A 113,318-nucleotide genomic window follows, 5' to 3' on the forward strand; every position below is an offset into this window, starting at 1 on the left:
CGAACGGCCGTTTCGCAGTCGACGAGGAGCGATTCCTTCGTTCAGCTGACGGTGGATACGTCTTGTCGGACGCCGGCGCGCGAATCCAGCTGCCGTCGAGCGAGTTCACACTGTCTGCGGACGGACAAATCACGTCACTCGGAGAGAACGTGGCGACGCTCGGTGCCTATCAAATCGATGACTTGGCGACGCTCGAGCAAGTCGGGAACGATTACCGCGTGAACGGGGATGCGCCGGCACTCGCGCCGGTCACGTTCCAACAAGGGTTCATCGAGGAGGCGAACGTCAATCTCGACCAGACGATGGCCGACCTCATGATGACGTATCGTCAGTTCGAGGCGAACCAAAAGGTCGTCCAAGCGTATGACAAGAGTGCCGAGCGAGCCATCGAAATCGCTCGGGTTCGATAAGGAGGAAACGTATGCAGTCCATTTATAATTCGGTCAACTCGCTCACGCAGTTGCAGCGTCAACTCGACGTGACCGGACACAATATCGCAAACGTCGACACGATTGGATTCAAGCGCCAGCAAGGACACTTCGCATCGCTCCTATCACAGGCGTACAACAACCAACCTCGTCCCGAGTTCGAAGTCGGGCGCGAGACGCCGAACGGGATTCGGATCGGGGTCGGGGGACACGTCGCCGACATCTCGCAACAGTTTAGCATCGGACAGATTCGGGCGACAGAGCGCGGACTCGACGTCTTCTTGAAGGCGAGCCGACAGTTCTTCGTCGTTGAGACACCGAATGGTCCTGGCGTAACACGAGACGGCAATCTTCAACTGTCGGTCGATGCCGAGACGACGCTCGTCGATGTGAACGGAAACGCGCTGCTCGGTGATGACGGCAACCGTATCACGATGCCGAACGAAGCGACGAATCACCGCATCCGTCAAGACGGGGTCGTCGTCGCGAGCGTGAATGGGGTCGAGCAACAGTTCGGACGACTCGATATCGTGGAAGTGCGGAACACGTCAGAACTCCGTCCGATGGGAAACAATGTCTACTCGGCCGATTTTCAGACCGAGGTCGACCGTCCGCTCGGAAACCTCTTGATTGAAGGGACACTCGAGTCGTCGAACGTCGATTTGACGAGAGAGATGACCGATATGACGATCACCCAACGAGCTTATCAGATGAACTCACGGGCACTCTCGATGAGCGATCAGATGATGGGGCTTGTCACGTCACTTCGCCCATAACGTAGGCCGCTTCTCCTCGGGGGGGCGGTTTTTGCGTTACACTTATGAGGAGGAGGGATGGCATGAAGATTGTCGTGGCAATGGATGCATTCAAAGGATCACTCACGAGCGTCGAGGCAAATGCGGCCGTGGCGCGAGCACTCGAAGAACATGACGTCGTGACCGTACCGATGTCGGACGGGGGTGAAGGGTTTCTCGATGCCTGGCTCGCGACGCATCCAGATGGAGACGTGATGACGCATGACGTCACGGCGCTCGACGGTAGGATGCGACGGGCACGCTTTGGCTGGTCCGAGTCATCACGAGACGCAGTCATCGAACTCGCCGAGGCGTCCGGGCTCACGCTCGTCGAGATGCGCGATCCATGGCGTTACAGTACGTACGGAACCGGACTGCAAATACGGGCGGCGCTCGAACTTGGGGCGAAGCACATCACGGTCGGGCTTGGCGGGAGTGCGACCATCGACGGGGGCAAAGGTCTGCTTGAGGCGCTCGGAGTCCGATTTTACGATCACGTTGGAAACGAACTCGGTACTTTCCCTCATCAACTCGAGCGTGTCGCATCCATCGATTGGTCGAACCTTATGCCGGAAGCGCGAGAAGTGGAATGGCGCATCGCCTCGGACGTGACGAATCCGCTACTTGGTGACGATGGGGCAGCCGTCGTGTTTGGCCCGCAAAAAGGGTTGACTAGACGAGACATCGGACGCTATGAGGCATATCTTGCCGAGTATGCCCGCTGTTTCACGCACGATATGACGACACGACCGGGTGCGGGTGCGGCAGGTGGAGTCGGGTTTGCCCTCTATCAGCTTGGGGCGACGTATAGGAGCGGAATCGAGGAAGTCGTAAGTTGGTCGAACTTTGAGATGCACGTACACGACGCCGACTGGCTTATCACGGGAGAAGGGACGTTTGATCAGCAGTCGCTGTATGGGAAAGCCCCGTATGGACTCGCCCAAATCGCCCACGCACACGGCGTTCCGACGCTCGTATTCACCGGACAGACGGAAGTGGTCGCCGTCCCGGACGTCGGCATCGAAGCGGTGTTCCCTATCGTTTCCCGGGTGATGACGCTCGAGGAGGCGATGTGTGAGGCGCCAACGCTGTTGACGAACGCCGTCGGTCGGGTCGTGCGGTTGCTCGACAAAAAAGCCTGACCCGTCATGGGTTCAGGCTTTTCGTCATGAGCGTTCTTTCAACAAATCACGAATCTCAGAGAGGAGTTGTTCCTCACGTGACAGTTCTGGTTCCGGCGTCTCTTCGACGGCTTTTTCTCGCTTCAAACGGTTGATTACTTTCACCATCATGAACAAGGCGAAGGCGATTAGTAAGAACGTGACGATCTCTTGAATGAAGTTGCCGTAAGCGACCTCGACGTCGAGCACGCTCACCGATAAGTCTGAGAAGTTGATGCCGCCAATCAAGATGCCGAGAAGCGGCATGAAGATGTCGTTGACGAGCGAGTTGACGATGGCCGTGAAGGCGGCCCCGAGAATGAAGGCGACGGCAAGGTCAACGATGTTGCCACGCATGGCGAACTCTTTAAACTCTTTCCACATAGAATAATACCTCCTCATAAATGAATACTCTCACGGTAGCATATCCTTCTATGAAAGCAACATCCTTTTTTCATTTCCCGTCTTTAGGACGGGGCGCTTGTTCGGGTTTTCTAGATACGTTACACTAAAAGAGAACTCATACAACGGTTTTATTACCTGGTACTAATATGTTATAATCAGATGAGCTGAAAGGATGAATGGACGTGGCGAACGAAGAACAAAAGGGCTCGGAAGAAAAAGAGTCGAAACAGCGGACAGAGCGGAAGCGTCTGTCGAACAACCGCCGTTTCCCAATCTTGCTGCGTGTCATCGTTGTCCTCATATTGGCTGTCGCGATGCTCGCGATTGGTGCCATTATCGGGTACAGCGTCATTGGCGGCGGCGAGTGGAGGGACGTGTTCAACATCGACACGTGGCGCCATATCACCGATTTTTGGCTAACCTCATAAGGGTGGTGGAACCATGTATACGATTGAACAGATTAAAGAAGTAATCCCACATCGGTATCCGTTCTTGCTCATCGACCGCATTCTCGAAGTCGAAGAAGGCAAACGGGCCGTCGGACTAAAAAATGTGACGGCGAATGAAGAGTTCTTCAACGGACACTTTCCGGACTATAACGTCATGCCAGGCGTTTTAATCGTCGAGGCACTCGCACAAGTCGGCGCGTTCGCGATGCTCAAGCAAGAAGCGAACCGGGGCAAGCTCGCGTTCTTCGCAGGGATTGACGGGTGTCGCTTCAAGCGCCAAGTCGTCCCGGGCGATCAATTGCGTCTCGAAGTCGAGATTTTGAAAGTGCGCGGCCCGATTGGAAAAGGCCGGGCCGTGGCGACGGTCGATGGTGAGGTCGCCTGTGTTGCTGAACTGACTTTCGCCCTGCAGTGAGGGGGAGTCAAATGCGTGTGTTGGTCATTGCGCTCGTGCTCGGGTTGATGACGGTCGTCGGCTGTCAACAGATGCAGACCGAGCAAGCGACCGAAGAGAACATCGTCTACGAACAAAACGTCGATGAGTCATTGATCGACAAACGGGCCGGACAGTCCGAGGCACTCGCCGTCTCTCTAGAGCGAGCGAACAGCTCGACGATGTTGTTCACGATTCGCATGCTCGAAGACCGTCGTCTCGAACCGACGACGGTCATCAGTTACGAAGTCGATGGCAATCGTGTCCCGATCCCGTTCGGTGAACTGACGGCCGAGCGTGAAGGGGACGTCCGAACGTACGTGTATCAAGTCGATTTGAACCCGGACTTGTTCGTGCCAGAGACACTCCCGCTCTTCCATATCGCTGAAGAAGGGGAAACGGAAGTGTCGATCCCACTTGAAGTCGTGAATGCGACAAATGAATGAAGTGAAACGGATGATTTTCGACAAATCATCCGTTTTTGTATACGCCCCCATTGATTTTGCGACTCCGAGCCGTCAGTTCAAGTTGTAAACAGGTTCATCTCAGACAGACCTCCCACGTGTCCGCTATAATGGGCGCAAGGGAGGTTTTTGCATGCAACGCGTCTCAAGTGAACTGACACAATTTCGCGGCAGTCACTATGACTTTGGCCGCTTTCAAGGGAATTATATTAAACGAAGCAAGCTGCTCGAGAATCGCACCGACCAATGGAAACTGCGGGTCCCGCGCTTTGAGATTGACGAGCGCGAGGCAAAAGAGGCGTTCGACCGGTTCGCGCCGAAAATTTGGGAAGAACTGCTCGGGCTCCAAGATGAACTCGAATTGACTCTCGCCGATACGCTCTTACATTTCGGTCACTTCCGGGTGAACAACCCGGTCAGCGGCTGTTCGATTTTAACGGGCGACAATTTCCTCGTCCGCAATTACGACTATCATCCGATGACGTACGATGGTCGCTACAACGTGTTCCAGCCGGACGATGGTTACGCCGTCATCGGCCCCGTCTCGCGCGTCACCGGACGGATGGATGGCATGAACGAGAAAGGGCTCGCCATGGGTTATAACTTCATCAACCGTCGGCGTCCTGGTGACGGGTTCGTCTGTCAAATGATTGGCCGGATGATTCTCGAGACGTGCGCGACGGTCGAGGAGGCGGTCGACTTATTGAAAGAGATTCCGCACCGTGGCTCGTTCACATATGTCGTGCATGACAAGTCATCAAAGACGCGTGTCGTCGAGGCGACACCGCGCGACATCCAAGTCCGCGAGTCGAACATCTGCACGAACCACTTCGAGTTGTTGCAACATGAGAACCGCTACCATCTCGACGATTCGACGCGCCGGATGATGGAAATCAAGATGTATCAACATATCGTCCAAGACGCCGAGAGCGCGTTCCGGCTCATGAACGACTCGGACAAGGGTGTCTTCTCGGAGCTCTACAAGAGTTGGGCCGGCACAATCCATACGGCGGCCTATTTCCCGGAGACGCTCGAGACGTGGTTCGCCCTTGGCGGCGACCGCGATCCGGTCATCTTCGATTTCCAAAAGTGGCTCGACGGCGAGGACTTTGACTTTCACGCTCTCGACGGCGAGATTGCGACCGATATCGAGTTCGCCAACACGGTCCAATTGTGGCGCTGACTTCGGTCAGTGCCTTTTTAGTGAAAACGGGGAATAACGATAATAGGAGGGATTCATATGAAACGAATCGGAGTATTGGCCATCATCTTGAGTATGAGCATCGTGCTAGGTGGATGCGTGCCGGGCGACGGGACGTACACGACCGATCCGGCCGGTTTCTTTTGGGGCATTTGGCACGGCTGGATCGCACCGATTTCCTTGATTCTCGGGCTGTTCAACGACACGTATCGCGTCTATGAAGTGAACAACACCGGCTGGTTTTATGACTTAGGCTTTTATATCGCCATCATCAGTGGGTTTGGCGGAGTGGCGGTGACGCGGAAGAGCCGGGGGTGACGTTAGACGGGTTTTCGTCCCGTCACGGCGACCGTATGATAGTCACGCGAGTCAGGTCCTCGGCGTTCTTGAACGTCAATGAACCCGAGCGCAGAAGCGGCGGGAATCAACTGTTCCCGCACGATGGATGCGATGCGGTCCCACGTCCCGTCACCTTTCCCGTCACAGTACGTGATGACGAACAACCCGCCCGGTGCGAGGACACGTTCGATTTCGTCAAGCACCGCAGGCACGTCGTCCCAAAAGTAGAGGGTGTGAATGCTGAAGACGCGGTCGAACTGCGCGTCCGGAAACGGGAGCGTCCCGAGATTGCCTTCGACGACATTGGCTCGCCCGGCTTGCACGTCCGTTCGATTTCGTCGGAGCGCCGAGCGGACGATGGTCGGGGAACGGTCGAGCCCGGTCACATGTACGTGATTATAGCCACGCAGCATCTGTGCCAGCGCGTCGCCGGCCCCGCAACCGACGTCGAGGATGCGGTCGTTTGGTTGAATCTGAAGTTGCTCAATCGTCCAATCGACTTCGACCCGGTGTTGCCTGACCATCTTCTCACCGATATACGTGCCGACGATGCCGCGTGGGTTCTCATATTGACTGTCAATCCATGTTTGGAGACGTTTTTGGACCATTGACTCAGTCCTCTCGTTAGATTTTTTTGTAAGTCGAGTGTAGCATAACTGAAAATCGCAAACTGGATGTTATGGGCAAGAAATCTAGAAAAATTGACCTCCAATTAAAAAGTTTCTTGATATTCCGGTTAAAACAAACTTAAAATGGATTAAGTGGTCATATTAAAGATTAAATGTTTATTTTTAATTATTTAGTTTGTTTTAATCGGAATTAAGGAATTGGTAGTAAAGGGGGATTAAATTATGAATCAAAATGAATTGAATCAATTGGTCGGTAGAAATATCAAGCTTTACATTGAAGCGACGGGAAAATCTCCGAAGTGGGTATATGAGCGAGCAGGTATGACGAAGTCGACCTATTACGACCTGTTAAAAGGGAGCGGCGATATCAATAAAAACGTCCAAAAAATAAACAGGTTGTTTCGAATCAACGAACCGTTTTATTTCTATAATGAACAGTTTGTGCCACCAAAAACAATCGAACAGATTGATTTAGAGTCCAATCTTATAAATGTTGCGGCTGCTAGCTATCATAAGAACGGAGATGAACATCGTCTTGATGAAACGATGAAAATGCTTGAAGATTTCATCTCGATGATTGATGTATTAGAACGATTGAGTCAAATAAACAAGGAGCGATCGTAATCTTATGATCAATCAGCAGAATCTGTTAGAAGTCATTACACAGAATAAACGATTGCTGCCAGAAGTAATCAGCAAAGTAGAGAACACGAAAGACAAAGGCTTGTCATTTCGTTTAAAGACCCACGAATCCATCAAAAATGAGTTAATGAAACACGCGCATGTATTGTTGTTTCCGAGCGAAGAGCAAAACTACGGAGGATTAGTCACATATCGAAACGGAAATTTTTATATTCACATTAATACGTCGCAACCAAGGGTTTACGAAAATTTTATGTGGGCTCATGAGTATTATCATTACATGTATGAACAAGAAGAAATTAAAAACAGTACCACGCAAACGTTTTTTGACGACTCTGTTTTAAATGAGAATGAAAGAAAAGCTAACTTATTTGCTGCAGAACTATTAATCAACAGCCATGTTTTGAAAGAGTCATATGAATCAATCAAAGAGCTTTATCCAGAGGACGACTATCGGTTGAACGTGATCCGTCTCATACCAATCTTTGAAGTGCCTTATAAATCGTTGGTCATAAAAATGACTCAAGATGGTGTAATTAATGAAACAGAGGGATTGAATGCAATCGATTATGACTATCGTAATCAACTGCCTAGTGATATCGACCATTCTTTATTCAACCCTACGCTTGCAATTAAACTGAACGAAATCAATCGTATGCTCCAACAACAACGAATCAATCCAATGCTTAGAGAAACGGATTTAGAAAGTCTTGAAACGGTTTATACGAAACACATGAAACGTCTTGTCGAGTTGCAGCAGGAGAAGTGGTGACTTTCGATGAGTGAACTGTATGATTCGTTAATCACTTCAATTAATCCTTTTATCGATAGAAGGTATGCCCCACCGACTTCTCTTCAACAAGCGTGTCTGTTCGACACCATGATTTTGACTCGATTAGCCAAAATCGCGCGAGAACACCCTGAAGATATGAATCTCTTTATCGACGAGTTGGTTGCAATCAATGCTGTTCTCTATATTCCGGAAACTATTCTTGCAGAAACGGCCGGAAATCAAGGTATGACGATGGAACGGTATCGCGATTTACACCAGCCCCTGTTCGAAAGACTGTCTCAGAACGTTCAAGTGCGTGTTCTTTCGTTTGAGATGATGTATGACATCTTAGCGACTACAATGGATCATCCCGTACAGGCATTTCTCAAATTTCGATTATTGAATGTCCATTTGAACCAAACGAACAAAACGATTCAACATGAGGTTGAGAGGGCCGCTACACCAGACGAAATCTTTCATGCGTTATCACAACAGAAAAAAGATTTAGGAGAAAGGATATTACAGATTTTACGAACGGGAAAGCCGATACCGGGCATAGCCCGCCTTTAGGCATGGGATGAAAGTGAGTTCGGATGTGAAGAACATCCGACATTCGGGTATATATATTCCATAGACAAGTACAAGTCTCTAAAACGCCCGTGTCCATCGCACCTTGAGAATCGTATCCGGTTCGGTCACGAAAACATGTGACCGGTAAAACGATGCCTGTCGTCACGTAAAAGACGCTAAAACATCAGGTGGACACACCTGCAACGACCTGTGGTGGATGGTAACAGTCCATCAGCCTGAGAACCTATATGGTCTGTCTCAGGAGGGGTGATGGCACACCCTCATCTGAAGGCTTGAGCAAAACAGAAATGGACTGCGCTCGCACAAGCACTTCAGAATCCCACGGTTTCAATCGTGGGAGTGTCAAGACTGGGTCGTGTTGCCGAACGTGCTCGGGATGGCGCTCCACGCGGACGGTGGCAAGCTCGCGACGAAACCGTATATCGCTTCTGGAAAGTATATCGACCGGATGAGCGACTACTGTAAAGGGTGCAAGTACAATCCGAAACATACGACCGAGGAAGACGCGTGTCCGTTCAATGCCCTCTATTGGCACTTCATCGACAAACATCAGGAACGCTTCAAAGACAATCAGCGGATGAAGATGATGCTCCGGAACTGGCAAGACCGTGATGATGACGTTAAAGCGGACATCTTGGCGAAGGCGAGACAAACGCTAAAAGATATGTGAATGCAGCAACGTGATGAGAAACAAATAACGTGAGCCTGGTTAACATCTAGGCTCACGTTTTTATGAAAACTTTTATTGATTGAATTTTCATAGACTCGACCAGTCAATCCCAACCTCAGAAAAAGAGATTTTACTTTCTTCAATGCCTTCAACGTCAGTCGCGTTGATGGATTGAATGTCTTCTTCCGATAAGAGAATTTGTCTAGTAGGATCCTCCATCTTCAAATGATATAGTTTTTCCACTAATAAAAGTTGCTCTTCCGTGAGTTCGTAATACTCTTCCCAATACTCAAGCGCAGTTTCATACGCTGACGCCTGTACTTCTAAAAGATCGGCCCCTCGATCAAGCATGACGTCATAAGGATGACTCGAAAACACACCCTGTTCACTTTCCCATAAGACAGTCGTGACAACCGGGCGAGTCGCTCCGTCTACTTTGTCTAATAAGTATTGAAGTGTTTCTTGCTCAGCTATTTGTTGTACCTGGTCCGGAGCTTCGGTAAAGTATTGGTTTGCGTCTAATGGATGGAAAGCGAAATGGTCGTTTCGGAAACCGGCGACATAACTCTCTTGACCAAATGCTACCGTCCCTCTGCTTCCTTGGCCATCGTTGGTGCTGTAGTTGTTACCATCCCATGAATGCTCATAAGCAAACTCTGGATCATTTGCGATGAAAATAGCATGGGCAATCGAGGCGAGGATGCATCCTTCCCATATGTTTTGGTGGGTCCATCCCGGTTCGGTTAATTGAATTTTTTTCACATCCAATCCCCCTTAGTTATGTTTGAATTGAAGATTTGAATCCATCCCTGCTCACTAATAGTATCACTTGGTTAAGACGTAGACATTGATGTCGGTTCAGATGGTTTGTAAATTTCATTCATGAAAGGTTTACGTTTTTTTGCATGTCCTTCACGGACGCTTTACATTCATCCGTTACGATAGGACTTGTGAGACCCCACAACCCCCAAGTGAATAGCAAACGGTAGAACATTCGAGAGACCAACAGAAGCCCTTACGTCATTGACGTCTAGTTTCTGTTGGTCCTTTTTTTAGGAAAGGGTGAGTCAAGTGAATGAAACACTTCGCACGATCGGTGAGGAGAAGATGATCGCCTCCATCAAGTCGCCGAAACAATTCGAGAAGTTCCTGCAATCGGACGTTACGACGACGTTCCTCATGATGGGTACGCTCAGCACGCTCGACCGCTACGTGTCACATCTGAAACGGGAGAACAAGACAGTCTTCTTGCATGCCGAGCGCATCAATGGCATCAGCCTCGACCGGGATGGCATCGACTATTTGGCGAAACGCGTCGGCGCCGACGGCATCGTCACGACGAAGGCGTCGGTCATCCAGCACGCGAAACGCGCCGGGCTCATGACGGTACAGCGCTTATTTTTAGTCGACTCGGACGCCGTCACGTCGGGCATCAAGATGGCGAACGACCACGAGCCGGACGCGCTCGAACTCATGCCAGGTCTCATCCCGAACGTCATCGAGCACGTCGCCGGGAGCGTGCCGTTCCCAATCGTGACGGGCGGCATGATTCGTAAGCCGATCGAGGTGCATCAAGCGCTATCGCACGGTGCGTTTGCCGTATCGACGGGAGACGAGCGGCTCTGGGCGTCACAAGGAATGAAGGAGGACATCATATGAAGTCGATTCAATTGCAACAAATCAAAAAGTCGTACGGCGACACCGAGGTCATCCGCGGCATCGACGTCACGATCGAGGCGGGCGAGTTCTTCGCGCTCGTCGGACCGTCCGGCTGCGGCAAGAGCACGATGCTCCGGATGATCGCCGGGCTTGAGTCGATCACGGCGGGGACGCTCCGGATTGACGGTGTCGCCGCGAACGAGCTCAAACCGAGCGAGCGCCAACTGTCGATGGTGTTCCAAAACTATGCGCTCTATCCGCATATGACCGTCGAGAAAAACATCACGTTCGGCCTACATACGAAAGGGCTGACGAAACTCGAGCAGCGCGAACGGTGCCATGCGGCCGCCGAGACGCTCGGGTTGACCGACTATTTGAAGCGAAAGCCGCGCGAGCTGTCGGGCGGACAACGGCAACGGGTCGCCCTGGCCCGGGCCATCGTCACCGAGGCGCCGATTTGTCTCATGGACGAGCCGCTCTCGAACCTTGACGCCAAGCTCCGTGCCAAGATGCGCTCGGAGATTCGGCAGCTGCAACGCAAGCTGAACTTGACGATGATTTACGTCACGCACGACCAAGTCGAGGCGATGACGATGGCCGATCGGATGATGCTGTTGAACGAAGGCGAGGTCCAACAAGTCGGGAAGCCGCTCGATTTGTACAACAAGCCGGCGAACACGTTCGTCGCTTCGTTCATCGGCTCGCCGCCGATGAACTTGGTGCCGGTGAAGCGAAGCGACAAAGGCTTCGTCGCCGCGGATGGGCGTCAGTTCCAGCCGAACGTGATGACGACAGAAGAAACGGCGACGCTCGGCGTCCGTCCGGAGCAGATTTTACCGGCCCATGACGAGGTCACGTTCTACGCCGAGTTGAAAAACATCGAGGTGCTCGGCACGGAGACGATTCTCGCCTTTGACGTCGGTGGGACGGAATGGCTCGCCAAATGGTCGGGGCAGTGGCCGCTCTCGATTGGGGAGAAGGTCGCCTGTTACGTCGACCCGAAACAGATGTCGCTCTTTGACGCGAGCGGTGACCGCATCGAACCGCGTCAGCCGAAACTATTCGAGGCGCTGGAGGTGTTCCAATGACGGTCGCATTGCCGAGACAACGCGTCAAGACACGGATTTCGGACGCGGTGAGCGGGCTGTTGTACTTGTCGCCGTCGATTGCGCTGTTCGGGATTTTCCTCGTCTATCCGCTTCTCCGGACGATTTACTTGAGCTTCTTCCGGACGGACACGCAAGGGACGCCGCTCGAATTCGTCGGAATCGGGCACTACGCCCGGCTCTTCACGAGCGCGACGTTTTGGCAGAGCGTCCAGGCGACGGTCGGGTTCGTCGCGTTGACCGTGCCGCTCACGATCCTCATCGCGCTCGGCCTCGCCTTACTTGCCAACGAGAAACTGCGCGGCATCGGATTCTTTCGGACGGCGTTCTCGGCGACGATGGGGATGAGTGTCGCCGCGTCATCGGTCATCTGGATGTTCATGTATAACCCGTCGATCGGTATCTTCAACCGCTTTTTAGAAGCGGTCGGGGCGAGCGGGGTCCAGTGGCTCCTCGACCCGCAATATGCGCTCCTGTCCGTGTCGCTCGCGACCGTCTGGATGAACGTCGGGTTCACGTTCCTCATTCTCCTCGGCGGCCTGCAAAATATCGACCGGACGCTCTATGAGAGTGCGGACATCGCCGGGACGAACTACTGGACCCAACTTCGGGCCATCACGATCCCGATGCTGTCGCCGACACTCTTCTTCGTCGGCATTATCTCGCTCATCAACGCCTTCCAGACGTTCGGGCAAATCGATTTGCTGACGAAAGGCGGTCCGACGAATTCAACGAACGTCATCGTCTACGCCATCTATAAGGACGCGTTCATCAACTACAACGTCGGCGGGGCGAGTGCGCAGGCCGTGCTCTTATTCGTGACGGTGCTCCTGTTGACGTGGCTCCAGTTCAAGCTCGTCGAAAGGAAGGTGCATTACCAATGACGATGCGAAATGCACTCGTATACACGCTGCTCGTCTTGAGCGCGGCGGTCATGCTGTTCCCGATCGGGTATGCGTTCTCCATCAGCCTCATGGACGGGAGCGAGGCGTTAAAAGGCAATCTCATCCCACAAGAACCATCGCTCGCGAACTACGTCGCCGCGTTCGACCGGATCCCGCTATTGACGTATCTCGTGAACAGTCTCGTCGTCGCGCTCCTCGTCATGGTCGGGCAAGTCGTCTTGTCGAGCCTCGCCGCGTTCGCGTTCGTCTTCATCGACTTCAAAGGGAAAGCGCTCATCTTCATGCTGTTCCTCGCGACGATGATGGTGCCGTGGGAAGCGACGATGGTACCGAACTTCTTGACCGTGCAGTCGCTCGGCTGGCTCAACTCGGTGTGGGGGTTGTCGGTTCCGTTCTTCGCGCTCGCGTTCGGGACGTTCCTACTTCGACAACAGTTCAAGACGATTCCGTACGAGATGTACGAGGCGTCCCAAATCGCTGGCATCAGCCGCTTCCGTTTCTTTTGGAACGTCGTCTTACCGGTTTCGAAGACGCCGCTCGTCACGTTGTCGGTGTATAGCTTCTTGACGACATGGAACATGTACTTATGGCCGCTCCTCGTGACGAACACGGAGCAGGCGCGAACGGTGCAAATCGGGATCAAACAGATGCAGTCGAACGAGATCGCCTCGGACTGGGGCGTCGTCATGGCGGCCGTCATCATGATCATCATCCCGACACTACTCTTACTCTTCGCAGGACAAAAGCAACTGCAAGAAGGTTTGACGCAAGGCGCAATCAAATAAAAGGAGGAAGTTTACATGAAGAAAAAAGCATTATTCGCAGGGTTGGCCAGTTCGGTGTTATTGCTCGGGGCGTGTGGCAGCGAGGAGGCGGCGCCGGAAGCCTCGGCGACCGCAGACGGGAAGACGGAAGTCGTGTTTTGGCACGCGATGAGCGGGGACTTAGAGACCGCGCTCAACAATCAAGTCGACGACTTCAACGCCTCACAAGACGACTATGAAGTGAAACCGATCTTCCAAGGGACGTATGAAGAGGCGCTCACGAAGTTCAACGCCGTCGCCGGTTCGGCGGACGCCCCGGCGATCATGCAGACGTTCGAGGTCGGAACGAAGTATATGATCGACACGAACAAAATCACACCGGTCCAAGAGTTCATCGATAAAGAGAACTTCGACACGAGCGTCTGGGAAGAGAACATCTTGAGCTATTATCAAGTCGACGGCAAGCAGTACTCGATGCCGTTCAACTCGTCGACGCCGGTGCTCATCTACAACAAGGACGCGTTCAAACAAGCCGGGCTCGACCCAGAGAAAGCGCCGCGCACGTATGACGAATTGAAACAGGCGGCGAAAGCACTGACGGGTGACGGCCAGACCGGCTTCACAATCCTCAACTACGGCTGGTTCTTCGAACAGCTCGTCGCCGCACAGGGCGGGCTTTACGTCGACAACGACAACGGTCGCAGCGGTACTCCGACGAAAGCGGTGTTTGACGGGGAAGAGGGACAGAACGCCTTCAACTTGATTAAAGACATGTACGACGAGAAGACGTTCTTGAACGTCGGTCAAAACTGGGACGACATGCGTGCCGCCTTCCAGTCGGGCAACGTCGCCATGTACCTCGACTCGTCGGCCGGTGTAAGGACGGTCGTCGACAACGCACCGTTTGACGTCGGCGTGTCATACTTGCCGGTACCGAACGAGGCGGACCGCGAAGGTGTCGTCATCGGGGGTGCCTCGCTCTGGATGGGTGACGGCATCGCCGACGAGACGAAACAAGGTGCGTGGGAGTTCATGAAATTTGCCGCCTCGAAAGAAGCGCAGGCGAAATGGCACGTCGAGACCGGCTACTTCGCCATCAACCCGGACGCCTACAACGAGCCGATTGTCGAAGACGTGTGGGCCGAGTACCCGCAGCTGAAAGTGACGGTCGATCAGTTGAGCGAGACGAAGACGTCGCCGGCGACGCAAGGCGCCCTCATCTCGTCGTTCCCGCAGTCACGTCAAAGCGTCGTCAATGCGATGGAGAGCTTGTATCAAGGCGTGTCGGTCGAGGACGCGTTGAAGCGTGCGGCCGACGAGACGACTTCCACCTTGGGGCAATAAGATGCACCTTTACGCTCATCGTGGTTATAGCGCCAAGCATCCGGAAAATACGCTCCGCGCGTTCGAGGCGGCGCTTCCTTACGTCGACGGCATCGAGCTCGACGTGCAACGGACGAAAGACGGCCGCCTCGTCGTCATCCATGACGAGACGGTCGACCGGACGACGGACGGGAGCGGTTATGTGAAAGACATGACGCTCCGTCAACTGCGTGCGCTTCGAAGCGAAGGGGAACGCATCCCGACGCTCGAGGAAGTGTTCGCCCTCGTCGCGGCCCATGACGTCACGGTGAACGTCGAACTGAAGACGGACCGATTCGACTATTCAGGGATTGAGCAACTCGCCTGGCTCGCGACCGAAGAGTTCGACCTCGCCGAACGCGTCGTCTTCTCGTCGTTCAATCCGGACACGCTCGTCCGACTGCGCGACGTCGCGCCCGAGGCGAGGATCGCCGTCTTGACGGGGGAAGGGCATCCCGACTTGGTCGGATTCGTCGAACGTATTCAAGCCGAGGCCGTCCACGCCCAGCCCGCGTTCGCCGGGACAGCAGACGCGGTGAAATTAAGCGAAAACGGAATCGTGACGCGGCTCTATACGATCAATGATCCGAACGAGCTCCCGGACACGACCGAAGTTGACGCCATCATGACGGATGAAGTCGAACGGCTCGCGGCCATCCGATAATGGTGAAAAGGAGGTCCGCTCATCGGGTTGCGATGAACAGACCTCCTTTTCGTTAGTTTGGAACGAGCATGTGTGCGTTGGCACGTCGCACCACCGTCCGATTTCGTCCTTTGTCTTTTGCTTCATAGAGTGCACTGTCAGCGATACTGCTCATCGACTCGACCGGCAAGGCGCTCCCGTGGGCGATGCCAATCGAGGTGCTGATTCGAATCGATGTCCCGTCCGACAGAACGAACGCCTCGACCGCAATCCGTTCCCGAATCCGCTCGGCGACTTTGACCACTTTCTCGGGAGGTAAGTCATAGATGAGGATGACGAACTCTTCGCCACCGATTCGTGCGACCACGTCATGGGACCGTGTCTCAACCTTCAACAGTTCGGCGAACCGTTTCAAGACGAGGTCGCCGTTCGGATGACCGTACGTATCGTTTACGTGTTTGAAGTGATCGATATCGAGGGCGAGCACGTTATACGCTCGTCTCTCGGATACGAGCGATGTCGTCCGCTCTTCCCACATCCGGCGATTGAACAAGCCGGTCAAATGGTCGCGTTCGGCCGAATGTTTATACTCTTTGGAACGTCGCGTCATCTGTTCTAAGTCGATGGCGAGCAGGCTCGCGAGTGTCCCGACGAGTAGCCCGACGACCCAGAACGTCAGGACGATTTCTATATAAGCGCTGCTCCATCCGAGGTTGACGAGAATCGAGACCGAGGTGATGACGAGCGCCCAGACGTGTAACAGCATGCTTTGCAACAATAGGCGATGGACGTGCCGATGAATCCACCACATGCCGACGCCGATGACGAAGGTGGCGATGAATGCGACGACGGCCTGGTCGGTCAGTCCGAACAGAAAGCGGGTGCTTGCGATGATGACGGTCGCGATTAAGAGCGGGAAGCGGGCCCCGTAAAAGGCGAGCAGGACGAGCGGCAAATACCGTAAGTCGACACGCACTTCACCGTTCACTTGGACCGCGTTCATCATAAGGAACAGACCGATTGCCCCGGTCAATAATCCGATTAAGAAACCGCGGAATCGAAAAGGTCCGAAGTGTTCAGAGTGATACAACTTAGAGATTAAGTAAAAGCCTGTGAACGCCACGGAGGCATTCAACAAAAGGGCGGTAAACGGCACGATGTCACTTCCTTCAAAATAGCGATACTTCAACCGTAACAGAGCGCTAAAAAATGTCAATTGGTAATGCACGTTTACGAAAACAAGTGCCTCATCCCATGGATGACGCACTTGTTTTTCGGTTCACGTAGCGGTCGCGAGCCGATAGAGTGTGAGATTTTTAACGTCACCTGAAATCGAGTGACGAGCCTGTTGAGCCGGATAGACACGGCTCGAAAAGACATACTCGCCGTCATTGACGAATATTTCGATAGACGAGGCGTCAAAGAAGATGCGGAACGTTCGTCCGTTTGCTCGGATACGGCGGATGTCACCGTTGCGGTTCAGCTCAAACTCGTCTCCTCGTTTCGAGAATGTAGCGGTATTCCCGTAACAGTGGAGGGTGAAGTCACCAACTGCTTCGAACGTCAATTCGAGCGCATCCCCTTCAAAAGTTGGATCTTGAAGTATCTCGCATGTCTGACGCAACGTCTTCACTTCCTCGATTGGCGTCATAACCAAACGGCCGTCTTGAAGCGACAATTCACGTGGAAGTGTCATCTGATTCGTCCACCCTTCGGCTTGTTCAGGCCAATCTCGTTTCCACATCGCGTTCCACGCGATTAAAATACGACGTCCTTGGTCGTCTAAAAACGTCTGGGCCGCGTAAAAATCATGCCCATAATCGAGCTCGGTGAAGGCACCGTGCGTATAGACGGGTGTTTCGACATCGAGTTCGCCGACAAAGTATCCGCACTGATGCAAGTTGTGGTAACGGTCACCGTTTGGCTCCATACCTTGAGGCGAGATGAGCAAGACGTCTTGGCCATCTAAGTGGAACAAGTCCGGGCATTCCCATATCCAACCGTGCTCACCTGTCTCTCCGGCAACGACGCCGCGCTCAGTCCAGTGGATGGCGTCGTCTGAGTCATACAAGACGACTTTCCCGTCCGTCGCGTCACGCGTGCCGAGAACCATGTAGTGCCGTCCGTTCGCCGTCCATACTTTCGGGTCGCGGACGTGCGCGTTCCCACCTTTTGGCTCATTGGAAATGAGCGGGTTGGCGGAATGCTTCGTGAACGTCACGCCATCTGTTGAGGTCGCGAGGCATTGGACTTGCTTTAACGCTTCCCGTTTCTCGTCGAGCCAGACGTTTCCGGTGTAATACAAGTGAAGGACGTCATCCACGATGAGCGCACTGCCCGAGAACACCCCGTCCCGGTCGTACGTCTTTCCGGGACGGAGGGCGATCGGTTTATGTTCCCAGTGAATCAAGTCACTCGACGTGGCGTGTCCCCAATGCATATCGTCCCATTCGACACCGAACGGATGGTACTGGTAGAACAGATGATACGTCCCGTCGAATTGGCATAGCCCGTTCGGGTCGTTCATCCAACCGAACGGAGGAGCGAAATGGAAGTGAGGCCGGTACGTCATACCGTCAACACGTCACTTGTGAACGTATCTGTGATGACGCGTGTTTCTCCGTATACTTCCACTTGGAGTGGTTTCTCTGACGCAACGCGGCGGGTAATCGTCACATGTTGCTGCGTGGCGTGGACGTCGAGTGTCTCGCCTTGCCAGTCGATTGAGAAGGTGAGGGACGTCCATGCTTTTGGAAGCATCGGGGAGATTCGGAGCTTCCCGCCGGTCATCCGCACACCACCGAACCCGTTGACGACCGCTTGCCAAATCCCGCCGAGCGAGGCGGCATGAATGCCCGCATCAGACGTCTTCATGTTCGGACCGAGGTCGATTTCAGACGCGCGCCGGAATAAGTCGTACGCAAGCTCTTGGTCGCCGAGGTCGGAAGCGAGCACGCTGTGCGTCGACAGCGAGAGCGACGAGTCGTGGAGTGTCTTCGGCTCATAGTATTCCCAGTTCGCGCGCTTCACGTCAGCCGTGAACAAGTCTTCGAGGAGATACATCAAAATCATGACGTCCGCTTGTTTCGACACTTGAATCTCGTTCACTTGCTCGAGGTTATAGTCGAGGAACATCGAACCGACGTTTTCTTGATTCTTATACTTCGTCAAATCGATGATCTGTTTGTCGAGGTACGTATCATCTTGCGGCAAGACACCGTCCTCGCGCACTTGCGGCAAGTAAATCAAATTAAGGACGTGATGGAAACGTTCCTCGGCCGTCTCGAGGTCGAGTTTTTCGTTCAAACGTTCGAACAGTTCAGGTTTCTCGGCACGAAGGAGGTCGACGTACTCGATCGCTTTTTGGATGTTCCAATGGGCCGTATAGTTCGTGAACGCATTGTTGTCGACATGCTCTTTATACTCATCCGGTCCGACGACTTCATTGATGTCGTAACGGCCGGCTGCTTCATTCCACTCTAAGCGGCTCGCCCAGAACTTGGCCGTGTCAATCAACAACTCGTAACCGTACTGGTCCATGAAGTCTTGATCACCGGTCACTTGGTAGTATTGCCACGTGGCGAACGCGATGTCGGACGTGATGTGTTGCTCGATAAAGCCGGACCAAATCTTCGTCGCCTCGCCGGTTACGATATCGGCCGCACCCCATACCGGCGTCACTTCACCGTCATCGAGCCAAGCCGACTCCCAAGGGAACATCGCACCTTCGTAGCCGTTCTCTTTCGCTTTTCGATGCGCCCCGGAGAGCGACTGATAACGATACTCGAGGAGACTGCGGGCGATTTTCGGGTTCGTGTACGTATAGTACGGCAAGATGAAGATTTCCGTGTCCCAGAACGTATGGCCCTTATAGCCTTCGCCAGACAGTCCTTTCGCTCCGATGTTCATCCGGTTGTCATGTTTGGGTGTCATGACGGCCAAGTGATACTGTGCGAAACGAATCGCGAGCTGGTCGAACCTCTCTTTCGATTCGATTTGAATCGGCACGTGTGACCAGACGAGTTCGTCCCACGCATTGACGTGTTCTTCGAGAAGACGGTCGTAGCCGAACGCTTCGACGTCTTTCGTCACGTCGAGGGCATACGGCGCAAGGTCCATTGCCTCGACATCACGGTCGCGTGACGTGAACACCGTCGAATACTTCTCGATTGTCAGCGTCTCGCCGGCCGGCACAACGATGTCCGAATAGTCGAAGAAAATCTTCCGGCGGTCCATCTTGATGATTGACTTCGGTTCAATCGTCTCGGCTGCCTTGAAGCGGTGGACGCTATGGAAAACGAAGTCGATGCCGGACTCGGTCGTCTTTTGTAGCTGTTGCATGAAGCGACCATCATAGAGCCGTTTGTCGCCCTCGAGGAAATGTTGGACACCACTGTTTGTCATCTGACCGTTGATGCCGGACGTGACGGCGAGCGTCGTCGCTTGTTTCGGCGTGATGGTCACGCGTTGGGCGATGACGTGCACGTTCGCCATCGAGACGAACCGTGAGAAGACGAGGTCGTACATGTCACCGTTCGGGCTCTCCCACGTCACCTCTCGCGTCAACTCGGCGTGCTTGACGTTGAGCGTTCGACGATATGAATGGATTGTTCCTTGCGTCAAGTCGAAACGGACCCCGTTCAGTTTGAACTCCATCCATAAGATGTCGGCCGCGTTCGGAAGCTCGGTCACTTCGTTGTCTGCAAACTTGTTGAATGTCCCTGCGACGAACAAGTTGCGCGTCTCGTTCGCATAATGCTCTTCTGTCACGGAACGTAGTCCCATATAACCGTTCCCGAGTGAGAAGACCGCCTCACCTTTCCCGAGCCACTCGGGACGGAAACCGTCCTCGGCCACAAGCCAATCTTTTAAGTCCCCAGTACCTGTCGTATAGTTCATCAGTGTATTCGCCACGTTGTAACCTCCTGTATAATAAAGCGCTTTCTTGATTCGACCCCATTCTATCCGAAACGTTTCGGACAATCAAGCCGTATTTTTGTGAACTTCTCTTTTGTTTGATTAAAAATCGTGATTAAATGGTGGTAGAAACGTTTTAGAAAAGAGGTTTGGCATGGAGCAGATGATTGCGAGTTTGGGGTTTCAGTTCAAGAAAGTACAACAGTTTCGAGGGCAGTCAATTTGGAAGTCGATTTTTTATGTCGTGGTAGCCATCTTGTTGGCTAACGCCATTGTGTATAGCGTGAAATGGTTGAATCAGCCGACGTTTGACGAGGTGTTGCCGTCGTTTCAAGTGACGGAACAAGGCTTGACGTACGAAGAGCCGTTTGCGTTCGACATGCCCGTGCTCGACCTCGTCGTCATGGTCGGGGAAGAGCGGTCGACGAACGCGAAACAGACGCTATTGCTCGAAAAAGAGGGGTGGGTGTTCAAACGAAGTGGCATCACTACGGAATTAAGCAGTTACGAGACGTTGCTAAATTTTGTGAATAAAGAACAACTGACTGAAGCGGACGTTCGCGATGTTGGGTCAGACTTAAATTGGTTTTATCCGCTCTACATTTACGGCGCGGTCCTACTAGACTTGCTCGTTCATATCGTGCTGATCACGTTACTGGCAGTGGCGGGTTTAAGCTTCCGGCGCTTTGTTCCGATTCGCTTCAAAGAAGCATGGACAATTACGGCTTATGGGATTACGGCACCGCTAATCGTGCGGACGGTAATCTCGCTTTTGCCGATCACCGTGCAAATGCTGCCTGTTTTATACTGGGCGACGGTCGGCATCTTTGCCTTCATGACAATACGAAAAATCGGCGATGACTAATCATCGCCGATTTTTCGTGACCGATTCCCGGAGGATCAGCTGGTTATTGACGAACGCCTCGTGTGGCACGTCTTTGCCTTCGACGATGGAAACGACCATCTCTGCGGCTTTTTTGCCCATCTCATAAGGTTGTTGCCCGACCGTCGTGAGCGGGGGCGATACGTATTGCGACAACAAAATGTTGTCGAATCCGACGAGCGACAAGTCCTCGGGAACGTGTAAGCCGAGCTCGCGTGTCGCTTGAAGGACGCCGAGCGCCATGACGTCGGATGCGCAGAAGATGGCGGTGACCTCAGGGTGGTTCAATAAGAATGGCAAGGCGACATCCTTTGACGCGCTTTCTTCAAAGTCGCCGTTCAAGACGTAAGACTCGTTCAGTTCGATTCCATTCTCGTGAAGCACTTGACGGTAGGCGTCGTAACGAACGGTCGAGACATACGCATGGGGTGCTCCGTTCATAAACGCGATTTGCTTATGGCCAAGACGAATCAAGTACCGGACCGCTTGTTTGGCGCTCTCTAGCTGGTTTGAGGTGACATATCCGGTATTGAGCCCCTCGACAGGAATGTCGACGAGTACGCACGGCACCTTACTCTCAATCGCTTCGAGCAAATACGGATCGTCTCGCTTCAGTCCTTGGATGACGACGCCGTCGAGTTGGCGCTCAGCGCACATTTGTCCGTACGTCTTGTTCTTTTGTTTTGACGTCGTCGTCGACAACAGGACGAACTCGTAGTCGAGGTCGGACAGCTCGTCCGATACGCCGCAGAGCGTCTCGAACATGAAGTTATCTTTGACGCTCTCGCGCTTCAAGTCGGTGACGAGGAAGCCGATCGTCTTCGACTGTTTTTTGACGAGGCTGCGTGCCAAGATGTTCGGGCTGTAGCCAAGTTCTTTCGCAACGCTCATAATCTTATCCCGTGTCTCTTTGTTGACGTCATCGTACCCGTTCAGCGCGCGGGAGACGGTCGTAATCGAAAAGCCGGAGGCGCGGGAGACATCTTTTAATGTGGCCATAATGTGGACTCCTTTATGAAAACGTTATGAATAATTTTGGGATTTGATGTCATTAAGCTCATTTTAGACCGAGAAGGAATAGACTGTAAATAGTGATATATCAACGAAAAAAAGCTAATACAAAAAAACACTTGCTTTCCGAAACGTTTCGGGTATAAAATCGAGTTGTGAGTTGAAAGCGGTTACTTTATTATTTGTTATTATCCCTAAGGAGGAAATCACGCATGAATAAAAAACGCATCTCTTTATCTGTCTTAATGGTATCAAGCCTTATGTTCGCGGCAGCTTGCGGTGGGGACGACGAAGCACAAGTCGCTTCTGACCCGACAGAGCTCGAAGGGAAAGAAATCACCGTCGGGACATGGAAAGGGACAGATGCCGAAGTCAGAGCGTTTGACGAATTGCTGGCGGCCTTTACTGAAGAGACCGGCATCACGGTGAAGAAGAAAGTGTACAACGATTACCAGACACAACTTCAAACGGACCTTGTCGGCGGAACGGCGCCTGACGTCTTTTATGTCGATGCGTTCCTTGCACCGGAACTTTCCAAACAAGGAATCCTTGAGCCGCTCGATCAGTACGTGGAGCAAGCAGAAAAAGATCTTGGTGACTTCTACGAGCCGGCCATCAACGCGTTCAAGTCTGACAATCAGTTATTCGGATTGCCGAAAGACTATTCGACGCTCGGACTCTATTATAACAAGCAGATGATTGAAGAGGCAGGATTCACGGCGGACGACATTCCGACTGAAATGGAAGAACTTCCGGCGTTTCTCGCTGAACTTCAAGGAGAGCTCCCGTCTGGCGTTGTACCGGCCATCACGACATCTGAGCTTGCCCGTCACATGTTCGTCCTGCAGTCGGGTGGCACGGACGTCGTTGACGGAGACGGAAAAGCCGTCCTCTCACAGCCGGATCAAATCGCGGCACTTCAACCGCTCATCGATGCCTATCAGGACAAACTCATCCAACGTCCGGCTGACCTTGGTCAAGGCTGGGCCGGGGACTCGTTTGGTGCTGAGCGTGCGGCTATCATGATTGAAGGGAACTGGGCGATTTCACACATCGAGCAAAACTTCCCGGACGTTGAGATGGGAACGAAAGAAGTCCCGACAATCGGTGGGGACAGCGGTTCGATGATGTTCACCGTCTCTTACTCGCTCAACAGTGATTCGAATGAGAAAGCAGCAGGCTGGGAGTTCATCAACTACGCGACATCACAAGATGGTATGAAGATTTGGTCGGACGGGGCAGGTGTCCTGCCATCGCTCAAGTCAATCGCTGAAGAGTTGAACCTACAAGACGACGAATTAAAAGCACCGTTCGTCGCAGCCGGCGCCTATGCGACACCGTGGCAAAAAGGTGATTCGCTCTCAATTGTCGCCCGTGAATACAACAACTTGTTGCCGGCAGCACTAACCGGTGACATGACGCTTGAAGAGGCGATGAAACGCGCCGAAGACGCAGCGAACAAAGATATCGAGACGCAGTTGCAGTAAGATGAAGGGCTCGCGTGACACCGCGAGCCTACTTTTGTTCGGAAAGGAAGGGTCCTATGGGCACACAACTCGAGATTAACCGTCGCACGGACGCGGCCGCACAAGCGCCGAGCCCGAAAAACGGAAAAGGGAGCGAACGAAATCGTCGGGAGGCCCTGCAAGGCGTCACGTTCATGTTGCCGACACTGATTCTCTTATTCACGTTCACATTGCTTCCAATCTTCTATTCACTCTTTTTGTCATTCACGCGCGTCAACTTGTTCGGAGGCATCGACTTTCAGTGGGTCGGCTTTACGAACTATGTGAACGCCTGGAATGACGACCGGGTGTGGGCGGCGCTTAATAATACGTTCCGCTATGCGCTCTTCGTCGTCCCGATTCAAACAGCGGTCGCACTCCTCATGGCGGCTGTCCTTAATTCGGGCATTCGGTTCCAAAATACGTTCCGGACGATTTACTTCTTGCCGACGCTCACGTCGAGTTCGGCACTGACGATGATTTTCATGTTCCTGTTCAGCTTGAACGGTCCGATTAACAATTTGCTCGTCAACTTCGGATTGCTCGAAGCGCCGGTCAACTTCATCAATGAGACCGACTTCGCGCTGGCGACGATCATGGTCATGAACATTTGGTCGACCGTACCGTTCTTCATGACGATTTATTTGGCCGGTCTACAGGACATCCCACATTCGTTATATGAAGCGGCATCACTTGACGGGGCGAACGCTTGGCAGAAACTGATGAAAATTACCGTGCCGAATTTGACGCCAGTCACAAACTACGTGCTTCTCATGGGCATCATCGGTTGTTTCCAATTGTTCGACCAAGCGTACATTATTTCTGGGGGGACGGGCGGCCCAAATAATGCGACGCTCACGTTCTCGCTCATCATCTACCAATACGCCTTCCAGACGATTGGGACGATGGGATACGCCTCGGCGCTCGCCATCATCTTGACGCTCATCATCTTCACCGTGTCGATGATTGCCCGCCGCTTGAACAAGGAAGAGTCGAACTACTAAGGAGGAATGGATCATGAAAAAAAGAAAATGGCCGCGCGTCTTACTCTATGTCATTCTCGTGTCGTACGCGCTCATCACGATGTACCCATTCCTGTGGGCCGTGCTCGCCTCGTTCAAACCATATAGCGAGATTGTCGCCGGGGGATTGACGCTTTGGCCTGAGAATCCGACACTCGCCAACTACCAACATATCTTCACGAACGACCCGTTGTTCCCGCGCTGGATCATGAACTCGTTCTTCATCGCGACGGTCGGAACGATCGTGAACGTCATCTTCAACACGATGGCCGGGTACTCGCTCGCACGTTTGCGCTTCCCGGGACGAAACTACTTGTTCCTGTTGATTCTCGCCGTCATGATGGTGCCGGGACAAATCTTGCTCATCCCGAACTACTTGATCATGCGCTCGCTCGGTATTTTGGATACGTACGCGGCGCTCATCGTACCAGGGGCGATCAACTTCGCCTACATCTTCTTGATGCGTCAGTTCTTCATCAACTTCCCGCGGGAGGTCGAAGAAGCGGCACAAGTCGACGGGCTTAACCGGTTCCAGACATTTTGGCGCATCGTCTTCCCGATGGCGAAAGCATCAGTCGCGACGCAAGCCGTCTTCGTCTTCCTCGGCTTTTGGAATGAATTCTTAAAACCGCTTCTCTATATCACATCGCCAGAGAAGTACACGCTCACGCTCGGGCTCCAGTCGTTCCAAAGTCAAAATGCAACGCAATGGAACTACATCATGGCGGCCTCGGTCGTCAGTATCATCCCAATCATCATCTTGTATATCTTGCTGAATAAGTACTTCATGCAAGGGTTACGTATCGGTGGGGACAAATAAGGAGAGATCATATGAAAGCTTTTATCTTTGACTTAGACGGTGTCATCACGGACAGCGCGGAAGATCACTACTTGGCCTGGAAAGCACTCGGAGAAGAGCTCGATATCCCGTTCGACCGCGAGTTCAACGAGACGCTCAAAGGGGTAAGCCGTACCGAGTCACTCGAACGCATTCTTCGTCTCGGCGGCCGTGAGCACGATTTTTCAGTGGAAGAGAAGGAACAACTCGCCACGAAGAAGAATGAACACTATGTGTCGCTCATTTCGAATATCACCCATGCGGACATTTTACCTGGGGTTGAAGCGTTCCTAAGTGAAATCAGACAAGCCGGCTATAAAGTGGGCATGGCGTCCGCTTCAAAGAACGCCCATATGGTGACGCGTCAGCTCGGTCTCCTCGACCAGTTTGACCATATTGTCGATGCGGCGACCGTCGCCGAGTCGAAACCACATCCAGAAGTATTCTTAAAGGCGGCTGAGGCGCTTGGCGTCGAGCCAAAAGATTGTATCGGCGTCGAGGATGCGGTGGCGGGAGTCGAAGCGATTCATGCGGCCGGCATGTACACCGTCGGGATCGGGGACCCGGCCGTGTTGACCGAAGCGGACCTCGTGTTCACGGACACGACGGGGCTCACGCTCGACAACGTCTTGACGCGGATTTAACAAAACGAAGCCTCGAGTGGACGCTCGAGGCCTTTCTTATGAAGGAGGATATTCAATGAAACGGACATGGTGGAAAGAAGCGGTCGTCTATCAAGTGTATTGGCGGAGCTTTCTCGATACGAACGGGGACGGATATGGGGATTTGGAAGGGGTGCGGCAAAAACTTCCGTACATCAAGGAACTCGGAGCGGACGTCGTCTGGTTGAACCCGTTCTACGTCTCGCCGGACCGGGATAACGGCTATGACATCGCCGACTATTACCAGGTCATGGACAAGGCGGGGACGATGAAAGACTTCGAACGGTTGCTTGATGAAGCCCACGCGATTGGCCTGAAAGTCATCCTCGACCTCGTCGTCAACCATACGTCGGACGAGCATCCTTGGTTTCTTGAGGCGAAGGCATCGAAAGACGTACCGAAGCGCGACTATTATATTTGGCATGATCCCGTCGACGGCGGAGTGCCGAACAATTGGCGCTCCTATTTCGCCCCGTCGTGTTGGGAGCTTGATTCGCAGAGTGGGCAATACTATTATCACTCGTTCGCCGTCGAGCAGCCCGATCTGAACTGGGAGAACGAGGAGTTGCGCCAAGAGATTTATCGCATGATGCGGTTTTGGCTCGACAAAGGCATCGACGGATTCCGGATGGACGTCATCAACCTGCTCGCTAAGCAGAAAGACTTATCCGACGTCGCCAATCCGTACGATCTCAGCTATTTGGCGAACAATCCGGGCATCCACGAATACCTTCAAGAGATGCACGAGGAGGTGCTCCAGCACTATGACTGCATGACGGTCGGAGAGATCCCGTTCGTGACGCCGGCGGAAGGACTCTTGTACGTCGACGAGTCACGCCGCGAGCTCGACACGTTGTTCCACTTCCAAATCGCCGACGAGATGCCGACGTGGGACATGCTCCGGTTTAAAGCGATTCAGCGCGACTGGTATGAAGGGTTGAACGGACGAGGCTGGAACTCGCAATTCTTGAACAACCACGACCACACGCGCCAAGTGACCCGGTACGGCAATGACGGCGAACATCGCGTCGCCTCGGCGAAACTGCTCGCCACGCTGACGCATACGCTCCCAGGGATGCCGTACATCTATCAAGGGGAAGAGATTGGGATGACCGGTGTGACGTTCGACTCGATTGACGATTATCAAGACATCGCCATGCGAAACCGGTACGCCGAGGAAGTCGCGAACGGACGTGACCCGGAAGAAGTGTTCGCGAGCCTACAACTACTCAGCCGCGATAATTCCCGGACGCCGATGCAGTGGGATGATAATCCTGAGGCCGGTTTCACCGATGGAGAGCCTTGGATGACGGTCAACCCGAATTACCATGAATTGAACGTAGTTGCCGACCTCGAGCGAGAAGATTCCGTCTTCCGCTATTACCAACAAGTGATTCAGTTACGGAAGTCGCATGACGCGCTCATTTACGGTACGTTTGAAGACTTGTTACCAGAAGATGAATTCTTGCACGCCTACGTCCGCGAACTTGACGGCACACGCTTTACGATCGTCTTGAACCATTCGGATGAACCGCGTGACCTTTCCATCGATGTGGAAGGGGGCAAGATCGTCCTTCAAAACGTAAAGAACGACGAGGCGCGATTACTTCCGCATGAGGCGCGCATTTACATGAAAAAGACCGCGATATAAGCGGTCAGTTCACTGACGGACCAAATCGTTTGAGGATTTGGTCCGTTTTTTTCGTCAGGCTTTCTTTTTCGTACCTTGGAAGGCGAAGAACATCGCGATGCCGATGCCGAGCCCAATCCACCAGTTGTCGAAAATCAAACCGAAAATGACGATAAAGGCGACGGCGACGGGGAGGGCCAAATAGCCACGTTGTCGATTCATATGCATCCATCCTTTCCTGGCGCTTCATTTATTCTTTTCCCGAAAGTCGCTCTTGGCATTCAGGGAGGGTTCATCTGTCTAGACGTCAAAAAGGTTTGACCGTCGTGGTCAAACCTTTTCTTCTCGCTCACCGAGTCGCGTCGTGCTCGTCGCAGTAGGCGAATACAGGTAAATCGCGAACGTCGTCCCTTCCCCGTAAACCGAATCGGCATGGATGCCCCAACCGTGCGCCTCGGCGATCCGCTTACAGATGCGCAGGCCGAGCCCGGTCCCTTTAATCGGACGGTGGGCGTCGGAGTCGACGCGGTAATATTCGTCAAAGATGTAGGGTAGTGCCTCCTCCGGGATGCCGATACCAGAATCTTTAACGGATAAGACGAGCGTCCCGTCCTCGTCGGTGACCGAGACGTCAATCGTCCCACCGTCCGGGGAATATTTGATGGCGTTGCCGACCAAATTGTGGACGAGTTGGAGCAGCTTGTCTTGGTCGGCCTCGATCGTGGCCGACTCAGGCGTCGACAGTGTCACACGATGGTTGGCCGACGTCGCGTCATAGCTCGAGACGATGGATTCGAGCAGTCGCGACAAATCAATCGGTTGCCGCGTCAACAGTTCTTCGGAATACGAGACGCGCTGATAGTCGAGGAAGTTGTCGACGAGCCGTTCGAGCCGCTCGGCCTCCTGTTTCACGAGCGTGAGCATGGCGTGCGTCTTCTCGTCGTCGGTGTGCCGATACATGAGCAGCTCAGCGTAGCCGTTGATGGCTGTGAGCGGCGTCCGGAAGTCGTGTGACAGCTCGGCGAGGAAGGCGTCCTTTTGTTCCTCGAACAGAATCGTCTCCGTCTCGTCACGCCACATGATGAAGACACCGCGCGGCGTGTTCGTGAAGTTGAAGATGAGTTGAATCACCCGTTCCCCAAGATGAAGGCGGTGGGCGTCCATGTTCGGGCAACCGAGGAAGCGGTTGTCGAGCATCTCTTGCCAGACCGGGGCGATTGCGTCAAGGTCAGCCCCGTTCTCTTCGAAGCGCGCGAAAAAGAAGGCGGTGAGCGCCGTAACGTCCTCGAAACGGCGGGTGACCATCGCTGGGCACATCGCGCGCAACTCTTCGTTCGAATAGAGGTGGTTGCGGGTGAAGTCGATATAACAGATCGCGTCTTGCGCCTCTTCGACGATCGAAGCGATCGGGAAACTGTGGGGCGGCCGGGTGCGTTTGGCGGAGAGTGGTCGTTTTCCTCCATTTCGGTGATGGTGCCGACGCGACGGATAGAACTGCTTACGTTCCATAAGCGAACCTCCTTTCACTCTTGTTAACTCTGTCACATATATGAAGACGAAACGTCCGTTTGAAAATAGTTATCTTTTGATTTCCATTATACGTCAATGAAGCCAAAACCAATAGTCACAATAAAGTACCAATCAATTTCGGCTTCAATCCGGGACGAATTGAAAAACCCTCCATCCGATGCGGGATGGAGGGGAGGTGTCAAAAGAAGTTATACGGATTGAGGCTACTCGCCGGTGCGCTACTGCTGTAGACGTATGGCGATTTATGTACTTCGAAGTGAAGATGGTTACCAAACGAGTTGCCGGTGTTGCCGACCGTGCCGATGGTCGCGCCGCGTAAGACCGTCTGGCCTTGAACGACGTTCAAGCGATCGAGGTGGGCGTAAACGGTCGTGTACGACTGGCCGTTCAATTGATGCGTGATCATGATGTGGTTCCCGTAGGCGCCGGCGTTGCGGGCGACGATGACTTGTCCGCCAGACGCGGCGATGACCGGAGTGCCTTTCGCTGCTGCGAGGTCAATCCCATTATGGAACGTGTAGCCGTAAATGCCGCTCGCCGGACCATACTTTTGCGTCAACGTGCCTTTCGTCGGCATGAGGAGCTTCGTCGTCGACGACGTTTGAAGCGTCGTGCTCGCGTATGGTTTGATGAATGCACTCGAGACGTAGCGGGACGTGCCGTTGAAGTTGATTTTCGTCCACGAGGCCGTCGTGTGTTGCGCTGAAAACGTTTGACCGAGCTTGGCCGTGCCGACGATCGGATACGCCGTACTCGGGCCCGATCGGACGTTCAAGATGTTCGTCGTCACTTCGGCTTTGTAATAGGTCGACGCTTCGACCGGTGTCGAGACAGGGGTGAGAAGGCCGACGGTGAGTAGCGCGCTTAATGCAATTGTCATTAATTTCTTTTTCATTTTTATGTAAATCCCTTCGATGTGAGAAAGTGGTATATGCGACATAACGAACCTGATAATTTAAATTTTATCATCAAAAATACATTTTAATATTTCATTTATATTTCAAAAAAATATATTGACATTCTAAAAGCGAGCTTGCCCAAATTGGGCAAGCTCGCTGTGAACGTTCCATATGAAGGTGGTTGTTTCTTCACTCCGCGGACAGTTCGTCTTCGGTCACCCATTTGTGGTTTGTGACACGTTCTCCGTTGTCCAGTTCGAAATCGACCATGTAAACTGTCGTCTCCTCAGAAGAGTCAATCGTTGCGGTCGCGCCGCCCATGCCGTTCATATGCTCGGCATCGACTGTTACTTCATCACCCGGCTCATAAGCGTCAGCTTTTGCATCGACAATTTCTTCGTGGATAATCCATTTGTGGTCTTCGACGCGTTCACCCCCATGCATTGGATCATACGAAATGCTGTATACGACTGTATCGTAGGCACCGACGATCGTCGCTTCGGCTCCTTCCATACCTGGCATATGGGCTTCTGTGATGATGGCCTTGTCACCGACCGCGAACGTCGGGTTCTCCGCTGACTTCAAGCCCTCGGGGACGTCCCCAGACCCGGACATATCCATCCCTGAATGGTCGTTTCCATCCATCGTCTCTTCCATCTGGTCACTCATGTTCGTATCGGTATTCGTCGTTTCGTCTTCGCCACAGGCGACGAGCAAACCGCTGAGTGAGAGTGCCATCGTCATCATTCCAAGTTTTTTGTTTACCTTCATTACTATTCCCTCCAATTAACGTGTGATTAGTTTACTTTCAACTGTCCCATCATCCCGTTTTCTTCATGTTCCAGGATGTGGCAGTGATACATGAACGTCCCTGTCTCCCGAAACGTCATTTCGATTTTCACTTTCTCGCCCGGTGCGACAGCGACCGTATCTTTCCAACCGCGTTCGTTGTCAGGCGGGGGTTGGCCGTCCCGTTCAAGTATCCGGAATTGGACGCCGTGGACGTGGAACGGGTGGGTCATCCCGCCCATCATGTCTTCTCGATTATAAATTTCCCATATCTCGGTCGAACCTTGTTGGACATTGATGTCAATTCGATCGGGGTCGAATTGTTTGCCGTCAATCGACACCATGTTGCCCATCCCGAACAACGTGAGGCGTCGGTCGGCAACGCTTGATTCGTTAGACGCAGACGTTCCGTCAAAGGCATCGCTCCATTCGCCGTCTTGATCGACCTCGTCACGCACCGTGAACGTCGTGAACGGAATCCCGTCTGCTTGAAGAGCGAGGTCGTCCCCGAGCGACAAGTCTGAGAAGTCGATTAATATCTCGGCTCGTTCGCTAGGTGTGAGCGTCAACGTTTTGAGTGATACGGGTTTGTCGAGCAACCCGCCGTCGGTCGCGATTTGAGTGAATGACGATCCGGTCGATAATGAGAAGTCGATGTTCCGAGCGTTAGAGCCGTTAACGAGACGGACGCGTAACGTGTTCGTGGTCACGTCGAACGTCGTATTGATGGCACCGTTCGCAATCAACGTATCGCCGACCGTCCCATCGACGTTCATCTGGCGATCGTAATCGAGTTGTCCGTCGTCTGTGAAGAGACGGTCTTGGACGATGAGCGGGATGTCATCGACACCGTACTCGTTTGGCAACCCGTTCTCCGCTTGGTCCGTTACGTACAAGAGTCCGGCCAGACCAAGGTATACTTGTTCGGCCGTTGCGCCCATCGGATGCGGATGGAACCAAAGCGTGCCCGGTTCTTGGTCAATCTCGAGACGAACTTGTTTTTGCTCACCGGGGCCAATCAGTTGGTGCGGTCCGCCGTCTTCTTCTCCAGGGATGACGAGACCGTGCCAATGGAAAGAGGTCGGTTCGGCGAGCTGATTGATCGTGTCGATATACACGGTCTTCCCAGCTGGCAACTCAATCATTGGGCCGAGTAAAGTCCCGTTATAGCCAAGCGTCTCGGTGTTGACGCCTTCGTCGAAGAAGCGATGCTCGCCACGTTCAGTGCGGACCGTATAATAAAGCGCCTCGTCTGTGACGCGGTCAGGTTGTAGCCGTTTCGGAATCGGAAGCGGTTGAGCTGGTTCGTCGGAGGTGATGAGGTCAATCGTGTTCCCACGTCCCATCCCACCATTGCCGTGCATCATGCCGCCATTGTCCCGATCTCCCATGAATGATCCGTTTCCCATCATCCAGCCTCCAGGAGCGAACGTGAACAACAGGAGGAGCAGTCCAATCACGATACTTACGATAACCATCCCGATAATCCATTTCACGACGCGGTTCATAAGGCATCACCCTTTCACCTAAAAATGAGCGCCTACTCCGTTATACCAACAAGTTATGAAATTTTTGTTAAATGAGAAAATAAGTTTTTATATACTACATAGGGGTATATGGTATACATAGGAGGTGGTAACGTGGAACATTCACACCACGCATCATCTCATCATGAACACGGAGAAACGCATCACGCGCATACCGGCGGACATGAAGGGATGATTGAAGCGTATAAGCGTCGATTTTTCGTCTCGTTAGGGCTGACGATTCCAATCCTCATCTTGTCAGATATGATTCAAGAGTGGGCCGGTTTCGAACTCACGTTTCCTTATGAAAAGGAGACGTTATTCGTGTTGGCGACAATCGTGTACGTCTATGGAGGATGGCCGTTTTTGAAAGGCAGCATCGACGAGTTGCGTCAACGGAATCCGGGGATGATGCTACTGATCGGGCTTGCCATCAGCGTCGCGTACTTCTATAGTGTCGCCATCGTGTTCGGATATGGGCATGGACATGACTTCTTTTGGGAGTTGGCGACGTTAATCGTCATCATGTTGCTCGGCCATTGGATTGAGATGCGCTCCATTATGGGCGCGTCGAACGCATTGCAACAGCTCGTTCGTTTGTTACCGAGCGTGGCGCACCGCATCAGCGGGAACGACATTGAAGACGTTCCGGTGTCAGCAATCGCTACTGGAGATATGATTCTCGTCAAACCAGGTGAACAGATTCCTGTCGACGGAGAACTGCTGAAAGGGCGGACGACGGTCGATGAGTCGATGTTGACCGGTGAGTCGATGCCTGTCGAAAAAGAGACGGGGGACGTCGTTATTGCAGGGTCGATCAACCAAGAAGGTAGTATGACGATTTCCACTACGAACACGGGAGAGAGCACGTATTTGGCGAAAGTCATCGATTTGGTCAAACAGGCGCAGGAATCTAAATCGAAAACGCAAAACTTAGCCAACCGGGCCGCCAAGCTATTGTTTTATGTGGCAATCGGAGCGGGTGTGCTGACGTTCGTCATTTGGGTCGCCCTTGGTTATCCAGTCAGTACGGCCGTCGAACGAATGGTTACCGTCATGGTCATCTCATGTCCCCATGCCCTCGGCCTCGCGTCTCCGCTCGTCGTGGCGGTCTCGACGTCCTTGTCGGCAAAACGCGGGCTATTGATTCGAAACCGGACTCAGTTCGAAGAGGCACGTCACCTCGATGCAGTCATCTTTGATAAGACGGGCACGTTGACACAAGGCGACTTCGGGGTGACGGACATTGAAGCCACGTCCGCTTATACAGAAGAGGACGTGTTACGTCTGGCCGCCGCGGTCGAGACGGCCTCGCAACATCCGCTCGCTCGGGGCATTCTTCGGGAAGCGGAAGCACGCGAGTTGACGTTGCCGGAAGTCGTCGATTTCGCCTCGATCACGGGCGTCGGACTGGAAGGTCGCGTGGACGGTGCACACGTCCAAATCGTCAGTCCCCGCTATATTCGGGAGCATGAGTTAGCGATTGATGAAGTGGCATTCAATCGATTATCCACCGCTGGCAAAACCGTCGTCTTCACGCTTCGAGACGGGGATTTGGTCGGTATGATTGCTTTGGCGGACATGGTCCGCGATGAAGCCAAGGAGACGGTCCGTGCATTGAAAGACCGGGGCGTCCGCCCGATCATGCTGACGGGGGACAATCGGAAAGTCGCCGATTGGGTAGCGTCGCAACTTCACATCGAGGAAGTGTACGCCGAAGTGTTGCCGGACGATAAGTCACGGCAAGTTCAAACCGTCCAAGCCGACGGAAGCAAAGTGGCGATGGTCGGGGACGGCATCAATGATGCACCGGCCTTGGCCCAAGCGGACGTCGGGATCGCTATCGGGAGCGGCACCGACGTTGCCGTCGAAACGGCCGATATCGTCCTCGTCCGGAGCAACCCGAAAGACGTGCTGTCGATTCTCGACTTGTCTCGCAACACGTACAACAAGATGATTCAAAACTTGTGGTGGGCCGCCGGTTACAACATCGTCGCCATCCCGCTTGCGGCAGGCGTGTTGGCCCCACTCGGTGTCATCTTGTCGCCTGCCGTCGGTGCGGTCTTAATGAGCCTCAGTACCGTCATCGTTGCGCTCAATGCAAGAACGCTTCGGATTTAACAATTCTTTCATTTTTAGACGTTAAACTGAAAACGATGCTGAAGATGGAGGAAGAACAAATGAAGAAAAAGTTGATTTTGCCAACTCTGTTGGCGACCGTATTTTTGACCGCTTGTGGCCCGGATACGCCACCGAATGACGCGGCGACTGAACAGGAAACGCCTGTGGTCGAGACGGAACAAAAGGCACAGCAAGACGAAGCCGACAATTGGACACGAGTCGAGACCGACGCGGCCATCACGCACATCCATGGGGCCGGGTTTTGGCAGGACGATGCCCGTCCGGTCGTTGCGACGCACCACGGACTGATGGAGTATCGGGATGATGGCTGGTACGAATTGATGTCGAACCGTCACGATTATATGGGTTTTGAGCTTGTCGAGGATGGTTTTTATGCGAGCGGTCACCCCGAACGTCAATCCGCATTTAAAAATCCGCTCGGTGTCGTCCGTGGCACCGACCGAGGCGAGACGCTCGAAGTTCGCTCGCTAGAAGGGGAGGCGGATTTTCACCATATGAGCGCAGGCTATACGTCCGAAAGTCTATACGTTTATCTCGAAGAGCCGACAAGTGAGTTGCGACCAGGCTTTTACCGTTCGCTCGACAAAGGTGAGACGTTTGAACCGATGAATATGGAAGGGACCGCTCGTCACGGGATTGCCGGTCTCCTCGCTGACGCCACTGAACCGCTACGTATGTATGTGTACGGCCCGAACGGGATGCTCGTCTCAGACGATGGAGGCGATACGTTCGACACGTTGATCTCAGGCGAAGACATCCTCCTCGCCGCAACGGATGGTCCGACAATCGCCTATGTGCGAGATGCGTCCGACTATGAACTCGTCTTACGTCAGGACGAAGGTGAGACGGTGCTGCCGTTGCCGAATCTAGAAGCGGACGCGGTGCCGATTGAGCTCGCCATTGAAGAGGAGCGCCTCTTACTCGCTACTTCTGACAATAGCGTCTACTTGTTTGAAGACGGTAACTGGTCGGTGCTTCTTCAAGCGGGCGTGGCGAAGTGACGCTTTCACAACTCTTTCACATGTTGAGGGGAAATGGATGTGAAACCAGTTGGAAAGAGAGGTGACGAGGTGGAAGAACGGCGGATTGAAATCTATGACCTCGAGCTCGGCGGGATGAACGTACAGTCGTTCGCCCATGTAGTCGTCCGGATGGCGACATGCCTCGTTCGAGATGATGATTTGATTTTCGAGGGATTCAAAGAACGCATCGGGTCCCATTATTCTGACGTCGAATTCTTCGAAGTCGTGAATCAGCTCGAACGCCATATCGCGAGACGGATTCATCACGTCCGGCAGTTCATCCTCATCTCGTCTACGTTAGATGAGGCGGTTGTCGTCAACTATTCATCAGAAAAGCTGGTGCTCGTTCCCTTGTATGGCCCGAGAATCATGTATGCCGCGTTAGAGCGTCTTGAACCGACGTGGGGAACGTATGAAGTGGCCATCTGGCCGAATCCATAAGCAATAGCCGTCGCTTGTACGCACAAGCGACGGCTATTTTGTTTGGAGTGGGAGTACGATCGTGAAAGTCGTACCTGAGCAATCCGAAGCGACACGAAGCGTCCCTTTATGATATTCGATAATCTGTTGCGCGATGGCGAGCCCTAGCCCGCTTCCTCCTGTGCGTCTTGAACGCGATTTCTCGACGCGATATAGCCGTTCGAAGATATGAGGCAAGTCTGCCTCAGGGATCCCTTTGCCGTCATCTTGGAGGGTGAACGTGATCGTATCTTTCGTCAACACGCCATCAAGCGCGACGTGGCTCGCCTCGCTATGCACGATCGCGTTATGTCCGAGCGCACGGAACACTTGAACGATTCGGTTGTGGTCGATCCGGAGCGACGCATCGGATGAAATCGAAATGCGGCTCTCGAATACAATCGGTGTGACACGGAACATAGACGTGAGGACACGCGTCAAATCGTCACACAGTTCGGAAAGGATGATCTCGTCTTTATGAAGCGTGAACGTGTTCTCATCGAGTTGGGCGAGTTGAAACGCGTTCTCGACGAGTTCGGTTAACGCTTGACTCTCCTCTAAAATCGTTTGAATCGACTGTTCTTTCAAAGCGACGGGCGTTTGAGGCTTGGACGCGATTTCCGCATACCCTTGTAAATACGTGAGCGGTGTCTTAATCTCATGGGCGAGATCGGACAGGAATTGATTCCGCTCTTTTTTTAGATGCGCCAGCTCGAGCGACATCGATTCAATCGAGCGGGCGAGTTCCCCGATCTCATCGACACGCGAGGTCGGGAGGGTCAGCTGATCTGGTCGCGTCAACACGTTCTCGGTCGCACGACGCAGTTGCTGAATCGGGTTGGAGATCAGTCGACTGAGCAAAAGGAACGTCAATGCCGTGACGATAAGCGCGATGGCGGTGATATAGAGGAAACGAAGCTGCAAGCGATGGCTGATCCCGTGAATGATTTCTGTCGGCAGGAACATGTATACATAACCGTAGCGTGTCGCTTCATCCATCGACTCAATCGGCGTCCGGACGGCGAGATATGGCTTGTTCTCCCAGTCCGTTTCGAGCACGACCGTCTGATCGAGCGCAGCCTGGTCCGAGGAATCCTGGATGAACGTCGACAAGACGGTGGGGAAGCGGTTGGACGTGTCGAGTAGCTCGTGATTCGGTGCGACGATGGCGACTTTCGTATCGGTCTCGCTTTCCATCGTCGCGACATGTGAAATCGTCTCCTCATCAAAACTCATCGCCAATACACTCGCGTGGCTTTCGGCCCGTGACTCGAGCCGGTCAATCTCTTCGACGACCCGTTCCCCGAGCAAGGTATGATACAAAAGCATGAACAAGACACTTTCAATCAGTAACGTCGTCAACAAAAAAACGAGACTGATTCGAAACGGGAGACTATTTCGCCAAGGCATCACGGCACGTCCCGCCCCTCGACCCAGCGATAGCCCCGTCCCCACACGGTCTTCAAATAATCGTCAATCGGAAAACCGGCCTCCCCGAGCTTGTCCCGAATCATACGGATGTGGGCATCGACGGTCCGAGGGTCGGACTCTGAAGAATACGGCCAGACGAGGTCGTACAAGTCCATGCGGTTATATAATCGGTTCGGATGTTCGAGGAACAATTTTAAAATCGCCGTCGCTTTCGGGGTCAGGACGATCTCTTGTTCCTCATAGAGCACACGGCCGCTCGATTCATCATATCGTAGCGGGCCATAGCTGACGTTTGTAACACGGCTACGGCGTAACACGGCACGAATCCGGGCGAGTAACACGTTCCCATCGAACGGTTTCGTCACATAGTCATCGGCCCCGGCGTCTAAGCCGCGAATCGTCGTCTCGCTATCGGAACGCGCCGTCAACAAGACGACGGGCAACTCTGCGTCCCGTTTTTTCAGTTGACGACAGAGGGTGATGCCGTCCACGTCCGGCATCATAATATCCAATAAGACCAAGTCAGGACGGTCGGCGATGAGCTCGAGCGCTTCGGCCGCGTCGCTCGCCTCGAGACACGTGTAGCCGTCGCTTTCGAGAAAAAGCCGCAACAGGCGGCGCATCTTCATCTCATCATCCACAATCAGTATCTTCATGCATGCCCTCCTTTTTCTCCTTAACGTTCAGTTCGTGATGCGTCCCCCGGTTCCCTTTCGTGCGGGTAGAAACGATGGACGATGGCAGGTTCGTCACACGGGATCAGTTCGCCGTCGACACGTTCGATTCGATCATGTCCTTTTCCAAAAATAACCCCACAGTCATAGTCCGGGAGCCGTTCGGCGAACGCACGGATGGCGTCGTGCCGGATCGGATGAACGGACAGCGGCGGGGGAGCGGTGCGCCCTGGCGCCAAATCGTCAAGAATCTGTTGCGGGGCCTCGCCTCTCGGGTCGTGGACCGATAACATATAGTCCGCTCCCGATTGTGAGACGATCTCTGTCATCCTGCTGCGTTTTGAGCGGTCCCGCTCTCCGGCGGCGCTGAGAAGGACGAGGACGCGGGTATGACGTTCGGTCAACACCGTGACGACTTCTTGAATCGCATCCGGCGTATGCCCATAGTCGACATAGGCGAGAGAAGCGATTCCTTCGATTCGTTCGAGTCGTCCGCTCGGCAAGCGAAGAGAGGCAAAATGCGGTGCGGCGTCTTCAAGCGATATCCCGGTCGCGAGGACGATTCCGAGTGCGCACAGCAGGTTGTCGAGGTTGTACGTCTCCGTGAACGGAGGTGTGACGGCGATGGATTGTCCTTTCGACGCAATCGACAATCGGTCGTGGTCGAGTTGTCTAAATAAATCAACAGAAGCGTCGTGTCGACTGTAGTAGCTTCGTTTCACGTCGCCAGGTGTCGCGTGGTCCATCTGTACATGGAACGGGTCATCTCGGTTGAGGAAGACATGGCCGTTCGCCGTAACTTGTTTGAACAGGCGGGCTTTCGTCTCCGCGTAGGATTCCATCGACCCGTGATAGTCGAGATGATCGTGGGTCAGGTTCAGAAAAGATGCCGATTGAAAAGAAAGTTCAGTGATGCGGGATTCGGCAATCGCCTGAGAGGAGACTTCAATCACGCAGTCGGTGATTCCCGCTTTGACCATCTCATCTAGATGACGGTTGACGGTCAACGGGTCGGGTGTCGTGTTCGGTGTCGTAAACGTCTGACCGGCGTATTGAATCCCGAGCGTCCCAATCCACCCGGCCTTCGTTCCGAGGGAAGTGAACAGTTGATATGCAAGCGAGGTCGTCGTCGTTTTCCCGTTCGTCCCCGTGACCCCGTGTACACGTAAACGTTTAGAAGGCTCGTCATAAAACGTTGCCGCGAGCTCGGCCAAAGCGATTTTAGTATCTCGACAATAAATGACGGGTATAGGCGCATCGATTGGTCGTTCCGCGACGATGGCGATGGCTCCGTTTGCGATGGCTTCATCGATGAAGTTGTGTCCGTCATGCCGGTGTCCGGTTATGCAGACGAATAAATTATTTTTTTTTATTTTTTTCGAGGAGAAAGCAATCCCTTCGATGAACGTTTCATTCGGACGTTCCAAATACGTCCACGTGACAATCTGGCTTAGCCTTGCCATGAAGTGTTGTAAAGTGTTGAGCACGAGCCGTTCTCCTTTTCCTAGTGAGTCCATTTTGACAGTATAGCCGTCGTTTGTGAAAAAGAAGTGAAATCGAAGAAACGTGAAAATAGCTCATGTTTTTGATTCAGAAACAGTGGAAACATAGTGTTAACCATGCAAAACAAAGGAGGAATCCGTTTGAATCCATACGTAAAATTTGGGGTCATGATTGGCGTGTCAACGTTTCTTATGTATTGGCTCATGTATTTGAACGTGTTTCAACTCGACCACGTCTTTTTCAGTCAGACACGACTTTACATGGCGCTCATTATGGGATCGGTCATGGCGTTCGTCATGTTGCTTTTCATGTGGGGGATGTACAAAAACAAGAAGCTGAATGCGATCATTTTAGGGACGAGCGCACTCGTGTTCGGATTGTCGCTATGGCTCGTCCGGAGTCAGACGACGGTCGATGACGTCAGTTGGATGAAAGCGATGATTCCACATCACTCGATTGCCATTTTAACGAGTGAACGGGCGGAAATTGAAGACCCGCGCGTGAAGCAACTGTCGGAAGAAATCATCAATGCGCAAGAACGGGAAATTGCCGAGATGAAGCGATTGATTGAAGAGTTGGAAAAAGAAGAGGAACAAGCTAAAACTGACATGCAAGTGCATGCCAAGACGGACAGGAGTGAATAAGGGGACCCGTCCATCATATTTCAATCAGAAAGCCGTCGGTCATGACTGGACCGACGGCTTTTCGAGTAGTGGTTTACGAAGAAAACATAGAAAAAGACGAACTTTATTTAGCGAGCTTGTGGTATGTCGTTTCGCGAACGGCGTTTTGACAAGTTCGGGGCGACAGCAAAACCAATACCAAGCAAGGAACCGACGCCAAGCCCGATCAGGCTACCGGACAAGAGCGTCAACACGATGCCGAATACAAGCCCGATACTCAAATCACCAATTCGGTCAAACATGCCGCACCACCTTTTCTTCATAGACGAAATCATTACAACTGAACGTTAACTCGTCTCTCTTTTACGCATGCTTTCCTCGTTAGGTTTCGTCTTATAGAAACTATAGGCGACACTGATTAGAATCACGACGACGATCGCACCGAGCGACATCCAAATCGGCATCTTGTACACATCACCGAACACCATCTTCGTCCCGATGAAGACGAGCATGAAGCTGAGGCCGTGCTTCAAGTAGTAGAAGCGGTCAATCAAGTTGGCGAGGACGAAGTAAAGGCTACGAAGCCCGAGGATCGCCATGATGTTCGCATAAAAGATGATATACGGGTCACGCGAGTAGGCGAAGCTAGCGGCGACCGAATCGACGGCGAAGACGATATCCGAGAGCTCGATGAAGAGGAGCGCGATGAAGAGCGGTGTAAAAAACAGCTTTCCGTTGATTCGTTTCGTGAACTTGCCGGATGAGATGTCTTGCGTTAGCGGTAGGCGACGCTCAAGCCATCGGAGCGTCTTGTTCTCTTCGAGTGACTCTTCTTTCCCGATGTTCTTATACATCATCCATCCCGTATAGACGAGGAACGCCCCGAACACGTAATAGACCCAACCAAAGTTCTCTAAGAGCGACACACCGGCGACGATGAAGATGGCCCGGAAGAAAATCGCGCCGAGGATGCCCCAGAACAACACCTTGTGCTGGTACTTGAGCGGAATCGCGAAGTAAGCGAAGACGAGTGAGAACACGAAGACGTTGTCGATCGCGAGCGCTTTCTCGATGAAGTAGACGCTCGCATATTCGGTCGCGACCGTGCTGCCTTGCGAGTAGAACAACCAACCGCCGAAGGCGATGGCGATCCCAATCCAGACGAACGTCCACGTCCATGCCTCACGCATCGACACCTCGTGGGCTTTCCGGTGAAACACACCTAAATCAAGTGCGAGCATGACGACGACGAGCAGTAAAAACCCAATGAGTAGGGTCAACAACAATTCCTCCTTTTAAGTTCGTGTGAACTTCTATTTATTTAATTTAAGGTCATTAGAACTTAAAGTCAACACATTTTTATGATGAATGTGGGATGTCGTGTAATTTAAATTTTAAGTTCTAACGACTTTGAAATCGTAATAACTAAGTTGGCGCTGTAAAATGAAACTAACTTAACTGAAAGAGGTGGAATAAGCCTTGGATTCTTCCTGGCTGCTTGATTTATCGATTATTTTGTTTCTTATTTTGTTGAACGGTGTATTCGCGATGTCGGAGATTGCGCTCATCTCTTCGAAGCCGAGTCGGCTCGAAGCGGCTGCCGCTCGCGGGAGCCGCAGTGCTGCGATTGCCCTCCGTCATGCGAAGGACCCGACCGACCTGTTGTCGACCGTTCAAGTCGGGATTACGTTGATTGGGATCATCAACGGTGCGTTCGGTGGTGCCCGATTCTCAGATCCGTTGGCCCAACAGTTGATTGCCCTCGGACTCGGGCGCGAAATCGCCGCGACGCTCGGATACATCATCGTCGTCACGATTATCACGTACTTGTCGCTCATCATCGGAGAGCTCGTGCCGAAACGAATCGCCCTCGTCACACCGGAACGCGTGACGATGACGATCATCCCGGCCCTCGATTTCTTCAGCAAGATGATGAAGCCGTTCGTCTTCGTCTTATCGAAGTCGACGCTCGTCGTGTATAAGTTGCTCGGATTGAAATCTGAACAATCGACCGGAGAAGCAGAATTGGAAATTAAACAATTATTGAGCGAAGGGATGGCCCAAGGGGATTTCGCCCATGATGAAGTGAAACAAGTTGAGCGCTTGTTCGCATTCCACGACCGCTATGTCTATCAATTGATGCAACCGCGCACGACCGTGGAATGGATTGACTTAGACGATTCGATTGAAGAGATTCAAGAGACGATTTATAAGAGTCAGCACAATAAACTCCCGGTCGGCCGGGGGAGCTTGGACCAATTCATCGGGTTCGTCGAGATTCGTGAGCTGTTGTCGCTCCCGTCGATCAAACATGAGACCCAAGTTTTGAAACGTGTGCGACAGCCGCTCGTCGTACCGCGTCAACAAGCCGGAAGCCTCGTTTTACAGTCGATGCAGCAAAGCGGTGTCGAGATGGCATTCGTATTGGACGAATATGGTGGCTTCCTCGGTGTCGTCACGTTGTTTGATATTTTAGAAGAGATTATCGGAGAGGTCGTCGTCGAGCAGGAAGAACCGTCTGTCGTCCAACGAGAGGATGGTTCATATCTCGCGGACGGGATGCTCAATATCGATGAGGCGAAGCAACTGTTCGGCCTCCCGCGTGAACTCGAAGGGGAGGAACGGGCGGCGTTCCATACACTCGCCGGCTTCGTCATCACCGGACTCGGGACGTTCCCGAAAAAAGGCGATGTCATGGAAGCCCACGGCTTACGCTTTGAAATCGTCGATATGGACGGACGAAGGATTGACCAGGTGTTGGTTCAACCGCTCGATTTAGAACCGTCCATTGAAACACAATAAAAGAAGTCTCTCTCATGTCGACGAACCGACACGGGAGAGACTTTTTTATTTTCTGTTTTTTTAGAGTGACGGTTTGTCAAATTAAGCGCAACACTTCTTCGGTGAAGACCTCGTGTGCGGTTTTCCAGTCCAGGCACTTTCTCGGTCGCCCGTTGATCTTGGCGAGCGCGTCCGCGAGTTCGCCGTCACCGACCTGCGCGAAGTCCGTTCCTTTCGGGAAGAACTCGCGGAGGAGACCGTTGGCGTTCTCGTTGCTCCCCCGTTGCCACGACGAGTACGGGTCGGCGAAATACACCGGCACGCCGAGCGACGCCTGAATGCGCTCGTGACCGCTGAACTCCTTGCCCCGGTCCGTCGTCGCCGTCTCGAACGTGCCGCCCGGGAAGGCGCCGTGCACCGCATGGATCGCCCCCTCCATCGAGGCCGCGGTGCGGTCGGTGATCGGCAGGGCGAGATAGAACCGGCTCTTTCGCTCGACGAACGTCGCGACGCACGCCCTCGATTTCCCTCGTCCGGAGACGACGGTGTCGAGCTCCCAATGCCCGAACGTCTCGCGTGTGCGCACCTCCCGAGGCCGGTCCGAGATGGTCAGCCCGACGTTGATGCGCCCGCGCGTCTCGACCGGCTTCCGGCGCTTGCCCTTCTGGCGGAGCACGGTCACGGGCACGTCGATTAATCCCGCATAGATCCAGCGATAGATGGTCGAGAAGGCGATTTCCCCGTCGAAGAGACGACCGACGATCTGTTCCGGGGACCAGGTCGCCCACAGTTTCTCGGTGATCGTCCGGCGAGTCGCCTCGTCGAGCTTCGTCTTGGCGCCGCAGTTTGCCTTCTTCTTCACGTAGCGCTGCTGGGCACGTCCCGATTCGTAGCCGGGGTTCCGTTTGATCTCCCGCGAGACGGTCGAGGGATGACGGCCGAGCCGTCTCGCGATGGACCGGATGGACATCCCGAGCTCCAGATAGGTCTCTATTTTCACGCGTTCCGTTGTGGTAAGATGGGTGTAGCTCATGAGATTTCCTCCGTCTGAATGTGTGTTGTGGTGACTTCATTCTACACGAGGAAAGCGTCATGGGCTTTTTTGTGTTCACTTTGAGGTGTTGCACTTAATTTTATAATTCATCGAGTTACTGGAAGACGCCATTCACTTGAACCTGCCTTACAAAATCATCATCTCTCGAGTTTTCGCCGTTTCCAAATTAGACGAAGGAACAGGGTTCCAAGGATGAGGGCGATGGTGGCAAGAATCGTGTACATGACATGTGAGTACGACTCGACCCGTGCCAACCACATCTGCCAGTTAGCGCCGACATAGACCCCGATGTAGATGAGGACGGTGTTCCAAATAGCCGTACCGAGCGTCGTCAACGTCAGGAATTTGAGGAACGGCATGTTCGACATGCCGGCCGGAATCGAGATGAGACTCCTTACGACCGGAACGAACCGACCGAAGAAGACGAGGTTCGGTCCGAATCGGTCGAACCAAAGGTCTGCTTTGCGAACGTCTTCCGCTTTCAAATAGATGCGCTTACCGTAACGATTGACCCATGATTCGAGACGTTCTTCGTCGAAGACCAGACCGACACAATATAACGTGATTGCCCCGATGACGGAGCCTGCGGTCGCGACGGCGATCATCCAGCCGGGCATGAGTGTCGACGTTGTCGTCAAAAAGCCGCCGAACACTAAAATGAGCTCGGACGGGATGGGCGGGAAGACGTTCTCGATAAAGATGAGAAACAGCACGCCGAGATAGCCGAATTGTTCCATGATTTGTTGAATCCATTGTTCCACTTGAAAGTGCTCCTTATGTATGACGTCTCAATCTACTCTACGGCACGGTAAGGCGAGCGACCATCCGTCTCGAGGTTGAGATGGAGCTTTTGGCCGACACGTCCCGCAGGTTATGAAATGGATGTGTCCGGGAACAGTATCGGGTGAACGAAAAAGGAGGAAACCACATGAAATACTTAGTCACAGGGGCAACCGGGAAACTCGGTTCAAAGATTGTCGACGTCTTACAGATTATACGAGCAGGAAAGCCCATACCGGGCATAGCCCGCCTTTAGGCATGGGATGAACGTGAGTTCGGATGTGAAAAACATCCGACATTCGGGTATATATATCCCATAGACAAGTACAAGTCTCTAAAACGCCCGTGTCCATCGCTCCTTGAGAATCGTATCCGGTTCGGTCACGAAACCATGTGACCGGTAAAACGATGCCTGTCGTCATGCAAAAGACGCTAAAACATCAGGTGGACACACCTGTAACGACCTGTGGTTGATGGTAACAGTCAATCAGCCTGAGAACCTATATGGTCTGTCTCAGGAGGGGTGATGGCACACCCTCATCTGAAGGCTTGAGCAAAACAGAAATGGACTGCGCTCGCACAAGCACTTCAGAATCCCACTGCTTTAGCTGTGGGAGTGTCAATTCAATCAGTACCGGCGAGTGAAGTGGCGGTCAGCGTCCGCAACCCAGAGAAAGCGTCGCTATTGAAGGAAAGAGGTGTCGACGTGCGTCATGGCGACTTTGACAAGCCGGAGACGCTCGAAGCGGCGTTCAAAGGGGTCGAGCGACTCCTGATCATCTCAGCAGACGGAGACAACGACACCCGCATCCGCCAACATGCGAACGCAGTCGAAGCCGCAGAGGCAGCAGGGGTCAAGTTCATCGCCTATACGAGTCTCGCGGATGCCCAGCAGAGTCAGAACTTGATGGCACCGCCGCACGTTGAGACGGAAGGCGCAATTGAACGGACAGGAATCAAGCATGCGTTCCTGCGCAACAACTGGTACTTAGAGAACGAACTCGGAAGCATCCAAGACGTCCTCGCTGGTGCCCCGTGGGTGACGGCGGCTCGTGACGGGAAAGTCGGCTGGGCGCTCCAACAGGACTATGCCGAGGCGGCGGCGAACGTGCTCCTAGCAGACGATTTCGAGCAAGACATCTTCGAACTGTCGGGCCCGCTCCATACGCAAGCCGAGCTTGTCGAGGCGCTCGGGGAAGTCATCGGACGAGACGTCGAACTCCAAGAAGTGAGCCTTGAGGCGTATGAAGGCGCGATGCGCGGCGCCGGCGTGCCGGAAGGGGCCATCCCGATCGTCGTCGGCATTCAAGACAGCATCCGCAACGGCTCGCTCGAGGTCGAGTCAAACGATTTCGAACTTTTACTCGGCCGGCCGGTGACGCCATTAAAAGAAGCCCTTAAACAATTGATCGATACGTTATAAAACAAGCCGCGACTTTGCCGTCGCGGCTTGTTTTTACGTGTTGGCGCGTTGTTCGAGCTGTCCGGTCACGACGTCGAGCGTACCCGCGGTCGAGGCGAGCCGGTCCGACATGTGGCTCAGTTCTTTTTGAATCGCGACCTGTTCTTCCGTGGCTGACGCGACGTGCTCGATTTGACACTGGAGTTCGTTCGCGGCGACTTTCGTCGAGGCGAGCCGTGTCTCGAGAGCTTCCATTTGCGCCGTCACGTGTTGACGGGTCTCTTGGATGGACGTGATTTGTGCATCGATTTCAGAGACATCCTCGGTGAGGCGGGTGAAGACGGCCGTGACGTCCGACGCGACACTTTGGCAGTTCTCGGTCGCGTGTTTGAATAGCTTCGCCGAGTCGCGAACGACCGTCGTATCCTCCATTAATCCACCGAGCACGCGTGTCATCTCAGATGCGTACTCGCGGGATTGAACGGCGAGCTTCCCGACCTCTGCCGCGACGACGGCGAATCCACGTCCGGCCTCCCCAGCACGTGCTGCTTCGATTGAAGCGTTCAAGGCGAGCATGTTCGTCTGTTCCGAGATCGTCTCGACATGTTGCAAGATGGCTTGAATCTCGCTCGAACGGTTCGACATCGTCGAGACGACGTCATCAAGTCGCGTCGATTCGTCGATAATCTCTTCGACTTTCGCTTCCATGTGCCGCATGTCACGGTTACCCGCGACCGCGTCCGAGGCGATGCGCGACGAGGCGCTTGCCGTCTGGGCCATCCGTTCTTGGATGAGGGCGGTCAAGGAACGGATCGCTTGAATCTCGTCCGCCCCTTGCGTCATCGACGTCTGTTGATCGGTCGCATGCATGACGATCGGATCGACCGCGACAGCGATCTGTTCACCTGACTCGAGCGATTGACTCGCGGCGGCCTCGAGTTCGGCGGCATGTTCTTTTAGAGACGTCACGAGACGGCTCGCGTCCGCGACGGCTTGGTCGAGCAGGCGCTGCGTCTCGTCCTCGTTCGCTTTCACGCGGGCAGACTCCGCGTTTCTGAAATGAATCTGCGTGACGAGCACGGCGCTCAACAAAATCAGGTAGACGGCATGGACGAGAAGAAGGCTGAACGGATAGTCGCTCGTCCCGCAGATCATCTCGGGGAACAAGAAGTATCCGGCCAAATGCTGAACGGCGAAGATGAGGGTGCTGTAGACGATCAAGTCGATGCGGCGCATGAACGATAAGATCGCCAAGACGACGAAGATGGAGAAGTGATACTCGACGAGCCCTTGCCCGCCGGCGACGGTCGAGATGCTCGAAAACGTCAACGTCAGCATCATCCAGTACGGGAACGAGCGGGGAGATCGCCGTTCACTCACGACCATGAAGCCGAACAAGGCGATTGGGATAATGAACAATGCCCACGTCGCGACCGGATACGGATAGCCGGTGACGCCGTTTCGGAGCACGGTGTACGCGTAAGCGAAATCGGTGAAGCGGTGGAGCAGGTGGACGGTGATGGACGTCAAGACGATGACGAGCGTCGTGACGAGCATCAATTGATTGCGTTTCGTTGAACTCATACAGATTCCTCACATTCGTTTAGTAGTTCGATATGGCTACTTTATTATCGGATGAACGTCCCGAATGTTGATTGAAATTACACATTGGATGAGACGGGAAATCGAAAGAAGCGAGGGGCTCACGGCCTCTCGCTCATTTTCGTGACGTATTCGTGTTCCATTTGTTATAGAAGTTATACGGCGGCGTGGTGTCCGTGATCGTCGTGAACACGTATTGCTCTCGCTTCAAATGACGAAGGACGTAGTCGAGTGAGGCCGCGGACGTCGACTGGTCGTGCATCAAGACGACCGAGGCGACTTGTCTCGCGCGATTGGCGCGCACCTTTTGAATCGTGTCGAACTGAAGCAGGCGCGGGTCGTCTTTTCGTTTCCAATCGAGACTGTCGACGTTCCAGTCCCACATGAGGAATCCGGCTTTCGCCATGGCGTCGCGGTGCGGTTTCGTCATATGCGGCACACTGCCATACGGCACGCGTATGACGTTCGTCTTCACCCCGGTCGTTTGGAAGATGAGCTGCTGGACGTGCTTCATCTCCGTGACGGCGGACTTCGGTGTCTTGAAGAACGCCTTCTTGTCGTGGGTCATGCTGTGCAGACCGAGCGCGTGTCCTTCGGCGATAATTCGTTTCAACACGTCCTCGTTGCCTTTGATTTGCTTCCCGAGAATGAAGAACGTCGCTTTCACTTGATGTTTCTTCAATACGTCGAGCAACAACAGCGTCTCGGGACGGGGACCGTCGTCAAATGTCATATAGACGAACTGTTTGTCGTCGTGGCGGATCGCTTTCTCCGTAGCTGAAGCAGGCAAAGCCAAGCTGACGAATAGACAAAGCAATAGGCATGATACAAGCCATTTTCTCAATAGAATCGTGTCTCCCCACTCGAATTGATTCTCATTTCCATTCTCGATTGTACGGCAAGGAAGGGAGACGGTTCAATCGCTTCTTTCCACGAAAAGGGAATCAGATTTACGTTAATCCTAGCCACTTTTGGACAGGCTTTCGGAAATAGTAGGTGACCCCGATCAGACTCACGAAGACGAGGGCGGCGATGAAGACGGTCGTCACACTCCCCGAGGCGAGACTCGCTCCTAAAAAGCTATAGGCGAGCGTCCCGGGGATCATCCCGAGCACGGTCGCGAGGAGAAATGATCGGAAGCGGACTTTTGAGATGCCGGCCGCATAGCTGAGCAAATCGAAACTGACGAGCGGGATGAGCCGCAACACGAACACGTAGAGGAAACCGCGCTGTTCCATCTGCGTGAACAGCTTCTCCGACCACGGATAACGGTCGACGTTGAGCACCGAGCGGCCGAACAAGCGGGCCATGACGTACCCGGTCACGGCGGCAGCGGTCGCACCGACGATGATGTATAACACCCCGGGCCAGACACCGAACGCGAGCCCGGCACCGAGCGAGAGGACAGACGTCGGCAAGAAGATGAGCGGGCCGACCGCGTAGATGAGGATGAACACGAGCGGTCCCCACCAGCCGAACGACAAGACGACGTCACGCACGTCGGACGGACGTAACTCGTAATGGAAGTGCGTGAGGTAGAAGAGGCTTCCGAACAACATGAGCAGAAGACTGAGTTTGAGCCGACGTGGCATGAGAATCATTCCTTTCCAATCCGTTGCTCTTTTTCTAAGCGTATCGTATTTTTCCGTAAAGTGACGGTGAGCCAGCTTACAGAATATGCTCGCGATGTGTTCATCGGTCGATGAAAATGCAAACTTAGGTCAACGTATGTGCCATCTCGCTTCAGGATGACGTTCTTTCGCACGATAAAGCGTGTGGGAGGGATGATAGTGAAAAATTTAAACATGTCTAAGAAATTTGCGGTGCTCATCACCGTTTTCATCATGACGCTCGTCGTCATCGCCGCGCTCAGTCACACGCTCATCGGGCGAATGGCCGACGCGGGGGAAGAGATTTATCAAGAACGGTTGGTGCCGATTCGTGTGCTCGGTCAGATTCGCACGGACAACCGGGCGCTCGACGGGTACTTGCTGGAGTTGATGTTGACGTCCGACATCGACCGAAACAAGGAACTGCAGGCGAACATCACCGATCGCCGTAACAGCATCGGCAACAACTTGGCGCTATTCAACGACACGTTCTCATCGACGGACGAGACGGTGATGCAACAAGTCGAGAAGTTGAACCAAGAGATTGTCGCCTATTTGGAAGGGACAGAAGTCGTCTTGCAACCGGCGCTCCGTAACGAGAATGCAGCGGCCTACCGTGTGTATTTGGATGATTTGCGGTCGATCCGGTTGAACCTCGTCGAGACGGCCACGGTCGTCATGGACGGCATCAATCAAGAAGCCGAGGCGGCAAGTGTCGCGATGCAGGATGACCGAAACCGGTCGGTGCTCACGTTTTGGGTACTCGTCGCGATTGGTGCCCTCGCCTCGATCGGGCTCGGCGTGTACATCACACGTCTCGTCGTCCGTCCTGTCCGTGAGCTGAACGCGCTCATGGGGCGGGCTGGTGCAGGCGATTTGACGGTCGAGAGCACGTATTCGTCACGGGATGAGCTCGGTTCGCTCACTCTGTCATTCAATCAAATGAAAGACAACTTGCGCGAGCTGATCCACCAAGTTTCGCAGACGTCGGGCCGTGTCGCCGTGTCGTCGGACGATTTGAAGAACAATGTCGAAGAGACGACGAAGGCGACGGAGATGGTCGCCGTCACGATGGAAGAGATCGCCTCCGGATCGATGCGTCAATTGACGCGGGTGAAGGAATCGAACGATACGCTCACCGAACTGACGACCGGCATCCACCACGTCTCGAACAGTGCCCAGCAGATGACATCCTTATCGGAAGGGGCGCTTCAAAAGGTCGGGACCGGAAACGACCTCGTCGACACACTCGAAGATCAGCTCGAAGCGATGAATGAGAAAGTGAAGCTGTTGCAGGACGTGATCGAACAGCTCGACGTCCGCTCGCAAGAGATCGGGACGATTACCGGCACGATCTCCGGCATCGCCGAACAGACGAACTTGCTCGCCTTGAACGCGGCCATCGAAGCGGCCCGGGCCGGGGACCAAGGACGTGGCTTCGCCGTCGTCGCCTCGGAAGTCCGGAAGCTCGCCGAAGAGTCGGCCGTCGCGACGAAGCAGATCGCATCCTTGATCGGTGACACGCAGACCGAGACGAAGCAAGCGGTCGCGACGATGCATGTCGTCGAAGGGGACATGCGTCATAGTGTCGTCAACGTCCAACAGGCGGGCCTCGCGTTCGATGACATCAAGCAGGCAATCGAGGCGGTCGGCCAAAAAGTCGAAGAAGTGTCCGGAGCCGTCCAGGAGATGGCGGCCGGCGCGACCGAGATTTTGACGTCTGTGAACGAGATCCAAGGCATCACCGAGACGACCGCGACCGAGACGGAGAACACGTCGGCGGCGACGGAAGAACAGATGGCGTCGATGGAGGAAATCACGGCCTCGGCCCAAGAACTATCGAACATGGCGGACGAGATGCGCCAGATGACGAAGAAATTTATTGTCTGACGTGGCAAAATAAGTTCGAAAAGATAAATAGATTAAGATGTTGATAATGTTTTTTCGTATGTTCTCATGTAGTCGATGAAACGTCACCGTTTAAACGAGTAGAGTCTCTATTTCGATATACGCGTACGCGTCATATAAAACCCGCACTGGTTTGCCTGAACTGCTCCCCGTCAAGTAGACAGGGTAAATAATGAAAACCAGCCTAAGCGGCTTGAGACCTGTATTCGACAGGGCTCAAGCCGTTCAGTCGTTTCTGGAGACGATCGTGGTTGTAGAACGATATGTAGTTCTCGATGGCCGTTGTGAGTTCGCTATAGGCCTGGAACTCACGCAAGTAGTACATCTCCACTTTCAAGGTGCCCCAAAAACTCTCGATCGGGGCGTTGTCGATGCAACGTCCGACCCGGGACATGCTGCGGGTCATTCCCGCGTCTTCTACCATTCGTTTGAACCCTCTCGAGGTATATTGGAACCCTCGGTCGCTATGGATCATCGGACGTGCTCCTGTACGGAGCCCCGCGATGGCCGGCATCATCGTCTGGAAGACGAGAGCGTTGTTGTTGGACTTCCCGATGCGATAGGCGACGATCGAGCCGTCATACAGGTCGATGATCGCGCTCAGGTATGCCTTCTTCCCGGCACCATATTTGAACTCGGTGACGTCGGTGCACCATTTCTCGTCCGGTCGGGACGCGCTGAACTCTCGGTTCATCAGGTTCTCGGCCACGTGCTGCGGCGTTGACTTCTTATGCTTCTTCCGCTTCCGGCGGATGACCGATTGGATCCCATGGATATGCATCAAGCGATAGACTCGCTTTTCATTGAACGGGGACAGGCCTTGTTGCCGGCGCAGCCGGTTGATCGTCATCGTGATCCGACGGTACCCGTATGTGCCGTTCGCCTGGTCATAGAGTAGACGGATGTCCTCCAGAAGCTTCTCGTTCTCTTCTTGACGCACCGGTATGGTGCGATTCAACCATTTGTAATAGGCCGCCCGTGAGATGCCGGCGACTCGACAGAGGAGCACGATCGAAAGGGCCTCCTCTTCGTTCAATTCTTTGATGGCGATATATCGTTGCTGTAGCCGTACCTGGCTGATCATGACCTCCTCTCGATCTCCTCTAACTTTTTTAGAAACAAGATGTCCGCACGAAGAAGTTCGTTCTCAAGATCCATTTGCTGGATCCGGCGTTTCAGCTTCTCTTCTTCGCTTAGTTCGTCCTCTGGCTTCGTACGACCACGGCGGTCTAGGAGCGCTTCTGCCCCGTTCGTGTCATACTTTTTGATCCAGCCATACACCTGGGCATAGGACACCTGATATTGTTCCGCGGTCTGCTGGTAGTTGCGTCCATTCTCCAAACAGTATTTCACGATCTCAAGGCGCTCTTCGAATGTAGTTTTTCTTCCTTTTGTCATAGCTCGATCCATCCCTTTTCTCGAATCTGTTAACTCGCTATGACTAGTATACTTCTTAATCCATTTACGAAGAACAGACCAATCACTGATCTGATACTTGGAGAGTACCTCCATTCTAGTGAACCCCTCGAGATAGTCGCGGACGGCCGCGATTTTCAGTTCCTTGGTGTACAGTTTCCATGCCTTCGATTCCTTCAACGCATCGATCCCAACGGTATCGAATTTCACTTTCCACACCTGGAGGGTGTGCCTAGAGACGCCATGAGCCTCCATGATTTCTTTCCAAGTATATGTTTCTTCTTCCATCATGCGCAGCGCACTCAATTTTTGTTCGATCGTATGCCGACTTCTCGCCATAAAAAAACACTCCCCAATCAGATAAACAGATTTGTTATTTCGTCTGTCTACCTATTGGGGAGCATATCAGCCAGTGCGGGTTTTATAATTGAATCTTACGTTTTTTTGTTAACTGAACAAAAATAACATCATAACTTATCAACTTAATTTAATTAATGATATAAAAACAAAAAAACGAATTTTGTTTACTAAACATTGTTTATTTTATAGATTTAATGCGTTAGAATCAGAGTGTGGTGAAACTGATAAGGAGGGAATGACTATGAAAGACATGCTGAAATTGTCTGAAGCATTTACAAACACTTTTCAGAAGGACTTCGAACGGGTATTTTTTGCCCCTGGCAGAATCAATTTGATTGGAGAGCATATCGACTATAATGGGGGACACGTCTTTCCTGCGGCGTTGACGTTCGGGACATATGCGTTGGTACGACGTCGTACCGATCGACAGTGCCGTTTTTACTCGATGAATTTTCCGGAAGCTGGAGTGGTCACTGTCCCGTTAGGTGAGCTTGATTACCAAGACGCGCACGGGTGGGTGAATTATCCGAAAGCGATGCTCCGTTACATGCTTGATGGACGTGAACCGTCGTTCGGGTTGGACTTTCTGTATTTTGGCGATATCCCTAACGGTGCGGGCTTGTCTTCGTCGGCTTCGATTGAGTTGGTGACGGCGGTCGCTCTGAATGCGGTGTATGATTTGAACTTTGATCAACTTGATCTCGTCAAATTCGGACAACGCGCCGAAAATGAATACATCGGGGTCAACAGCGGGATCATGGACCAATATGCGGTCGGGATGGGCAAGAAAAATCAAGCGATGTTACTCGATTGCGATACGCTTGAATGTACGTATGCGCCGTTTGAGTTTGAGGATGTATTGGTCGTCATCATGAATACGAATAAGCGGCGTGAACTGGCCGACTCTAAATACAACGAGCGGCGACAAGAGTGTGACACGGCACTAAAAGTTCTCAATCAAGAATTGAATATTCGTGCGCTCTGTGATTTGGATAGTGCCACACTAGAAGAAAGACAAGATCGATTTGAAGATGAGACCATCTATCGCCGGGCAAGACACGTCGTCAGTGAAAATGAGCGCACACGTGAGGCGCTCCACGCTCTTCAGGCCGGTGACGTCCATCGCTTCGGAGAACTGATGGATGCCTCTCATCGCTCGTTGGATAAGGATTATGACGTGACCGGTGTCGAGTTGAACACATTGGTCGAGAGCGCATGGAGACATGGGGCGATTGGGGCGCGCATGACGGGCGCTGGTTTTGGAGGTTGTGCCATCGCTTTAGTACGGGAACATGAGAGTGCTCGTTTCATCGACGAAGTGACTGCGGACTATGAACGCCAAATCGGATATGCGCCGACTTGCTACGTCGCTTCTATCGGGGAAGGAGCCCATGAAATCAAAGGAGGGAGCATCTCATGAGTATTCTCGTTGTAGGGGGAGCCGGTTACATCGGCTCTCATGCAGTCTATCAACTGATTGATCGAGGCGAAGATGTCGTCGTCGTGGATAATTTGTCGACGGGACATCGCCGAGCGTTGCATCCGAATGCGACGTTTTATGAGGGGGATATCCGAGATAAAGCCTTTTTAGACAAGGTGTTCTCTCAAGAGCAGTTTGACCAAGTGATCCACTTTGCGGCAAATTCGCTCGTCGGCGAGTCGATGGAGAAACCGCTCGATTATTATGACAACAACGTCTATGGGACCCAGGTGTTGTTAGAGACGATGGTGAGACACGGTGTGCTTGAGATCGTTTTCTCTTCGACGGCAGCGACGTATGGCGATCAGGAAATCATGCCGATTGCCGAGTCGGCCCTGACACATCCGACGTCGACGTATGGTGAAACGAAGCTCGCGATGGAGAAGATGATGGGGTGGATCGGGAATGCCCATGGACTGCGCTATGTGGCTCTGCGCTATTTCAATGTGGCAGGGGCAAGGTCGGGAGGAGAGATTGGTGAGGACCATCATCCCGAGACACATCTCATTCCGCTCATTTTGGAAGTGGCGAACGGGAAACGGGACCACATCTCCATCTACGGAACGGATTACCCGACAGAAGACGGGACATGCATCCGTGACTATATCCACGTCGAAGACTTGGTAGATGCACATGTGCGTGCCCTCCACTATTTGCGTGACGGTCAGAAGAGTGACGTGTTCAATTTGGGATCGAATACGGGCTTCTCTGTCAATGAGATGATTCAGGCGGCCCGTCAAGTGACGGGACACGCGATTCCTGCTCAGGCGACGACACGCAGAGCTGGCGACCCCGCACGTCTCATTGCCTCTGCGGAAAAAGCGAAGCGAGTACTGGGGTGGGCTCCTGAAAGAACCGATATCACCCGTATCATCGCAGATGCATGGGCATGGCATGCCGCCCACCCTGACGGATATCGTGAGGTGGGACGATGAGTGCGCTTGTGAATGGACTCGTGGCGGCAACGCTAAAAAGTGGACTCATCCAGGAGCGGGATGTCATCTACGTGAAGAACCGGTTGCTCGCCATGACGGGGGCGACACCGAGCGATGAGACGACGAACGGTCGAATCCCGGAGCTCGTCGACCGATTGGTGGACGAGGCGGTGCGGAACGGTTTGACTGAGGACGGCCGGTCACAGCGGGATCGGTTTGCGGCAGACATGATGAACCAATTCATGCCACGCCCCTCGGAAGTAGAACGGGTGTTTTACGACAAGTACGCGACGGACCCGGTCATGGCGACGGATTACTTTTACCGGTTGTCGACGGACTCGAACTATATTCAGACAGAGCGAACGAAACAGAATATCTCTTATCAAGTAGATACAAGATATGGAATGGTCGACATCACGATCAACGTGTCGAAGCCAGAGAAAGATCCGAAAGAGATTGCACAACAGAAGAGCGTGAAGAAAGAGGGGACCCCGTACCCGAAGTGTCTCCTCTGTGTGGAAAATGAAGGGTACGAAGGGCGCTTAGATCATCCGGCGCGAGCCAATCATCGGCTTGTGCCGCTCGAACTCGGAGGCGAGGAATGGTATATGCAGTACTCGCCTTACGTCTATTACGACGAACACTGCATCTTATTGTCGGGTGAGCATCGAGATATGCGGATCGACCGTTCGTCGTTCGTCCGTCTGCTCGACTTTGTAGAGAAATTTCCGCATTACTTCGCGGGATCGAATGCCGACCTGCCGATTGTGGGCGGCTCGATTTTATCGCACGACCATTACCAAGCAGGACGATACACGTTTGCGATGGCGGAGGCGCGCGAGACAGGCCGATTCTCTTTTGAGGGATTCTCAGATGTGAGCGGACACACGTTGCTTTGGCCGTTGTCGGTCATTCGGTTGCGTAGCCAAAATCAGAACAGCCTCGTCGCGTGCGCGGATCGTGTCTTGTCGACTTGGCGCAACTATTCGGACGAAGCATGTCACATCTTGGCCCACACGGACGCCCCGCATAATACAATCACACCAATCGCACGAAAAAAAGGTGAGTTCTTCGAGTTGGATCTCGTTCTTCGAAACAACCGGACGACATCGGAACATCCACTCGGACTCTTCCATCCCCATGCAGATGTTCACCATATCAAACGAGAAAATATCGGATTGATCGAGGTGATGGGGCTTGCCGTGCTCCCGGCGAGGCTCCAAGCTGAGATGGACGAAGTTAAGAGATTTATTGTAGGAGAAACGGACAACGTACAAGATCTCCATCAAGATTGGGCTTGCGAATTGAAACGGGCATACGATGGAAGGGAGAATATCGAACGTTTCATCGAAATGGCCGTAGCCGAAAAATTTGTTAAGGGACTTGAGGACTGCGGCGTCTTTAAGCTGGACGAAAATGGACAACGAGGACTTCAGCGCTTTATTCAAGTAATTCAATCACGGGACTAAAGGGAGGCGGACAGGTGAAGACTTGTCTGCCTTTTACTTTACGGTTGAAACAAATCCTTCTGTTTAGTAAAATGAAATCACATTTTACTCAATATTGGAGGCATGATTACTTTGACAAGCATTCGTGAAGTGGCGAAGAAGGCGGGCGTTTCGATTGCGACTGTATCCCGCGTATTGAATTCGGATGAGAAGTTATCCGTCAGTCAAGAAACACGTGATAAAGTGTTGCAAACAGCGAAACAATTAAAATACAGCCCACGAGAGAAGAAAACGCATAAGAACCGGATCGCGACAGTTGGGCTCGTGACCACGGTCAATGAGATTCAAGAGATTGATGATCCATATTTCCGAGCGATTCGACGCGGTATTGAACAAGAAGCCGAACGGCTGAGGGTGAGTGTCAACCGGGTGATCCGTCTGTCTGATAAAAAAGCGGACTGGGAAGGATTGAACCATCTCGGAGGAATCCTCGTCCTCGGTACGGTCGACCCGAAAACATTGGAGTCGCTCTATAACGAGAATCCTAATATTGTCGTCATCGATGACTCGCATGCCGACGCACGGTTTGACGCCGTATATTCTGATTTCAAAAGCGCGACCATAGCGAGTCTAGAACATCTATACGAAAACGGACATCGCAACATCGCCTATATCGGAGGGCAGCGTGTCGTCATGAACCAAGAGGGTGACGTCTATTTCAATGAGGACGAGGATCGGTATCAGACCTATGTATCTTGGATGAACGACAAAGGGTTGCAGCATCTCCGCTATGGGCTATTAGGGGGATGGAGCACGTTGGAAGGACTGCGTTTAGGTGAACAGTTGACGGAGCGTGGCGACACGACAGCGGTGTTGGTCGCGAGTGACCCGATGGCCGTCGGTGTGTATCGCGCTTTTCAAAAACAAGGATATAGCATCCCAGAGGACATCTCGATCTCTAGTTTCGACGACATTGAAATCGCTGAATTCCTGACACCTTCGTTGACGACCGTGAAGGTAGAGACCGAAGAACTTGGGAAATTTGCCGTCAAGTTGGCGTTGGAACGGATCCGCGAAGAACGAGATATTCCCGTGCGAGTCATGATTCCGGCCAAACTAATCAAACGAGAAAGTGTCCATTATAAAAATTGAATAAAAGCGATTGACAAAGTGTTTACTAAACGTTAAATTATAGATGTGTTTAGTAAACGCTTTCATTTTAGTTTTTAATGAAAGCGCAACCACTATTGGGAGGTTGAGCCATGAAGTTGATTCATGTTAACGAAACAGAGAGAGTATTCCATTTGTCTAATGCAGTATTTAGCTATGTGCTCCGTGTCGAAGAAGGCAACGTGTTGACCAACGAATATTTTGGTCAGGCGATTTCGGCATATCGCGGTGGACGGAAGTATCCTCGCGTCGACCGTTCCTTTTCCCCGAACTTTCCGGAGGCGACGGATCGCCTTTATTCCCTCGATACGATCTTGCAAGAATATCCAGGTTACGGGACGGGAGATTATCGGACGCCGGCCCAAGTCATCCGCCACGAAGACGGATCGACTGTCACGGATTTCCGTTACAAGTCCTATGAGATTGTGACAGGAAAACCGCGTCTTGATGGCATGCCTTCAACGTATGTCGAACAGGATGAAGAAGCCGAGACGCTGATCATCACACTCGAAGATCCGAAAGAGCGACTGACTGCTCGTCTCGTCTATACCGTGTATCGTGACCGTCCGGTGTTGGCACGATCCGCTCGAATTGAAAATGAAGGAGCGGAGACCCATTACCTTCAAAAAGCAGCGAGCCTCTCATTGGACCTTCCGCTTCAAGAGCTCGAGGTCATCACGCTGAACGGGATGTGGGGCCGAGAACGAATGATGGAGCGTGAACCAGTAAAACGTGGCGTGAAAGTATTCGACAGCAAACGTGGCTCGAGTAGTCACCAGATGAACCCGTTTCTCGCACTCGTTTCACCCGAGACAACGGAGTATGCGGGAGAAGCAGTCGGCTTCAGCCTTGTCTATAGCGGAAGTCATCAAATGTTGCTCGAACGAGACCCATACGGACAGACACGTGTGCAACTCGGCATCAACGAATTTGGATTCGAATGGCGCTTGGATCCAGGCGCATGTTTCCAAACGCCGGAAGTGAACATCGTCTACAGTGCAAACGGAACGATGGAAATGTCACAAGCGTTCCACGCCTTGTATCGTGAACGGCTCGCACGCGGAACCTTCCGTGACGCAGACCGACCAATTTTGATCAATAACTGGGAAGCGACTTATTTCGACTTCGATGAAGCCAAAATCAAATCGATCGTCGATGAGAGTGCCGCGCTCGGGATCGAGTTGTTCGTGCTGGACGATGGCTGGTTCGGACGTCGCGATGATGATTACACGTCACTAGGCGACTGGTTCGAATATGAGCAAAAGATTCCGAACGGATTGAAAGGACTGGCGGACTACATTCACACCAAAGGCATGAAATTCGGTCTATGGTTCGAACCGGAGATGATCTCAAAAGAGAGCGAACTCTTCAAACAGCATCCGGACTGGGCGATTCAAATCCCGGGACGCGGTCTATCCAAAGGACGAGATCAATATGTACTCGATTTCAGTCGGAAAGAAGTACGAGATAACATCGTGCAGCAGATGACAGAGGTGTTGGACCGCGTCCCAATCGATTATCTCAAATGGGACTTCAACCGTAACGTGACCGAGGTGTTCTCGACGTCACTACCGAGTGACCGTCAAGGAGAAGTGTTACACCGCTATGTCCTTGGACTATATGAAGTGCTCGAAACGATCACATCACGCTATCCGAACATCTTGTTCGAGAGCTGCTCCGGCGGTGGCGGTCGATTCGATCCAGGCATGCTGTACTACATGCCTCAAACGTGGACGAGTGACAACACGGACGCCATCGCGCGTTTGAAAATTCAACATGGGACGAGTATGGTGTATCCCATCTCCTCGATGGGCGCACACGTCTCGGCTGTGCCGAACCACCAGACACACCGTGAGACGAGTCTCGAGATGCGGGGGAACGTCGCGATGGCTGGCGTGTTCGGTTATGAGCTCGATGTGACTGAGATGTCAGAAGACGAGAAGGCGATCGTCAAACAGCAAGTCGCATTCTATCAGGAGCATCGTCGTACGTTCCAATATGGGACGTTCTACCGGCTGGAGAGCGCATTCGACAGCAATCATCCTTCTTGGATGTTCGTATCGGAAGAGGAAGTCATCGTCTGTGACTATAGCGTGCTCAGCGAAACCGCACCGCTCATCCGTTTGTTGAAATTGAGAGGATTGGACACAACAGCCGTCTATGAAGTAGAAGGCCAGCATTACGGCGGTGATGAGCTCATGCACGTCGGGCTTTACATCGAGCCGATTGTCAAAGGTGATTTTGTAAGTAAGTTGTACGTACTGAAAAAAGTAAACGAACTTTCAGGAGGCCAATCAAAATGAACAAGACAATGAAACTAGGCATGGTAGGGCTCGTCGCATCATCTCTCGTACTCGCAGCTGGTTGCTCGGGCGGAGCGGAGTCGGACAAGACAGAAATCGAATTCTTCTCCCAAAAAGTCGAAATGAAGGGGACGCTCGATGAGATCATCGCTGATTTTGAAAAAGAGAATCCTGATATCGACGTCAAATTGACGAGCGTCAGCAATGCCGGGACCGTATTGAAAACGCGGATCGCCGGCGGGGACATCCCGGATATCGTGCACACATACCCGCAAAACCCAGACTTTAAAGGATGGGCGGCTGACGGGAAGTTCCTCGACCTGTCTAACGAAGATTTCTTGAGCAACTTGAAGCAAGGGGCGGCTGAATCGTACGCGGTCGACGGAGGGATTTACTCACTCCCGCTCAACTCGAACGCGTGGGGCTTCTTCTATAACAAGACAAAATTTGAAGAGCTAGGACTGGAGGCGCCGAAAACATGGTCCGAGTTTGAAGACGTCGTCAAAGAGATCAAAGATGCTGGCGAGACACCGTTCGCGGCAGCACTCACGACTGACGACTCATGGACGATGAACGGTTATCACCAATTGGCTTGGGCGACAACGACAGGCGGTTTCGACCAAACGCAAGACGCATTGAAAAACAGCCCGAAAGATGGCATCAAAGTCGGTAACGAAGATTTTGAGACTGTGGCAGATGAGTTAAGCCTCGTCAGCGGTAACACGCAAAAGAATGCGAACGGGGCATCTTACAGCGATGCGGTCGCACTCTTCGCAAGGGAAGAAGCGTTGATTTTCCCGAACGGCATTTGGGCGCTCCCGGTCATCCGTGATCAGCAGCCTGATTTCGAAGTGAGCATGTTTGCCTTCCCAGGCCAAGAAGCAGGCCAAGAGATGACGGTCGGTGCGGCTGACTTGGCGCTCTCTGTGTCGAGCGCTGGATCGGAAGCGGAACAAGAAGCATCGAAAAAACTGCTCGCGTACATGACGGAAGGAGAAGTCATGCAGAAATACTATGACAAGGACGGTTCTCCGACGTCGGTCGAGGCAGTCGATACAGATGGCGCGTTCGAAGAGACGAAAGCTGTTTCGGACCTCGTGTTCACAGACAAACAAATCATCTGGCTCCATTCTGAATGGCCATCGGAAGAAGAGTTCTGGCACCTCACGGTCGATTATATGAACAAAGAAGATAAAGACCAACTCGCCAAGGATTTGAACGCCTTCTTCAACGGTATGAAATAAAAACATTAAAGGAGTTGCACCATGAGAGAGAAAGGGTTTGTCAACCGCTACTGGCCGTACCTGTTCATTCTTGTGCCGCTCTTGCTTCAAATCGTGTTCTTCTTCATACCGCTCGCACAAGGTGTGATCTACAGTTTCACGGACTGGACAGGGCTAACAAGTTCGTACAATTTCGTCGGAATCGATAATTATCTGGCCATCTTCTCAGATGCGAAATTCTTATCGAGTATCGGCTTCACGTTGCTCTTCACGATCGGTCTCGTCGTTGGACAAATCGTGTTAGGGATTGCAATCGCACTGCTATTGAATCAAAAAATTAAAGGGGTCGGGCTGTTCCGGACTGCCTACTTCTTCCCTGCGGTCATCAGCACCGTCACACTCGGCTTGATCTTTAAACAGTTCTTCAATTACGGGCTGGCGCCACTCGGTGAATTTTTAGGCATCGAATGGCTCTCGCAAAGTCTAATCGCGAACGAAGGGACGGCGTTCTGGGGCCTCCTCTTTGTCGCCCTCTGGCAAGGGGTCGCCATTCCGGTCGTCATCTTCTTGGCGAACTTACAAAGCATCCCGAACGAGATTCGGGAAGCGGCCTCGATTGACGGGGCGAACCGATGGCAGACGTTCAAGAGCATTGAATTGCCGTTCTTATCGCCAGCCATCAGCATCGTCCTCATCTTGGCAATGAAGGCAGGATTGACGGCGTTCGATCTCATCTACGCCTTGACGGGTGGGGGACCGAGCGGGTCGACGACGTCACTCGGACTACTCGTTTACAATTATGCGTTCAAAAACAACCAGTTTGGATACGCCAGTGCGATTGCAATCGTCCTTTTCATCATCATTGCCATCGTTTCGGTCATCCAAATCAATTCTTCGAAAAAATTTGAAGTGTAAGGAGGGGCATCATGAAAAAGGACAAAATTCATATCCCGACGTATGTGTTTCTGACAGTAGGGCTCGTCTTGATCGCCCTTCCGATGTATTTGACCGTCTTAAACTCGTTCAAAGAAACACGGCAAATCACTGGCGGCTTCTTCGAGTGGCCGGACCCGTTCACGCTCGATAACTTCCGGCGTCTTTTAGACGATGGGGTCGTCCAATACTTTGCGAACTCGATGACGATCACCATCTCGTCGATTGCGCTCATCATCTTGATCGTCCCGATGGCAGCATATGCGCTCGCTCGGACGATGCCACGTAATCGTGTCTTCCAAGGAATTTACATCATGTTGATCATCGGGATATTCGTCCCGTTCCAAGTCATCATGATTCCAATCACGTCGATGATGTCGGATTTGGGGTTGTCGAGTAAACTCGGATTGATCATCTTGTATCTGACGTATGCGGTCCCGCAGTCACTTTTCTTGTACGCGGGATATGTCAAGACCGTGATCCCGAAAGAGTTGGATGAGGCCGCTGCCATCGACGGTAGCGGGAAGTTCAACACGTATTTTAAAATCATCTTCCCGATGATGAAGCCGATGCATGCGACGGTCCTCATCTTGAACGCACTCTGGATTTGGAACGATTTCTTGCTTCCGTTGCTTCTGCTCAACCGCGATGAATCGACATGGACGCTCCCGTTGTTCCAATTCAACTATCAAGGACAGTATTTCAGTGATTTCGGACCTTCCTTCGCATCGTATGTCGTCGGGATTGTATCGATTCTCATCGTATATTTGTTCTTCCAGCGCCATATCATCGATGGGATGGCTAACGGATCTGTCAAATAAGCGAAGCTCCTACACGTGAAGACAAGACGGGTAGGAGCTTTTTAAAAGGAGAATGAACATGAAATTGAAAAATGAAGTGATGTTGATCACCTATGCAGATAGTCTCGGTAAAAATTTGAAAGAACTCGATGAAATCACTCGTACGCATCTCGATGGAGTAATCGGCGGAATTCATTTGTTACCGTTCTATCCTTCGTCAGGTGATCGCGGGTTTGCGCCGATGGATTATACGAAAGTGGACGAAGCGTTCGGAACATGGGAGGACGTGCAACGCCTCAGTGAACGATTTGATTTCATGATGGACTTCATGGTGAATCATATATCGCGTCAATCGCCTTATTTCCAGGATTTTTTGGAGAAGAAAGACGAATCAGCCTACAAAGATTTATTCATTCGATATAGCGAGTTTTGGCCTGAAGGGGGTCCTACTTCTGAACAAGTTGATTTGATTTATAAACGGAAACCGAGAGCGCCTTATGTAGAAGTCACGTTCGCCGATGGGACGACGGAGAAGGTATGGTGTACGTTCGATGAAGAACAAATTGATTTGGATGTCACGAAGGCTGCTACGCGGTCGTTCATTAAACAGCAACTTGAATTTCTTGTAGGAAAAGGGGCATCAATCATTCGTCTGGACGCGTTCGCTTACGCCAATAAAAAGATTGGGACGAATTGTTTCTTCGTCGAACCGGACATTTGGGAGATGCTCGAGTATTGTGAAGAAATCGTCGCCGACAAAGGCGCGACGGTCCTGCCTGAAATCCACGAACATCATTCGATTCAAGAACGAATCGCCAAAGAAGGGTATTATGTCTATGATTTTGCTTTGCCGATGCTTGTCCTTCACGGTTTATACAGCGGACGGTCGGAGCGGCTGATCAACTGGATGGAACGTTGCCCGCGCAACCAGTTCACGACACTCGACACGCATGATGGGATCGGAGTGGTCGACGTCAAAGACCTATTGACCGACGAGGAGATCGAGATGACGCGTGAGGCACTGTACAGTAAAGGCGCGAACGTGAAGAAAATCTACAGTTCGGAAGCGTATAACAACCTCGACATCTACCAAATCAACTGCACGTACTATAGTGCGCTCGGGAACGATGACGCGTCATACTTGCTTGCTCGAGCCATTCAGCTGTTCGCCCCAGGGATCCCGCAAGTGTATTACGTCGGACTTTTAGCTGGTGAGAATGACATCGAGTTGTTAGAAGCGACGAAAGAAGGAAGAAACATCAACCGTCACTACTACTCGAAAGAAGAAGTCGCGAGCGAAGTCGAACGGCCTGTGGTGCAGGAACTGTTCGATTTGTTCAAATTCCGTAACCGTTCAACGGCTTTTGATGGGGAGTTCGAAGTGCGGCAACCAACCGAGCGCTCACTCGAGATCACCTGGACACATGGGAAGGTTGAAGCCAAATTATCTGCCGATTTGTCGGTAAGAGCGTTCATGATTCAAGAAACGAAGGAAGACGAGAAATTGTATGAGTACGAATCACCTTTTTCAGTGAGCAACTAACACAAAGCCCGCACTCTTGATGGAGTGTGGGCTTTGTGTCGGCTTATGGACGATTATGCTCGTAAGCAGAAATCCATTCCGCCGGCGTCATCTTCGAGACGAGCTCACCGATCAGCTCATACGGGATATGTTTGACGTTGCCGAACCGGATACAGCTCTTGCCCATATCGAGCTTCGTCGGCACTTGCGCGGCGTACGCCTCCTCGAACCAAAGGAGCAGCGCCGGGTCACTATAGACGCCCATATGATAGAGTGCGACATGCCGCTTCTGGGCGATGACGCTCAAGAACGGGAGCGGTGTGCCCGGTGTGACGTGATACCCGGACGGATACGTCGACAGCGGGACGACGTAGTGGACGCCTTTGCCATCGGTCGTCTTCTCGAAACCGTCGGGCAGATTCGCGTCGATGACGTCGATCAAGCGGATGAAGGCGTCGAGCCGTTTGTCGTCGACGAGTGTCGTGTAGTCCATTAGAGTTTCCCTCCTCGTAAAATCTTCTCCATCGCCTTGCCTTTGGCGAGCTCATCGACGAGTTTGTCCAGATAACGAATCTCGCGCATGAGCGGTTCCTCGACGTTCTCGACGCGGACGCCGCAGACGACGCCTTTGATGAGTGCGCGATCTTCGTTCATCTTCGGTGCCGCTGCGAAGAACGTGTCGAAGTCGACCTCGGACGCGAGTTGTCGTTCGAGCCCGTCCTCGTCATAGCCGGTCAGCCAGCGGATGATCGTGTCGACTTCCTCTTTCGTTCGGCCTTTCCGTTCTGCTTTCGCGACGTAAAGCGGATAGACGCTCGCGAAGCTCGTCGTGTAAATGCGGTGTGCCATGAAATCCCCTCGTTTCGTGGAGTGATAGCTATATTTTCTCACATTGAAAGACGTGAGATATAAGTTATTTTTTGTTGCAAATGCAACAAAACGAGTTAAACTGAGGATAATACAGTATAAATACAACATTCGGGAGGATTGTATGAGAGACCATCTACGAGAGATTGGGATGATTGCCCGTGCGCTCGACTCGATTAGCAACATCGAGTTCAAGGAGCTCGAGCTCACGAAAGGGCAGTACTTATATGTCGTCCGAATCTGCGAAGAGCCGGGCATCATCCAAGAAAAGCTGGCCGAACTCATTAAAGTCGACCGCTCGACGGCGGCGCGCGCGATTCAAAAGCTTGAGCGGGAAGGGTTCATTCGACGAGTCGACGACCCGCACAACAAGAAGATCAAGCGACTCCATCCGACCGAGAAAGGACAGGCGGTCTATCCGCTCATCCTCCGCGAGCATGACTATTCAACGGACGTGGCGCTCGCTGGTCTCTCGGATCAAGAAGCCGAGCAGTTGCTCCGTTTGTTGAAGCGGGTCCGTCACAATATCGAAGGGGATTGGGATGCTGTCAAAAAAGGTCAAAAACGAGACTACTAAAGGGGGAAGCCAGATGATCACCATCAAAGCATGTACACTGGAAGACGTCGACACGCTCCGAGACATCAGCATCGAGACGTTCACGGAGACGTTCGAAGCCGACAACGACCCGGCACATCTCGCGGCGTATCTCGAGCGGGCGTACAACGTGCCGCAACTCCGAGAGGAGCTTTCAAATCCGGGCTCACAGTTCTTTTTCGCCATGCTCGACGGGGAAGTGGCAGGGTATTTAAAAGTGAACGCCAACAACGCCCAGACCGAGGCCATGGGCGAGGAGGCGTTCGAACTCGAACGGATTTATGTGCGACGGAAGTTCCAAGGAAGTGGCGTCGGCAAGGCGTTGTATGACCAGGCCGTCATGTGCGCGAACGAGCTGGAAAAACGGGAGATTTGGCTCGGTGTGTGGGAACATAACCACAAGGCGCTCGCCTTCTATCAAAAGCATGGCTTCGTCCAGACCGGGGCGCACACGTTCTATATGGGTGACGACGCCCAAGTTGATTTGATTATGGCCAAGCCGCTTCGTCCGTGACCCATTCTAATATTCCGGATAGATCTTCATAGACGGCGTCCGGGGCCAGGTCGGGCATGTCGAGCGGTTTGCCGTCGCGGTTGATCCACGCCGTGTGGAACCCAAAGTTTTTCGCACCGGCGATATCCCAACCGTTCGAGGATAGAAACAATACCTCGTCCCGCTTCAGTCCGCTATTTTTGAACCAGTGCATATACGCGGCCGGTGACGGTTTCGCTTGTTTGACACCGTCGACGCTGACGAGTTCGTCGAACAGGTCGGTGAACCCGGCGTTATGGATGAGCGCCGTGAGCATCGCGTCCGTCCCGTTCGACAGGACGACGGTCCGTTTTCCGTGGAGTTCGTTCAACACACCTGCGACCTCATCGTACGGTGACAGCTCGGCGTACTTCGCAATCAACGTATCCTCGGTTTCAGGCGTCCACGTCACGTCGGCCGTTGACAGGGCGTACCGCAAGGCGTCGCGCGTGACGACCGAGAAGTCGGCATAGCGCCCCATAATGTGACGGGTGAAGAAGTAGTCGAGTTGTTTCGTCCGCCACGCCTGGCTAATCTGGTCACCTTTCCCGGGAAATTGTTCGTCACACGCCGCCTTGACAGACTGGACGTCGAACAAGGTCCCATACACATCGAACACGAATGCTTTAATCTGTGGTTTCATAATATCCCTCCTCAAGTCATGTAGCGTCATCTACTCTTTACCCTAGTTGACGTGGCTTAGACGAGTGGGAACTAGATAGGAGGAATTCGATGTACGTCCCAAAACAGTACGCCGTGAACGACCCGAAGGAAGTCCACGCCTTTCTAAAAGCCCATCCGTTCGGCACCATCGTCACGTCTGACGGTCAGAAGCCGATTGCGACGCACGTGCCGCTCCGTCTGCATGAGGCCGAAGGAAAGCTGTCGTTCACGACGCATATCGCTAAACATAACCCGCAATGGAAAACGATTGAACAACAGACGGTGCTCGTCATCGTCCAAGGCCCGGACGCCTATGTCTCGGCATCATGGTACGGCCATGAGGACGTGTCGACGTGGAACTATCAGGCGGTCCATTTCTACGGGAAGGCGACGATCATGACCGAGGCGGAGCTCGAAGACGAATTGGCCGGTCTGCTCCGAGACCATGAAGGTGAGCGGGAAGACGCCGTCGTCTGGGAAGAGCTGTCGGAACCGGTCAAGCGTCAAAAATACGGTGTCGTCGGCTTTCGAATCGACGTCTCGGAAATCGAGGCGGCGTTCAAGCTGAGTCAAAATCGGAACGATCAAGATTATGCGCGCATCGTCTCCGAGCTCGAACAGGAAGGCTGTCCGATGGCGGACGTCATGCGCGAAAAACGGTAAGGCCTGTGTCATTTGACATGGGCTGTTTTTCGTTTCACGTCGAATATCTTGAAGTTCAGATTGACAGCGGTCCCGGATTCATCCTATACTCATAAATGATAATGATTATCAGTGTCGGTGATACATCGTCATAAAAGAGAAAAAGGGGATTACAACGTGAAAAAGCATAAGAAGATGTTACATATGTTCTTGTTCGTCTCAATGTTCATGCTCGTGCTCGCCGGTTGCGGCTCGAACACAGAAGAACCTGCGACGACGGGGGAGAATGAAGAGTCAGCAGAAGGCTACCCAATCACGATCAAGCACGCGCTCGGTGAGACGGTCATCGAAGAGAAGCCAGAACGCGTCGCGACGGTCGGCTGGTCGAACCAAGACGTCGCACTCGCGCTAGGCGTCGTGCCGGTCGGTTTCTCGGCTGCGAACTACGGCGTTCAAGACGGCAGCGGCGTGTTGCCATGGACAGCTGAAAAGTTAGAAGAGCTCGGTGAAACCGACCCGAACGTCTATCAAGACACGGACGGCCTCGACTTTGAAGCGATTGCCGACTCACAGCCGGACGTCATCTTGGCGGCTTACTCAGGCATCACGCAAGAAGACTACGACACGTTGACACAAATCGCACCGGTCGTCGCGTACCAAGAGACGCCTTGGGTCTCTTCATGGCAAGACACGGTTCGTTACAACGCGATGGCGATGGGCATGGAAGCAGAAGGCGAACAGTTGATTGCCGACACAGAACAGCTCATCGCGGATAAAGCGGCGGAAGTACCGGACATGGCAGGCAAGAAAGGGGCGTTCGTCGCCTTGACCCCTGGCGATTTGTCGAAGTTCTACATCTACACGACAGGTGACCCGCGCGGTGCCTTCATCGAAGAGCTCGGCATGGAATACCCGCAAAACATTAAAGACCAACTCGAAGAAGGCAGCTTCTATCTTGAGCTCAGCTCAGAAAACGCCGACATCTTGAACGACTTGGACCTCTTCGTCGTCTACGGGAACGAACAGACGCTCAAAGAACTTCAAGCGGACCCGCTCTACAGCAAAGTACCGGCCATCGAACGCGGGTCGGTCGTCTTGATCGAAGACAACACGCCGCTTGCGGCAGCCGGGACACCGTCACCGCTCTCGATTGAATACACGATCGATGAGTACGTGAAACTCGTCTCGGAAGCACTCGAGAAAGTCGAGTGAACAAATGAATAAGCTGAAGAAGTTGCAAACGCCGAAACGGTTTCCTCTCATCTTGATGGGGGCACTCGTCTTGCTCGTCGTCTGCATGCTCGCTTCACTTGCTTTCGGCTCACGGACAGTCGGATGGGATGAACTGCTTGACGGTTTATTCCGTCCGGCTGTTCAGTCGTATGAAGCGGACATCATCCGACAGCGCGTCGTGCGGACGATTTTTAGTCTCATGTGCGGGGCGGCGCTCGGCGTCTCGGGCGCACTGATGCAGTCGGTGACGAGAAATCCGATTGCCGACCCGAGCATCCTCGGGGTGAACACGGGGGCGGCCCTCTTCGTCGTCGTCGGGATCGCGTTCTTCAATATCTCATCGTCGTCGGACTACATTTGGTTCGCGCTCGTCGGGGCGCTCCTGACGGCCGTCTTCGTGTTCGGCATCGGGTCGCTCGGTCGGGGCGGGGCGACCCCGCTCAAGCTCGTCCTCGCCGGGGCGGCGACGAGTGCGGCCTTGTCCTCGCTCGTCATGGCCATCATGATCCCGCGCTCGAACGTCATGGACCAGTTCCGGTTCTGGCAAGTCGGGAGCGTCGGTGCCGGCAATATGGATTCGATTATGACGTTTTTGCCGTTCTTTATCGTCGGAATCGTCATCGCCATCCTCGCGGCTCCGTCGTTGAATATTTTAGGGCTCGGGGAAGAGCTCGCTAAAGGACTCGGGGTCCGCATCGGCACGCTCAAACTGATTGCCTCGTTCGCCGGCGTGATTTTATGTGGGGCGGCGACGGCACTCGCAGGACCGATCGGTTTCATCGGGCTGCTCGCGCCACACTTGATTCGCTTGACGATCGGGCCAGACGAGCGGCTCGTCATCCCGATGTCAGCGCTCGCCGGGGCGATCCTGCTCACGTTCGCGGACGTGACGGGACGCCTGCTCGGTAGCCCGGGCGAACTCGAAGTCGGGATTGTCACGGCCTTTATTGGGGCGCCGATTTTGATTGCGTTGACGATGAAAGTGAAGGTGCGTGACCTATGATGAAAAAACCTTATCAACCGATGATTCAAAACAGCAGACGGCGTCGGCAACGGACCGTCGTCGTGACGCTCGTCCTGAGCCTCGTCGCGCTCGCCTTGAGCGTGACGATGCTCATGCTCGGCAACACGATTTATCCGGTCGGGGACGTCATCCGTGTCTTGTTCGGCGCCGACGTGCCGGGCGCGTCGTTTGCGGTCAACACGATCCGCCTGCCACGCATGCTTGCCGGTGTGTTTGCCGGAATCGCGTTCGGTGTCGCCGGTACGGTGTTCCAGACGATGCTCCGTAACCCGCTCGCTAACCCGAACGTCATTGGCATCACGACCGGTTCGAGTGCGGCGGCCGTGTTCGGTATCGTCGTGTTACAGGCGAGCAACACGTTCGTTTCCATCATCTCGGTCATCGGGGGACTCTTGACCGTACTCGCCATCTACTTCCTGTCGAAGAGCGCCGCGTTCTCGATTGGGCGTCTCGTCTTGGTCGGGATTGGCATCCAGGCGATGCTGACGGCCGTCATCAACTATCTCCTGTTGATTAGTCGTCAAAACGACGTCGGGACGGCGATGCGCTGGTTGAGCGGAAGTTTGAACGGCGCCAAGATGGAGACGCTCCCGCCGCTCATGATCACGGTCGCGCTCTGTCTGCCGGTCGTCATCTGGCTCAGCCGTCAGCTCCAGATTCTAGAGCTCGGGGAAATGACGGCGACGTCGCTCGGCGTTCGGACGAACCAGACACGGGTGCTCCTCATCATCGCCTCAGTGCTCATGCTCGCGCTCGCCACGGCGACGACCGGACCGATCGCCTTCATCGCCTTTCTCGCGGGACCGATTGCGAAGCGGCTCGTCGGGGACGGGCGCTCGACGATCATTCCGGCTGGGCTCGTCGGTGTCGTTTTAGTACTTGCCGCCGACCTCATCGGCCAGTTCGCTTTCACGGCGCGCTATCCGGTCGGGGTCATCACGGGTATGGTCGGGGCACCGTATTTGATTTTTCTCTTGATTCGGATGAACAAAAAAGGGGAGTTATAAGCGGAGAGTCACGTCTACGGATGTGACTCTTTTCATGTGAAAGCGCCATCAAAAAGTCGTTGACTTTGCTTCGTGGGGGGTGTATGCTAAAAATCCTGCCCAAAAAGAGAGGCCGGGAACTGGCATCAGTTCATTATGAGTCAGAGAGGAACATGATCCCATGAACCAACAACAATTAGTCGAGCGTGCCCGCCAAGTGAAAGAGAACGCCTACTCGCCGTATTCAAACTTCCGCGTCGGAGCGGCGCTTCTCATGAAGGACGGTACGGTCATCGACGGCGTCAACGTCGAGAACGTCTCGTTCGGCGCGACGAACTGTGCCGAGCGTACGGCCATCTTCACAGCGGTCGCGCAAGGTTATAAAAAAGGCGACTTCGAAGCCGTCGCGGTGTCAGGCGACACGGTCGACTTCTTGCCGCCATGCAGCATCTGTCGCCAAGTACTCGTCGAGTTCGGCGACCCGGACTTCAAAGTGTTGCTCACGAACGGCAACGCCGACGTGAAAGAAGTGACGCTTGAGGAACTCGTCCCGCTCGCGTTCACAGAGCTTGAGATGTAAGTAAAAACGCTGAGTCGCGCGACTCAGCGTTTTCTTATTCATTTGGTTCCCACGGATTGAAAAAGTTGTAGGGGGGATGCACCCCATCTAACGTCCGGAACTCATAGTCACGTTCTTTCGCATAACGGATAATCGTGTCGAGCGCTTTTGGTGTCATTGAATGATCGTGCGCCAAGATGATGGAGGCGATATTCATCTCGTAATTCGCCTCGAGCCGGTTGAACACCCGTTGCTCGATCGGTGCGTTGTCTTTCTTATAGATGTGATCGAGACTGCCGACGTTCCAGTCCCAAATCTCGAAACCGGCCTCGTCCATCGCTTGCCAGTGCGCAGGCGTCATCCCGGCGTCACTACCGTAAATCGTGCGGGCCATATTCGTATGGATGCCGGTCACGTCGTAAATGAGTGCTTGCACTTCCTGCATCTGGCGAACGGCCGTCATCGGCGACGCATAAAACTCCTCGCGCACATGTGTCATCCCATGCAAGGCGATGAGATGTCCCTCGGCGACGATGCGTCGGATGAGGTGCTCATTTCCCTTGATATTTTTCCCAAGGATGAAAAATGTCGCTTTGACCCGATGTTTCTTCAAGACGTCAAGCAGCGCTCCCGTCTTCCGGTTCGGCCCGTCATCGAGCGTCAAATAGATGAGGCTGCGGTCGTTATAAGCTTTCGGTTTCGGAATCGCTGCCTGTGACAGGGAGCTGATCAACAAAAAAATCGACATGAGCAAAATGACACGTTTCATCATCCAAACAAAACTCCCTCTAGGCAAAAAACGGGTGACGTGGTATCGGTATGAAGCTTAGAATACCATAACAAGAAGGCAAAAATGAAGCTAAAAACGGCCCTGACGTGAAAGGTCAGGGCCGTCGTTTCGTTAGCGTGAAATCGTCTCGCCGTCTTCAGGAACGATGAGGCGATCGGCGAAGCCGTGTGATGCCGCATAGGCACGTAAGTCAGGACGCGATAGTTTCCAATGGTTGACCGCTTCCATATGGACCGCGATAATCGTCGCCGACGGGGCAGCCTCATGCACATGGCGGACGTCCTCTTCGTTCATGACGAGCGACCCGCCTTCGACGAACTGGTTGTCCCCGGCGTTGACGACGATGACTGCTGGTTGATGCGCTTGAATCGTCTTGGCGACTTCGTCATACCAGACCGTGTCCCCGGCGACATAGAGCGTCTGTTCCGTAGGGTGGGTAAAGACGACACCGCACACGAGACCGGCCATTTCTAAAATCGGACCGCGACCGTGCTCCCCAGCTGTCTTCGTGAGTCTGATTCCTTCGAATGCTGTCGTGTCGCTCAACACGGTCACGTTCGTGAAGCCGTCGCCTTCGATGACAGTCAAATCGTCCTCGTTTTGAACGAAGAGCGGGATCGCTTTCGGCAGAACTTGTTTGGCGACCTCGTCGTAGTGGTCGAGGTGCAGGTGGGTCAAGATGACGGCGTCGATGCCTATCAGAATGTCATCGATCGCGATTGGCAGGTCGGCCAATGGATTAGCGTCTTGCCGTTCCGAGTTCGGGAACGGGGGATAGGCGCCTTTTTCCCCGAGGAACGGGTCGATGAGGAACGTCTTTCCGGCGTATTCAACGCGGAGTGTGGCATTACGGATCAGTTGTACGTGCATAGAAAAATCTCTCCTTTTAGCTATAATGTATGTACAGTCTAACAAGCAGCCGTCTTTTCATACATAACACGAATCAAGTGTTTGGACGGATTGGCTTGAATCGTGAAAGGAGCCACCTATGCTCGATCCAACAGATCGCCTCATCATCGAGGCGTTACAGGCGAACAGCCGGATAACGATGAAAGAACTCGGGGCATACGTGCACTTGACCGGGCAGGCGACGGCGACGCGCGTCAAGAAGCTCGAAGACCTCGGTATCATCGAAGGGTATACGATTCGCGTGAATGAGGACAAGCTCGGGTTACCGGTTCACGCGATGATCACCATCTTTACGTCGAGCACGTTCCACGACCCGTATCTCCTATTCCTCGAGGAGCACCGGCCATACGTCCGCAATAACTACAAGGTGAGCGGGGACGGCTGTTACGTCTTGGAGTGCCGATTCCCGTCGAACCAAGAGCTGAACGCTTTTTTGGATGGGCTCAGCAAGTACGTCAATTATAAGTTGTCGATCGTCATTAACTGACGAAGGACCTGTGAATCGCTGTGATTCACAGGTCCTTTTTAATGTCTCCGTCCGGCGCGGATGATGAAGCGGTATTCCTCGCTCTTGAAATACGTCTCGGTGAACTCGAAACGGCTGCCGTCCATAAGGAACGAGTAGAGCTGGACTTTGAGCACGGGTGTCCGTTCGCTCACCCCGAGCATCTCGGCGATATCTTTTGATGGGAGCACCGGGATGAATTCTTGGACGCTGTCCGCGATTTTGAGTCCTTTCACGTCTTCGATATAAGCGTACTTCGACTGCGTCATCACTTCATACGTCAAGTCGGGGAAGAGTTTGAGCGGAAGGTACGTGTCCTCGACGATGAGCGGCTCGCCGTCGGCGAACCGTTGCCGTCGCACGTAAAAGACGAGGTCACCTTCTTCGAGTTCGAGTGCTTCCCGGACTTTCTCACTCGGTGGCTGCAAGGTGAACGTGAGCACTTTGTTCGTCACATCTTTCCCTTCACGCCTCATATCTTCGGTAAAACTTTTCAGCTCATACATATTATGCTCGATCTTTTCGGACTGGACGTACGTGCCGCTCCCTTGGCGCTTCCACAATAGTCCTTCCTCTTGGAGAAGTTTGACCGCCTGACGGACGGTGACCCGGCTGACGCCGAACTCTTCGACGAGCTGTGCCTCGGTCGGGATTGCCTCGCCGGGCGCCCACGTGCCGGACTCGATGAACGCACGCATTCGTTGCGCGACTTGCTGATAAAGCGGTGACTTTGCTTTCATGGTGGACCCTCCGATGCGACTTGGATTCATACGTTCAGTATACACGAAATAAAACGTTTTCAAAATTAGTGTTGACGATTAAGATAATATGTATTAAATTTGTATTGTAATCAATAAGATATGTATTTGAAAGGGGAACGCACATATGAAACAAGGACAACGCCTCGTCGTCGTCGGTGGCGGCAGCACGTACACGATCGGTATGATCATGAGTTTGATTGAAGAGAAGGCTCACTTCCCACTACGTTCAATCACGTTTTACGATACGGACGGTGACCGCCAAGAGCGCGTCGCCAAAGCGACTGAGGTCATCTTGCGTGAGCATTATCCAGAGCTCGAGCTGTTCGAATATACGACGGACAAAGAGTACGCCTTCCGCGATAAAGATTTCTTCTTCGTCCAAATTCGGACGGGCGGTTTGGAAATGCGCGAAAAAGATGAGCAGATTCCGCTCCGTCACGGCGTGGTTGGACAAGAGACGTGTGGACCGGGCGGGATGTCGTATGGGATGCGCTCGATCGGGGACATGATTGATCTCGTCGCCGACATCCGTCAAGGTTCACCGGACGGTTGGATTTTGAACTATACGAACCCGGCCGCCATCGTCGCCGAGGCGTTGAAGCGTGCCTACCCGAACGATAAAAAGATTTTGAACATCTGTGACATGCCAGCCGCGATCATGGTCAGTTACGCGAAGATTCTCGGCAAAGAGATTTGGGACCTCGTGCCAGAGTACTTCGGGCTCAACCACTTCGGGTGGTTCACAGGCATTTATGACAAAGAAGGCAACGAGCTGACAGAAGACATCAAGCGCGCCATCTTAGAGGACGGGTTCATCCCAGAAGACTCGGAAATCGCCAACGACCCGTCTTGGATCAAGACATTCAAACAAGTCGAGAAGATGCTCACCGACTTCCCGGAATACTTGCCGAACACGTACCTCCAGTACTACTTGTATCCGTCGGACATGGCGGAGAAGGAAGACGTGGAAAACACGCGGGCCCGTCAAGTCATCAACGGACGCCAACAGCGCGTCTTCTCGATGTGCGATCAAATCATCGCCGACGACTCGCTCGAGAACGCGCATCTTGAAGTCGACATCCACGGCTGCTACATGATTCGCGTCGCGGCGTCACTTGCCTACAACAACGGCGACATCTTCATCGTCATGGTGAAGAACGATGGCATCATCGCCAACTTACCGGACGATGCGATGGTCGAAGTACCGGCGATGCTGACGAACCGTGGGCCGAAGCCGTTCGCGGTCGGCCACATCCCGCGTTTCTACAAAGGGATGATCGAAGGGCAACTCGCTTACGAACAGCTCGTCGTTGACGCTTACTTCGAGAACAGCTATGAGAAAGCGCTCCAAGCACTCACGCTCAACCGGACCGTCGTCGATGCGCCGGTCGCCCGTCAAATCCTTGACGATTTGATCCACGAGAACGAGAACTATTGGCCGGCCCTCAAACAACGGGAGACGGTCGCACGCTAAAGACGAAGGGGAAATCTTCCCCTTTGTTCGTTCTGTGAATTGATAACGCTTACACATAAGGAGTGAATCAGATGAGTCAATGGTTCGGTGTATTTCAAAAGTTCGGGAAGGCGCTCATGGTGCCCGTGGCGCTCTTGCCGGCGGCCGGGATTTTGCTCGGTCTCGGGGCGGCGCTGACCGGTCCGCTCGCCGAGAGTTGGACGTTTCTTCAAAATGGGACGGTCGAGGCGATCAGTGCCGGGATGCTACAGATCGGGTTGAGCATCTTCGCCAACTTACCGATCATCTTCGCGCTCGGCGTCGCGGTCGGTCTGTCCGGCGGTTCAGGGATTGCGGCGCTCGCCGCGCTCGTCGGCTACGTCATTATGAACACGACGATCTCGATCGCGCTCGGGATCACGGCCGAGATGGCGGCCGAGAGCGGAGAGTACGGCATGTTGCTCGGTATCCCGTCGCTTGAGACGGGCGTGCTCGGCGGAATCGCGGTCGGCTTGCTCGCCGTCTGGGTGTATAAGAAGTTCCATACGTTCAACCCACCGGAGATGCTCGGTTTCTTCGCCGGGGATCGCTCGGTCGGGATCGTCATGGTCTTCTTCTCGATTTTGCTCGGGTTCGTCATGATGCTCGTCTGGCCACCGATTCAGTCAGGGCTCACGGCGATGGCGAACGTCATCGCGAGCGACGCGACAAATCCGGCCTACGTCGGGCTATACGGGATGCTCGAACGGCTGTTGATTCCGACCGGACTGCATCACATCTGGTATGCCCCGTTCTTATGGACATCACTCGGGGGTACGGCGACAGTCGGCGGCTCGATCGTGAGCGGGGATCAATATATCTTCCTCGCCCAAATCGCCGAAGGTGTCGACGTCACGGCCGGTCGTTTCATGGCCGGGAAATTCCCAATCGTCATGTTCGGCCTCCTCGGTGCGGCGTTCGCCATGTACCGTCAGGCAGACCCGGACAAGCGCCCGGTCGTCCGTGGCCTGTTGCTCGCTGCGGCCGGGACAGCGTTTTTGACCGGGATCACGGAACCGATCGAGTTCACGTTCTTATTCATCGCGCCACTCCTCTACGTCGTCCACAGCATTCTGACAGGGGTGTCGTTCGCCCTCATGTACGCGCTCGATGCGCATATCGGCTGGGCCGGAGGTTCGGGATTGATTGACTATGTCTTGGTGAACGTGTTGCCAGGGACGCCACGCTGGTGGATGAACCTCGTCGTCGGTGCAGGCTTCTTCATCGTCTATTACGGCATTTTCACGTTCGCGATTAAAAAGTGGAACTTGGCGACGCCAGGCCGGGGTGGGCAAGAGACGAAACTGTTCACTCGGAAAGACTATAATGAGAAGAAAGCCGGAAAGACGTCGATTCAGACGACGGCGCTCGCCATCCAAGAGGCGCTCGGCGGCCGGGAGAACATCGTCGACATCGACGCGTGCTTCACTCGGCTTCGCGTCGAATTGAAAGACGTGTCAAAAATCGATGAGGACGAGTTGAAGGCGCTCGGCGCGGCCGGGGTCATTAAGGTGAAAAACAATATTCAAGCCATCTTCGGGGGACGCTCGGACTTGTACAAGAATGAGTTGCTGAAAATGCATAAAGAGATGGATCAAGCGAATTGAACAAAGAACCTAACCGGGCCCCGGTTAGGTTCTTTGTGTGAAGTGGGTTAATCCGAAACGGAATGGGTACGGCAAAATTGGATGACGTTGATGAGTGTCGATGCGACGAGACCGATAGCGAGTGGCAACGTGATGACACCGATGCCTTGCTCCATGACGATCATATTGCCTTCCTCATAATAGCCTTTCGAGTAGAATAGCCCTGAACCGATTGTCTCATTCAATTCGATCGTCGAGACGTTGAGATACACTATGACAGCTAATAGCGAAATGACACTGATGGAGAGAAATAGTGTGGAGAAGGATAGTTTATTATTCATAACAAGACTCCTTCCTTATGATAGCCTCACATCGATATTACCATTAAATTACATCTTTAATATGAGTGAAAAGGATTATCTTTTTATTCAGTTTGATATTACATATGAGAAAACACCTTTCTTAGTTATTCGTATTTTAAGGCGTATCAGTTAGTTGTTTTATTGTACAAATAAAAGTACAATTAGAACATGGAAGGAGTGGTCATTATGTCTACAATTACCTACAGTGATGCACGTAAAAACTTTAAAAAAGTATTAGATCAAGTCCATGAAAATAGCGAAGCGATTGTCATCTCACGAAAGAATAGTGAAAATGCGGTCATTATGTCGGAGCAAGAATACGAGAGCTTAATGGAAACCATTTATTTGTTGAGAAGCCCGAAAAATGCGGAGCGGCTATTAGAATCTATTAAACAGATTGAAAATAATGAGGTCACAGAAAGAGAATTAATGAATGAGTAAATCTTTATTATTCACTGACAATGGGTGGGAAGATTATTTGTATTGGCAAAAAGAAGATAAAAAGAAATTAAAGCGAATCAATTTGTTAATCGAGGATGTTAGAAGAAACGGAAACTTAAATGGGATAGGTAAACCAGAAGCATTAAAAGGGAACTTACAAGGTTTCTATAGTCGTAGAATTGATTCAGAGCACAGACTCGTTTATAGAGTTATGAATCAATATGTAGAGATTTTACAATGTCGTTATCACTACTTGTAAATGGACTCACACCTATCACGGTATGAGTCCATTTTTATTGATACATTTCCCACAACCTTCCGGCGTAATCCCGCATCATCTCCCGTAGTTCAATCGGCTCGACGACTTCGACTTCCGCCCCAGCCGCGAGCAATTGCCGCGACAAAAACGGAAGCTCAGCTTCTGGCACGTCCCACTCATTCTTCCTATCGATATCGGGTAATACGTCTTCAAGTAGACGGCGGCCGAGCGGCGTGAGTTCGAGCCGGACGGTCACCCCGATTCGTTCGTCACTTGTCTTGAGGAGCGTCGCCAAATCGTCCGCTTCGAACGTCTCATCGAGTAGACGCATCGCTTCAATCCGGTCAATCCGATATAGCAGTAGCCCGTAATCCGAGAGGCCATACACATACCACTTTAAATCGAGGAGCGCCATCCCGCATGGTGCGATCGTGAACGTACGTGATCCTTTCGTCGTCGCGTACGTCAGCTCGATTATTTGTCTCCGTTCGACCGCCAGAAACACGTCTTTCGTGAACGGGGCGGGTGGTGCGGTCTTGTTCCCGAGCCAAAGGATGTTCTTCTCGAGCCGAGCAATTTTCGTCTCAAGGTCGTGCGGCAATTCATGCACGTACCAGTCGGACAACGAGTCGCGTAACGCTCCGAACGGCACGTCCGGAATCTGTTCCATCCATTTGAGCGTCAGGTAGAGTGCGACCGCTTCTTGCTCCCGAAGTTGGAGCGGCGGGAGCAATCGGTTCGGCAACATCTCATAACCGCCACCCGTGCCGGGGACGCTCCAAATCGGATAGCCGATTTTCTCGAGCGTCAGCATGTCACGTTGAATCGTCCGGACCGAGGCGCCGGTCTCTTGGGCGAGTTCGTCCGCCGTGAACCGACGGCCCCGATTCAACACTCGAATCAACTGCAAATGTCGTTTTTTCATTCAATTCATTCCCGTCAATTTTTGTCGTGTTTATTGATTAAGCTAAATGTATCACGAATCAAGGAGGAATCAATCATGGGAAATGTCGTTTTATATATCGCGACAAGTTTAGATGGAAAGATCGCCCGAACGAACGACCAACTCGATTGGCTGTTCGAAGTCGAGGGAGAAGGAGACAACGGCTACGCCGACTTCTTCAAGACGGTCGGGGCTGTCGTCATGGGACGGAAAACGTATGAGGAAGTGCTCGTGCTCGAGCCGGACGGCTATCCGTACAAGGACATCCCGAACTATATCTTGACCCGGAACCCGGACCGGGAAGCCGAGCACGTCACGTTCACGGACGAGCCGATCGAACAGCTCATCGAACGGTTGAAGCAAGACGTTGACGGCGACATCTGGCTCGTCGGGGGATGCGAGGTCATCAAAGAAGCGATGGCGCACGATTTGATTGACAGCTATGAGATTGCCATCGCCCCGGTCGTGTTAGGAGAAGGCATCCCGCTCTTCCCGGAAGGCACGAAAGAGACGAAGTTGAAACTGACGAGCCAACGCGCGTCCGGACAGTTCGTCATGGTGACGTATGAGCGATAAACGAAAGACCAAGTTCGCAATGAACTTGGTCTTTTCTCATACATGCTTCCGTTGAAAATCCGAAATGGCTTCGTATTCTTCCGCCAAGTGACGCGACAAGCGGATGTAAATCGGCAACAGCTCCCGGTAAACGGTCGTCGCTTCCATGTTTGGCGCATGCTCATGCGTCACTTGTGGCACGGCCGTGAAGTCATCCACGTCGCCGAACGCATACTCTCCAAGCATGACGGCACCGAGACATGAACTCTCGTGGCTTTCTGGCACGACGACCGGCGTATCGAAGATGTCGGCCATCATCTGGCGCCATAGGCTCGACTGGGCGAAGCCGCCCGTCGCGTGAATCCGGTTCGGCGCGCCTGTCAACTCGTCGAGCGCCAGCATGACAGTATACAAGTTGAAGATGACGCCTTCGAGCACGGCGCGGATGAAATGCTCGCGTTTGTGGTGGATGCTGAGGCCGAAGAACGAACCGCGTGCGTTCGAGTCCCAGAGCGGGGCCCGTTCACCCATCAAATACGGATGGAACAACAGGCCCTCCGAGCCCGGCTTCACCGTCTCGGCGATCCGCGTCAACACATCATAGGCGTCCATCCCGAGCCGTTTCGCCGTCTCGACCTCGCTCGCCGCGAACTCGTCACGGAGCCAGCGCAAGATGATGCCGCCATTATTGACCGGGCCGCCGATGACCCAATGTTTGTCCGTCAAGGCGTAACAGAAGATGCGGCCTTTCGGGTCCTCGACCGGTTCGCGGACGACTGTCCGGATGGCACCGCTCGTCCCAATCGTGACGGCGACGACGCCTTGCTCGAACGCCCCAACCCCGAGGTTCGAGAGCACCCCGTCGCTCGCCCCGATGACGAGCGGGAAGTCCCAGCCGAGTGTCTCCATGACGTCCGGTCTGAGCGTCAAAATCTCCGTCGTCGGCACGAGTTCAGATAGATGCGCTGGTGTGACGCCGGCGACGTCGAGCGCCTCCGCATCCCAGTCACAGTTCTTCAAATTGAACAAGCCGGTCGCCGAGGCGATCGAGTGGTCGATGACGAAGCGCCCGGTCAGGCGATAGAAGACGTACTCTTTGATGGAAACGAACTTCACGGCTTGAGCGAACACGTCCGGATGCTCGGCTTTCAGCCAACGCAGTTTCGACAGCGGCGCCATCGGATGGACCGGGGTGCCGGTGCGCATATGGAGCGCGCTCGCATCGAACTCGCGTTTGATTTCTTGCGTATACGGGTTCGCCCGGCTATCGGCCCACGTGATGCTGTGGGTGAGCGGGCGGCCTAACGCGTCGAGCGCGATCAAGCTATGCATCGCCGAACTGAACGACGCGAAGCGGACCGGACCGTCGGCATGTGTCCGAACGGCCGAGATGGCTTCCAAGACGGCCCCGTAGATGACGACCGGGTCTTGCTCGGCCGTCTCCGTGTCCGGGGTGAGGAGCGGGTACAGCACGTTATGTACCGCGAGTTGTTGCTGATTATGGAACAGGACGGCCTTCGTACTCGTCGTCCCGATATCGACACCAATCGTATACACACACATCACTTCCTAACTTAAATGATAAATAGGCTAATCAAGAAGACGACCGCGAAGCCGGTCAATCCGATAATCGTTTCCATCACGGTCCACGACTTGAGCGTGTCTTTCACGTCGAGACCGAAGTAGCGGTTGACGAGCCAGAACCCGGAGTCGTTCACGTGAGACAAGACGGTCGCACCAGAGGCGATCGCGATGACGATGAGGCCGAGTGCGGCCCCCGTGATATTTTGAAGTTCGAGGAGCGGCGTGATGAGTCCTGCCGCCGTGACCATCGAGACGGTGGCCGATCCTTGGGCGACACGGACGACCGTCGCGATCAAGAAGGCGAGGACGATCGCCGGCAGCGGTGACCCGGCCATCATCTCACCGAGCACGTCACCGACGCCTGAGTCGATTAACACTTGCTTGAACACACCACCGGCACCCGTAACGAGGATGATAATCCCGGCCGGCTCGAGCGCTTTCGTCGCAATCTCTTGGACCTCGTCACGCGTATAGCCACGGCGTGTGCCGAGGAAGATGAACGTGAGGAGCGTCGCAATCGTCAAGGCGACGAACGGATGTCCCATGAATGTGAAGAACGTGCGGATGACGTTGCCTTCCTCGAGCAAGACGGCGGACAACGTGTTGGCGAGAATCAATACGAGCGGGATCGAGATGAGCGAGAGAATCATCTTGAAGCTCGGGAGTTCTTTTGACGTGTCGACTTCCTCGAACTCCATATAGTCCGGGATGTTGACGTGAATCTTCTTGGCGATATACTTCCCGAAAATCGGTCCCGCTAAAATCATCGACGGGATACCGGCTAAAATCCCGAACAAGATGACCCAACCGAGCTCGGCACCAATCAAGTTGGCGACGGCGATCGGACCGGGCGTCGGCGGGATGAAGCTGTGCGTGACGGCGAGACCCGCGAGGAGCGGGATCCCGTAGTAGAGGAGCGACCGGCCGGTTTTCTTGGCGAGGCCATAGACGATCGGGACGAGAATGATGAACCCGACGTCAAAGAAGACGGGGACGGCGACGATGAAGCCGGTGATCCCGAGCGCCCATTGCGCCTTGTCCTCGCCGAACTTCCCGACGAGCGTCTGCGCGAGCCGTTCGGCACCGCCCGATACTTCGAGCATCTTCCCGAACATGGCACCGAGACCGACGACGACGGCGACGAAGCCGAGCGTCCCGCCCATCCCGTTCTGGACGGACGCGATGACGTCACCGAGCGGCATGCCGGCGGCGACACCGACGAGCAGACTGACGAGTAAGAGTGAGACGAAGGCGTGGAGCTTCGTCCGCATGACTAAGAATAAGAGCGTGAAGATGCCGGCGACGGCAATCAAAATGAGTGTAGAGCCAGACATAAGGTGTTCCCCCTTTAATGAAATATGTAACCGTTTACAGTTTCTGACAAAGGAAAAGGCCATCCCCCTGACCTTTTCCACGCATTATTTTTTGACGACGGCGTGGCCGCCGAACTCGTTCCGGAGCGCCGCGACGACTTTCCCCGTGAACGTGTCGTCCTCGAGCGAGCGGTAGCGCATCATGAGCGAGAGGGCTATGACCGGTGCGGCCGCTTGCAAATCGAGCGCCGTCTCGACCGTCCATTTCCCTTCACCGGACGAATGCATGACGCCTTTAATCTCGTCGAGCTTCGCGTCTTTATGGAACGCGTTCTCCGTCAGCTCCATGAGCCACGAGCGCACGACCGAGCCGTGGTTCCAGACGCGGGCGACTTGCTCATAGTCGTAGTCGAACGGGCTCTTCTCTAAGATGTCGAACCCTTCGGCGATCGCCTGCATCATGCCGTACTCGATGCCGTTATGAATCATCTTCAAGAAGTGACCGCTCCCGGCCGGCCCCGTGTACAAGTAACCGTTCTCGACCGACAAGTCTTTGAAGATCGGCTCGATCACGGGCCACGCGTCGGCGTCGCCGCCGACCATCGTACAAGCCCCGTGTCGCGCACCCTCCGTGCCACCGCTCGTCCCGCAGTCGAAGAACGTGATGCCTTTTTCGGCGAACTGCTCGGCCCGTGCGACCGACAGCTTGTAGTTCGAGTTGCCGCCGTCGATGACGATGTCACCCGGCTCTAGTTTCTCGAAAAGTTCCGCGAGCACGGCCTCGGTGATGTCTCCGGCCGGCACCATCGTCCAGACGACGCGCGGTGCAGCGAGCCCGTTGACGACGTCTTCGAGCGTCGACACGATCTCGAACGCATCGGTCGCCTCGACCTGTCCTGCGTCCGTCCCGACGACGCGATGGCCGTGGTCGCTCAAGTTCAATGCCAAGTTGTATCCCATCTTGCCCAATCCAATCAAACCGATTTCCATATCGTCACCTCTAAAATCGAATTTTATTTCATCTCTGTCTCATCATATCAAAAATAATTCGAAAAAAATATTAAAAATGAAATTAATTTCGATTTCCATACAAAAGACGCACCCGTCTCCGGGCGCGTCTCGTGTCACACACTTTTCTTATACCGATACAGGAACGAATCGAGTTCCTCGGCCGGCATCGGCTTGTTGTAGTAATAGCCTTGCGCTTGATTGCAGTCCTCGGCCTTCAAGAACTCGGCCTGCGCTTTCGTCTCGACCCCTTCGGCGATGACGTTCAACCCGAGCTCGTGCGCCATCCGGATGATCGTCTTGACGAGGGCGGCGTCTTTCGAGTCCGTCTCGATGTTTTTCGTGAAATGTTGGTCGATTTTCAGCGTGTCGATCGGGAACAGCTTCAAGTAGCTGAGCGACGAGTAGCCGGTCCCGAAGTCGTCGATTGACAAGTGGACACCGAGCGCGACGAGTTCTTCCATCGTCTCGATGGCGCTCTGGGCGCTTTGGATGACCGTCTCCGTCAGCTCGAGCTCGAGATATTCCGGCGCGAGGCCTGACGCCTCGAGCGCCTGGCTGACGATGACCGGCAAATCTTTCTGCGCGAACTGGAGTGCCGAGATGTTGACGGCGACGCGGAACGGGGTGACGCCCGCATCCTGCCATGCCTTGTTCTGTCGGCACGCCTCGTTCAAGACGAACTCACCGAGGCGATGGATGCTGCCGGTCTCTTCGGCGATCGGGATGAACTCGGCCGGGGAAATCATTCCGAGCTCCGGATGCGTCCAACGTACGAGTGCCTCGACGCCAATCAAGGCCTCGGTTTCAAGATTGATTTGCGGTTGATAATGGATCGTGAACTCGCCGCGACCGATGCTTTTTCGGAGCGCCATCGCGAGCTGCGACTTCCGGGCGACGGACTCGTTCATCTCTTTCGTGAAGAACTGGAAGCCGTTCTTGCCGTCCTCTTTCGCCCGATACATGGCGATGTCGGCGTTCTTCAACAGGTCGTCGGCCGTGTGGCCATCTGACGGATAGAGCGAAATTCCGATAGAGAGGCTTGTGAACACTTCCTCGCCCTCGAGAATGAATAATTGGTTCAACGCGTTCGTGATCTGCTGGGCACGATGGGCCGCCAGGTTGCTGCCGGTGTTCGGTGACAGGATGATGAACTCGTCACCGCCGAGCCGGGCGAGCGTGTCGGTTTTTCCGATTGTCGTCAGCAAGCGGTCCGTCACTTGACGTAAAAACACATCGCCTGTCGAGTGGCCGAATCGGTCGTTGATGACCTTGAAATTGTCGAGATCGATATAGAACAGCGAGAACGTCGACTCGTTCCCTTGGGCGAGCAAGGCGTCGAGCCGGTCGTTGAACAGGCGGCGGTTCGGCAGGCCGGTCAACGTGTCCAAGTAGACGAGGTCGTTAATCTGTTCTTGAATCTGTTTCCGCTCACTGATGTCTCGGATGATGCTGCTGAAGAACATGCCTTTCTCGGTCGTCCACGTCCCGAGCGACATCTCGAGCGGGAACTCGGTCCCGTCGTGCCGTAACCCGACGAGCTCGACCGTCTGGCCGATGACGCGTGCTTCTTTTGTCGCCTCGTACCGTTGCATGCCACGCTCGTGCGCGTCCCGAAAACGCTCCGGTATGATGAGGGTGATTGATTGGCCAAGCATCTTCTCGGCCGGACAGCCGAACAACCGCTCAGCGCCATGATTCCATTCGACGATGCGACGATCCTGGTCGGCGACGATAATGGCGTCGTTCGCTGATTCGACGACCGATTGGAAGCGCATCTCGAGCTCTTCGGACTGCGTCTCGAGTTGCTTCTCGTTCCGTACCGAGATGAGCATGAGCAGGAAGAGCGTCATAACGCTGCCGCCAATCCAATAGGCGAGCAGGGCGCTGTCCATCGAGAAGCCGGATGCGCTCTCGGTCGTGGTCGGGGTGAACTCGGCGGCGGACATGCCGATGTAGTGCATCCCGGACACGGCGAGGCCAATCAGGATTGCGCTCGTCACCTTGCGCCAATGGAAGCGCGAGACGTCAGGAAGCGAGAACAACAAGTACAAGCCGACGAGCGAGGCGACGAATGCGACGACGGCGGATAGGAGCCACATGAACGGGTCGTACGTGATGTCGGCGTCCATCAACATCGCTTCCATGCCGACATAGTGCATCGATACGATCCCGATGCTGATGAAGACGGCGCAGATGACGAGGTCGCGCGGACGGGCCGACCGTTGACTGACGGTATAGAAGGCGAACCCGGACGAGATGATTGCCGGAATGATTGAGGCGATGACGATGCCGATGTGGTAAGAGACGTCGGCCTCTAGATGGAAAGCGAGCATCCCGATGAAATGCATCCCCCATATCCCGAGGCCGAGACTGAGGGCCCCGGCGCTCACCCAACGGATGCGGGAGACGTGCTCGGAGTATTTGAGACGGCTGCTGATATCGAGCGAGACATATCCGGAGAAGATGGCGACGGCGATGGAGAGGAGGACGAGCGGGAGACTGTACGTGCTATGCAAATGGTGTTCGATGGGGACCAACCCTTTCTCTAATAAAGTCGGGACAAATGGACGAAAGCTGATAGTTTCTCAAAAATGAGCTTTCCTAGCTTAGCATATTTGTCTTGACGTGAAGGGAATGTTTTCCACAGTGGGTCAATAGTTTGGCACATTGGCGAAAAGAACGGTCAGTCTTTGATTGCGGAATTTTTTTCGAAACGGTATCGTAAAAAGAAAAAGGGTGAGACATATGGAATCGATGAACGGCCTGGCCCGCATCCGCGGTGCTTATTCGACACTCGGTAAGAAAGAGCAACGCATCGCCGACTATATCTTGAAGCAACCGGAACGCATCATCCACCATACGATCAATCAAGTCGCCGACGACCTCGACGTCGCCGAGTCGACCGTTTTCCGTTTTTGCCAGCGCGTCGGCTTCAAAGGCTATCAGGCGCTGAAAATCGCGCTCGCCACCGATGTCGTCGCACCGCTCCAAGACATCCATGAGGACATCTCGAACGAGGACACGCCGCTTGAGATCGCCGAGAAGATTTTCACGTCGAACGTGAAGACGCTCGAAGCGACGCGACAGATTTTGGACGCGACGTCGCTCGACAAGGCCGTCACGCTGTTGTTGTCGGCGCGCCGCATCGAGTTCTTCGGCAGCGGGGGCTCGGCCATCATCGCACTCGATGCGTATCACAAGTTCGTCCGGAGCGGACTGTTCGTCACGGCAAACCTCGAGTCGCACATGCAGCTCATGTCGGCGTCGCAACTGACGAACGACGACGTCGCGGTGCTCATCTCACACTCGGGCGCCTCGAAAGACATACTCGACGTGGCAAAAGTGCTGAACGAGCGCGGCGTCCCGACGATTGCCATCACCAACTATGCGAAGTCACCGCTGTCGAAGCTGTGTGACGTCGCCCTCTACACCGTGTCGCAAGAGACGGAGTTTCGCTCCGAGGCGCTCGCCTCGCGAATCGCCGAGCTCAGTCTGATCGACGCCTTGTTCACCGTCGTCATGATGCGGCGCGGGGAAGAGGGGAGAGAATCGCTCCAGAAGATGCGTGAAGCCATCTCGCTCCGGCGCATGTGAAAAGGCTGACCCTCGGGCCAGCCTTTTTCTTATTTGCCTTTGATTTGGTCTGTCACTTTTTTGACGACTTTCTCGACACTGCCCGGATCGTCCAAATCGTGATGGAGCGTCTTGTCCGGGATGTCCATGACCGGCTTCTGGCCTTGCGGGGCCGGGTCGCTCAAATAGACGAAATCGCCGGCACCGTCCGGCGCGCTGCCCGTCGCCCATTTGCCTTGGCTCGACTCATTGCCTTCCGACAAGTCCCAGAACTCGAGGCCATGTTTCTCGGCTTCTTTCTCGTCTTTCGCCGGGAAACTTGCTGGCACGATGACGCCGTTCTTCTGTTCGAGCTCATCGATGGCCGCCATCCATTGGTACTGGTGGTAGCGGTCACGGGCGAGCATCTTGCGGAACACTTTCCGGACACCTTCGTCCTTCGTCATATGATACAACCGTGCGACTTGCAGCCGGCCCTGTGTCTCGGCGTGTAAGTTCGAACGCATGTCAGCGAGCAAATTCCCGCTCGCGACGATATATGAACCGTTCCATGGCACCCCGTTCGAGTTCGTCGGCAGTCCGCCGAGCCCGCTGACAATCAAATGCTGCGGGTTCATTCCGCCAAGGATGGCCGCTGTCGCCGGGTCTTTGGCTGCCTCGGCCTGGTCGTCCGGTGACGCACCGTCGAGTAGTTGCGAGATGAGCGCGCACAACATTTCGACGTGTCCGATCTCCTCGGTCCCGATGTCCATGAGCATGTCCTTATACTTCTCTTCCCCACGACAGTTGAAGCCTTGGAACAAGTACTGCATCATGACGGTCATTTCCCCGAATTGACCACCGAGTACTTCTTGGATTTGACGCGCCAGTTGCGGATCTGGGCGATCGACGTTCACTTCGAACTGTAGTTCTTTCTGATGGCGAAACATAGAATTCCTCCTTTTTTTGAACACATGGTGAATTATACGACAAAGAAATAGTTCCACTATCAAAACATTTAAAACCTCTTTTTTAGATAAAAATTTCCAAATACAGGGTAGGGTATACCGATACGTCCCATGTAAAATTTCAATCAAAAAGGGTTACTCCTGAAGAAACGGTGGAATTATTAGACATGAGTCCAACGTGACATAGAGACGAGAGAGGAAATTGCCATGCATAACTTAGAATTTTTGACGCCCGATCATTTCGAGACGTTCAAGCACCTCGTGCGACGGCTCAATGACCCCGGGCAGACGAGCCGGCAATACTTCGCGGCCCTTTATTTGATCGCTGGGAACAAACAAGTGCAAGACATCTTGTTGCCGTACGTCGAGCTCGAGAAAGGGCAAATCCGCACCGGGACGATCATCGATGATAACACGTTCGACAAGGAAGTGCTCACCCTCGTCAAGCTCGTCATCCATCTTTATAACAACAAGGAATGGGTGCTCCCGACCGAGCTCATCTCGTTGACCGAAGACGATTACACGCTCGCGATGCAGGCGATCACGCTCTGTCGTGACGCGCAGTTCGACGACATCACGATTCCGACGAAGAAGGAGGCCTGAGGCAGGGCCTCTTTTTGTTTCTGATTGGAAGAGGACGGGTATTTCAACCATGCACTCTATTCACTGAAGGAACCCGCTAAAGGAGGGAACGTTTATGTTAAAAGATTTTCCATCATCGTTTTGGCGTGACGTCGCCAAGGACGACCCGACCGCGTCGGTCCATCAAGACATCACGGCCGAGGTCGCCGTCGTCGGGGCCGGAATCGTCGGCGTCGTCGCAGCGCTCGAGCTCGCGGAACAAGGCAAGCAGGTCGTCTTGATTGAGGCGGCACGGTTCGGCACCGGCACGACCGGCTATACGACGGCGAAAGTGTCGGCCCAGCACGGGGTCATCTACGCCGAACTCATCAAGACGCTCGGGGAAGAGAAGGCGCGCCTCTACTATGACGCCAACATTGAGGCGCTCCAGTTCCTCGAAGGCCAAGTCGAGTCGCTCGGCATTGACTGTGACCTCGAGCGGCAACACGCCTACATGTACGCCGATTCGTCAAGCAGTGCGGCCAAGCTGCTCGAGAAGGAGGACGAGGCGTACGCGACGCTTGGTATCGATGGGGGCGACGCGACGGGCGAGGTGAACGAGCTCTTGCCGTACAAGGTGCGCAAGGCGACGGTCATGCACGACCAGCTCCAGTTCCATCCGGTCAAATACTTACAAGGGCTCATGAAGCGATTTCTTGAGCTCGGGGGGACGTTTTACGAGATGACGCGGGTGACGGGCATCGAGTACGGGTCGCCGAACCGCTTGACGACCGAGGCCGGGCACACGGTCTCGGCGAAAGACGTCGTCGTCGCGACGCATTACCCGTTCAACGACTTCAAAGGGCTCTATTTCTCGAAGATGGAGGTCGAACGGTCGTACGTCGTCTCGGCCGAAATCCCGAGTGCGCAGTTTCCGGAAGGGATGTTCATCAGCGTCGATTCGCCGAGCCGGTCGCTCCGCCACGTCAAGCTCGACAACGGGCAGAAGATGGCGATGTTCGGTGGGGAGAACCATTTGAGCGGACATAAGAAGGAGACGTTCACGTGCTACGAGAACCTCGGGGAGTTCGCCCATCGCCATTTCGGGCTCGAGTCGTTCACGCACCATTGGTCAGCGCAGGACTTGATTACCCTCGATAAAGTCCCATACATCGGCCGCATGACGAATGACACGCCGCACGTGTTCGTGGCGACCGGCTTCTCGAAGTGGGGGATGAGCCAAGGCATCGTCGCGGCGCGCGTCATCACCGACTTGATTATGCAGCGGCGAAACCGGTACGATGACTTGTACGACCCGTCCCGTTCGAAGTGGAAGCTGTCAGACGCGGCCCGGTTCGTGAAGACGAACGCGGACGTCGCCAAAGAGTTCATCAAAGGGAAAGTGAAGCGCGCCGAGAAGACGCTAGACGACCTCGGATTCGACGAAGGGGCGATCATTGACCACGACGGGGACCATGTGGCCGCTTATCGCGACGTCGACGGCAACGTCACGCTCGTCGGGTCGGCCTGTACACATATGGGCTGTACCGTGAACTGGAATCAGGCTGAGCGGTCTTGGGACTGTCCGTGCCACGGCTCCCGATTCAAACCGAACGGCGAGGTCATCGAAGGGCCGGCCGTCAAAAACTTACCACGAAAATAAGACCAGGCGAGGCGCACGCAGGCGCCTCGCCTTTTTGTCACGTAACTGTAAATTAGTGTGAAAAATCATGGATTCAAAATGTCGAGCCAGTCGAACCTTCTAAAATGATAGATTAAGACTCACTATTTCACGTTTTCTGTTACGGTACGTCAACAATAATGTTTTTGTCCGATAAAGAAACGAAATTTTTTTGTTTACGGCGATTCGTCCCGGGAACATGTGACTGTACGAAACGGAAAATAGCTTCAGAAAAGGGGAAGGAGGGGACGATGATGCAAGTGAATCATGGGAAAGCACTAGGAATCAAGATGCCGACGTTAATCGTCGTGTTCATCCTCGTCTTGACGCTTGGCTTCACGATTCCGTGGTATCACGCGGCGTGAATCGCCACCGCAGTGGGGACGATTGCGTACTTTCTTGGGGACATGTTCATCCTACGCAAGTTCGGCAATATCCCGGCAACGGTCGCAGACTTCGGTCTCGTCTTTTTGCTCACGTGGTTCTTCGTGTGGCTCTTGGATTTCGATTTGGCCGCAGACTCGAACTTCGCGCTCATTGCGCTCGTGACCGCGATTGCGACGGCGGTGGTGGAGTACGTGTTCCACATGTGGTTGTTGAAGCATAAACGAGGAGAAGCGCGCGCCAATGCGCGACCTTCGACCCGATGAAAAAAAGGAGGGATCACGATGGCAAAGAACAAGCTCGCCATCCATGAGGTGTTGGAACTTCACGAAATGTTGACGTTGAAGCAAGCGGGGCTCGTCAAAGGGTATGTCAGCGAGCCGCTCATCAAAGACGACAAGTTGAAGAAGATTGCGAGAAAGCATCTGAAGAACAGCGAGCAGGCGATTGACGAGTTGAAACAGTTGCTGCCGGACAAGGCGTAAGGGGGAGAGACGGATGGGAATCACGGAAAACTTGAAACGGGCGAGCAAGCAACGAGATGAGTTGATTGCGACGGACCTGTTGATCACGGCCAAGTCGGCCGTCCGGGCATATGCAGTCGCCGTCACGGAGACGGCCTCGCCGGAAGTACGAAAGGTGTTAATCAAACAGTTGAACCAGGCGATCGAGGACCATGCGGAGATCGCCGACTATATGATTAAAAACGACATGTATATGGCGTACGATATCGAGAAACAATTGAAGCACGATAAAGAAAAGGTCGAGAAAGCTGAACAATTGATTAAAGACTAAGGGACGGCCAGCTGAAAAGCTGGTCTTTTTTGTTTTAGGAGAAACAGACGAGAAAATCGGATTAGTGGAAGACGGATGACTACGGTCATTCGTCTTCTTTTGTAAGCCGAGTAAACATGTTTGCATAAAGTCCCATCCCGATGAGCGCGGACAGCAAGATGAGGGTGAAAACGACGAACGGAGAGACGAAGCCCGAAGCGACCACCGTCACGGGAGCGAGAAATTTGCCAACCGTGTTTTGGAGCGTATCGGCGGCGAGATATTGGCCACGCGATGACGCCGGTGCGTATCGACTAATAAAACTTTGGCTGACCGGAGAGCGAATGAGCTCCCCGAACGTGAAGATGGTCGTCACGAGAAACAAATACCAGAGGTTTGACGAGAAAGCGACGAGAAACGTTCCGAAGCCGGCGAGAAACGTTGACAATATAAAGACGCGCCGTTCGTCCCATGCTCGAAACACACGTGTGACCGGAATGATAAAGACGACGAACAAGAGACCGTTATAAGCGACGAGCCAACCGAACAAGATCGTGTTCGAGACGTCGGACATGGCCGGAGCTTGTTCAATCAAGTAGACCGGTAAGTATACGTCGAGCTGCATAATCGGGATGAGAGCGAACACACCGGCAATCAAATAGAGCCGAAATAATCGATCGCGTAGAATCATCCGATATGACTGTACTTGCGTGCGAAATGTCGTCTTCATCGTCTTCCCGGTCGAGGCTGGTTTTGTCTCATGGGAAAGGAACGCGAGTAGCGCACCATACCCGAACAGGACGAAGGCGCAACCGAAGAGGAGCGCTTGACGATGTTCGAAGAAAAGGAACCCGCCGAGAATGGGACCGAGTACAGCGCCGATATTGTTCGACGCCATAAACGTCGCGAACACATCACGTAACTGTTCCGTCGGCACGAGGTCAGCAACCATGGCCGAGCTGGCCGGTTTATAAATGGCGCCCATGAAGCCAATCCCGATATACGTAACGTAATCGACGTAAGGGTGCGTCGACAAGGCAAAGACAAGGAATAAGACCGCTTGTGCGAACGTCCCGAAGAGCATGACGGGACGGCGTCCGATTTCGTCCGCGAGCGAACCGCCGATCAAACTGCCGACTAGGAGGAACAGTGGTGGCACAGCCATGAGCAGACCGGCCAGCTCGACGCCGAGCGTCTGGGCGAAATAGACGGTGATGAACGGGAAATACATCCAAAACAACAGGTTGAACAGGCCTTCGCCGAACAAGCGAACCTTCAGATTGAGGTCCCAGCGGTATGATTCCATCGTTGTGCTCCTTTCAAGAGTCTATCTTTACTGTAGGGAGTTGGGCCGAGAAAGAATAGACTTATGTTGCGGGATTTGCTATGCTAAGAATAGAAAAAGCGAATATATAGGCGCTTATTTGCGCTGTACCATAAAACGAACATATGTTTGTAAAAATGACCCCCGATGGTTCTATGAACTGAACCCTGAATGATAGACACTTGATAAAAAGTGCGCATTCAGGGTTTTTTGCGTGCGGTCGAATCGATATAATGAACCTATTCATACAAACGGGGGAACGCATCCATGAGTAAAATCATCTTCAACGAACATCAGATCAGGCAGCTCGAGTCGAATCCGAACGTAGCGTCTGTCTCGGACCGGTCGATCCAGTACACGGGCGACTTCAAGGTTCGGGCCGTCCTTGAGAATCAGGAAGGGAAGGGTCCTTCCCAAATCTTCGAAGAGGCCGGTTTCGACCTGACGGTGATCGGGCGTATGAAGGCGAAGTCTGCCTTGGAACGCTGGCGCAAAACCTATCAAACCTATGGCACAGAGGGTCTGTTGACCGAACGTCGCGGGAAATCGAACGCAGGCGGCGGGCGTCCGAAGCAGGATGACTCGCTCGAACGACGACTCGCCAAGGCCGAGGCGCGCATCAAATATCTGACGGCGGAGAACGAACTGCTAAAAAAGCTCGAGGAGCTCGAAGGGCGGGCGAAGCGAACCGACTGACACCGACGGAGCGATATCATGTCATCAACACCGTCATCCGGACGTTCCGTCTGAAGAACCTCGTCCGTCCACTCTGCGAAATCGCGGGTGTGAGCCGAAGCGGCTACTATGCCTGGCTCAAGCGTGCGGAAGAAGACTCCCTCCGGGAAGAGCGCGACTACGCGGACTATCTTCTCCTGAAACGGCTCCATGATCGCCGGCACGGGAAGATCGGGTATCGCGGGCTCTATATGGAAGTGCTCGACCTCATCGGATCACCCATGAACCATAAACGCATCCTTCGGCTGATGCGGAAATACGGGATCGTCACAAAAATCCGCACGAAGAACGCATATCGCAAGCTCGCCAAGGCGACACAGGAGCACAGGACGGTCCCGAATCGTCTGAACCGTCAGTTCGACCAGGACGAGCCAGGAAAGGTTTTCGTGACGGACATCACCTATCTCCCTACTCGAAAGGGGCAGAACGTCTATCTCTCCTGTGTGAAGGACGTCGCGACACGTGAAATCGTGGCGCACCATCTGTCGACGAGCCTTCACATGGACCTCGTCCTTCAGACGACGAGGAAGCTCGAAGAGCACCTCAACGGGAACTTACATCCCGAGGCGATGATTCATTCGGACCAAGGGTTCCACTATACCCATCCCGCCTATCAGTCACGGATTCGCGGGATGGGGTTGGTCCAGTCCATGTCACGTCGGGGGAACTGTCTCGACAACGCACCGATCGAGTCCTTCTTCGGACATCTGAAAGACCATGTCGACCATCGATCGGCACTGGACCTCTGCGAGGTTCGTTCGATGGTCGACGCCTACATCGACTATTACAACAGCGAACGCAAGCAATGGAACCTAAAAAAGATGACCCCGGAGCAATACCGGGGCCATCTGATCGCCGCATAGAATTCGAGGCACTTTTTATTAAACTGTCCGTAAAACAGGGCTCAGTTCACTATCGGGGGTCATTTTTATTGGGTCGTCTTCGTCGCCTTAAAACTGCGGGCGAAAAATTCCTCGAATCGTTTGTCGTCTTCCAACAACGTTCGCCCGGTCATCGACAGCCGGCGCGTCGGAAAACCTGTCGACCGGCTCGGTGTGACGAAATAATCATCAGGATAGTCGGCTAACGTGGAGCGGACGAGCTTGCGTAACACCGTTTCGTCCTCTGCAATCCATTGTTCCGACGGGCCTTCGAGATTGTCGCGTGTGAGCAAGATGCATGACCCGTCCCGGATGAACGGATTGAAACTGAGCCGTCGCGTCTCCGGTCCTTCGAACGTGCGGAACTCGTGGGTGATACCAGAAGGCGTGACTTCGCCGATGATATAACCGGTCGACCACGCCTTGCCGCATCCGTCCCAGACGGAGAAGATGTGACCGGGATAGACGAGATTGGCTTCACCTCGATGGATCGATTCATAGCGATGATGGTGGCCGAGGGCATAATAATTGAATCCGAGTTCGGTGACGACAGATGTGAAGAACTGTTTTCGGTCGCCATGGCTGAGAAAAATGTTCGGATACGGGTCGTCCCGGACCGGGGTAAGCGCGAATTGTTCCTTCAGTCCGGCTTGGTTCGTTTCACAACTTAATCCATAAATTCCGGCTCCTAGCGTTTCATCGCAGAGATAACCCGGGTGAAGGAAGCTATGTACGTGCTCAATCTGACGCCAACAGTCGTCGTAAGCGAGCCGATTGAGATCATGGTCCCCATATACCAAATAGACGGATGCACCGAGAGCAGTCCACGTCTTTAAATACGGGACGAAATCTTCGGGGTCGCTCACTTCGATGTCGCCGGCGATGAGCACCGCCTTGATGTTTTCTCGGCGAATGACTTCCGCTAGCTGGGCGAGCTTATCGGCTTGAATGTCAAAACTCGTCCGTTCGGCGGTGATGGCGTTCCCAGTATGTATTGCATGATGTAAATCGGCAATATGGATGAAGCGTGTCATTAGAAAAGCCTCCTGCAGCTAGTTTATCCTAATTTTCCCATGTGAAGGCAGGCATGTCGACAAGATTAAGCTTCCTACTCACCGGGAACACCTAACTGTTGATCATCTAAGGAGGGATTCGATGAAAGCCTTATTCTTAAACTGTTCGTTGAAAGGCGAGGGTACGACCTCGCACACGGAAGGTCTCATGAAAGATATCATTCCACACTTCGACAAACTTGGGGTCGACTCGGAGATCGTCCGTGTCGTCGACTACAACGTCGCGTTCGGAGTGACCGAAGATGAAGGGGGCGGTGACGAGTGGCCGCAAATCTTCGAGAAAGTGAAGGCGGCCGACATCTTGATCATCGGGACACCGCTTTGGCTCGGTGAGAAGAGTAGCGTCGCCACGCAAGTCATCGAGCGGCTATACGGCGGAAGCGCCTTCACGAACGACAAAGGCCAGGCCATCTATTACAACAAAGTCGGCGGTGTCGTCGTGACAGGGAACGAGGACGGGGCGAAACATGCCTGTGCGTCCATCTTGTACGGGCTATCCCATATCGGCTTCACTGTCCCGCCGAACGTCGACACGTATTGGGTCGGTGAGGCCGGTCCGGGCGACTCATACATCGATGCCGGCCGCGACAACGCCTTCACGAAAAAGAACGGTCGTGTCATGGCGTACAATTTGTACCATTTCGCGAACCTGTTGAAGCAGATGCCAATCCCGGCCGAAGGCAATACGATGGAGTGAGAAAGGCGGCCTCGGCCGTCTTTTTTGTATGATGAATTATAAAATTAAGTGCAACACCTCAAAGTGAACACAAAAAGCCCATGACGCTTTCCTCGTGTAGAATGAAGTCACCACAACACACATTCAGACGGAGGAAATCTCATGAGCTACACCCATCTTACCGCAACGGAACGCGTGAAAATAGAGACCTATCTGGAGCTCGGGATGTCCATCCGGTCCATCGCGAGACGGCTCGGCCGTCATCCCTCGACCGTCTCGCGGGAGATCAAACGGAACCCCGGCTACGAATCGGGACGTGCCCAGCAGCGCTACGTGAAGAAGAAGGCAAACTGCGGCGCCAGGACGAAGCTCGACGAGGCGACTCGCCGGACGATCACCGAGAAACTGTGGGCGACCTGGTCCCCGGAACAGATCGTCGGTCGTCTCTTCGACGGGGAAATCGCCTTCTCGACCATCTATCGCTGGATCTACTCGGGACTGATTGACGTGCCGATATCCGTGCTCCGCCAAAAGGGCAAGCGTCAAAAGCCGGTCGAGACGCGGGGGCGATTCAATGTCGGATTGTCCATCGCCAAGCGCCCGAGAGAGGTGCGTGCACGCAAGACATTCGGTCACTGGGAGCTCGACACCGTGGTCTCCGGACGTGGGAAGTCAAAGGCATGCGTCGCGACGTTCGTCGAACGAAAGAGCCGGTTCTACATCGCCCTTCCGATGACGGACCGTAGCGCCTCCTCGATGGAGATGGCAATCCAGGCAGTGCACGGCGCCTTCCCCGTGGCCGCGTTCAGGACGGCGACGACGGACCGAGGCAAAGAGTTCAGCTGTCACGAGCGTATCCGGACGTCGCTCGGCGTGCCACTCTATTTCGCCGACCCGTATTCATCGTGGCAACGGGGGAGCAACGAGAACGGTCTCCTCCGCGAGTTCTTCCCGAAAGGAACGGACTTCGCGCAGGTCGGTGACGTCGAACTCGCGGATGCGCTCGCCAAGATCAACGGGCGACCGAGAAAGTGCCTGGACTGGAAAACCGCACACGAGGCCTTCACCGAAGAAGTGTTGCGCTTAATTTGACAAACCGTCGTATCAAAAAACATCCATTATTGATAATGAAGGAAAGCACATATTTCTGAGAATAGAGAGGCATTTGATACTTTTTGTAATTGGGTCTATAATAAGTATGAAGTTTCGTTTGTTTCGTTTGTTTCACTTATTTCTAAAAAGGAGTGATTAGAATGGAAAAGAAATTGATGGATATGCTCTTTCAAATTATTGAAGATGACCCACAATTCAAAGTTATTGAGACGACTAAAGATTTGACGAGTGAGCGTTTACGACTTCGGGCGTCAATTGGCAGAGCGGTAAATCGCTTAAAAGAGATGGAAAAAGAGATAGACCTAGATCTGACTGATGAAGATATTCAACTGATTCACAAGTATTCCCTACCGGAAAATGCGCTTGATGCCGTTCCTGAACACTTGACTGTTTCAGAAGTGGCGCAACTAATTGAAGTATCTCCCCAAATGGTCCGAAGAAAATGTATGACCGGCGAGATTCTAGCTCATCGTACGTTGAATGGAAAAGGTAAGTGGCGGATTCCTGCCAAGCAATTCATGACACATCCTCGCTTTGAAGAGTTGGTCATGAAATATCAGCTTTTGAGAGAGTCTAGTGAAAAATTGGCGTCTAATATGGTGAAACTTGCTGAGAAAGATGAGAAATCTTTGCAAGATGCGTAAGTATATTATAGATACAAATGTATTTCGTGACGCCACTGCCCCAGGGAATGATGCTGGGGTTAAAATGAGACGTCAACAAGCGAACGACTTTTTTCAGAAATTGGCGGCTGACGAAAAAGCGATCTTGTTAATTCCGGATGAAGTAAAACTCGAACTGATGGTTCAAATGGTTGCAAAGGGTTTGCGAGCAAGTGAAAAACGAAAGATTGCGAGATTAATTAATCAATGTACACTCTCGTCAAATGTACTAAGTTCAGAAATGGAGAAACATCTTCGAATCATGAGTGCTTATATTTCTTCGCATTATCGACATGAATTCGAACAAGAAATAGGGTTGAAAGCTCAATACCTCAGAACTTCAGACGCTCGTATTCTACACGACGCTTTTTCTGAGGACGGTGTTATTGCAACTCGAAATGTAAAAGATTTTTTGTTATATCTAGTATTGAATGACTATGACGAGGAAGTACTATACAACATTGGGGACAGCAATTTTGTGAGGATATCTGCTGAACTTCATGAGACAATCCATCGAGATACTCGTTTCAGCAATTTGTTTTCTATATTTATCGGATTGGCTGAACTTCATGACGAATAAAGATAGCACTGTCCGCCTAACGCCTTCACGAAAAAGAACGGTCGTGTCATGGCGTACAACCTCTACCATTTCGCGAACCTATTGAAGCAGACTCCAATCCCGGCGGAAGGCAACGTCATGGAGTGACGGACAGCGCGACGAGGCTGGGACATAACTCAGTAGATTTATAACAAAGAGGCCCCCGGGAGCGACTTGTTCGCTCACGGGGGCCTCTTGTCATTTTTATGGGTTCGTGCACACATTTTGGACTAAACAGATAGGGGCGACCTCTGATAAAGTTAAAGTGACCAAACCATAACTTTGGAGGTGCCCCCATGTACAAAGAGTATACCATGAACCAGTTGGTTTTGCCCCTAGATTTAGAAGTCCGTCTCCAGGAAAACGATATCGCCTTCGCCGTCCACGACCTCGTCGAACAGATCCCCGACGAGGCCTTCGAGCCGTTCTGGCGAACGACGGGCTGCCCGGCCTATCATCCGCGCATGATGATGAAGATCGTCCTTTGCGCCTACACGCAGTCCGCTTTCTCGGGCCGAAAGATCGAAGGGCTACTCAAGGACAGCCTTCGGATGATGTGGCTCGCCCAGGGCCACGAGCCGAGTTATCGGACGATCAACCGTTTCCGCGTCCACCCGGCCGTCGCCCCGATCCTGAAGGCCGCGTTCGTCGCCTTCAGGTGCCATCTCGTCGAGACCGGCGAGATCGACGAGGAGGCGATCTTCATCGACGGCACGAAGATCGAGGCGAACGCCAACCGTTATACGTTCGTCTGGCGGAGGGCGGTCGAGCGATACAGCGCCGCGCTCGTCGAGAAGTCGAACCAACTGTACGACGAACTGATGGCCGACCAGGTCATCCCCGAAATCGAACGGGAGAGCCCGGACGCGCTCTCGGTCCAAGAACTCGAACAGGTCGCCGCACGACTCGAAGAAAAGATCGAGGCCATCGACGAGGAGATCGCCTCGACGACCGACGTCGCCGAACGGAAACGATTGCGTGCGGAACGGAAGGTGCCCCGTCGTCTCCACAAACAGGCCGCCGATTTCGCCGCCCGGAAACGCCGATACGAGGAGCACATGGCCATCTTCGGCACACGGAACAGTTACTCGAAGACCGACAGGGACGCGACGTTCATGCGGATGAAAGAAGATCACATGAAGAACGGCCAACTGAAGCCCGGCTACAACGTCCAGATCGCAACCGAAGGTCAGTACACGCTCGCCTATGACGTCTATCCGAACCCGACCGACATGAAGACGTTGATCCCGTTCCTCGACGAGGTCGAAACGTTCCTCGACCTGCCCGCCCATATCGTCGCCGACGCGGGATACGGGAGCCAGCCGAACTACACAGACATCCTCGAGCGCCGGGGGCGCCTGCCCTTGATCCCGCACACGATGTACCGGAAGGAACAGAAGAAGAAATGGCGCGAGGACCCGTTCAACACCGCGAACTGGGCGTACGATGGCGAGACCGACACGTTCACGTGCCCGGACGGGAGACGGCTCCCGTTCAGCCATGAGTCCCAAAGGACCGACCGGGACGGCTTCCCCCGCGACTTCCGTGTGTACGAGTGCGAGAGCTGCGACGGCTGCCCGTTCCGGGAGCTGTGCACGAAGGCCGAACCGGGGAGACACCGCCAGGTCAGCGTGAACGGGGCCTGGGAAGAACAAAAGCATATGATGAGAACGCTGCTTTCGGATGAGAAAACCGGTGCCCTCTACGCCCGACGCAAGACGGACGTGGAACCAGTTTTTGGATATCTGAAGGCCAATTTGGGTTTCACCCGCTTCTCCGTCAGGGGAAAACAGCGCGTGAAACGCGAGCTCGGCTTCGCCCTCATGGCGGTGAACCTACGGAAGTTCATCGCCAAAGGCATCGGGGGAAGTGCAAAGAAGGGGTCCGGCCACCGAAAATCGGTGACCGGACCCCTCTTTTTCTTAAAAAGCTCTAAAGCCGGCTAGTTATGTCCCAGCCTCGTTCACATTAGAACCTTGATCGGAGCTCGATCTTGCGGAACTCTTTCAGCAATAAAATCGAGATGTCGTCGATGAAATGATCCCCGACCCAGCATGGTTCAAAGTGGAGCCAATTCGCATACGAGTCCGGCTGAAGAATCAGAATCCCGTTCGACAGCCAGGCCGTTCGCGCCCGGGTCGCTACACCGTCAATATAAAACATGACGTAGATATCTTTCATTTCATGCAAATAAGTCACGTGCATCTCGACGCCGCGGCCATCCTCACACGTTCGTTTCAGCTTGAGCATGTGAATGCGGGTGTGGACCAGAGCGTACGCCTCACATAAGAAGTACCCGCCATGCTCGAACGCATAGAACGCTTGGGCGACGAGTTTGTCAAAGCATGCCTCCATGTCCTGCCAGTTATGATTCCGTCTCCGGAACACGGGCCTGTCTCCTGGCTCATACAGCTCTTTCGGGATGTAGACGTTATAGTCGTGAAGTTTACGCATCATGCCGGCTCCTTCTGTGTCACAAGATATGCTGCTCTTTCATCATACGCCTGCTGAAACAAAAAGAGTTTTACAAAAATTAGTATATTTAATCGCCAAATATATGGAAGTTCCATTCATACCAACGTTTGTTCGCGACGAGACGGGCGGATAATCGTCACATCACAAAAAAACGCCGGCCAAATTCGATTCGACCGACGCTTACAACGATTATTTTTTTTCCACCGCATGCCCGCCGAACTCGTTTCGGAGCGCGGCGACGACCTTGCCGGAGAACGTGTCCTCCTCGAGCGAGCGTTGCCGCATCATGAGTGACATCGCGATGACCGGGGCCGGCACCCCATATTCGAGCGCCGTCTCGACCGTCCATTTCCCTTCGCCGGAAGCATGCATGACCCCTTTAATCGCGTCGAGCTTCGCATCCTTATGGAACGCGCTCTCGGTCAGCTCCATGAGCCATGAGCGGACGACCGAGCCGTGGTTCCAGACGCGGGCGACCTGCTCGTGGTCGTAGTCGAACGGGCTCTTCTCGAGAATCTCGAACCCTTCGGCGATTGCCTGCATCATGCCGTACTCGATGCCGTTATGGACCATCTTCAAGAAGTGCCCGCTGCCACTCGGACCGGCGTACAAGTAGCCGTTGTCCGTCGACACGTCGGAGAAGAGCGCCTCGATCTTGCCGAACGCCTCCATGTCCCCGCCGATCATCGTGCACGCCCCGTGCCGTGCCCCTTCCATGCCGCCACTCGTCCCGACGTCGAAGAAGTAGATCAGCTTTTCTTTGAAATGCTCAGCACGTGCCATCGACTGCTTGTAGTTCGAGTTGCCGCCGTCGATGACGATGTCCCCCGGTGAGAGTAGCCGATGCAAGTCTTCTAGCACGTGCTCGGTCACCTCGCCGGCCGGCACCATCACCCAGACGACGCGCGGTGCTGTCAAGCTTTCCACGACTTCCTCGAGCGAACTTTTCGTCTCGAACTGGCTCGTCGACACGTTGCCCGGGTCGTAGCCGAGGACGCGGTGGCCCGCATCCGTCAAGTTGAGCGCGAGGTTCAACCCCATCTTGCCTAGACCAATCATTCCGATTTCCATATCGTCACCCCTTCATGAATCTATTCTTAATAGGGTTACCCGAAATCGGTTTGCTTCAAAAGAGCCGGTTTCACTTCACTGATCCGATAGGCGAGAATCTCGCCGACCGGTATGTTCCAGCCGTCGCTCAACTCGACGAAGTCGTTCAGCGGGCTCGCGTTCTGAAGCGTCTCCTTGAACGTCCGTTCGACGTCGAACTGTGAACTCCCATACGCGTAAAACGTTACCGTCTTTCCTTCTCTCAAATAACACATCACGACAAAGCGCATCTGCACGGCTCCCTTGATTCAAATTTGGGTTTCAATTACATTTTCATGACAACTAATACAATTATTACAAAAAATCATCCATTTGTCTCAGTCTATCCGTGTGAAAATGAGCAAACAGTCCTAAAAACGTGAACAAATGATGACAGAACCGAAGCGAATACACATCGGTCCTAGAGATAGAACGTGACTTTCGAGGCGGTACGAATAATTGAGAACGATTTCAATCACTACAAACCGTGGTAAGCTAACGAACGACAAGTTAAACGTTTCATTGAAACGACCGATACAATAAAAAGAGCTGGCTGTTCGACAACAGCCGACAATCATTTACCTCATTTATAAAATTTTAAAATGTCGGAATAGTTTGCATGATAAAATCATACCTGTGTCAAATCATTAACGGGTTTTCAGAAAGGTGTCACGTCATGGAAGAGCAAAAGAAAAAGAGAGTCAAGAAACGTCGTAGAAAATACTCCCCGGCCAAACGCATCGCGTCGATCGCCGGTATCGTCATCGGGCTGTTCCTGCTCATCGGGGTCGGGGCCGCGTTTTACCTATATAATCAACTCGATTCGACCGTCGACCGGTTGAACGAGTCGACAGGGCTCAGCGCCGAACGGATGAACGTCCAGACGATCTCCGACAAGCAGCCGGTCTCGGTCTTGTTGCTCGGGGTCGACCGCCGCGCCGACGAACAAGGGCGCAGCGACTCGATTATCGTCATGACGCTCAACCCGAACCAGGACAAGAGCGCGATGCTGTCAATCCCGCGGGACACGAAGACGGAGATCGTCGGCAAGGGCGTCGAGGACAAGGTCAACCACGCCTACGCGTTCGGTGGGGCCGAGATGGCGCTCGAGACGGTCGAGAACTTGCTCGGCATTCCGATCGACTACGTCGCTGAAGTCGACATGAAAGGCTTCCAAGACACGGTCGACCTCCTCGGGGGCGTCACGGTGACGAACAAGTTCGCCTTCACGTCGGGCGACTATTCGTTCGAGCCGGGGACGATCACGTTGAAGGGACCACAGGCGCTCGCCTACACGCGTATGCGCTACGACGACCCGAGCGGCGACTTCGGGCGCCAGGAGCGTCAGCGTGACGTCATCACGGCGCTCGTCAATAAAGGGAAAGACGACTTCTCAATCGCGAAGTTCAACAACATGCTCGACGTCTTAGGCAACAACGCCAAGACGAACATGACGTTCAAGGAGATTCGCACGCTCTCGACGGACTACATGGACGCCTTCAAGAATCAGGACGTCCTCCGCCTCGAGGGGACGGGCGGCAAGGCCGGCGACGGCATCTATTACTGGAACCCGGACGCCGCCTCACTGGCGGACGTGCAAGGGTATCTGTCCGAGTTGATGGAACAATGACACGGGCGCCTCATTCCTTACGGATGGGGCGCTTGTTTTGTGCCATAATAAAGTCAAAAAGGAGGTGACCTCGTGTCAGACCTGCTACGGCTCATCATCGACGTCCGCCACCGGTTCCGCGAGCACCATATCAACGACTATAGCGCGACGCTCGCCTTCTTCTGGTTTCTCGCCATCTTCCCGACGTTCTTCCTCGTCTTCGCCTTCACGGCGATCTTCCGCATCGACGACACGATGCTCATCGAACAGATCGAGACGCTCGTTCCGGGGGAGACCGTCCGCGACTTGTTCGCCATCGTCTATGACGTGAGCGGCAACATCAACGTCGGCCTCATCTCGTTCGGGGCATTAATCGTCATCTGGTCGGCGACGAACGGCACGGCCCGGCTCGTCAAGCTGACCGTGTTCGCCTACGGGGAGACGGAAGTGCGCGGCTACATGCGGCGCCGGTTGATCGGCCTCATCACACTGCTCGCCTGGAGCGTCGGGGCGGTCATCCTCGTCGTCTTCCACATCTTCAGCCAAGAGTTCTTGAACTTGCTGTATCGGACCGTCCCCGCCGTCGAGGAGTTCTCGCGGCTCGCGACGCTGACGCGTTACACCGTCTCGACCGTCATCCTCGTCCTCGCGTTCTCGGCGTTCTATATGATCGCCCCGCAGCAGCGCGTCCGCCTGACGGACGCCTTACCGGGCGCCGTCTTCGCCGTCATCTCGTGGCAGCTCCTGTCGACGGGCTATAGCGTCTACGTCGATCGCTTCACGATGTTCGGCGAGACGTACGGGACGATCGGCCTCGTCATCTTGCTACAGATTTGGCTCTACTTGACGGCGGCGACGATGCTGCTCGGGGCCGAGATTAACGCCGCCTGGCCACACTATATGCGCGGGACGCCGCGCCGGACACATTATCCATGAAAATTTGAAAGATATCGCTAGCATTTTTTGGCAACATGCTATAATCAAACACGGAGAGCGGGAATTCAAACCGTATACACGTGAGGAAAGCAGGTGGTCCGATGGCGAGACATCGTAAAAAATCATCATGGAAGAAGTGGGTCCTGGTCACGCTAGGTGTCATGACCGTCTTCCTCGTCGCCGGCGGTCTGTTCGTCTGGTCGATGTACAGAGACGTCAACGAGACGGTGACGAAAGTGAACGACAATTTAGAGATTAGCGAGGAACGGAAACAGGTCGAGACGATCGAAGAGAAACGGTCCGTGTCGGTGCTCCTCCTCGGCGTCGACCGCCGGGGCAACGAGCAGGGGCGGAGCGACTCGATGATCGTCATGACGCTCAACCCGGAGACGGACGAAGGTGCGATGCTGTCGATCCCGCGGGACACAAAGACCGAGATCGTCGGTCGCGGCATCCGTGACAAAATCAACCACGCCTACGCGTTCGGCGGTGCCGAGATGGCGATGGACTCGGTCGAGGCGCTCTTAGACATCCCGATCGACTATGTCGTCGAGACGGACATGGACGCGTTCACCGACGTCGTCGACACGCTCGGCGGCATCACCGTCACGAACAACTTCGCCTTCGCGACGGACGGCTACAACTTCCCGGTCGGCGAGGTGAATTTGGACGGCGAGGCGGCCCTGTCGTACGCGCGCATGCGTTATGACGACCCGAACGGCGACTTCGGCCGCCAGGAGCGGCAACGTGCCGTCGTCGCGGCCATCGTCGAGAAAGGGCGCTCCGACTTCTCGGTCGACAAAGTGACGAAGCTGCTCGACGTCGCCGGGCGTCGCGCCAAGACGAACCTCGAGTTCAACGAGCTCGTGACGCTGTCGACGGACTATATGAAGGCGTTCCGCAACGCCTCGACGCTCCGCCTCGAAGGCGCCGGCGGCATCGAGGCGGACGGCATCTACTACTGGAACCCGGACCCGGCCTCGCTCGAGAGCGTCCGGTCCGAACTGCAACGTCTCATGGAATGAAGTCGCCCGCGTGGCGGCTTTTTTTGTTTGAAAACGGGTGAACAGTGGGACAAGGATAAGAGAATCACAGAGGAGGGAAACGTATGATTTGGGAAAGGGTAGCACCACTCGTCGGCGAGCTCGTCGACGACCATACGGAAAACGAATGGCGCCGCCTGTTCGAGAAGTGGGACGGGCACCCGTGGCACGACGCCGTGCCGTCAGACGAGAAGACGAGCGTCCTCATGATTGACGCGAACGCCGTCACGACGGACGGGACACCGGACCTCGACGCGCTCCATGAACTGTTGAAGGAGCACGTCCAAGCGACGATCAGCGACTTGTATCTCGTCTCGCTGTTCCCGTACGCGGCGCCGCCGACCGACACCCGCGTCGACCCGCGCATCCGGCTCGCCGAGGACTTGAGTCACGTCAACCACGAGTTCGACCTCATGTACGACGTGACGCCGGACGTGTACAACGAGTCGCAGTTCGACTTGTTGAAGGAGACGGATCTATTCTTGGAGCGGCTCGCGCAAGGGGCGACGAAGCTCAGGGTCCACGTCCAGTCGTTCCGGGGCATGCCGGAAGAGCGGATCCGGACCGTGCTCCGACTCTGGCATACGGTGCTCCATCATTATAAACCGGACGCACAACTCGTCCTCGCCTATGAGGGGGATGCGGTCGCTTCCTACTTCGACGTCGCCGACGCCATCTGTCACTTCGACCTCGCGTCGCATACGCTGCTCGCGTTCGCGCAAGGCGACGCCGGACGGCTCACCGATTGGGCGAAGCGGATCGGGTCGCCGTCGGAAGGGAAGACGTACTTCAACTTCTTGTCCGTACAGGAGCGCGACCCGTTCGAGAAGAACTTGATCGAGCCGAGCGCGGACATGCTCCTCGCCGCCCACAGCATCCTGTTCTCGCTCCAAGGCATCCCGTCCGTCGACTATCGGACGCTCCTCGGTGTCACGACGCCGGTCGACCGCGACACGCTCGTCCAAGAGCTGAAGACGGACCCGTACCGATTGAACGTCTTCTCAGGCGTCCTCGGACAGCTGAACGTGCGCCGGACGCATCCCGCGTTCTCGCCGCACGTGCCACATGCGATCAAATCGGTCGACAAACGCGTGTTCACGGTCGAGCGGACGAGCGGGGACGAGACGGTCGTCTTGCATACGAACGTGTCGGACGAGACGGTCCGAGTCAAACAGTCCGGTGTCAACTTGTTCACCGACGAGCCGGTCGACGACATCGCGCTCGCGCCGTACGGCTACGTCTGGATTCGACAAAATTAGGACTTATGTCTTAAAAATTAACATTTTGCCTAGGTGTATTGACGCATCGGTCTTTTAGGTAGAAAATGGAATAGAAGGAAGTTCCATGTCAACCTAGACCACTCACCGAAAGGCGGAATTTCGATGGACCAATCACTGTTTCTCTTTTTGTTTCAACTGACGATGCAATCGTACGTGTACTGGATGTTCGCGACGCTCTTCATCGCCCTCGTCGGCTACGTCGCGTTCTATATCTGGGATAAAGAGGCGGCCAACAGCTACCGGACGCTCTGGCGGAAAGGCTACTATTTGACGTTCGCCGCGTTCGCCCTGTTCGGCTTCATCGTCAACGAGTTCCCGTTAGAGGTCGCCTGGCCCCTCGCCGGCATCGCCATCCTCGTCGTCGTCCTCGACTTCGGGGTGCTCGTGACGCCGGGGAAAGCAGTCCAAACAGGAGAATCGTCAGAAATTAAGATGCTTCCGTAACGAGGAGAGCTATCCAAATGGTTTGTTTCAAGTTTGATTTCAAATGGTATTAGTAGTTAAACGTCGATAATGTGTTGAGTCAAGTAAACGAGGAGAGTGAATACATGATTGAATGTGAGATTTGTGGTAGAAATATGGACCCGGACGATATACGCCCATGTCCAAATCCTCAATGTAGTTACGAGGATTTATGTGAGAGATGCTATGATCAGCACGTAACATCATGTATGTTAGAAGGTCAATTTGAATAAAGAATAACGGAAAAAGAGATGAACCTCTGAAGCGGAGAGGTTCATCTCTTTTGTTGTCTGAAAGCTTACAATGGGTTGATTTTTATTTAATTTAATTTAATTATTCCCGATATCCTTCCGGGTTGTTCGATTGCCAGTTCCAGGCGTCGCGGCACATGGCACGGACGTCGTGCGTCGCTTCCCAGCCGAGCACTCGTTTCGATTTCGACGGGTCGGCGAAACAGCTGGCGATGTCGCCGGGGCGGCGTGGGGTCACCGTGTACGGGATCGCCTTGCCACTCTCGGCCTCGAACGCCTTGACGAGGTCGAGGACGCTGTAGCCCGTGCCCGTCCCGAGGTTGAACGCCTCGGCGCCGGTATGGGCCATCACGTAGTCGAGCGCCTTCAAATGGCCGGCGGCGAGGTCGACTACGTGAATGTAGTCGCGGACACCCGTGCCGTCCGGTGTGTCGTAGTCGTCACCGAACACGCTCAGTTGCTCGAGGCGGCCGACGGCGACTTGGGTGATGTACGGCATGAGGTTGTTCGGGACGTCGAACGGGTCCTCCCCGATTCGGCCCGACTCATGGGCGCCGATCGGATTGAAGTAGCGGAGGAGGGCGATGCTCCACGCGTCGTCGGCGACGGCCAAGTCGCGCATGATTTCCTCGATCATCAACTTCGTGCGCCCGTACGGGTTCGTCGCGCTGAGCGGGAACGTCTCGTCGATCGGGGTCCGTTCCGGCATGCCGTACACGGTCGCCGACGAAGAGAAGACGATCTGTTTCACGTCGAACGCGTCCATCACGTCGAGGAGGACGGTCGTGCCGACGACGTTGTTCTCGTAGTACCGGAGCGGCTCATTGACCGACTCGCCGACGGCTTTCAGGCCGGCGAAATGGATGACGGCGTCGATCGTATGTTTCAAGAAAATCTGTTCGAGCAACTCGCGGTCGAGGATGTCACCGATGTAAAACGTGACGCTCTTCCCAGTGAGCGCCTCGACCCGGTCGAGCGCCTCGCGGCGGCTGTTCGACAAGTTGTCGAGGACGATGACGTCGTAGTCGTCTTCAAGTAGTTGGAGGACGGTGTGCGTGCCGATGTAGCCGGCACCACCCGTCACGAGGATCGTTGGCATAAGTAGGCTCCTTTCGAATTAAATCTCGGTGACGCGGATGCGCGTCGATGTCCCGTTCGCTCCAACGAACATGCGGAGCGAGTACTTCGGGCTTTCAAACACGATGGCGTCCTCAGTCTCGTACACAGGCGTGCCAAGCTGTCTGAACGCTTCTTTCGTCGTCGGCGTGTTCGTCCAGTCGATGGCGTGGACCGCCTCGTCTTGGATGACGAAGAAGATACCGGTGTAGAACGAGTAGTCGTTCAAGGCATCGGCGTCGCGTCCGAACGGTTGGCCGAGCAGTTCGTATAGTTCGGCTTCACTGAACGCCAAGTATTCGTCGACCGATGCCCGGTCGAGGTAGATTTGATCGACGCCCGTCTGCAAGAAGTTGAGCACTTGTTGGTCACTGAGCGTGAACGACTTCCATTCCGTCGTCGTCGACGCTACCGGGGCCCACGCCGTCATCCCGTCGATGCCGAGGTCGAGCAACAGATGGTCGTCCCGTTCTTCGAGGACGTCATAGCGGTCCCCGATGTCGCCGATATACGTCACGTTGTCGCCGTTCGGTTCGCTGAGGAGCGACACGTTCTTCTCCGTGAGCCACACTTCGGTCACGGCCGGCGTCTCGGCGACCGGTTCAGCCTCTTCGGTCGGGGCTGCGACTTCTTCGGCCTGTTCGCTCGGCTCGAATAACGCCGATACATATGGATACCCGATATAGCCGCCGCCGATGAGTAATCCGATGAGGGCGAGGGCACCGAGCCATTTGGCGCCGGACTTCTTCTTTGGCCGGGCCGGTTCGATGGCGCGTTGATACTTTGCCCGTTCCGCCCGCGACGGGACCGGGGCTTCCGGCATGTACCGTTGCTTGACGACCGGTTCCCGTGCTTCGGTCGTGTCGTCTTCAGGAACGGTTCCGTCTTCGTCGGGCGGTGTCGCTTCGATTGCTGGTACCGCTTTCTTTGCCGTCGCACCACCGTTCTCGAGTAGTGCTACATAATATGGAAGGAACGTGGTGTCTTTCTTCCCGTCTTTGATCCACGCCGTGAAGTCGGCCCCCGATTTTTCGTCGGTCGGTAACGTGTTGGACGTCTTTCCAGTCAATTCCTCGTATGAGACGGACAGCGGTTTGCCGTCCCCTAAATTTTGTTTGATGCTCGCTTGAATCGTATTCCGTGTCGACGCATCGAGCTCTGCGTACAGTTGGAGTAATCGCTCACTGACGTGCACTGTCGTATCCTCCTTTAGTATAAGGTTTCCCTACAAAGTTTAGCAGATTTATATGCCAAAAAACCCAAAATTTAAAAAATGGGTCATCATCCGACATTATTTTTGCTATAATGTTTTGGTATTGTCAGATTAAATATTATCTGCGGGATTTTTCCAGCGGTCTATCAACACATAGAGGAGAGTAGGAAGAGACTATGAACGAAGAAACGATTTCCCTTGGAGAATTGTTCTCCATCTTGAAGCGGAGCAAATGGCTCATCGCGAGCTTGACGATTGTCGCAGCCCTCATCGCCTTTTTGGTCAGCTCGTTCGTCATCAGCCCAACGTATGAGGCGTCGACGCAAGTGCTCGTCGCCCCGAAAGAGACACAAAACAACATGATCGACAGCAGTCAAATCCAGTCGTCGGTGACGCTCGTCAACACGTACCGCGTCATCATCCAAAGCCCGGCCATCCTCGAGCAAGTCCAAAACAATGTCGTCGGCGCCCCGGAAAACATCAGCAACTTGATCTCGGTCAACAGCGAACAAAACTCACAAGTCATCAACATTAAAGTTCAACATACGAATCCGGTGCTCGCGACGGATATCGCCAACGAGATTAGCACCGTCTTCTCGAACGAGATCCCGGAGCTCATGAGCGTCGACAACGTCAAAGTGTTGTCGAACGCGTCCGTGCCGATGTTCCCAGTCAAACCGAACATCCTCCTTAACACGGCGATCGCCGCCGTCCTCGGGATGATGATCGGCGTCGCCATCGCCTTCTTAAAGATCGTCCTCGACCGCCGTATCAAGACGGAGCAAGACGTCGAGACGATTCTCGAGCTCCCGGTGCTCGGCTCAATCCCGGTCATCGACCGCGTCGAGATGCAGCAGCAACGTCAAGCGAAAGTGAAAGGGGAAAAAGTCCATGTTTAAGTTCGGCAAGAAGAAATCGAAGCATATCAAATATGACAAGACGGGCCGCGACTTGATCACGGTCCACAAACCGAAGTCCCCGATCTCGGAGCAGTACCGGACGATCCGGACGAACCTCGAGTTCACGGCCGTCGATGACGAGTTGCAGACGGTCGCCATCACGTCGGCCTCGTCAGGCGAAGGCAAGTCGACGACGGCGTCGAACCTCGCTGTCGTCTACGCCCAGCAAGGCAAGCGCGTCCTTCTCATGGACTGCGACATGCGCCGCCCGACGGCCCACTTCACGTTCCGGCTCTCGAACGGCATCGGCCTCTCAACCGTCCTCGCCAAGAAGACGACGAGCGAGAAGGCGATCCATACGACGCAAGTCGAGAACTTGGATTTGCTCGCGGCAGGCCCGATCCCGCCGAACCCGTCGGAGCTATTGTCGTCGAAGATGATGGACCGCGTGATTGAAGAACTGAAGACGAACTACGACATGATCATCCTCGACGCGCCACCGATGATGCAAGTCGCCGACACGCGGCTGCTCGCTCGTAAAGTCGACGGCATCGTCCTCGTCGTCGGTTGCGACAAGTCGGACCGCCAGATGGTCGTCAAGGCGAAAGAACAGTTGACGCTCGCCGACGCGCACATCCTCGGCGTCGTCCTCAACAAGCGCGAGCCGCAAGGCAGCGACGACTATTATTACTACTACGCGTACGAATAAAGGAGAAACGCCATGATTGATATCCATTGTCATCTCCTCCCGGCCGTCGATGACGGACCGGAGACGGTCGAGCAAGCGATTGAAATGGCGAAACGCGCAGCAAGCGAAGGGGTGACTGCGATCGTGGTCACCCCCCACGCGTTTCACCCCCAGTTCGAGACGGGTGAGTTGAACGTCCAACACGCCGCCTCGACGTTACAGACGATCCTCCATAAAGAGGGCATCTCGCTCGATCTATACCCGGGCCAAGAGATTCGCATCTTCGGTGACTTGGTCGCCTCACTCGAGAAAGGCGAGGCGCTCTCGCTCGCCGGGTCACGCTACGTCCTCGTCGAGTTCCCGAGCGACTCGGTGCCGGCCTACGCCGAGCAGTTGTTTTTCGGTCTACAGACGGAAGGCTACACGCCGGTCATCGCCCACCCTGAGCGAAACA

Annotated in this window: 116 protein-coding genes (2 of these 116 cut by a window edge); 73 read left to right on the forward strand and 43 right to left on the reverse strand. The window is 53.8% G+C overall.

Translation table 11 applies throughout. The features are described 5' to 3' along the window. From KB235_RS04060 to KB235_RS04070, 3 genes are all read left to right on the forward strand, one after another. A protein-coding gene (locus KB235_RS04060) for a flagellar hook-basal body protein (RefSeq protein ID WP_211780467.1) crosses the window boundary here: on the forward strand, positions 1-410 show its 3' portion. It extends 364 nt beyond the left edge of the window; the window shows 410 of its 774 coding nt (coding positions 365-774); the start codon falls outside the window, past its left edge; it ends in the stop codon at positions 408-410. A gap of 11 nt (positions 411-421) precedes the next feature. Then, entirely contained in the window at positions 422-1,204 is a 783-nt protein-coding gene (locus KB235_RS04065; RefSeq protein ID WP_211780468.1) for a flagellar hook-basal body protein, read from the forward strand. A gap of 62 nt (positions 1,205-1,266) precedes the next feature. Further along, on the forward strand, positions 1,267-2,364 hold the full coding sequence (locus tag KB235_RS04070) for a glycerate kinase family protein (protein ID WP_246514326.1): 1,098 nt from the start codon (positions 1,267-1,269) through the stop codon (positions 2,362-2,364). Between the two features lie 24 nt (positions 2,365-2,388). Here the strand turns inward: KB235_RS04070 and mscL are convergent, their stop codons facing one another. Continuing rightward, complete coding sequence (gene mscL / locus KB235_RS04075; RefSeq protein WP_211780469.1) at positions 2,389-2,766, reverse strand: large conductance mechanosensitive channel protein MscL; 378 nt, start codon at positions 2,764-2,766, stop codon at positions 2,389-2,391. A 197-nt stretch (positions 2,767-2,963) separates the two neighbouring features. Here mscL and KB235_RS04080 point away from each other — a divergent pair, with 197 nt between their 5' ends. From KB235_RS04080 to KB235_RS04100, 5 genes are all read left to right on the forward strand, one after another. Further along, a complete protein-coding gene (locus KB235_RS04080; RefSeq protein ID WP_034807313.1) occupies positions 2,964-3,215 on the forward strand; it encodes a DNA-directed RNA polymerase subunit beta in 252 nt (83 codons plus the stop codon). A 13-nt stretch (positions 3,216-3,228) separates the two neighbouring features. Continuing rightward, a complete protein-coding gene (gene fabZ / locus KB235_RS04085; RefSeq protein ID WP_034807311.1) occupies positions 3,229-3,651 on the forward strand; it encodes a 3-hydroxyacyl-ACP dehydratase FabZ in 423 nt (140 codons plus the stop codon). An 11-nt stretch (positions 3,652-3,662) separates the two neighbouring features. After that, on the forward strand, positions 3,663-4,115 hold the full coding sequence (locus tag KB235_RS04090) for a hypothetical protein (protein WP_034814541.1): 453 nt from the start codon (positions 3,663-3,665) through the stop codon (positions 4,113-4,115). Positions 4,116-4,266: 151 nt separating this feature from the next. Beyond that, positions 4,267-5,316, forward strand: coding sequence for a C45 family autoproteolytic acyltransferase/hydrolase (locus KB235_RS04095; RefSeq protein ID WP_034814543.1), 1,050 nt, complete (start codon positions 4,267-4,269; stop codon positions 5,314-5,316). Between the two features lie 57 nt (positions 5,317-5,373). Further along, on the forward strand, positions 5,374-5,652 hold the full coding sequence (locus KB235_RS04100) for a hypothetical protein (RefSeq protein WP_034814544.1): 279 nt from the start codon (positions 5,374-5,376) through the stop codon (positions 5,650-5,652). Between the two features lie 2 nt (positions 5,653-5,654). Here KB235_RS04100 and KB235_RS04105 read toward each other — a convergent pair whose 3' ends face one another. Continuing rightward, entirely contained in the window at positions 5,655-6,281 is a 627-nt protein-coding gene (locus KB235_RS04105; protein ID WP_211780470.1) for a class I SAM-dependent methyltransferase, read from the reverse strand. A gap of 243 nt (positions 6,282-6,524) precedes the next feature. Between KB235_RS04105 and KB235_RS04110 the strand changes: the two genes are divergently transcribed. From KB235_RS04110 to KB235_RS04125, 4 genes are all read left to right on the forward strand, one after another. Further along, positions 6,525-6,926: a hypothetical protein gene (locus KB235_RS04110; protein ID WP_211780471.1), complete on the forward strand. Its 402-nt coding sequence runs from the start codon at positions 6,525-6,527 to the stop codon at positions 6,924-6,926. Between the two features lie 4 nt (positions 6,927-6,930). After that, entirely contained in the window at positions 6,931-7,716 is a 786-nt protein-coding gene (locus tag KB235_RS04115; RefSeq protein WP_211780472.1) for an ImmA/IrrE family metallo-endopeptidase, read from the forward strand. Between the two features lie 6 nt (positions 7,717-7,722). Next, the gene (locus KB235_RS04120; protein ID WP_211780473.1) at positions 7,723-8,286 is read left to right on the forward strand and encodes a hypothetical protein; all 564 of its coding nucleotides are present in this window, start codon (positions 7,723-7,725) and stop codon (positions 8,284-8,286) included. A gap of 376 nt (positions 8,287-8,662) precedes the next feature. Continuing rightward, on the forward strand, positions 8,663-8,977 hold the full coding sequence (locus tag KB235_RS04125) for a cryptochrome/photolyase family protein (protein WP_246514328.1): 315 nt from the start codon (positions 8,663-8,665) through the stop codon (positions 8,975-8,977). A gap of 87 nt (positions 8,978-9,064) precedes the next feature. Here KB235_RS04125 and KB235_RS04130 read toward each other — a convergent pair whose 3' ends face one another. Continuing rightward, on the reverse strand, positions 9,065-9,739 hold the full coding sequence (locus tag KB235_RS04130) for a hypothetical protein (protein WP_211780474.1): 675 nt from the start codon (positions 9,737-9,739) through the stop codon (positions 9,065-9,067). A 309-nt stretch (positions 9,740-10,048) separates the two neighbouring features. On the opposite strand from KB235_RS04130, the gene KB235_RS04135 reads away from it, so the two are divergent. The 6 genes from KB235_RS04135 to KB235_RS04160 are packed head-to-tail and all read left to right on the forward strand — an operon-like array spanning position 10,049 to position 15,437. Continuing rightward, on the forward strand, positions 10,049-10,636 hold the full coding sequence (locus tag KB235_RS04135; protein ID WP_231557619.1) for a glycerol-3-phosphate responsive antiterminator: 588 nt from the start codon (positions 10,049-10,051) through the stop codon (positions 10,634-10,636). Further along, complete coding sequence (locus KB235_RS04140) at positions 10,633-11,724, forward strand: ABC transporter ATP-binding protein (RefSeq protein ID WP_034814553.1); 1,092 nt, start codon at positions 10,633-10,635, stop codon at positions 11,722-11,724. The genes KB235_RS04135 and KB235_RS04140 overlap by 4 nt, the downstream gene beginning before the upstream one ends. Then, entirely contained in the window at positions 11,721-12,626 is a 906-nt protein-coding gene (locus KB235_RS04145) for a carbohydrate ABC transporter permease (protein ID WP_034807297.1), read from the forward strand. The genes KB235_RS04140 and KB235_RS04145 overlap by 4 nt, the downstream gene beginning before the upstream one ends. After that, positions 12,623-13,432 (forward strand): carbohydrate ABC transporter permease, encoded by an 810-nt coding sequence (locus tag KB235_RS04150; protein WP_211780475.1) that lies wholly within the window; start codon positions 12,623-12,625, stop codon positions 13,430-13,432. Before KB235_RS04145 ends, KB235_RS04150 begins: the two co-directional genes overlap by 4 nt. Before the next feature lie 15 nt (positions 13,433-13,447). Beyond that, the gene (locus tag KB235_RS04155) at positions 13,448-14,755 is read left to right on the forward strand and encodes an ABC transporter substrate-binding protein (RefSeq protein ID WP_211780476.1); all 1,308 of its coding nucleotides are present in this window, start codon (positions 13,448-13,450) and stop codon (positions 14,753-14,755) included. A 1-nt stretch (position 14,756) separates the two neighbouring features. After that, positions 14,757-15,437 (forward strand): glycerophosphodiester phosphodiesterase, encoded by a 681-nt coding sequence (locus KB235_RS04160; RefSeq protein ID WP_211780477.1) that lies wholly within the window; start codon positions 14,757-14,759, stop codon positions 15,435-15,437. Positions 15,438-15,489: 52 nt separating this feature from the next. Here KB235_RS04160 and KB235_RS04165 read toward each other — a convergent pair whose 3' ends face one another. The 3 genes from KB235_RS04165 to KB235_RS04175 form a co-directional block, all read right to left on the reverse strand. Next, positions 15,490-16,572, reverse strand: coding sequence for a GGDEF domain-containing protein (locus KB235_RS04165; protein WP_211780478.1), 1,083 nt, complete (start codon positions 16,570-16,572; stop codon positions 15,490-15,492). A 123-nt stretch (positions 16,573-16,695) separates the two neighbouring features. Beyond that, a complete protein-coding gene (locus tag KB235_RS04170; RefSeq protein ID WP_211780479.1) occupies positions 16,696-17,988 on the reverse strand; it encodes a glycoside hydrolase family 32 protein in 1,293 nt (430 codons plus the stop codon). Beyond that, the gene (locus tag KB235_RS04175) at positions 17,985-20,315 is read right to left on the reverse strand and encodes a glycoside hydrolase family 65 protein (protein ID WP_211780902.1); all 2,331 of its coding nucleotides are present in this window, start codon (positions 20,313-20,315) and stop codon (positions 17,985-17,987) included. Before KB235_RS04175 ends, KB235_RS04170 begins: the two co-directional genes overlap by 4 nt. Positions 20,316-20,487: 172 nt before the next feature. Between KB235_RS04175 and KB235_RS04180 the strand changes: the two genes are divergently transcribed. Next, the gene (locus KB235_RS04180) at positions 20,488-21,198 is read left to right on the forward strand and encodes a DUF1189 domain-containing protein (protein ID WP_034807287.1); all 711 of its coding nucleotides are present in this window, start codon (positions 20,488-20,490) and stop codon (positions 21,196-21,198) included. On the opposite strand, the gene KB235_RS04185 is transcribed toward KB235_RS04180, so the two are convergent. Then, positions 21,199-22,215 (reverse strand): LacI family DNA-binding transcriptional regulator, encoded by a 1,017-nt coding sequence (locus KB235_RS04185; RefSeq protein ID WP_211780480.1) that lies wholly within the window; start codon positions 22,213-22,215, stop codon positions 21,199-21,201. 224 nt (positions 22,216-22,439) lie between these two features. On the opposite strand from KB235_RS04185, the gene KB235_RS04190 reads away from it, so the two are divergent. From KB235_RS04190 to KB235_RS04210, 5 genes are read left to right on the forward strand one after another with little or no spacing between them, the layout of a single operon-like run. Continuing rightward, the gene (locus KB235_RS04190; protein WP_211780481.1) at positions 22,440-23,714 is read left to right on the forward strand and encodes an ABC transporter substrate-binding protein; all 1,275 of its coding nucleotides are present in this window, start codon (positions 22,440-22,442) and stop codon (positions 23,712-23,714) included. A gap of 56 nt (positions 23,715-23,770) precedes the next feature. Then, positions 23,771-24,736, forward strand: coding sequence for a carbohydrate ABC transporter permease (locus KB235_RS04195; RefSeq protein WP_211780482.1), 966 nt, complete (start codon positions 23,771-23,773; stop codon positions 24,734-24,736). Positions 24,737-24,749: 13 nt separating this feature from the next. Continuing rightward, on the forward strand, positions 24,750-25,574 hold the full coding sequence (locus tag KB235_RS04200) for a carbohydrate ABC transporter permease (RefSeq protein ID WP_211780483.1): 825 nt from the start codon (positions 24,750-24,752) through the stop codon (positions 25,572-25,574). Positions 25,575-25,585: 11 nt separating this feature from the next. Next, complete coding sequence (gene pgmB / locus KB235_RS04205) at positions 25,586-26,236, forward strand: beta-phosphoglucomutase (RefSeq protein ID WP_211780484.1); 651 nt, start codon at positions 25,586-25,588, stop codon at positions 26,234-26,236. A gap of 55 nt (positions 26,237-26,291) precedes the next feature. Continuing rightward, the gene (locus KB235_RS04210; protein WP_211780485.1) at positions 26,292-27,905 is read left to right on the forward strand and encodes a glycoside hydrolase family 13 protein; all 1,614 of its coding nucleotides are present in this window, start codon (positions 26,292-26,294) and stop codon (positions 27,903-27,905) included. A 54-nt stretch (positions 27,906-27,959) separates the two neighbouring features. Here KB235_RS04210 and KB235_RS04215 read toward each other — a convergent pair whose 3' ends face one another. The 5 genes from KB235_RS04215 to KB235_RS04235 form a co-directional block, all read right to left on the reverse strand. Then, the gene (locus KB235_RS04215) at positions 27,960-28,106 is read right to left on the reverse strand and encodes a hypothetical protein (protein WP_200871108.1); all 147 of its coding nucleotides are present in this window, start codon (positions 28,104-28,106) and stop codon (positions 27,960-27,962) included. Between the two features lie 108 nt (positions 28,107-28,214). Continuing rightward, positions 28,215-29,393 (reverse strand): sensor histidine kinase, encoded by a 1,179-nt coding sequence (locus KB235_RS04220; protein WP_211780486.1) that lies wholly within the window; start codon positions 29,391-29,393, stop codon positions 28,215-28,217. A 199-nt stretch (positions 29,394-29,592) separates the two neighbouring features. Further along, positions 29,593-30,294, reverse strand: coding sequence for a peptidoglycan DD-metalloendopeptidase family protein (locus tag KB235_RS04225; protein ID WP_245175443.1), 702 nt, complete (start codon positions 30,292-30,294; stop codon positions 29,593-29,595). 208 nt (positions 30,295-30,502) lie between these two features. Next, entirely contained in the window at positions 30,503-31,084 is a 582-nt protein-coding gene (locus KB235_RS04230; protein ID WP_211780487.1) for a YdhK family protein, read from the reverse strand. A 26-nt stretch (positions 31,085-31,110) separates the two neighbouring features. Beyond that, positions 31,111-32,610, reverse strand: a complete 1,500-nt coding sequence (locus tag KB235_RS04235; RefSeq protein ID WP_211780488.1) for a multicopper oxidase family protein — start codon at positions 32,608-32,610, stop codon at positions 31,111-31,113. A gap of 108 nt (positions 32,611-32,718) precedes the next feature. Here KB235_RS04235 and KB235_RS04240 point away from each other — a divergent pair, with 108 nt between their 5' ends. Genes KB235_RS04240 through KB235_RS04250 form a run of 3 tightly spaced genes read left to right on the forward strand, consistent with a single transcriptional unit; the run spans position 32,719 to position 36,233 of the window. Then, positions 32,719-34,749 carry a heavy metal translocating P-type ATPase gene (locus KB235_RS04240; RefSeq protein ID WP_211780489.1) on the forward strand — a complete coding sequence of 677 codons (2,031 nt, stop codon included), beginning with the start codon at positions 32,719-32,721 and terminating at the stop codon, positions 34,747-34,749. Between the two features lie 59 nt (positions 34,750-34,808). Next, the gene (locus KB235_RS04245; RefSeq protein WP_211780490.1) at positions 34,809-35,771 is read left to right on the forward strand and encodes a F510_1955 family glycosylhydrolase; all 963 of its coding nucleotides are present in this window, start codon (positions 34,809-34,811) and stop codon (positions 35,769-35,771) included. Between the two features lie 39 nt (positions 35,772-35,810). Further along, positions 35,811-36,233, forward strand: coding sequence for a hypothetical protein (locus KB235_RS04250; RefSeq protein ID WP_156028758.1), 423 nt, complete (start codon positions 35,811-35,813; stop codon positions 36,231-36,233). Positions 36,234-36,266: 33 nt separating this feature from the next. On the opposite strand, the gene KB235_RS04255 is transcribed toward KB235_RS04250, so the two are convergent. From KB235_RS04255 to KB235_RS04265, 3 genes are read right to left on the reverse strand one after another with little or no spacing between them, the layout of a single operon-like run. Then, a complete protein-coding gene (locus KB235_RS04255) occupies positions 36,267-37,661 on the reverse strand; it encodes a sensor histidine kinase (RefSeq protein ID WP_211780491.1) in 1,395 nt (464 codons plus the stop codon). Continuing rightward, positions 37,661-38,338, reverse strand: a complete 678-nt coding sequence (locus KB235_RS04260) for a response regulator transcription factor (protein WP_211780492.1) — start codon at positions 38,336-38,338, stop codon at positions 37,661-37,663. The genes KB235_RS04255 and KB235_RS04260 overlap by 1 nt, the downstream gene beginning before the upstream one ends. A 20-nt stretch (positions 38,339-38,358) precedes the next feature. Continuing rightward, a complete protein-coding gene (locus tag KB235_RS04265) occupies positions 38,359-39,843 on the reverse strand; it encodes a UDP-N-acetylmuramoyl-L-alanyl-D-glutamate--2,6-diaminopimelate ligase (RefSeq protein ID WP_211780493.1) in 1,485 nt (494 codons plus the stop codon). Between the two features lie 156 nt (positions 39,844-39,999). On the opposite strand from KB235_RS04265, the gene KB235_RS04270 reads away from it, so the two are divergent. Next, positions 40,000-40,503 (forward strand): DUF305 domain-containing protein, encoded by a 504-nt coding sequence (locus KB235_RS04270; RefSeq protein WP_156028759.1) that lies wholly within the window; start codon positions 40,000-40,002, stop codon positions 40,501-40,503. Positions 40,504-40,610: 107 nt separating this feature from the next. On the opposite strand, the gene KB235_RS04275 is transcribed toward KB235_RS04270, so the two are convergent. Next, on the reverse strand, positions 40,611-40,784 hold the full coding sequence (locus tag KB235_RS04275) for a hypothetical protein (RefSeq protein ID WP_156028760.1): 174 nt from the start codon (positions 40,782-40,784) through the stop codon (positions 40,611-40,613). A 45-nt stretch (positions 40,785-40,829) separates the two neighbouring features. After that, positions 40,830-41,762, reverse strand: a complete 933-nt coding sequence (locus KB235_RS04280; RefSeq protein ID WP_211780494.1) for a TerC family protein — start codon at positions 41,760-41,762, stop codon at positions 40,830-40,832. Between the two features lie 199 nt (positions 41,763-41,961). Here KB235_RS04280 and KB235_RS04285 point away from each other — a divergent pair, with 199 nt between their 5' ends. Continuing rightward, entirely contained in the window at positions 41,962-43,284 is a 1,323-nt protein-coding gene (locus KB235_RS04285; RefSeq protein WP_211780495.1) for a hemolysin family protein, read from the forward strand. Between the two features lie 76 nt (positions 43,285-43,360). Here the strand turns inward: KB235_RS04285 and KB235_RS04290 are convergent, their stop codons facing one another. Next, positions 43,361-44,296 (reverse strand): IS30 family transposase, encoded by a 936-nt coding sequence (locus KB235_RS04290; protein ID WP_211780496.1) that lies wholly within the window; start codon positions 44,294-44,296, stop codon positions 43,361-43,363. A gap of 158 nt (positions 44,297-44,454) precedes the next feature. After that, complete coding sequence (locus KB235_RS04295; protein WP_211780497.1) at positions 44,455-45,078, reverse strand: DedA family protein; 624 nt, start codon at positions 45,076-45,078, stop codon at positions 44,455-44,457. A 629-nt stretch (positions 45,079-45,707) separates the two neighbouring features. Between KB235_RS04295 and KB235_RS04300 the strand changes: the two genes are divergently transcribed. Further along, positions 45,708-46,520: an NmrA family NAD(P)-binding protein gene (locus KB235_RS04300; protein WP_211780498.1), complete on the forward strand. Its 813-nt coding sequence runs from the start codon at positions 45,708-45,710 to the stop codon at positions 46,518-46,520. A gap of 33 nt (positions 46,521-46,553) precedes the next feature. Here the strand turns inward: KB235_RS04300 and KB235_RS04305 are convergent, their stop codons facing one another. The 3 genes from KB235_RS04305 to KB235_RS04315 form a co-directional block, all read right to left on the reverse strand. Then, entirely contained in the window at positions 46,554-48,083 is a 1,530-nt protein-coding gene (locus KB235_RS04305; RefSeq protein WP_211780499.1) for a methyl-accepting chemotaxis protein, read from the reverse strand. 133 nt (positions 48,084-48,216) lie between these two features. After that, positions 48,217-48,945, reverse strand: a complete 729-nt coding sequence (locus tag KB235_RS04310) for a polysaccharide deacetylase family protein (RefSeq protein WP_211780500.1) — start codon at positions 48,943-48,945, stop codon at positions 48,217-48,219. 106 nt (positions 48,946-49,051) lie between these two features. Then, positions 49,052-49,693: a TVP38/TMEM64 family protein gene (locus tag KB235_RS04315; RefSeq protein WP_211780501.1), complete on the reverse strand. Its 642-nt coding sequence runs from the start codon at positions 49,691-49,693 to the stop codon at positions 49,052-49,054. A gap of 192 nt (positions 49,694-49,885) precedes the next feature. Here KB235_RS04315 and KB235_RS04320 point away from each other — a divergent pair, with 192 nt between their 5' ends. Next, positions 49,886-51,601, forward strand: a complete 1,716-nt coding sequence (locus KB235_RS04320) for a methyl-accepting chemotaxis protein (RefSeq protein ID WP_246514332.1) — start codon at positions 49,886-49,888, stop codon at positions 51,599-51,601. Between the two features lie 202 nt (positions 51,602-51,803). On the opposite strand, the gene KB235_RS04325 is transcribed toward KB235_RS04320, so the two are convergent. Then, a protein-coding gene (locus KB235_RS04325; RefSeq protein WP_211780503.1) for an IS3-like element ISEnfa5 family transposase occupies positions 51,804-53,374 on the reverse strand; the annotation gives its coding sequence in 2 pieces (ribosomal slippage) (positions 51,804-52,735 and positions 52,735-53,374; 1,572 coding nt in all). A gap of 262 nt (positions 53,375-53,636) precedes the next feature. Between KB235_RS04325 and KB235_RS04330 the strand changes: the two genes are divergently transcribed. The 9 genes from KB235_RS04330 to gtfA all read left to right on the forward strand — a co-directional run bounded on the left by KB235_RS04330 (position 53,637) and on the right by gtfA (position 65,230). Then, positions 53,637-54,815, forward strand: a complete 1,179-nt coding sequence (locus KB235_RS04330; protein WP_371816211.1) for a galactokinase — start codon at positions 53,637-53,639, stop codon at positions 54,813-54,815. Then, on the forward strand, positions 54,812-55,810 hold the full coding sequence (galE, locus tag KB235_RS04335; protein ID WP_211780504.1) for a UDP-glucose 4-epimerase GalE: 999 nt from the start codon (positions 54,812-54,814) through the stop codon (positions 55,808-55,810). Before KB235_RS04330 ends, galE (KB235_RS04335) begins: the two co-directional genes overlap by 4 nt. Then, positions 55,807-57,279 carry a UDP-glucose--hexose-1-phosphate uridylyltransferase gene (locus KB235_RS04340; RefSeq protein ID WP_211780505.1) on the forward strand — a complete coding sequence of 491 codons (1,473 nt, stop codon included), beginning with the start codon at positions 55,807-55,809 and terminating at the stop codon, positions 57,277-57,279. The genes galE (KB235_RS04335) and KB235_RS04340 overlap by 4 nt, the downstream gene beginning before the upstream one ends. Positions 57,280-57,381: 102 nt before the next feature. Next, the gene (locus KB235_RS04345; RefSeq protein WP_211780506.1) at positions 57,382-58,410 is read left to right on the forward strand and encodes a LacI family DNA-binding transcriptional regulator; all 1,029 of its coding nucleotides are present in this window, start codon (positions 57,382-57,384) and stop codon (positions 58,408-58,410) included. Positions 58,411-58,520: 110 nt separating this feature from the next. Next, on the forward strand, positions 58,521-60,731 hold the full coding sequence (locus KB235_RS04350; protein WP_211780507.1) for an alpha-galactosidase: 2,211 nt from the start codon (positions 58,521-58,523) through the stop codon (positions 60,729-60,731). Beyond that, positions 60,728-61,975 carry an extracellular solute-binding protein gene (locus KB235_RS04355; RefSeq protein ID WP_211780508.1) on the forward strand — a complete coding sequence of 416 codons (1,248 nt, stop codon included), beginning with the start codon at positions 60,728-60,730 and terminating at the stop codon, positions 61,973-61,975. Before KB235_RS04350 ends, KB235_RS04355 begins: the two co-directional genes overlap by 4 nt. Positions 61,976-61,996: 21 nt before the next feature. Then, positions 61,997-62,869, forward strand: coding sequence for a carbohydrate ABC transporter permease (locus tag KB235_RS04360; protein WP_211780509.1), 873 nt, complete (start codon positions 61,997-61,999; stop codon positions 62,867-62,869). Positions 62,870-62,880: 11 nt separating this feature from the next. Beyond that, complete coding sequence (locus tag KB235_RS04365) at positions 62,881-63,708, forward strand: carbohydrate ABC transporter permease (protein ID WP_276514415.1); 828 nt, start codon at positions 62,881-62,883, stop codon at positions 63,706-63,708. Positions 63,709-63,766: 58 nt separating this feature from the next. After that, positions 63,767-65,230 (forward strand): sucrose phosphorylase, encoded by a 1,464-nt coding sequence (gene gtfA / locus KB235_RS04370; RefSeq protein ID WP_211780510.1) that lies wholly within the window; start codon positions 63,767-63,769, stop codon positions 65,228-65,230. A 43-nt stretch (positions 65,231-65,273) separates the two neighbouring features. On the opposite strand, the gene KB235_RS04375 is transcribed toward gtfA, so the two are convergent. Next, positions 65,274-65,702, reverse strand: coding sequence for a DUF1801 domain-containing protein (locus KB235_RS04375; RefSeq protein WP_211780511.1), 429 nt, complete (start codon positions 65,700-65,702; stop codon positions 65,274-65,276). Continuing rightward, complete coding sequence (locus KB235_RS04380) at positions 65,702-66,058, reverse strand: DUF2200 domain-containing protein (RefSeq protein ID WP_047375114.1); 357 nt, start codon at positions 66,056-66,058, stop codon at positions 65,702-65,704. Before KB235_RS04380 ends, KB235_RS04375 begins: the two co-directional genes overlap by 1 nt. A gap of 142 nt (positions 66,059-66,200) precedes the next feature. Between KB235_RS04380 and KB235_RS04385 the strand changes: the two genes are divergently transcribed. Both KB235_RS04385 and paiA read left to right on the forward strand, forming a co-directional pair. Beyond that, positions 66,201-66,653 (forward strand): MarR family winged helix-turn-helix transcriptional regulator, encoded by a 453-nt coding sequence (locus KB235_RS04385; protein WP_211780512.1) that lies wholly within the window; start codon positions 66,201-66,203, stop codon positions 66,651-66,653. A gap of 13 nt (positions 66,654-66,666) precedes the next feature. Next, on the forward strand, positions 66,667-67,185 hold the full coding sequence (gene paiA / locus KB235_RS04390; RefSeq protein WP_211780513.1) for a spermidine/spermine N(1)-acetyltransferase: 519 nt from the start codon (positions 66,667-66,669) through the stop codon (positions 67,183-67,185). On the opposite strand, the gene KB235_RS04395 is transcribed toward paiA, so the two are convergent. Continuing rightward, positions 67,160-67,846 (reverse strand): haloacid dehalogenase type II, encoded by a 687-nt coding sequence (locus KB235_RS04395; RefSeq protein ID WP_211780514.1) that lies wholly within the window; start codon positions 67,844-67,846, stop codon positions 67,160-67,162. The genes paiA and KB235_RS04395 overlap by 26 nt on opposite strands. Positions 67,847-67,935: 89 nt before the next feature. On the opposite strand from KB235_RS04395, the gene KB235_RS04400 reads away from it, so the two are divergent. The 5 genes from KB235_RS04400 (at position 67,936) to KB235_RS04420 (ending at position 72,331) form a co-directional block, all read left to right on the forward strand. Next, positions 67,936-68,529, forward strand: coding sequence for an FMN-binding negative transcriptional regulator (locus KB235_RS04400; protein ID WP_211780515.1), 594 nt, complete (start codon positions 67,936-67,938; stop codon positions 68,527-68,529). Between the two features lie 174 nt (positions 68,530-68,703). Next, positions 68,704-69,720 (forward strand): iron-siderophore ABC transporter substrate-binding protein, encoded by a 1,017-nt coding sequence (locus KB235_RS04405; RefSeq protein ID WP_211780905.1) that lies wholly within the window; start codon positions 68,704-68,706, stop codon positions 69,718-69,720. Positions 69,721-69,724: 4 nt separating this feature from the next. Beyond that, positions 69,725-70,744 carry a FecCD family ABC transporter permease gene (locus KB235_RS04410; RefSeq protein WP_211780516.1) on the forward strand — a complete coding sequence of 340 codons (1,020 nt, stop codon included), beginning with the start codon at positions 69,725-69,727 and terminating at the stop codon, positions 70,742-70,744. Next, a complete protein-coding gene (locus KB235_RS04415) occupies positions 70,741-71,772 on the forward strand; it encodes a FecCD family ABC transporter permease (protein ID WP_211780517.1) in 1,032 nt (343 codons plus the stop codon). Before KB235_RS04410 ends, KB235_RS04415 begins: the two co-directional genes overlap by 4 nt. Before the next feature lie 160 nt (positions 71,773-71,932). Next, on the forward strand, positions 71,933-72,331 hold the full coding sequence (locus KB235_RS04420) for a cytidine deaminase (RefSeq protein WP_021066236.1): 399 nt from the start codon (positions 71,933-71,935) through the stop codon (positions 72,329-72,331). 34 nt (positions 72,332-72,365) lie between these two features. Here the strand turns inward: KB235_RS04420 and KB235_RS04425 are convergent, their stop codons facing one another. Both KB235_RS04425 and KB235_RS04430 read right to left on the reverse strand, forming a co-directional pair. Then, positions 72,366-73,082 carry a polysaccharide deacetylase family protein gene (locus KB235_RS04425; RefSeq protein WP_211780518.1) on the reverse strand — a complete coding sequence of 239 codons (717 nt, stop codon included), beginning with the start codon at positions 73,080-73,082 and terminating at the stop codon, positions 72,366-72,368. Positions 73,083-73,211: 129 nt separating this feature from the next. Next, complete coding sequence (locus tag KB235_RS04430; RefSeq protein ID WP_211780519.1) at positions 73,212-73,970, reverse strand: MBL fold metallo-hydrolase; 759 nt, start codon at positions 73,968-73,970, stop codon at positions 73,212-73,214. A gap of 118 nt (positions 73,971-74,088) precedes the next feature. Here KB235_RS04430 and KB235_RS04435 point away from each other — a divergent pair, with 118 nt between their 5' ends. Next, the gene (locus KB235_RS04435; RefSeq protein WP_211780520.1) at positions 74,089-74,496 is read left to right on the forward strand and encodes an Lrp/AsnC family transcriptional regulator; all 408 of its coding nucleotides are present in this window, start codon (positions 74,089-74,091) and stop codon (positions 74,494-74,496) included. A gap of 38 nt (positions 74,497-74,534) precedes the next feature. On the opposite strand, the gene KB235_RS04440 is transcribed toward KB235_RS04435, so the two are convergent. Further along, positions 74,535-75,254: a GntR family transcriptional regulator gene (locus KB235_RS04440; protein WP_034809901.1), complete on the reverse strand. Its 720-nt coding sequence runs from the start codon at positions 75,252-75,254 to the stop codon at positions 74,535-74,537. Between the two features lie 145 nt (positions 75,255-75,399). Between KB235_RS04440 and KB235_RS04445 the strand changes: the two genes are divergently transcribed. Together KB235_RS04445 and KB235_RS04450 are read left to right on the forward strand one after the other, a co-directional pair. Continuing rightward, on the forward strand, positions 75,400-76,749 hold the full coding sequence (locus KB235_RS04445) for a 6-phospho-alpha-glucosidase (RefSeq protein ID WP_211780521.1): 1,350 nt from the start codon (positions 75,400-75,402) through the stop codon (positions 76,747-76,749). A 71-nt stretch (positions 76,750-76,820) separates the two neighbouring features. Beyond that, entirely contained in the window at positions 76,821-78,374 is a 1,554-nt protein-coding gene (locus tag KB235_RS04450) for a PTS transporter subunit EIIC (protein WP_211780522.1), read from the forward strand. A 47-nt stretch (positions 78,375-78,421) separates the two neighbouring features. On the opposite strand, the gene KB235_RS04455 is transcribed toward KB235_RS04450, so the two are convergent. Further along, entirely contained in the window at positions 78,422-78,694 is a 273-nt protein-coding gene (locus KB235_RS04455) for a hypothetical protein (RefSeq protein WP_211780523.1), read from the reverse strand. Positions 78,695-78,901: 207 nt separating this feature from the next. On the opposite strand from KB235_RS04455, the gene KB235_RS04460 reads away from it, so the two are divergent. Together KB235_RS04460 and KB235_RS04465 are read left to right on the forward strand one after the other, a co-directional pair. Continuing rightward, on the forward strand, positions 78,902-79,156 hold the full coding sequence (locus tag KB235_RS04460) for a type II toxin-antitoxin system Phd/YefM family antitoxin (RefSeq protein WP_034814602.1): 255 nt from the start codon (positions 78,902-78,904) through the stop codon (positions 79,154-79,156). Continuing rightward, complete coding sequence (locus KB235_RS04465; RefSeq protein ID WP_034814603.1) at positions 79,149-79,415, forward strand: Txe/YoeB family addiction module toxin; 267 nt, start codon at positions 79,149-79,151, stop codon at positions 79,413-79,415. The genes KB235_RS04460 and KB235_RS04465 overlap by 8 nt, the downstream gene beginning before the upstream one ends. Positions 79,416-79,449: 34 nt before the next feature. Here KB235_RS04465 and KB235_RS04470 read toward each other — a convergent pair whose 3' ends face one another. Next, complete coding sequence (locus tag KB235_RS04470) at positions 79,450-80,340, reverse strand: helix-turn-helix transcriptional regulator (RefSeq protein WP_211780524.1); 891 nt, start codon at positions 80,338-80,340, stop codon at positions 79,450-79,452. Positions 80,341-80,415: 75 nt separating this feature from the next. Between KB235_RS04470 and KB235_RS04475 the strand changes: the two genes are divergently transcribed. Next, complete coding sequence (locus KB235_RS04475; protein ID WP_211780525.1) at positions 80,416-80,934, forward strand: dihydrofolate reductase family protein; 519 nt, start codon at positions 80,416-80,418, stop codon at positions 80,932-80,934. Positions 80,935-80,970: 36 nt separating this feature from the next. Here the strand turns inward: KB235_RS04475 and gntK are convergent, their stop codons facing one another. The 4 genes from gntK to KB235_RS04495 all read right to left on the reverse strand — a co-directional run bounded on the left by gntK (position 80,971) and on the right by KB235_RS04495 (position 87,358). Next, entirely contained in the window at positions 80,971-82,470 is a 1,500-nt protein-coding gene (gene gntK, locus KB235_RS04480; RefSeq protein WP_420842157.1) for a gluconokinase, read from the reverse strand. 17 nt (positions 82,471-82,487) lie between these two features. Beyond that, entirely contained in the window at positions 82,488-83,831 is a 1,344-nt protein-coding gene (locus KB235_RS04485) for a GntT/GntP/DsdX family permease (protein ID WP_211780527.1), read from the reverse strand. 84 nt (positions 83,832-83,915) lie between these two features. Beyond that, on the reverse strand, positions 83,916-84,800 hold the full coding sequence (gene gnd, locus KB235_RS04490) for a phosphogluconate dehydrogenase (NAD(+)-dependent, decarboxylating) (RefSeq protein ID WP_211780528.1): 885 nt from the start codon (positions 84,798-84,800) through the stop codon (positions 83,916-83,918). Positions 84,801-84,934: 134 nt separating this feature from the next. Next, complete coding sequence (locus KB235_RS04495; protein WP_246514334.1) at positions 84,935-87,358, reverse strand: EAL domain-containing protein; 2,424 nt, start codon at positions 87,356-87,358, stop codon at positions 84,935-84,937. 208 nt (positions 87,359-87,566) lie between these two features. Here KB235_RS04495 and KB235_RS04500 point away from each other — a divergent pair, with 208 nt between their 5' ends. Then, positions 87,567-88,415, forward strand: coding sequence for a MurR/RpiR family transcriptional regulator (locus KB235_RS04500; RefSeq protein ID WP_211780529.1), 849 nt, complete (start codon positions 87,567-87,569; stop codon positions 88,413-88,415). A 29-nt stretch (positions 88,416-88,444) separates the two neighbouring features. On the opposite strand, the gene KB235_RS04505 is transcribed toward KB235_RS04500, so the two are convergent. Next, positions 88,445-89,323 (reverse strand): manganese catalase, encoded by an 879-nt coding sequence (locus KB235_RS04505; RefSeq protein WP_211780530.1) that lies wholly within the window; start codon positions 89,321-89,323, stop codon positions 88,445-88,447. Positions 89,324-89,548: 225 nt separating this feature from the next. Here KB235_RS04505 and KB235_RS04510 point away from each other — a divergent pair, with 225 nt between their 5' ends. From KB235_RS04510 to KB235_RS04530, 5 genes are all read left to right on the forward strand, one after another. Continuing rightward, positions 89,549-89,944: a hypothetical protein gene (locus KB235_RS04510; RefSeq protein WP_211780531.1), complete on the forward strand. Its 396-nt coding sequence runs from the start codon at positions 89,549-89,551 to the stop codon at positions 89,942-89,944. Between the two features lie 94 nt (positions 89,945-90,038). After that, positions 90,039-91,565: an FAD-dependent oxidoreductase gene (locus KB235_RS04515; RefSeq protein WP_211780532.1), complete on the forward strand. Its 1,527-nt coding sequence runs from the start codon at positions 90,039-90,041 to the stop codon at positions 91,563-91,565. Between the two features lie 395 nt (positions 91,566-91,960). Then, a complete protein-coding gene (locus tag KB235_RS04520; RefSeq protein WP_276514417.1) occupies positions 91,961-92,233 on the forward strand; it encodes a DUF2512 family protein in 273 nt (90 codons plus the stop codon). 18 nt (positions 92,234-92,251) lie between these two features. Next, complete coding sequence (locus KB235_RS04525; RefSeq protein ID WP_211780534.1) at positions 92,252-92,452, forward strand: spore coat protein; 201 nt, start codon at positions 92,252-92,254, stop codon at positions 92,450-92,452. Positions 92,453-92,465: 13 nt separating this feature from the next. Further along, positions 92,466-92,762 carry a spore coat protein gene (locus KB235_RS04530; protein WP_211780535.1) on the forward strand — a complete coding sequence of 99 codons (297 nt, stop codon included), beginning with the start codon at positions 92,466-92,468 and terminating at the stop codon, positions 92,760-92,762. Positions 92,763-92,847: 85 nt separating this feature from the next. Here the strand turns inward: KB235_RS04530 and KB235_RS04535 are convergent, their stop codons facing one another. After that, positions 92,848-94,047: an MDR family MFS transporter gene (locus KB235_RS04535; RefSeq protein ID WP_211780536.1), complete on the reverse strand. Its 1,200-nt coding sequence runs from the start codon at positions 94,045-94,047 to the stop codon at positions 92,848-92,850. 285 nt (positions 94,048-94,332) lie between these two features. On the opposite strand from KB235_RS04535, the gene KB235_RS04540 reads away from it, so the two are divergent. After that, a protein-coding gene (locus KB235_RS04540; protein WP_420842158.1) for an IS3 family transposase occupies positions 94,333-95,663 on the forward strand; the annotation gives its coding sequence in 2 pieces (ribosomal slippage) (positions 94,333-94,714 and positions 94,714-95,663; 1,332 coding nt in all). Between the two features lie 65 nt (positions 95,664-95,728). Here KB235_RS04540 and KB235_RS04545 read toward each other — a convergent pair. Continuing rightward, positions 95,729-96,715: a metallophosphoesterase family protein gene (locus tag KB235_RS04545; protein WP_211780537.1), complete on the reverse strand. Its 987-nt coding sequence runs from the start codon at positions 96,713-96,715 to the stop codon at positions 95,729-95,731. A gap of 121 nt (positions 96,716-96,836) precedes the next feature. On the opposite strand from KB235_RS04545, the gene KB235_RS04550 reads away from it, so the two are divergent. The 5 genes from KB235_RS04550 to KB235_RS04570 all read left to right on the forward strand — a co-directional run bounded on the left by KB235_RS04550 (position 96,837) and on the right by KB235_RS04570 (position 101,749). After that, positions 96,837-97,451 (forward strand): flavodoxin family protein, encoded by a 615-nt coding sequence (locus tag KB235_RS04550; RefSeq protein ID WP_211780538.1) that lies wholly within the window; start codon positions 96,837-96,839, stop codon positions 97,449-97,451. A 141-nt stretch (positions 97,452-97,592) separates the two neighbouring features. Further along, positions 97,593-98,522 (forward strand): IS30 family transposase, encoded by a 930-nt coding sequence (locus KB235_RS04555; RefSeq protein ID WP_211780539.1) that lies wholly within the window; start codon positions 97,593-97,595, stop codon positions 98,520-98,522. 161 nt (positions 98,523-98,683) lie between these two features. Next, positions 98,684-99,187 (forward strand): helix-turn-helix domain-containing protein, encoded by a 504-nt coding sequence (locus KB235_RS04560; protein ID WP_211780540.1) that lies wholly within the window; start codon positions 98,684-98,686, stop codon positions 99,185-99,187. Further along, entirely contained in the window at positions 99,180-99,785 is a 606-nt protein-coding gene (locus tag KB235_RS04565; protein WP_211780541.1) for a PIN domain-containing protein, read from the forward strand. Before KB235_RS04560 ends, KB235_RS04565 begins: the two co-directional genes overlap by 8 nt. Before the next feature lie 314 nt (positions 99,786-100,099). Continuing rightward, the gene (locus KB235_RS04570; protein ID WP_211780542.1) at positions 100,100-101,749 is read left to right on the forward strand and encodes an IS1182 family transposase; all 1,650 of its coding nucleotides are present in this window, start codon (positions 100,100-100,102) and stop codon (positions 101,747-101,749) included. 22 nt (positions 101,750-101,771) lie between these two features. Here the strand turns inward: KB235_RS04570 and KB235_RS04575 are convergent, their stop codons facing one another. The 3 genes from KB235_RS04575 to KB235_RS04585 all read right to left on the reverse strand — a co-directional run bounded on the left by KB235_RS04575 (position 101,772) and on the right by KB235_RS04585 (position 103,618). Continuing rightward, positions 101,772-102,260: a hypothetical protein gene (locus tag KB235_RS04575; protein ID WP_211780543.1), complete on the reverse strand. Its 489-nt coding sequence runs from the start codon at positions 102,258-102,260 to the stop codon at positions 101,772-101,774. A gap of 207 nt (positions 102,261-102,467) precedes the next feature. Beyond that, positions 102,468-103,349, reverse strand: a complete 882-nt coding sequence (gnd, locus tag KB235_RS04580) for a phosphogluconate dehydrogenase (NAD(+)-dependent, decarboxylating) (RefSeq protein ID WP_211780544.1) — start codon at positions 103,347-103,349, stop codon at positions 102,468-102,470. Positions 103,350-103,384: 35 nt separating this feature from the next. Beyond that, entirely contained in the window at positions 103,385-103,618 is a 234-nt protein-coding gene (locus tag KB235_RS04585; RefSeq protein ID WP_211780545.1) for a hypothetical protein, read from the reverse strand. A gap of 425 nt (positions 103,619-104,043) precedes the next feature. Between KB235_RS04585 and KB235_RS04590 the strand changes: the two genes are divergently transcribed. From KB235_RS04590 to KB235_RS04610, 5 genes are all read left to right on the forward strand, one after another. Continuing rightward, positions 104,044-104,997: an LCP family glycopolymer transferase gene (locus KB235_RS04590; protein WP_211780546.1), complete on the forward strand. Its 954-nt coding sequence runs from the start codon at positions 104,044-104,046 to the stop codon at positions 104,995-104,997. 72 nt (positions 104,998-105,069) lie between these two features. Further along, a complete protein-coding gene (locus KB235_RS04595; RefSeq protein ID WP_211780547.1) occupies positions 105,070-105,912 on the forward strand; it encodes a YihY/virulence factor BrkB family protein in 843 nt (280 codons plus the stop codon). 101 nt (positions 105,913-106,013) lie between these two features. Further along, positions 106,014-106,937, forward strand: coding sequence for an LCP family glycopolymer transferase (locus KB235_RS04600; RefSeq protein WP_211780548.1), 924 nt, complete (start codon positions 106,014-106,016; stop codon positions 106,935-106,937). Between the two features lie 83 nt (positions 106,938-107,020). Then, on the forward strand, positions 107,021-108,214 hold the full coding sequence (locus KB235_RS04605) for an alpha-amylase family glycosyl hydrolase (protein WP_211780549.1): 1,194 nt from the start codon (positions 107,021-107,023) through the stop codon (positions 108,212-108,214). 123 nt (positions 108,215-108,337) lie between these two features. Continuing rightward, positions 108,338-108,679, forward strand: a complete 342-nt coding sequence (locus KB235_RS04610; RefSeq protein WP_211780550.1) for a hypothetical protein — start codon at positions 108,338-108,340, stop codon at positions 108,677-108,679. Between the two features lie 351 nt (positions 108,680-109,030). On the opposite strand, the gene galE (KB235_RS04615) is transcribed toward KB235_RS04610, so the two are convergent. Both galE (KB235_RS04615) and KB235_RS04620 read right to left on the reverse strand, forming a co-directional pair. Then, positions 109,031-110,047: a UDP-glucose 4-epimerase GalE gene (gene galE / locus KB235_RS04615; RefSeq protein WP_211780551.1), complete on the reverse strand. Its 1,017-nt coding sequence runs from the start codon at positions 110,045-110,047 to the stop codon at positions 109,031-109,033. Between the two features lie 18 nt (positions 110,048-110,065). Continuing rightward, the gene (locus tag KB235_RS04620; protein ID WP_211780552.1) at positions 110,066-111,259 is read right to left on the reverse strand and encodes a hypothetical protein; all 1,194 of its coding nucleotides are present in this window, start codon (positions 111,257-111,259) and stop codon (positions 110,066-110,068) included. A 194-nt stretch (positions 111,260-111,453) separates the two neighbouring features. Here KB235_RS04620 and KB235_RS04625 point away from each other — a divergent pair, with 194 nt between their 5' ends. The 3 genes in view from KB235_RS04625 to KB235_RS04635 are tightly spaced (at most 12 nt apart) and all read left to right on the forward strand, a layout consistent with a single transcriptional unit that may run on beyond the window. After that, complete coding sequence (locus tag KB235_RS04625; RefSeq protein ID WP_211780553.1) at positions 111,454-112,176, forward strand: YveK family protein; 723 nt, start codon at positions 111,454-111,456, stop codon at positions 112,174-112,176. Continuing rightward, a complete protein-coding gene (locus KB235_RS04630) occupies positions 112,169-112,885 on the forward strand; it encodes a CpsD/CapB family tyrosine-protein kinase (RefSeq protein WP_029334354.1) in 717 nt (238 codons plus the stop codon). The genes KB235_RS04625 and KB235_RS04630 overlap by 8 nt, the downstream gene beginning before the upstream one ends. A 12-nt stretch (positions 112,886-112,897) precedes the next feature. After that, positions 112,898-113,318: the 5' portion of a tyrosine-protein phosphatase gene (locus KB235_RS04635; RefSeq protein WP_211780554.1), read on the forward strand. It continues 347 nt past the right edge of the window; only the first 421 of its 768 coding nucleotides appear in the window; its start codon is at positions 112,898-112,900; its stop codon lies off the right edge, out of view.

It is taken from the genome of Exiguobacterium alkaliphilum (genome assembly GCF_018138125.1).
In the GTDB taxonomy this organism is placed as follows: Bacteria; Bacillota; Bacilli; order Exiguobacteriales; family Exiguobacteriaceae; genus Exiguobacterium; species Exiguobacterium alkaliphilum.

What these genes read in the sequence shown, in the direction of transcription:
- KB235_RS04065 (WP_211780468.1), top strand. Translation starts at nt 422, where the DNA reads ATGCAGTCCATTTATAATTCGGTCAACTCGCTCACGCAGTTGCAGCGT.
- KB235_RS04070 (WP_246514326.1), top strand. Translation starts at nt 1,267, where the DNA reads ATGAAGATTGTCGTGGCAATGGATGCATTCAAAGGATCACTCACGAGC.
- mscL (WP_211780469.1), bottom strand. Translation starts at nt 2,766, where the DNA reads ATGTGGAAAGAGTTTAAAGAGTTCGCCATGCGTGGCAACATCGTTGAC.
- KB235_RS04080 (WP_034807313.1), top strand. Translation starts at nt 2,964, where the DNA reads ATGGACGTGGCGAACGAAGAACAAAAGGGCTCGGAAGAAAAAGAGTCG.
- fabZ (WP_034807311.1), top strand. Translation starts at nt 3,229, where the DNA reads ATGTATACGATTGAACAGATTAAAGAAGTAATCCCACATCGGTATCCG.
- KB235_RS04090 (WP_034814541.1), top strand. Translation starts at nt 3,663, where the DNA reads ATGCGTGTGTTGGTCATTGCGCTCGTGCTCGGGTTGATGACGGTCGTC.
- KB235_RS04095 (WP_034814543.1), top strand. Translation starts at nt 4,267, where the DNA reads ATGCAACGCGTCTCAAGTGAACTGACACAATTTCGCGGCAGTCACTAT.
- KB235_RS04100 (WP_034814544.1), top strand. Translation starts at nt 5,374, where the DNA reads ATGAAACGAATCGGAGTATTGGCCATCATCTTGAGTATGAGCATCGTG.
- KB235_RS04105 (WP_211780470.1), bottom strand. Translation starts at nt 6,281, where the DNA reads ATGGTCCAAAAACGTCTCCAAACATGGATTGACAGTCAATATGAGAAC.
- KB235_RS04110 (WP_211780471.1), top strand. Translation starts at nt 6,525, where the DNA reads ATGAATCAAAATGAATTGAATCAATTGGTCGGTAGAAATATCAAGCTT.
- KB235_RS04115 (WP_211780472.1), top strand. Translation starts at nt 6,931, where the DNA reads ATGATCAATCAGCAGAATCTGTTAGAAGTCATTACACAGAATAAACGA.
- KB235_RS04120 (WP_211780473.1), top strand. Translation starts at nt 7,723, where the DNA reads ATGAGTGAACTGTATGATTCGTTAATCACTTCAATTAATCCTTTTATC.
- KB235_RS04140 (WP_034814553.1), top strand. Translation starts at nt 10,633, where the DNA reads ATGAAGTCGATTCAATTGCAACAAATCAAAAAGTCGTACGGCGACACC.
- KB235_RS04145 (WP_034807297.1), top strand. Translation starts at nt 11,721, where the DNA reads ATGACGGTCGCATTGCCGAGACAACGCGTCAAGACACGGATTTCGGAC.
- KB235_RS04150 (WP_211780475.1), top strand. Translation starts at nt 12,623, where the DNA reads ATGACGATGCGAAATGCACTCGTATACACGCTGCTCGTCTTGAGCGCG.
- KB235_RS04155 (WP_211780476.1), top strand. Translation starts at nt 13,448, where the DNA reads ATGAAGAAAAAAGCATTATTCGCAGGGTTGGCCAGTTCGGTGTTATTG.
- KB235_RS04160 (WP_211780477.1), top strand. Translation starts at nt 14,757, where the DNA reads ATGCACCTTTACGCTCATCGTGGTTATAGCGCCAAGCATCCGGAAAAT.
- KB235_RS04170 (WP_211780479.1), bottom strand. Translation starts at nt 17,988, where the DNA reads ATGACGTACCGGCCTCACTTCCATTTCGCTCCTCCGTTCGGTTGGATG.
- KB235_RS04175 (WP_211780902.1), bottom strand. Translation starts at nt 20,315, where the DNA reads ATGAACTATACGACAGGTACTGGGGACTTAAAAGATTGGCTTGTGGCC.
- KB235_RS04180 (WP_034807287.1), top strand. Translation starts at nt 20,488, where the DNA reads ATGGAGCAGATGATTGCGAGTTTGGGGTTTCAGTTCAAGAAAGTACAA.
- KB235_RS04185 (WP_211780480.1), bottom strand. Translation starts at nt 22,215, where the DNA reads ATGGCCACATTAAAAGATGTCTCCCGCGCCTCCGGCTTTTCGATTACG.
- KB235_RS04190 (WP_211780481.1), top strand. Translation starts at nt 22,440, where the DNA reads ATGAATAAAAAACGCATCTCTTTATCTGTCTTAATGGTATCAAGCCTT.
- KB235_RS04195 (WP_211780482.1), top strand. Translation starts at nt 23,771, where the DNA reads ATGGGCACACAACTCGAGATTAACCGTCGCACGGACGCGGCCGCACAA.
- KB235_RS04200 (WP_211780483.1), top strand. Translation starts at nt 24,750, where the DNA reads ATGAAAAAAAGAAAATGGCCGCGCGTCTTACTCTATGTCATTCTCGTG.
- pgmB (WP_211780484.1), top strand. Translation starts at nt 25,586, where the DNA reads ATGAAAGCTTTTATCTTTGACTTAGACGGTGTCATCACGGACAGCGCG.
- KB235_RS04210 (WP_211780485.1), top strand. Translation starts at nt 26,292, where the DNA reads ATGAAACGGACATGGTGGAAAGAAGCGGTCGTCTATCAAGTGTATTGG.
- KB235_RS04215 (WP_200871108.1), bottom strand. Translation starts at nt 28,106, where the DNA reads ATGAATCGACAACGTGGCTATTTGGCCCTCCCCGTCGCCGTCGCCTTT.
- KB235_RS04220 (WP_211780486.1), bottom strand. Translation starts at nt 29,393, where the DNA reads ATGGAACGTAAGCAGTTCTATCCGTCGCGTCGGCACCATCACCGAAAT.
- KB235_RS04225 (WP_245175443.1), bottom strand. Translation starts at nt 30,294, where the DNA reads ATGACAATTGCATTAAGCGCGCTACTCACCGTCGGCCTTCTCACCCCT.
- KB235_RS04230 (WP_211780487.1), bottom strand. Translation starts at nt 31,084, where the DNA reads ATGAAGGTAAACAAAAAACTTGGAATGATGACGATGGCACTCTCACTC.
- KB235_RS04235 (WP_211780488.1), bottom strand. Translation starts at nt 32,610, where the DNA reads ATGAACCGCGTCGTGAAATGGATTATCGGGATGGTTATCGTAAGTATC.
- KB235_RS04240 (WP_211780489.1), top strand. Translation starts at nt 32,719, where the DNA reads ATGGTATACATAGGAGGTGGTAACGTGGAACATTCACACCACGCATCA.
- KB235_RS04245 (WP_211780490.1), top strand. Translation starts at nt 34,809, where the DNA reads ATGAAGAAAAAGTTGATTTTGCCAACTCTGTTGGCGACCGTATTTTTG.
- KB235_RS04255 (WP_211780491.1), bottom strand. Translation starts at nt 37,661, where the DNA reads ATGCCTTGGCGAAATAGTCTCCCGTTTCGAATCAGTCTCGTTTTTTTG.
- KB235_RS04260 (WP_211780492.1), bottom strand. Translation starts at nt 38,338, where the DNA reads ATGAAGATACTGATTGTGGATGATGAGATGAAGATGCGCCGCCTGTTG.
- KB235_RS04275 (WP_156028760.1), bottom strand. Translation starts at nt 40,784, where the DNA reads ATGTTTGACCGAATTGGTGATTTGAGTATCGGGCTTGTATTCGGCATC.
- KB235_RS04290 (WP_211780496.1), bottom strand. Translation starts at nt 44,296, where the DNA reads ATGAGCTACACCCATCTTACCACAACGGAACGCGTGAAAATAGAGACC.
- KB235_RS04305 (WP_211780499.1), bottom strand. Translation starts at nt 48,083, where the DNA reads ATGAGTTCAACGAAACGCAATCAATTGATGCTCGTCACGACGCTCGTC.
- KB235_RS04315 (WP_211780501.1), bottom strand. Translation starts at nt 49,693, where the DNA reads ATGCCACGTCGGCTCAAACTCAGTCTTCTGCTCATGTTGTTCGGAAGC.
- KB235_RS04320 (WP_246514332.1), top strand. Translation starts at nt 49,886, where the DNA reads ATGATAGTGAAAAATTTAAACATGTCTAAGAAATTTGCGGTGCTCATC.
- KB235_RS04330 (WP_371816211.1), top strand. Translation starts at nt 53,637, where the DNA reads ATGAAAGACATGCTGAAATTGTCTGAAGCATTTACAAACACTTTTCAG.
- galE (WP_211780504.1), top strand. Translation starts at nt 54,812, where the DNA reads ATGAGTATTCTCGTTGTAGGGGGAGCCGGTTACATCGGCTCTCATGCA.
- KB235_RS04340 (WP_211780505.1), top strand. Translation starts at nt 55,807, where the DNA reads ATGAGTGCGCTTGTGAATGGACTCGTGGCGGCAACGCTAAAAAGTGGA.
- KB235_RS04345 (WP_211780506.1), top strand. Translation starts at nt 57,382, where the DNA reads ATGATTACTTTGACAAGCATTCGTGAAGTGGCGAAGAAGGCGGGCGTT.
- KB235_RS04350 (WP_211780507.1), top strand. Translation starts at nt 58,521, where the DNA reads ATGAAGTTGATTCATGTTAACGAAACAGAGAGAGTATTCCATTTGTCT.
- KB235_RS04355 (WP_211780508.1), top strand. Translation starts at nt 60,728, where the DNA reads ATGAACAAGACAATGAAACTAGGCATGGTAGGGCTCGTCGCATCATCT.
- KB235_RS04360 (WP_211780509.1), top strand. Translation starts at nt 61,997, where the DNA reads ATGAGAGAGAAAGGGTTTGTCAACCGCTACTGGCCGTACCTGTTCATT.
- KB235_RS04365 (WP_276514415.1), top strand. Translation starts at nt 62,881, where the DNA reads ATGAAAAAGGACAAAATTCATATCCCGACGTATGTGTTTCTGACAGTA.
- gtfA (WP_211780510.1), top strand. Translation starts at nt 63,767, where the DNA reads ATGAAATTGAAAAATGAAGTGATGTTGATCACCTATGCAGATAGTCTC.
- KB235_RS04375 (WP_211780511.1), bottom strand. Translation starts at nt 65,702, where the DNA reads ATGGACTACACGACACTCGTCGACGACAAACGGCTCGACGCCTTCATC.
- KB235_RS04380 (WP_047375114.1), bottom strand. Translation starts at nt 66,058, where the DNA reads ATGGCACACCGCATTTACACGACGAGCTTCGCGAGCGTCTATCCGCTT.
- KB235_RS04385 (WP_211780512.1), top strand. Translation starts at nt 66,201, where the DNA reads ATGAGAGACCATCTACGAGAGATTGGGATGATTGCCCGTGCGCTCGAC.
- paiA (WP_211780513.1), top strand. Translation starts at nt 66,667, where the DNA reads ATGATCACCATCAAAGCATGTACACTGGAAGACGTCGACACGCTCCGA.
- KB235_RS04395 (WP_211780514.1), bottom strand. Translation starts at nt 67,846, where the DNA reads ATGAAACCACAGATTAAAGCATTCGTGTTCGATGTGTATGGGACCTTG.
- KB235_RS04400 (WP_211780515.1), top strand. Translation starts at nt 67,936, where the DNA reads ATGTACGTCCCAAAACAGTACGCCGTGAACGACCCGAAGGAAGTCCAC.
- KB235_RS04405 (WP_211780905.1), top strand. Translation starts at nt 68,704, where the DNA reads ATGTTACATATGTTCTTGTTCGTCTCAATGTTCATGCTCGTGCTCGCC.
- KB235_RS04410 (WP_211780516.1), top strand. Translation starts at nt 69,725, where the DNA reads ATGAATAAGCTGAAGAAGTTGCAAACGCCGAAACGGTTTCCTCTCATC.
- KB235_RS04415 (WP_211780517.1), top strand. Translation starts at nt 70,741, where the DNA reads ATGATGAAAAAACCTTATCAACCGATGATTCAAAACAGCAGACGGCGT.
- KB235_RS04420 (WP_021066236.1), top strand. Translation starts at nt 71,933, where the DNA reads ATGAACCAACAACAATTAGTCGAGCGTGCCCGCCAAGTGAAAGAGAAC.
- KB235_RS04425 (WP_211780518.1), bottom strand. Translation starts at nt 73,082, where the DNA reads ATGATGAAACGTGTCATTTTGCTCATGTCGATTTTTTTGTTGATCAGC.
- KB235_RS04430 (WP_211780519.1), bottom strand. Translation starts at nt 73,970, where the DNA reads ATGCACGTACAACTGATCCGTAATGCCACACTCCGCGTTGAATACGCC.
- KB235_RS04435 (WP_211780520.1), top strand. Translation starts at nt 74,089, where the DNA reads ATGCTCGATCCAACAGATCGCCTCATCATCGAGGCGTTACAGGCGAAC.
- KB235_RS04440 (WP_034809901.1), bottom strand. Translation starts at nt 75,254, where the DNA reads ATGAAAGCAAAGTCACCGCTTTATCAGCAAGTCGCGCAACGAATGCGT.
- KB235_RS04445 (WP_211780521.1), top strand. Translation starts at nt 75,400, where the DNA reads ATGAAACAAGGACAACGCCTCGTCGTCGTCGGTGGCGGCAGCACGTAC.
- KB235_RS04450 (WP_211780522.1), top strand. Translation starts at nt 76,821, where the DNA reads ATGAGTCAATGGTTCGGTGTATTTCAAAAGTTCGGGAAGGCGCTCATG.
- KB235_RS04455 (WP_211780523.1), bottom strand. Translation starts at nt 78,694, where the DNA reads ATGAATAATAAACTATCCTTCTCCACACTATTTCTCTCCATCAGTGTC.
- KB235_RS04460 (WP_034814602.1), top strand. Translation starts at nt 78,902, where the DNA reads ATGTCTACAATTACCTACAGTGATGCACGTAAAAACTTTAAAAAAGTA.
- KB235_RS04465 (WP_034814603.1), top strand. Translation starts at nt 79,149, where the DNA reads ATGAGTAAATCTTTATTATTCACTGACAATGGGTGGGAAGATTATTTG.
- KB235_RS04470 (WP_211780524.1), bottom strand. Translation starts at nt 80,340, where the DNA reads ATGAAAAAACGACATTTGCAGTTGATTCGAGTGTTGAATCGGGGCCGT.
- KB235_RS04475 (WP_211780525.1), top strand. Translation starts at nt 80,416, where the DNA reads ATGGGAAATGTCGTTTTATATATCGCGACAAGTTTAGATGGAAAGATC.
- KB235_RS04485 (WP_211780527.1), bottom strand. Translation starts at nt 83,831, where the DNA reads ATGTCTGGCTCTACACTCATTTTGATTGCCGTCGCCGGCATCTTCACG.
- gnd (WP_211780528.1), bottom strand. Translation starts at nt 84,800, where the DNA reads ATGGAAATCGGTTTGATTGGATTGGGCAAGATGGGATACAACTTGGCA.
- KB235_RS04500 (WP_211780529.1), top strand. Translation starts at nt 87,567, where the DNA reads ATGGAATCGATGAACGGCCTGGCCCGCATCCGCGGTGCTTATTCGACA.
- KB235_RS04505 (WP_211780530.1), bottom strand. Translation starts at nt 89,323, where the DNA reads ATGTTTCGCCATCAGAAAGAACTACAGTTCGAAGTGAACGTCGATCGC.
- KB235_RS04510 (WP_211780531.1), top strand. Translation starts at nt 89,549, where the DNA reads ATGCATAACTTAGAATTTTTGACGCCCGATCATTTCGAGACGTTCAAG.
- KB235_RS04515 (WP_211780532.1), top strand. Translation starts at nt 90,039, where the DNA reads ATGTTAAAAGATTTTCCATCATCGTTTTGGCGTGACGTCGCCAAGGAC.
- KB235_RS04525 (WP_211780534.1), top strand. Translation starts at nt 92,252, where the DNA reads ATGGCAAAGAACAAGCTCGCCATCCATGAGGTGTTGGAACTTCACGAA.
- KB235_RS04530 (WP_211780535.1), top strand. Translation starts at nt 92,466, where the DNA reads ATGGGAATCACGGAAAACTTGAAACGGGCGAGCAAGCAACGAGATGAG.
- KB235_RS04535 (WP_211780536.1), bottom strand. Translation starts at nt 94,047, where the DNA reads ATGGAATCATACCGCTGGGACCTCAATCTGAAGGTTCGCTTGTTCGGC.
- KB235_RS04545 (WP_211780537.1), bottom strand. Translation starts at nt 96,715, where the DNA reads ATGACACGCTTCATCCATATTGCCGATTTACATCATGCAATACATACT.
- KB235_RS04550 (WP_211780538.1), top strand. Translation starts at nt 96,837, where the DNA reads ATGAAAGCCTTATTCTTAAACTGTTCGTTGAAAGGCGAGGGTACGACC.
- KB235_RS04555 (WP_211780539.1), top strand. Translation starts at nt 97,593, where the DNA reads ATGAGCTACACCCATCTTACCGCAACGGAACGCGTGAAAATAGAGACC.
- KB235_RS04560 (WP_211780540.1), top strand. Translation starts at nt 98,684, where the DNA reads ATGGAAAAGAAATTGATGGATATGCTCTTTCAAATTATTGAAGATGAC.
- KB235_RS04565 (WP_211780541.1), top strand. Translation starts at nt 99,180, where the DNA reads ATGCGTAAGTATATTATAGATACAAATGTATTTCGTGACGCCACTGCC.
- KB235_RS04570 (WP_211780542.1), top strand. Translation starts at nt 100,100, where the DNA reads ATGTACAAAGAGTATACCATGAACCAGTTGGTTTTGCCCCTAGATTTA.
- KB235_RS04575 (WP_211780543.1), bottom strand. Translation starts at nt 102,260, where the DNA reads ATGATGCGTAAACTTCACGACTATAACGTCTACATCCCGAAAGAGCTG.
- gnd (WP_211780544.1), bottom strand. Translation starts at nt 103,349, where the DNA reads ATGGAAATCGGAATGATTGGTCTAGGCAAGATGGGGTTGAACCTCGCG.
- KB235_RS04585 (WP_211780545.1), bottom strand. Translation starts at nt 103,618, where the DNA reads ATGCGCTTTGTCGTGATGTGTTATTTGAGAGAAGGAAAGACGGTAACG.
- KB235_RS04590 (WP_211780546.1), top strand. Translation starts at nt 104,044, where the DNA reads ATGGAAGAGCAAAAGAAAAAGAGAGTCAAGAAACGTCGTAGAAAATAC.
- KB235_RS04600 (WP_211780548.1), top strand. Translation starts at nt 106,014, where the DNA reads ATGGCGAGACATCGTAAAAAATCATCATGGAAGAAGTGGGTCCTGGTC.
- KB235_RS04605 (WP_211780549.1), top strand. Translation starts at nt 107,021, where the DNA reads ATGATTTGGGAAAGGGTAGCACCACTCGTCGGCGAGCTCGTCGACGAC.
- KB235_RS04610 (WP_211780550.1), top strand. Translation starts at nt 108,338, where the DNA reads ATGGACCAATCACTGTTTCTCTTTTTGTTTCAACTGACGATGCAATCG.
- galE (WP_211780551.1), bottom strand. Translation starts at nt 110,047, where the DNA reads ATGCCAACGATCCTCGTGACGGGTGGTGCCGGCTACATCGGCACGCAC.
- KB235_RS04625 (WP_211780553.1), top strand. Translation starts at nt 111,454, where the DNA reads ATGAACGAAGAAACGATTTCCCTTGGAGAATTGTTCTCCATCTTGAAG.
- KB235_RS04630 (WP_029334354.1), top strand. Translation starts at nt 112,169, where the DNA reads ATGTTTAAGTTCGGCAAGAAGAAATCGAAGCATATCAAATATGACAAG.